Origin of the sequence: Streptomyces polyrhachis (genome assembly GCF_042663125.1) — a bacterium.
In the GTDB taxonomy this organism is placed as follows: domain Bacteria; phylum Actinomycetota; class Actinomycetes; order Streptomycetales; family Streptomycetaceae; genus Streptomyces; species Streptomyces polyrhachii.
The window spans coordinates 56,562-168,501 of sequence record NZ_JBHSZO010000005.1; the positions used below are offsets into that span (position 1 = coordinate 56,562).

Below are 111,940 nucleotides of genomic sequence, written 5' to 3' on the forward strand. Positions count from 1 at the left end.
CGATGGAGCAGATCCATCGGCGGATCGGCGCGCCGCTGGTGACGGGGCTGTCGTTGCGGGCCGAGGGGCTGGAGCTGCTGGACGGCACGGTGACGCACACCGGTTCGCTCTTCTCCGGGGTCCCGCTGCGGATCCTGGGCCGCTACCGGCGTGCGGGCGGCGGCGATCCGGTGGTGACCCTGCGCGGGACGACGGGCGACGGGGAGCCGTGGGAGCGCGCGGTGCGGGGCACGGCGCGGAGCGACCGGGCGACCGCCCCGCTCTGGGCCCGGAGCCGCCTGCGCACCCTGGAGGACCGCTACACGATGGGCGAGCGCTCCCTGGAGGAGGACATCGTGGCGACGTCACTGCGCTTCACAGTGCTGTGCCGCTTCACGGCGTTCGTGGCCGTCGACTCCCGGGTGGCGGCCGAGGGCGGCCCGCAGCACCGGGTGGTCCAGCCGGTGGAGAGCCCGAGCGGCTGGGCTGCGCCCGCTGCCGCTCCCGCGATGCCCGCCGCCGCTTATGCGATGCCCCTCTCCGCTCCCCGTTCCATGGCGCCCCCTGCCGGCGGCATGGGGCGGCGGGGAGCGCCCGGCTCGGCAGCCGCCGCGCAGAGCGCGCCGGGCGGCGTACCCGCACCGCCGCCCATGGGGTCGGGGGCGCCGGGCGCGGGGAGCATGGGCGGCGCCCCGCTGCCGACCTGGAGCGAGATAGCCCACGGCGGCGCCAGGGCGCGGCGCGCCCCGCGTCCGGAGCAGGCCGCGGGCCGGAGCGGACCGGACCTCCAGCCGCTGCTGCAGGCGGAGTTGACGCGCCTGGAGGCGGCCGTGTCCGCCGCTCCCGCGGAGCGCCGCCGCCTCCTCTCCGACCTGGGCACGCGTCTGGCAGCGCTGCTGGACCCGGCGGACGGCACCTACGCGCACCTGGCGGAACTGGCCCGCGAGCTGACCGCCGCCGAATCCCCCGCCGCGGACCTCCCCTCCCTCTGGAAGCGCACGGTGGACCTGCTCATATCCCTGCTCGCCGACACGGGCCCGGCCCCCGCCGACGGCGGAGCCCCTCGGGAGGAGGGTGCCTCCCGGCCGTTCTGGAAGCGCGGCTGACAGCGGACGGGGTTCAGGCCCCGTCCGCCCCCGAACCGGGGGCGCCGCACCGGGAGTCGCACCCGGTGCGGCATCCCCGCTCGGCCAGGACGAACAGCAGGGCGATCACGGTGTCGGCGTTCCACACCGCCCCCTCGGTGACCATCCCCATGACCGACGACAGCGGGATCCACGTCATCCGCTCCACCTCCGCCGTCTCCCACCGCTCGCTGACCCGCACCGGTCCGGTGCCGACGAAGACGTCCCGCCACGCGTCCACCGCGCCGACCAGCGGCTGGAAGCGGGTGACGTGGCGCAGCCGGGAGGCCCGGTAGCCGACCTCCTCGCGGAGCTCGCGCACCGCGGCCTGCCGGGGTTCCTCGCCGGCGTCCACCAGCCCCCCGGGCAGCTCCCAGCCCCAGCGGTCGGACACGAAGCGGTGCCGCCAGATCATCAGCACCCGGTCCCGCTCGTCGAGCAGCATCGTGACCGCCGCCGGCCGCAGCCGGACCACGTGGTGCTCGAAGCGCTCGCCGCCGGGCGGTTCGACGTCCGCGAGCGCGACCTGCACCCACTCGTTGTCGTAGACCGTCCGCTCACCGTGCACCCGCCATGCGGTCGAGGCGCTCTCCTTGGAGTTCACGCGGTGAACGTACCCGTCCCAACAAGGACCGATCCCCTCAAGAGACCTGACTGCGTGTCATGGATGGGCGATACTTGTCCTTTCGGCGGGAGCGGGCTCTCGCCGAAAGGAAGGGGGGCGGCGTGACGGGGACCGAGGGGCACGGCGACGCGTTGGAGGACCTGTCGGCCGACATCGCGCGGGTGGGCGAGATCTTCGAGGGCACCACCCGCTACCTGCGCAGGACGTTCGTCCGCGGTCCCGTACACGGCGGCTGGCGGCAGTTCCTGCAGGAGGACGGGCCGCCGAGTCCGACGGGCACGGCGTGTGCGATCGGCGCGCTGGTGGCCATGGGCGTCAGTCCGAGCGACCCCCAGCTCGTCATCGCACGCGACCTGCTCTTCTCCACCGTGTGCGCCGACGGAGGCTGGTCCAAGCCGCGGCTGGCGGACCAGTTCAGCCTGACGATGGTCACCTGCCTGTCGCTGCTCGCGCTGTCCCGGATGGGCGTGTCCAGCGAGCACCCGGTCCTGCTGGGCGCCCTCGACTGGGTCGTGGCGGCGCAGAACAGCGACGGCGGCTGGGGGAACACCCACCGCGACGGGCAGAGCGACACCACCGCGACCTCCTACGCCATGCGCGCCCTGACCCTCGACGACGACGCGCGGCTGCGGTTCGGCTCCGTCGTGGAGGCGGGGGCCGGCTGGATGGACCGGCAGACCGAGGACGGCGCCTGGGGGATCCGGAGCGGTACGGCGCCCACGGTCGCGCACACCAGCCACGGCGTCGCGGCCCTGATCGCCGCCGGCCGCCCCACGGAGTCGCTGCGCGCCTCCCGGGAGTGGCTGCTGGCCCGCGCCGGGGGCGACCCGCCGGCCGCCTGGCTGGAGCACTACTACGGCACCCCCGGGAACGGCTCCGTGCGCGCCGGCGGCCCGGACGCGGACGAGGGGGCCGCGGCGGCCGGCCACTGGGTGCGGATGCGCTGGACCCACCTGCCCGCGGAGCGCACGCTGATCGCCCTGCTCCTGCTGGTCGCCGACCCGAGCATCGACGCGGTCAGGCGGATGGCCCGCGACACCCTCGCCCGCCACCACGCCAACTCCTACTGGCGGGTGGCCTCGATGCCGGACACCGCACCGTCCTGGGCCGTCCTGGAGGCGGTGGACGCCCTCGCCCGCTACCGGCGCCGGCTCCGGGAAACCGGCCAGCTCTCCTGGCTGAAGCGGATCAACGCCGACCTGGTGACCGAGATCGCCGAACTGCGGGTCGACAACAGCGCGTTGCTGGCGACGGTGCAAAAGCTCGACGAACGGCTGTCGGCGCTGGAGTCCGCGGGATCCCGCGAGCCGGGGAGCACCCCCGCCCAGCGGCAGGCCCCCGCCCCCGTGGAGGAACCGCGCTGATGCAGGAGCGCTCCCATCCCACCGCCGCCCACCCCCGGCTGCGGGTCCACCCGTCGGCCGAGGCGGACCGGCTCAAGCGGGCGCTCCTGGCGGGGCCCCCGCACCCCGCCGACGCCCTCCGCCACCTGCACGCCATCGCCGCGATCCTGATCGCCCGCTGGGCGTCCCCCGGCGGCTCGGCGGCGGACGCCGCGCCCGTGGTGCCGCTCTTCGTACTGCGCGGCGGCCTGGTGCTGTGGCAGCCGTGGCTCGACGTCCGCGGGCCTGGACCGATGGGGGTGCTGGTGCCGTTCAGGACCGGGCACGCGGTGGATCCGGCCATCGTCTACGGCTCGGTCCCCGACCCCCCCGGAGCCCGCTACGTCCTGCTGGACGTGGCCCTGGCCTCCGGGCGGACCGCGCTGGCCGCCTGCCGGGCGCTGGCCGAGCGGGTGGGGCCGCCGGCCGGGCGTATCGACGTCATCGCGCCCTTCGTCGCCGACCGGGGCCGGGAGCTGCTGCTGGAGCGCGCCCCCGGGGCGCGTATCCACTGCATCTGGCACGACGAGCGGGTGGACGGGGAGGGACGGATGGTCGGACCGGGCTTCGACATCGGGGAGTTCGCGCTCGGCAACTCCGACACCTCGCTGCGCTGGGCCTCCGGGCGGGAGCCGTGACCGGCGGCCTGCTGCGCTGGGAGGAGCTCAAGGCGCCGGCAACCTCGGCGCTCGTGCGCACGTACCTGCCGGGCACGGGCGGTGGACGGGCGCTGGACCTGGGCTGCGGTTCCGCCGCCGTCGCCGCCGCGCTGGCCGGCGACTTCGACACCGTGGTGGGCCTCGACCCCGACCCGTCGGCCGTCCGCCGGGCCCGGGCGCGCGAGGTGGCGGCCGTGCGCGCCGAGGCCGAGCGGCTCCCGTTCCGCGACGCCGCCTTCGACTGCGTCTACAGCTACGGGGCGCTCCACCACGCCCGTCCGCACCGGGCGCTGCCCGAGATCGCCCGGGTACTCGCACCCGGCGGGGTCGCCGTGCTCGCCGACTTCTGCGCCACCCCCGGTACGCCCGCGGGCCGCGGCCTATCGCGGATCGCGCCGATCCTCGCGACGGCTGTGGCGGCGCTCCCCGGGTACGCTCGGCGCGCGGGGGTGTCCACCGCGCTGCGAGTCACCGCCTACCGGCTCAGCCCGGCGTGGGTCCGGCACGTACGGCGCGATGTGTTCCTGCCGCCCGCGCAGTTCCGGGCCGTGTACCGGGCATCCCTGCAGGGGGCCCGCTTCCACCAGCAGAATGGACTGATCGTCGTGGTATGGAGGAAAACATCCGATCCGGCATCGGGAGGGACCGCGTGATCCGCCGATCCGACTCCGGCCGCACCCCCCCGCGGGTGGTCACGGGCTCCCGCAACCCGGCCAAGTCCGCTGCCGTCGCCGAGGCGTTCCGGCTGCTCACGGGTACGGAGCCGATCGTGGAGGGGGTGACGGTCGAGGGCACCACCGCACAGCCGATGACCGACGGCGAGACGCTGGCCGGCGCCGAGTACCGCGCTTCCAGGGCGCGTTCGGCCCAGCCCGACGCCGACTTCTGGGTGGGTATCGAGGGCGGTGTCGAGACGGTCGCCGACCGGCTCATGGTCAACGCCTGGGTCGTGGTGCTCTCCGGGGACACCGTCGGCCGCAGCCGCAGTGCCACCTTCGAACTGCCCGAGGCCGTCGCCGAACCGATCAGGAACGGCGGCGAGATGGGCGGCATCACCGCCCGGGTGTCGCGGGGCGGCGACTGGCGCGAGACGGGCCTGGTCTCCGAGCTGTCCTGCGGTGCCGTCACCCGTACCTCCTTCTACGTCCAGCCGGTCGTCCTCGCGCTGCTGAAGTTCCTGCCGGCCGGTGCAGAGGCCGTGCCCGAGCTCAGGTACTGAATGGGCGGATCGACAGCGGGTGGCGGGATGCTCGTCGTGGGGGACGCCATGCTCGACGTGGTGGCCGTACCGGACGGTCCGGTCCCCTTCGAGCCGGCCGAACTCGACTACGTGGAGGCGGACATCGAGCTGCGTGCCGGCGGCACGGGGGTCAATCTGGCGCTGGCCGCGGTCGCCCGCGGCTACGCGCCGGTCCACCTGCTGTGCAGCCTGGGCGCGGGTACGGGGCCGGGCGGGGTGGACCCGGCCGGCGCCTTCCTGCTGGATGCCCTTGCCCCGTCCGGAGTCCACCCCCTCGTCAACGCGGCGTCCGGCCCGGGTACGGGCACCGTGTCCGTCGGCTACGTCGGCGACGGCGAGCGGGTGATGTTCGGCTCGCCCGGCGCCAACCGCGCGCCGCTGTGCGAACGGGCGGTGGCGGCGGCGCTGTCGGCGCTGGACAGCTGCGGTGTGCTGGTGGTCTCCGGCTGGATGCTCTTCCGGCCGAGCACCCGCGGCGCGGTCGGGCTGATCATGTCCGAGGCGGCCGGGCGCGGGATTCCCGTGGTGCTGGACGTCGTCCCGCACCGGCTCCACCGCACCATCCGCGCCACCGAGTTCCACGAGGCGACCGGGGGTGCGGTGGACTACGTCGCGGGCAACGCGCTGACCTTCGCCCGGCTGTTCGCGGTCGACGCCGCCGGGGCGGCACCCGAGCCGATGGCCGGGCGCCTGCTCGGCTTCTTCACCGGCGCGCTCGTCCACGGGGACGGCCGGTACGCGGTCGCGCACCGCACCCGCGGAGCGCGGGGCGGGCCCTTCCCGCGGCCCGCCGACCGGGGCGGCCTGCGCGGCGCGTCCGACCGGCTGCTGGTGTCGGTGGTGGGCGACCACTTCCTCGACGGCCCACCGGATCCCGGCTGACACCCGGGTTCCTATCCGCCCTGGGGCGGCCCGGAGGTCCGGTCGCCGGAGCCGGACTTCCACGTCGTGTAGAGGCCGGCGCCCGCGCCGATCACCAGCAGCCAGTCGGGGCCGCCGACCGCGAAGACCACGGCCGCCAGGGCGACCAGGGCCAGCAGCGCCACGAGGTCGAGGAGCCGTGCACCCACCGGCCGGCGCGTCGGTGTTGTACCGGACTGGTCCGGAGGGGACTGGTCTGGGGAGGGCTGGTCACAACCCCGCTGGTTCGTCGTCATGTCCACCATGACAAGGCAGCGGGGCCCGGCGGCGGCAGCGCTGCGAACGTTCGCGCGCACCCGGGATCCGTGGCGCACACCGCAAAACACCCGGCGGGCGCCGTCCGGCGCGAAACGGTGTTCTCCGCCGTTCGGCGGTGTTCCCCCGCAGGGCTGCTCCGCTCTCCGCGCAGCCTCTGCGACCAGGCAGTTCATCGCTCCCGAGGAGTGACCGTGGCATCGGACAGCACCGAACACCCCGGTGAGGGTGAGGACTTCGCGGCCGGACTGAGCCGACTGGCCGCCGAGCTGCGCGCGTTGCGGATCGAGCGGGGCAAGCCCTCGATCCGCGACATCCGGCGCCGCGCGCCCGCCGACCGGATGCTGTCGACCTCCACCATCAGCGAGACGCTCAACGGCAACCGGCTGCCGGGGCACGACGTGTTCATGGCCCTGGTGCGCGCGCTGCTCTCCTTCGACCGGGAGGGCCGCCCGCTGCCGCAGCTCCCCTCGCACAGCGACCCCGAGCTGCGCGGGTGGCGGACGGCATGGCGCGCGCTGACAAAGCTGCAGGACTCCGGCCGCCTGACCCCGGCGGTGCCCGGGAGCGCCGAGCCCGCTCCCCCGGGCATCGCCGATCCTCCGGCCGTCCCCGCCGCCGCTCCGCCCTACCTGCCGCTGGGGCACCCCCTGACCGGCCACACCGACCTCGTACGCACCGTGGCCTTCTCCCCCGACGGGGCGCTGCTGGCCAGCGGCGGCCGGGACACCACCGTCCGGCTCTGGTCCGTCGCCACCGGCCTGCCCGTGGGCGAGCCGCTGCCCGGGCACGGCCGTACGGTGCTCGCCCTGGCCTTCTCCCCCGACGGGAAGTGGCTGGCCGGCGCGGACGGCGACGGCACCGTACGGCTGTGGGAGCTGCGCACCCGGCGGCTGCGGCGGACTCTCGCCGGCTGCGGCCCCCACGCCACCACCTTGGCCTTCTCCCCCGGCGGGGACCTGCTGGCGACAGCGGGCACGGGCGGAACCGTCCAGCTGTGGGACCCCGCCACCGGAGCCGTACGGGGCGAGGTGGCGGTGGGCGGCGGCAGCGTCTTCGCCCTGGCCTTCTCCCCCGGCGGGGACCTGCTGGCGACAGCGGGCACGGGCGGAACCGTCCGGCTGCGGGACCCCGCCACCGGGACCGTACGGGGCGAGGTGGCCGTGGGCGGCGGCAGCGTCCTCGCCCTGGCCTTCGCCCCCGACGGCCGGTCGGCGGCGGCAGCGAGCACGACCGGAGCGATACGGGTGTGGGATCCGCGCGACCCGGGTCTGCCGGGCGCCCTCGCGCACTACCGCCACGGCCATGTGACGGCCCTCGCCTTCGCCCCCGGCGGCGGCGTGCTCGCCACCGCGGGCAGCGACGGCTCCGTACGGTTCTGGGATCCGGCCGGCCTGCTGCCGTGGGGGCGGCTCGTGTCCGCCCGGCCCAGCTTCGTCGCCACGCTCGCGTTCTCCCCGTCGGGCGTGCTGTGCGCCACCGGGGACAGCGACCGACACCTCCAGCTGTACGGGCCCCCGGGGCACGGGGCCACCGCGCCACCGGGAGACCCGGCCGCCGAACACGGCGCCACCCGACCGGTGTTGACGCACACTGCCGCCCCGGCCGCCGCGCTGGCCGACCGGGCCCGCGCCGCCGACCTGCGCTCCGGCCGCCCCCTGCCGCTGCTCCCCCTGGCCGGCGCCCACCACGGGCCCGTCCGGGGGCTCGCCTTCCGAAGCGACGGCTCGCTCCTGGCGGCGGCATACGACGACGGGAGCGTCGGCCTGTGGGACCCGCTCTCCCGTACGCCGCGGCATCGGCTGACCGGTCGGCGCCCGCTGCCGGTGCTGGCCTTCTCCCCGGACGGCTCGCTCCTCGCGGGCGCGCACGAGGACGGCACCGTGACGGTGCTGGACGCGGTCACCGGCCGCGCGCGCACCGACCTCCCCGGCACGAAAGGCTCGTTGTGCGCGCTGGCCTTCGCACCGGACGGCCAGGGGCTGCTCACGGGGGGCGCGGACGGCGCCGTACGGCTGTGGAACCTCCGCTCGGGCGGCGGGACTTCGCTGCCGGCGGGCGCCGACGGCCCCGTACTCGCCCTGGCCCACGCGCCCGACGCCTCCCTGCTGGCCGTCGGGTACGCGAGCGGCCGCGTGGCGCTGTGGCGGCCCGGCGCGAGCGGACCGGAGTCGTCGCGGGCGGCGCCGGCCGGTGAAGCGGCCCTCGCGGCACTGGCGTTCACCGCCGACGCCGCCCTTGTCGCCGTCCACGCCGCCGCGGAGACGACCGTCACCGTGTGGCCTCCCGGCGCCGCCGCCCCGGCCTCGTACGTACTGCGCCGCGGCCCGGTGACCGCGCTGGCCCTGTCCTCGGACGGCACCCTGCCGGCCGCGGCCGTGGCCGGTCCCGCGGTGCTGCGCTGGGCGCTCCCCGCCCCCGTGCCGCCCGGGGTCACAGGACCTTCCGGCGGACCAGCGCCGTCAGGACCAGTGCCCCCGGCAGGAGGGGCAGCCACACCGTGATGATCCGGAAGCCCACGGTCGTGCCCGTGGCCAGGGCGAGGGGTGCGCCCGCCGCCGCCAGGGTGACCACCAGGGCGGCGTCCACCGAGCCGATGCCGCCCGGGGTGGGGACGGCGCCGGCGAGGACGCTGGCCGCCAGGTAGGCGACGGCGACGTCTGCCGAGCGCACCGGGAGCTGCGTCGCCGCGGCCACCGCCACCAGCACCGACGCCTGCAGCGCCGGGAAGGCGAAGGCGCCGCCCCACAGCGCCATCGCCCGCGCCGGGCGGGCGTGGACCGCGCGGGCGTCGGTCAGCGCCACCGTGAGGAAGTCGGCGAGCAGGCGGCGCGCCCGTGTCCAGGCCCGCAGGACGAGTGCCAGCAGCCCGGCGGCGGCGAGCACCACCGCCGCGAGCAGTGCCAGCGCCGTCGCGTCCGGGGCCAGGTCCGCCAGGGGCAGCGCCTGCGGGAAGAGCACCAGCAGGACCGCCAGCAGTAGCACCCGCGCCACCGGCTCGACCAGCGAGTACAGCGCCAGCGCCGCGGAGGACCGCGCCGGCGGTATCCCGCACCGGGTCATGAAGCGCAGGGTGACGGCGTGCGCGCCGAGGCCGGCGGGCAGGACGTGGTTCGCGGTGCCCGCCGCGACCTGCGAGGCGAACAGCCGTACCGGGGGCAGCCGTTCCAGGACGGCGCCCTGCCGGGTCAGGCACACCGGCACCCAGCACAGCCCGGTGATGGCCACCGCGGCGAGCAGCCAGCCGGGGTCGGCGGTGAGCAGCTCCCGGCAGCCGTCCCGCAGCAGCGGCCAGTTCGCGGCGGCCCAGCCGGCGATCAGGACGAGCGGTACCAGGCAGGCCAGCCGGCGCAGCGGCAGCCGCCGCAGCGGCACTACGGGCAGCGCACGTGCCATACGGCGTCCTCCTCGCGATGGGCCCCCGCACACGGGCCCCCGCAAGAGGTATGCCCCACCCGGGCGTCCATCCGGTGTCCGCCGCCCGACGCGCAGTCGACACGACGGCGGTGGCAGCCGCGCGGTACGCCGGCCCGCGACCCTCGCGGGCCGGTGTCACCCGTCCGGTCGACCCGTTCGTCCCGCCCCCGGACGAGCCCGGCGCGCGTTGGCCTTAGGGTCGATCCCGTGAACACCATCCTGGGAGTCGACATCGGAGGCTCGGGCATCAAGGGCGCGCCCGTCGATCTGGCGCTGGGCGACCTCGCCGAGGAGCGCTTCAAGGTCCTGACGCCGCAGCCCGCGACCGCCGTCGCCGTCGCCGCGGAGGTACGGCAGGTCGCCGGCCACTTCGACCTGCCGGGCGGCCCCGACCTGCCGGGCGCGCCGGTCGGCGTGACGTTCCCCGGCGTCGTCACCAACGGCACGATCCGCACCGCCGCGAACGTCGACAAGAGCTGGATCGGCGTCAACGCCGAGGAGCTGCTCGGCGACACGCTGCACTGCCCCGTCACCGTCCTCAACGACGCCGACGCCGCCGGCATCGCCGAGATGACCTTCGGCGCCGGCCGCGACCGCTACGGCACGGTGCTGCTGCTGACGTTCGGCACCGGCATCGGCAGTGCCCTCTTCAGCAACCGCCAGCTCGTGCCCAACACCGAGCTTGGCCATCTGGAGCTGAACGGGTGCGAGGCGGAGAGCCACACCTCCGCCAAGGCCCGCGAGGACGCCGGGCTGAGCTGGAAGGAGTGGGCGCCCCGGGTGGCGGAGTACCTCGCCTATCTGGAGATGCTCTTCTCCCCCGAGCTGTTCATCATCGGTGGCGGGGTGAGCCGCAAGGCCGACAGGTTCCTCGACGCGATCCACGGGGTGCGCGCGGAGGTCGTACCGGCGCAGCTGCAGAACAACGCGGGCATCGTCGGCGCCGCGATGGCCGCCGCGAGCCGGAAGGTGTGAGCACGGGCGCCGACCCGTGCCGGGCACGGGTCGGTGCCTGACCCCTGCGCCTGACCCCCTAAGGCAGCACCACCAGCGCGTCCGCGTCCGGGCGCTCGCCGGCCGCGTCGCTGGGGAGGCTCTGCAGTTCGTCGTGGACGACCATCGCGGTGGAGCCGCCGCCGTCCAGGTTGATCGCGTCCGCCGCGCCCAGGTCGCGCAGTACGGCCGCCGTCTCGTCGATGCTCAGGCCCACCGAGTGCTCGGGGCGCCGGCCGTCGGCGGTGACCAGGAGGATGCGGCCGTCCGCCGTGACGCCGGCCGCGGTGCGCGGATTGCGGCGCAGGTACCAGCCGTTGAAGAAGTCGGCGCGGTCGGCGCCCTCGATGTCCTCGGGGCTCCAGCCGTCGCGTACGGGGTCCAGGGCGCTCGCGCCGTCGCGCAGCAGCAGCGGGCCGCCGTTGACGAGCGAGGTCTGCGGGGTGAGCGGCAGCGGGGCGCCGGTCTCGCTGTCGGCGACAGTGCGCCTCAGGACGAGCGGCGCACCGACCGCGGCGTGCTCGCGCAGCCACTGCGCGCCGGTGCCGGTGCCCTGCAGCACCGTGGCACCGGCGCCGAGGGGGCCGCCGCGTCCCTCCCGTACGGCGGTGACGAGGCCGGCGGCGTCGAGGACGGCCTGGTAGCCGTCGCCCTCCGGCGCGGTGGGGCCGAACGCCGGGGTGAGGGCGAGGAGTTCGTTGGGGTTGCCGCAGGTGTAGTCGTGGGCGGGGTGGGTGAAGGGAGTGGCGTCGCCGGTGCCGCCGCAGTTGACGACGAGCCCCGACTGCCGGTTCAGGCCCGTGACTTCGCGATGGGCGCCGTCCGGTGCGCGCAGAGTGAGGCGGGTGCGCAGCCGGCGTACGGAGGCGGCGGCGCCGGAGTCGGTGGGGACGACCAGGGCCGGGCGGCCGGCCACGGCCTCGGAGAGCAGCTCGCCGCGTACGGCCGAGATCCCGGCGGGGTCGCCGTCGGTGCCGGCGAGCCAGGGGCCGGGGGTGGTGCGGCTGCCGCCGATGACGAAGTAGCCGCCGTTGACGGCGGCGGCGGCGCCGGTGCGCCGGGCGAGGTCGCTGGTGGTCTCGCGGCCGGGGACGATGCCGGTGGCGAGTTCGGAGCCCAGGCGGCCCTTGAAGCGCCTGGGGTCGATCACCAGGACGTCCAGCGACCAGGGGCCGGTGGTGGAGTGGCCGTCCTCGCCGGTGTGCTGGACGCGGGCGGGCAGTCCGGCGGCGGCGACTGCGCTGCGCGCGGTGGCGGCGGCGGCCTGGGTGCCGTAGCGGCCGATGCGGACCAGGGCGCCCAGCGGGCGGCCGGTGGTCGGGTCGTCGCCGGCGACGGGGTCGCGGCGCGGGGTGAGGCCGGCGGCGCGTACCCGGTCCTCCAGGGCGGTGAGTTCGGCCTCGGTGGTGCCGGTGCCGACGGTCACGGTCCAGAAGTCGTCGGGTGAGGCGTGGCCCCGTTCGATGGAGACGTGCATGACGCCGGGGAGCACCTGGCGGGCGCTGCGGGTCTCGGTGAGATCGCCGGGCCCGAGGGGCAGCCCCGCCGCGGCGTCGTCCCGCGCGGGGGCGCCGGAGGCCGCGGGGGCGGTGAGGAGTGAGCTGAACGCGAGTCCCGTCGCCAGAGCGCCGATGAGACCTCGCCGTACCGTGAGAACGCGCATACCGAACCCTTCCACGCGGCGGCTCTTCCGCCCGGCATCCTCACGCTGGACACGCCAACTGGCCAGAGGGCGTACCCGCGTCGACCGTTCGGTGACCGCTGCGGGAAGCCGGGGGGCCGTGGCCCCGGTCCGTGCCGCCCGCGCCCCCTCCGGATACGTGGCGGCATGATCCTTGCCGCGGGCGCCCCCGGCCTCCAGACTGATCAACGAATCTCAACATGCTTGCACATAAGGCACGTTGATGTTCGCACCGTCTACCGGAGGATGATCCGTATGCGTCGCCGTACCGTACTGGCCGGGCTGACCGGGGCGGGTGCCGCCCTCGTGCTGCCCGCCGCCGCCCACGCCGCACCGCAGTCACGGCCGGGCGGACCCTGGATCCAGCCCGAACAGAGCGTGCAGAAGGTCGCGTTGACCTCCAACGAAGCGCTCGGCCCAGCCCTGGAGTCCCTCGCCGCGCGCTCCGGCGGCCGGATGGCCGTCGAGGTGGCCGGGCACTCCGCGGGCGGCCGGCCCATCCATCTGGCGCGCTTCGGCGAGCCGGGCCCCGGCCGCACCGCCGTGCTCGTCCAGACCCAGATCCACGGCGGTGAACCGCTGGGCACCGAGGCCGCCCTGCGGCTGATGCGGACGCTCGCCACCAGCTCCCACCCGGACGTGCTCGCCGTGCTGGAGAAGCTGGCGATCTGGTTCCTGCCCCGACTCAACATGGACGGCGCCGACTTCCGCGCCGCCGACGGAAGCCTGGTGCAGCGCCGCTGCAACTCGCAGGCGTGGACGCCGCTCGAGTGGGGTCTGGCAGCCGACACCCCGGCGCCCTGGTACCAGTTCGAGCAGGGGGCCACGCCCGGTTTCGACCTCAACCGCGACTTCAACCCCGACCTCGCGACCCGCCTCTCCCCCGGCGACGAGATACTGCTGCCGGGCGACTGGGGCACGACGCCCGGCTTCTTCGCCACCCCCGAGGCGCGCACCTCCGCGGCGGTCTTCCAGCGGCTGCGGCCGGCGTTCTTCATCGACCACCACCACCGCTTCAGCAACGTCCAGTCCGACACCGACAACCAGTTGACCACGCTGATGCTCAGCGGCCTCGTCACCGCCGGCACCCGGGAGTTCCCCCTCGACCCGGCCGTGCGCGACCTCTCCTTCCAGGTCAACGTGCTGGTCTGGGACCGGCTGCGCGCGCTCGGCGACTCCGCCTTCGGCGGCATCACCCGCTACTGGGACGTGGACGTGCCCGGCACCGCGCTCGGCTCGTACGCGCTCAACGGCGCGGGGATCATGTTGTACGAGACCCGCGGCGGCGTCGCGCAGAAGTCCATGGGGATGCTGCTCCAGCAGTCGCTGCTCGGCTTCGGCGCCACCCTGGAGGGGCTGGCCGACGGCAGTGTGCGGGCGGTGGACCCGGCGCGCTACCACGACATCCCGCCGGCCGGCCCGGACATCGACAACCCGCGCACCCAGGAGTGAGGACCAACTCATGGACCGCTCCGGCGCGTTGAGCGCACGCGGTCTTGGGCGCGGGGCGGAAGCCTGCGAGGATCGGGCGGCCGGAGAATCCTGAGAAGGAGGCGTCCCATGCCCTCTGGGCCCATGCCAGTGTCCGCGCCCGTGTCCGCGCCCGCCAGAGCCTCCGCGCCTGTCGGCGTCCGCCTCCTCGCCGTGCTCGCCGCGGCCGCCGCGCTGGCCGGCGGCCTCGCCGCCGCCCCGCCGCAGGGGCACGCCGCCGAGGGCGCCGGCCCGCCCAAGTCGCCCGTCGCGACGGGGTACGGCGGTGCGGTGTCCAGTGTGGACGCCGACGCCACCGCCGCCGGGCTGGCGGTGCTGCGCGGGGGCGGCAACGCGGTGGACGCGGCGGTGGCGACCGCCGCCGCGCTGGGTGTCACCGAGCCGTACTCGGCGGGGATCGGTGGCGGCGGCTACCTCGTCTACTACGACGCCCGTTCCCGCAGCGTCCACACCCTCGACGGCCGGGAGACCGCGCCGCTGAGCGCCGACGCGGGGCTGTTCCTGGAGAACGGCGCCCCGATCCCCTTCGCCGAGGCCGTGACCAGCGGCCTGTCCGTCGGCACCCCCGGCACCGCGGCCACCTGGGACCGGGCGCTGCGCCAGTGGGGCAGCCGCCCGCTGGCCGCCGTACTGAAGCCGGCCGAGCGGCTCGCGGACGGCGGCTTCACCGTCGACCAGACCTTCGCCGACCAGACCGCCGCCAACGCCGCGCGCTTCGGCGACTTCCCCGCCAGCCGCGAGCTGTTCCTCCCCGGCGGCGCGCCCCCGGCCGTCGGCAGCACCCTGGCCAACCCCGATCTGGCCGCCACCTACCGGCAGTTGGGCCGCGAGGGCGTCAGGGCGCTCTACCAGGGTGAGCTGGCCGAGGAGATCGTCGACACGGTGCGCAGGCCCCCGGTCGACCCCGCCGCCACCCGGCTCGTCCGGCCGGGCGGGCTGACCTCGGCGGATCTGGAGGAGTACGCGGTGCGCGCCCAGCGTCCGACGCAGGTGCGCTACCGCGGGCTCGACGTGTACGGCATGGCGCCCTCCTCCTCCGGCGGCACGACGGTGGGCGAGGCGCTCAACATCCTGGAGGGCACGGACCTTTCGGCCGCCGGCGAGACCCGCTACCTGCACCGCTACCTGGAGTCCTCCCGGCTCGCCTTCGCCGACCGCAACCGCTGGGTGGGCGACCCGCGCTTCGAGGACGTCCCCACCCGCCAGCTGCTCTCCCCGTCCTACGCCGACTCCCGCGCCTGCTTGATCTCCGACGACCGCGCGCTGACCAGCCCCGTCGCCCCGGGCGACCCCACGGCGGCGGCCTCCGGCTGCACGGGCACGGGAACGGCCGTCCCGGCGGGCCACGAGGGGCCGAGCACCACGCACCTCACCACCGCCGACCGCTGGGGCAACGTGGTGGCGTACACCCTGACGATCGAGCAGACCGGCGGCAGCGGCATCACGGTCCCCGGCCGGGGCTTCCTGCTCAACAACGAGCTGACGGACTTCTCCTTCGCGCCGCTGGTCCCCGGCGTCCCCGACCCCAACCTGCCGGGCCCCGGCAAGCGCCCGCGCTCCTCGATGGCGCCCACGATCGTGCTGAGCGGCGGTCGGCCGCTGCTCGCCGTCGGCACCCCGGGCGGCGCGACCATCATCACCACGGTGCTGCAGGTGCTCACCGGCCGGCTCGACCGCGGGCTCACGCTGCCCGAGGCCATCGCGGCGCCGCGCGCCAGCCAGCGCAACGGGGCGGCGACGCAGGCCGAGCCGGGCTTCCTCGCCCTGCCCGAGCGCCTCGGACTGGAGGCGCTGGGGCACTCCTTCGCCTCCGTGGCCGAGATCGGCGCGGCAACGGGCATCGAGCGCCTGCCGGACGGCCGCTGGCAGGCGGCTGCGGAGCCGGTACGGCGCGGGGGCGGGTCGGCGGGGGTGGTCCAGCCCTCGCCGTGAGAACGCGGCCGGCAACCCCCGTGGTGGAGACGGGGGTTGCCGGCCGGTGGCTCAGGCCGCCGGTACGGGGACCTCGGCCGGCACGCCGGCGCCGCGCACCGTCAGGATCAGCTCCGTCACCGTACGGGCCATCGCCTCGCGCCCGACGGAGAGGTAGCGGCGGGAGTCCACCGCGTGCGGGTTGGCCGTGAGGTAGGTGCGGATCGCCGCGGTCATCGCGACGTTCAGCGCCGTACCGACGTTGACCTTCGCGATCCCCCCGCGGACGGCCGCCGCGAGTTCCGCGTCGGGGACGCCGGAGGAGCCGTGCAGCACCAGCGGCACGTCCAGCGTCGCGGCGAGCCGGGCGAGGAGGGCGTGGTCGAGGGCCGCCGCGCGGGTGGTCATCGCGTGCGAGCTGCCGATGGCGACGGCGAGCGCGTCGACACCGGAGTCGCGTACGAAGCCCAGCGCCTCCAGCGGCCGGGTCCGCGCGCCGGGCGCGTGCGCGTCCAGCGGCGCCTCCTCGTGCTTGCCGCCGACCTGGCCCAACTCCGCCTCCACCCACAGGCCGTTGGCGTGCCCCCAGGCCACGGCGGCGCGGGTGGCGGCGAGGTTCTGCGCGTACGGCAGCCGGGAGGCGTCGTACATCACCGAGCTGAAACCAGCGTCGGCCGCCTGGCGCAGCAGCTCGTCGCCGCTCACATGGTCGAGGTGCAGGGCGACGGGCACCTGCGCGAGGTGCGCCGCGGTGGTGGCCGCGCGGGCGAGCGGGATCAGCCGTCCGTAGCGGAACTTCACCGCGTTCTCGCTGATCTGGAGGATCACCGGGGCGCGGGCCGCCTCGGCTCCCGCGATCACGGCCTCGATGTGCTCAAGGGTGACCACGTTGAACGCGGCGACGGCGCCGGAGACTTGGGCCGCTTCGGTGACGAGGTCACCGGTCTGTGCGAGGGGCATCGAGGGGTCCGCTCGGTGGTCGGGACGGTCAGGGAGCGAGGATGACGGAGCGGGTCAGGTGGCGGGGCCGGTCGGGGTCCAGACCGCGCGCCGCGGCGAGGGCGACGGCGAGGCGCTGAGCGCGGACCAGCTCGGCCAGCGGGTCCAGGCGGCCCTCGATCCACAACGCGCCGGTGGCGCCCACCTGTTCGGCCAGTCCGGCGGGCGCCTCCCCGAACATCCAGGTGGCGGTGGAGTCGGTGCTGACGGAGATGGGGCCGTGGCGGTACTCCATCGCCGGGTACGCCTCGGTCCAGGCGAGCGACGCCTCGCGCATCTTCAGCGCGGCCTCGTTGGCCAGGCCGACGCTCCAGCCGCGGCCCAGGAAGGTGAACTGCCCGCAGTCCAGGAGCCCTTCGGGCAGCGGCTCGGCGAGCGCGGTGCGCGCGTCCGCCACGACCTGCTCGCCGTGCAGGCCCAGGGCGGCGCGCAGCAGGGTGAGGGCGGTGGTGGCGAAGCGCGTCTGGACGACGGAGCGCTCGTCGGCGAAGTCCAAGGCGACCACGGCGTCGGCGGCGGTCATCACCGGGGTGGCCGGGTCGCCGGTGATCGCGGTGGTGGGCACCCCGCTCGCGCGCAGGGCGGCGAGCAGCTCCAGCACCTCGGTGGTGGTGCCGGAGCGGGTGAGGGCGACGACGCGGTCGTAGCGCCGGCCGGCGGGGAACTCGGAGGCGGCGAAGGCGTCGGTCTCGCCCTGCCCCGCGCCCTCGCGCAGGGCGGCGTACGCCTGCGCCATGAACCACGAGGTGCCGCAGCCGACGACGGCCACCCGCTCCCCCGCGGCGGGCAGCCCCTCGGCGTCGCGCGCCAGCCCGGCGGCGCGCGTCCAGCACTCGGGCTGGCTCGCCAGTTCCTCTTCGACGTGGCTCATTCGATCCCCTCGGACTGCGCGGCGGCTCTCGCTGCGAACTTTTACTGCGGACTCTTACTGCGGACTTCTGCTGCGGACCTTCGCTGCGGACTTCACTGCCCGTCGTACGGCCGATCACTCCACACGCCACCCGCGTTGCGTGTTCGTGCAATATATGCGCGTCCCGCAAGCATCTTCAAGCAGTAGGATGAAGTCATCCGTACGAAGTCCGGGCGCCCGACGGCTGCCGGATACGCGCAGGTAGGGTGCGCTGACCGCCCCCCACGGATTCGGAGCCGCGCATGTCACGCGACGCCCGCTGGAAAGCCCTGCTGGAACTCCTCGTGGAGGAGGGCCGCCTCGACGTGGAGGAGGCCGCCGCCACCCTGGGCGTCTCCGCCGCGACCATCCGCCGCGACTTCGACCAGCTCGCCGAGCAGCAGATGCTGGTACGCACCCGGGGCGGCGCCGTCGTCCACAGCGTCTCCTACGAGCTGCCCCTGCGCTACAAGACCGCGCGCCGCGCCGGCGAGAAGCAGCGCATCGCCCAGGCCGTCGCCGCGCTGATCGCCCCCGGCGAGGCGGTGGGCCTCACCGGCGGCACGACCACCACCGAGGTCGCCCGCGCCCTGGCCGTACGCCCCGACCTGGCCGGCGGGAACCCGGCGCTCACCGTGGTGACGAACGCGCTGAACATCGCCAACGAGCTGGCGGTGCGCCCCCAGTTCAAGATCGTGGTCACCGGCGGCGTCGCCCGCCCCCAGTCCTACGAGCTGATCGGCCCGCTCGCCGACGGCGTCCTGAGCCGCATCACCCTGGACGTCGCCGTGCTGGGCGTGGTCGCCCTGGACGTGCTGCACGGCGCCGCCGCGCAGGACGAGGCGGAGGCGGCGATCAACCGACTGCTGTGCGAGCGCGCCGAACGCGTGGTCGTGGCGGCGGACTCCACCAAGCTGGGCAGGCGCGCCTTCGCCGCCATCTGCGCCACCGACCGCATCGGCACCCTGGTCACAGACGCCGGCGTCGACGAGGAGACCGCCGCGGGCTTCCGCGAGGCGGGGGTGCGAGTGCTGGCGGTCTGAGGGGGCGGCCGGGGGCGGTCCGCGAAGGGCTTCGCGCCGCACCCCGACGTCCGTACGGAAGACACCGGGACCGGGGCGTCCCCTTCCGCACGAGCCCCACTCCTGATAGATGAGTGGGGCATGCCAAGATTTTCCCGCGTCCTGTGCGCCCTGCTCCTCACCGCCGCCACCCTCACCGCCGGCGCGGCCCCCGCCTCCGCGGCCCCCGCGGCCGCCGCCCGGCCCGAGCCCAAGGCCCCGCCGGAGTTCGTCGCGCTCGGCGACGTCGACCGCACGATCCTGCACGACATGCGCTACCTCACCGCGCACAACTTCATCGGCGACCCCGTCGACGGCTACCGCCAGCCGCTGTGCGTCCTGACCGCACCGGCCGCCGAGGCCCTGCGCCGCGCCCAGGAGCGCCTGCTCGGCCAGGGCTACTCACTGAAGGTCTACGACTGCTACCGCCCCCAGCGCGCCGTCGACCACTTCGTCGCCTGGGCCAAGGACCTCGACGACGAGCGGATGAAGGGGGAGTTCTATCCCGACGTCGACAAGAGCCGCCTCTTCACCGACGGTTACATCGCCGAGCGCTCCGGGCACAGCCGCGGCAGCACGGTGGACCTCACGCTGGTGCGGCTGCCCGCCGCCGCCACCCGGGCGTACGAGCCGGGCGAGCCGCTGGTGCCCTGCTACGCCCCGCAGGCGGCGCGCTTCCCCGACAACTCGGTGGACATGGGGACGGGTTACGACTGCTTCGACACCCTCTCGCACACCCTCGACCCGCGCATCCAGGGCGAGCAGCGCGCCAACCGGCTGCTGCTGAAGGAGACGCTGGAGGCCGTCGGCTTCGTCAACTACGCGTACGAGTGGTGGCACTTCACCTACAAGCCGGAGCCCTTCCCCGCCACCTTCTTCGACTTCCCCGTCCACCGGCGCTCACTCACCGGCCGCTGACCCTCCCGAGTGGGGGCACCCCGTCGGCTGCGGCTCCCGTACGGGGGCCGCGGCGGCGGGGGCGGCAGCGGCTGCGGTCCGGGCCGTGCGGCGGCGCAGGCGCAGGCGGAAGCCCTCCGGCTTGAGGGTGAGCAGCTCGGTGACGCGCAGCTCGTAGGCGGGGTCGGGGATCAGCTCGTAGCGGTGCAGCAGCATCGCCAGCACCAGGACCGACTCGTGGATGGCGAACTGCCGTCCGATGCAGGCCCGTTCGCCCGTACCGAAGGGCTTGTAGCAGTGCGCGGGGCGGCGGCGCACCTCGCCGGGCGCGAAGCGGTCGGGGTCGAAGGAGAGCGCGTCGGGGCCCCAGGCGGCCGGGTCGCGGTGCAGGGCCGGGATCAGCACGAAGGCCCAGTCGCCCTTCGCCATCGGGTACGTGCCGCCCAGGAGGGTGTCCGCGCGTGCCTGGCGGGCGTAGGCCGGGGCGGTGGGCCACAGGCGCAGCGCCTCGTCGAACACCCGGCGTACGTAGCGGAGTTTGGCGATCTCCCGGTACTGCGGCCGGGGGTCGGCGCTGTCGCCCCAGGCGGCGTCGACCTCGGCCTGCGCCCTGGCCAGGATCTGCGGGTGCTGCGCGAGGTAGTACAGCGCGAAGGAGAGTGCGCCGGAGGTCGTCTCGTGTCCGGCGACCAGGAAAGTGATCACCTGGTGGCGGATGTTGACGTCGTCGAGCCGCTCGCCGGTGTCGGGGTGGCGCTCCTCCATCATCAGGGCGAGCATGTCGCGCCGCCCGGGATCCGGCGACTCCCGGCGGGCCGCGATGACGTCGTCGACCACCTTCTCCATGTACACCGCGTGCTCCTCGTTGCGCAGGTCCGCGGCCCGGGAGCCGAGCAGCCTGCTGACCAACGGGATGCGGAAGCTGCGCAGTTGGGCGTGCCGCAGGGCGGATGACATGGCGGCGACGAAGGGGTGCGGCCGCTCACGCTCGAAGGACTGGAAGCTGTAGCCGAAGCCGGTGCGGCCGATGGTCTCCAGGGTCACCTTGGTCATGTCGGCGGAGACGTCCACCGGTTCACCGTCCACGTGCCGGTCCCAGTACGCGGTCAGCTCGCGTGCCACGTCCAGCATGATCGGGTGGTAGTCCTCCATCGCGCTGCGGCCGAAGGCGGGCAGCAGGATGTCGTGGGCGAGCTGCCAGTTGGGCTCGGAGTTGTACGCGGTGAAGAGGCCGTCGCCCGCGATCCGGCGGAGGTTCTCGACGCCCACGCCGACGTTCTTGGAGAAGCGGGACTCGTCCGAGAGGTCCGCGGCCAGTTCCGCCCCGGCCACCATGACGATCTCGCGGTTGAGGAACTTGCGGGCGAAGATCGGCCCGAGCCGCTGGGCGAGGCGCAGGGAGTCCTGGACGGGCTCGCGCGGGTTGGCGTTGAGCAGGTCGCCCAGCAGGGGCAGTCGCCGGGGCGGATACGGGATTCCCTTGGTCTGCACGGGCGTGCTCCCTGGCCGTGAAAGGCGGTCGTGGTCGGTACGGTCTGCGCCGTCGCCGGAAGGCGCGGTGGGATCAGGATCGCGCCGTTATTGAACCCACGTCAAGGAGTGGGGCCGTATCCGCTCCCGCAGCTGCCGCCGCCGCTCCGCACTCCAGTACGCTGCGCCCTGTGCGCCGTACCCGACTCTCCAGCGAGCAACGCCGCGAGCAGCTGCTCGCCATCGGCGCCGAGCTGTTCGCCGATCGGCCGTACGACGAGGTGTGGATCGAGGCGGTGGCGGAACTCGCGGACGTCTCGCGGGGGTTGCTGTACCACTACTTCCCCACCAAGCGGGAGTTCTTCGCGGCCGTGGTGCGTGCCGAGAGCGAGCGCATCCTGCGGCTCACCGCGCCCGATCCGGCGCTCCCCCCGGCCGAGCAGCTGCTCGCCGGCCTCGACGCGTATCTCGAGTACGTCCAGACGCACCCCGTCGGCTACCGGGTGATGCACCGCGCCGCCGCCGCGGTGGACGAGGGCGTGCGGGCGGTCTTCGAGGAGAGCCTGGCGGTGCACCAGCAGCGCATCGTGGACGCGGTGGCCACCGTCCACGGGAGCGGCGGGCCCGACGCGGGGGTGCGGATCGCGGCGCGGGCGTGGCTGATGTTCGTCATCGCGGCCTGCCTGGACTGGCTGGAGCACGCCGCGGTCACCCGCGAGGAACTACGCGACCTGTGCGCCCGCACCCTCCTAGCGGCGGTGGGCATCGAGAACACGGCCGGTTGACCTCACCCGTCCGCCCGTTGGTCCGGCGCAGCGGTGTCCCAAGCACGCACCGGACGCCGCTGACTGGTGGCCCGCGCCGCCTTCGACGTCGCCATGATCGTGGGCCATGCCTACGTGGCGGGGCGGGCCGGTCAGTGGGAGGGGGTGCCTCCTGCTTCCACGCTCGCCGCTGCGGCGTCGGGCCGCAGAAGGTACTGCTCCGTTCAGGTGAGCAGGGCGAGGCCCGACCGGGACCCCCAAGCACCGACCGCGTCTGGGAAACCGCAGGTCGAAGCCGCATTGCGGGCTGTCAGCTCGCCAGCAGCATCCACGTCATGCCCAGCGTCATCGCCACCGAGCCCACCTGCGGGGCCGTGATCAGCAGCCGCCGCTGGGGGCGGGCCAGCGGGGGGCCCGCGAAGCCGGGGCCGCGGCGGTGGCGGCCGGGGCCCGGCGGGTCGAGCACCGGCCGCAGCAGCGGCCACGCGGTCGCGGCCAGGCAGACCGCCGTGACCAGCGCGGGCAGCGGGCCGAAGCCGGTGTCGGCGGCGAGCATCAGCGTCATCGCCGCCATGCCGACGAGCAGGACCACGTCGTGGACGCGGAAGTCCGTACGGTCGCGCGCCCGCAGGACCAGCGCGACCGCGAAGCCCAGCGCCACCGCGCCGAAGACGACCGCGAGGGGCCGGTGCCCCTCGGACGGCGCACCCGGGAAGAGCAGGTAGACCATGCCACCGGCCATCCCGGCGTGCGCCGCGTCCGCGGCTGGATGTGTGTCGCTGAGGAGGGGCACGGCGATGAGGCGCAGCAGCCGGAGCGCGAACACGCCCCAGAACAGCCCCAGCAGCGCCAGTTGGAGAAACATCGCCGCTGCGGGCGGTGCCGGCATCGGAGTGTCCATTCCACCTCCACCCGTCATGTGTCGTCGTCCTTCCGATGCCGGATCGCTCACCCGCTCTGTCGCTGAGAATTCCCCCGCGACGGCGCCGACGCTCCACACGTACGGGTGGGTTTGGGTCCGCGCATTCCCCATCGGGTGAGTTTCCCCGCGCACCGCGCAGCCGCCGCGCCGTCGGTGGGCAGTCCTGCGCCATGCCCTCTTTCATCGGATTCGGCGGCCCCGCGACCCTGGGCGCCGCCCTCGACACCCCCCTGCGCTGGTGCGCCCTGGCGGGACTGGTCGCCCTCGGCGGGACGGCGCTCTGCCTCGTGCTCGTACGCCCCGTGCCGCCGCGGGCGCGCACCGCCCTGGGCCGGCTGCTGGCCGCCGCCCTGGGCGTCGGGGCGGCCGGGCTGCTCGGCCTGCTGCTGCTCCCCGGGCCGCTGAGCGGCCCGTCGGTGCGGCTGCGCGCCACCCTGCTCGTGCTGCTCATCGCCTGCTGGGCGCTGGGCCGTTACGCGCTGACGGAGCCCCTCCCCGCCCCCGGCGGCGGTCGGGACTGGTGGCGGGGGGCGGCCGCCTTGGGGACCACCGCGCTCGTACTGACCGCCGCCGGCTGCTGGCAGCTCGCCGAACTCCCGCCGCGCGCCCCGCTGGTGCCCGCCCTCCTGCTTATGCGGAGCCTCCAACTCGCCGCTATCACCTGCTGGCTGGGCGGCTTGATCGCGCTGGCCGTGCTGCTCATCGTGACGCGCGCGGAGCAGCCGGCGATGGCCGCCGCCCGCCGCTTCACCCCGGCGGCGCTGGTCGCCCTGCACCTGCTGATGGCCGTCGTCAGCATGCAGGCGTGGCAGACCGTCGGCGCCGCGCCCCTGGTGCTGGGGACGGGTTACGGGCGGCTGCTGCTCGTCCAACTGGGCGCGCTGACCCTGCTGGTGGCGCTGGACGCGCTCGCCCGTGCCTGCCTGCAGCGGCCGTGGGACGGGGCGCCGGGGGCCGTCGTACGGGTCGTCCTGCACCGCACGCTCGCCGCCCAGCTCCTCATCGGGGCCGCGCTGCTCGCCGTCGCCGGACCGCTGCCGCTGTGGTCGCCGGAGCTGCCGGTGGCGCTGCTGCAGGCGCGGTAGCGGGCACGGCGCCGGGTGGCCGTCAGGGGGCCGTCAGGGGCAGCTGTAGGTGAACGTGACCGCTTCGGCGCGGGGTTGGGGAGCGGAGATCACCAGCTCGGCCGTGGCGGTCACGCTTCCGCGCCCCTCGAACCGCCACAGCAGCTCCACCCGCGCCTCCTCCTGCCCCCGGCCGAACTGCTCGCGCAGCTCGCCGGAGCGGGTGCCGTCACTGCGCTCCCAGTGGTAACGCAGGGTGCCGCCGCGCCCGTTGGTCCGTACGGTGGCGACGATCTCCGCCGTACTGTCGCAGGCCGGGCCCCCGGGGTCCGTACTGACGCGGACGCTCTCGACGGCGAGACCCGAGCCCCACCACTGCCACAGGGCGAAGGCCAGCGAGCAGAGCAGCACGGCGGCGGCGAGCAGGTAGCGGCGCCAGGCCGGGCGCCGGCGCGGCGGCGGGGCGGTGGCCGCGTGCCAGAGCATCGCGGCGGTGTCCCCGCCGGGAGGGGACGCAGGGACGCCGGGGCCGAAGCGCAGGACCGCGTCGTCGTCGTACGCGGGCAGCGGGAGCGCCAACGGCTCGCGCACCGTGGGCGGATGGGCCCGGCCGGCCTCCGGGGGGACGGTGGGCTGCGGCCAGTTCAGGGCGGTCGCGCTGTAGTCCGCCGCCGCCTCGGGGGCGGTGCGCGGGTCGGGGACGGCGGGCCGCGCGGGGCGGCGCAGGCGGTGGGTGCGGGGCTCGTCGGGGGTGCGGTCGCGGGGGTCGTTCATGTCAGAAGCACCCCCGGGTCTGGGTCTGCTGCGAGGAGGCGCCGCCCGCCGCCGCGGGGGAGGTGGTGGCGACGGCGCTCCAGTAGTAGCACCCCTCCGAGCCGCTCACTGCGAAGGTGTGCTTCAGGGGCTGGGTGTAACTGGTGCTCCCCTGCAGCTTGTACGTGGCGGACGCGCCGTCCTGCGAGCCGAGCTGGCCCTTGGTCTGGCTGACGTACCAGGTGACGGTGAGCGTCACCGCGTCCGGCTTGCTGGTACGTACGGCCACCTGCCCGTCTGCTTCCATCGGCCCGAACTGCCGTACCCCGGAGACCGCAAGGTCCGACACCGCCACCGGCTCCACCGGCGGCGACGTGGGCGGCGGCGACGGATCGCTGGTCGCCGGCGCCGGGGTCCCCGGATCCGTCGTCGGTGCGGCGGTGGGATCCGGCGATGCGCCGGCGGAGGCCGAAGCCGAAGCGGAGGGGGAGACCGAGGCGGACGGGGACGCCGAGGCCGACGGCGAGGCCGACTCCGTCCCCGGCGCGGACGTCGGGGCGCCGCCCTCCGTGCTCCCGGCGGCGAGCGGTGAGGCGCTGGTCGTGGCGGCGGTACGGGCCGGGCTGCTCCCCCCGTCCTCCGTGGCCACCGCGGTGACGGCGAGCGCGCCGACGGCCACCAGCGCCCCGACGCCCGCGAGCAGCCCGCGCCGCCCGGTCAGCCAGCCGCCGGGGCCGCCGCCCAGGACGGTGCGGGCGAGGGAGGTCGTACCGGCGGAGGCCCCCTGCGCGGAGGGGAGGAGCAGCGGCAACAGCGCGACCAGGGCGGCGAGTCGGCGCTGCCCGCGCTCCTCCCAGTCCGGCCCGTACGCCGCCCCGGCCACCGTGTCCAGCTCGGCGACGAACAGCTCGGCGGTGGGCGGGCGTCCGGCCGGGTCCTTCGCCATGCCGTGCCGGATCAGCTCCCGTACGGGCTCGGCCACGTTCTCCGCGGGGATCGGGGCGGTGATGTGCTTCACCGCCAGCTCCGCGAACGTCTCGCCGCTGTAGGGGCGTTGGCCGGTGAGGCACTCGTAGAACGTGGCCGTGGCCGCGTACACGTCGGTGGCCGGTGAGGCCGGTGCGCCGCTCCACTGCTCGGGCGCCATGTACAGCGGTGTGCCCGCCACCTCCGGTGTGGCGCCGCTGCGTACCGCGATGCCGAAGTCGACCAGCTTGGAGGAGCCGTCGGCCGCGACCAGCACGTTCTCCGGCTTGTAGTCGCGGTGCACGATGCCGCTCGCGTGGGCGGCGGCCAGGCCCAGCAGCGAGCCCTTGAGCACGACGAGCGCCGCCTCGGGGCCGGTCGCGCCCTCCTGGCGGAGCAGGGCGCGCAGCGCGATACCGTCCACGACCTCCATCACGATCGCGGCGCCGCGGGGCGACTCGACGTACTCGTAGAGCCGCACCACGTACGGCGTGTCGAGCGAACCGAGCAGCCTTGCCTCCGCGCGGAACTCCCGCAAGAAGCCCTCGTCGGCGCGCAGTTCGTCGCTCAGGTACTTCACCGCGACCGGTGTGCCGGTCGCCTCGTGCACCGCGAGGACCACCCGGCCGCTCGCGCCGGAGCCCAACTCGCGCGACTCCCGGTATCCGGGAACCGTCCAACCGTCCATTGCCCCACCCCCCGGTTCGGGCCGCATCCGCCGGCGCGGATGCCTGTGTCGACGCAGGGACAGACCTCGCGTGCCGTCGCTTGGTTCCCTCTATAGCCGACTTATAGCGGATGTCACGGCCCACCGTGACGCGGATGGGGATTTCACCGGCTGTGGACGCAAGCGCGCAGGAGCGGAACCGGCGTCCCGATCACTCCCTCCGCCCCTTGTGGGCTGACATGGACGCATCTAGGGTTCAGTCCCAGTCGCATCCGCGAGAACGCCGCCCGAAGGCCGCGGGAGACCGCGCGAGGGCCGGGAAGCACCGAGGGAACGAGGAGACACAGCCATGCCGGAAGCACCGCAGCCGCCCGGACCGGCCGACTCCGCCGCCCGGGGCCGGCACCGCAGGCCCCGCTCCAGCCCGGTGGCGCGCGCCTCGCTGACCGTCACCGCCGGTGGCGCCGGTCTGGCCCTGCCGCTCCTCGCCGCGCCCAATGTCCTTGCAGCGCAGGGGAGTTCGTCACCGATGCCGCGCGAGGTACGGCACGGGGCGCCCCACCCCCGCAGCGCGGAGGCGGGCGTCCTCCCCCAGGGCGTGCGCCTCACGGTGGTCCCCGCCAGCCCCGGGTCCGCACCGGGCCGGCGCGTCACGCACTACACCGTGCGGCCCGGCGACACCCTGCACGGCATCGCCGTCGCACACCGGGTGCGGGGCGGCTGGTCCGCGCTCTACGAGCGCAACCGGCAGGTGATCGGCGCCGACCCCGACCTGATAATGCCGGGCCAGCGGCTGACCCTGCACGGACCGCGCACGCCTGAGCCCGCACCGCACAGCAAGCCGCCCGCCCCGCACCCCAAGCCCGCCGGAGGCGCCGAGACCGCCGAGGACTCCGGTAAGAAGCCCCAGACGACGACCGGTTACGTCGCCCCGCTCGCCGCCGCCGGCGTCGGCACCGCCTACGGCGTCCGCGGCAGCGCCTGGTCCAGCGGCTACCACACCGGCGCCGACTTCCCCGTGCCCGTCGGTACGGGCGTGCGCGCGGTGACCGGCGGCACCGTCGTCACGGCGGGCTGGGGCGGCGCGTACGGCTACCAGGTCGTCGTCCGCCACACCGACGGCCGCTACTCGCAGTACGCGCACCTCTCCGCCGTGGCCGTACGCCCCGGCCAGCGTGTCAACGCGGGCCAGCGGGTGGGCCGTTCCGGCTCCACCGGCAACACCACCGGCCCGCACCTGCACTTCGAGATACGCACGGGCCCGCGCTACGGCTCCGATATCGACCCCCTCCGCTATCTGCGCGCCCGCGGCGTCCGGATCTGAGCACCCGGCGCGCAAAGGAGCGGGTCAGGGTCTGAGAGGCTGTTGCCGAACCCCCGTCGTCCGCGCGAAGCGCGGGCGCAGCGGCGGTCGGTGCCTCCCCAAGCTCTTCGAGCAGGGGATACCCCAGCTCTCGGCGTGCGCCGTCGCAGGTCATGAATGGGGCATCCCCTGCTCCGTGGGGCATCCCCTGCTCGAAGAGCTTGGGGAGGAAGTTGAGAGCTTGGGGAAGGAGCCACCTGTCCTGCGACGGGGTGCGGCCGGGGGTACCCCCTGCTCGAAGAGCTTGGGGGCGCGTGCCGGGCGTCGGGGCGCAGACGGGGGTTCGGCAACAGCCTCTGAGCCCGATGCCGCGTCTCACGGCGGGCAGATGCAGCGCACGCGACCGCACCGGGGACAGACGGGAACGCGCCGCAACCGCGAAAGGACGTGCCGGACCACCGCGTTGTGTACCGCTTCACTGTGAATCGTGTGCATACCGTGTTCTCCTCCGCTCTGTGAGAGCCTCGGCTCCTCACATCTATGACGCGCTGAGAGGCGAATCGGTTTATGGACAACCGTGCGTGGGACGACCGTTACGCGGATGCCGACCTCGTCTGGGGCGCCGAGCCCAACAGATGGGTGGCCCGGGAGACCGGTCCGCTGCCCCCTGGCCGGGCGCTCGACCTGGCCGCCGGGGAGGGGCGCAACGCCCTGTGGCTCGCCGGGCGGGGCTGGCGGGTGACGGCGGTGGACTTCTCCTCCGTGGGGGTGGAGCGCGGGCGGCGGCTGACGGCCGAGGCGCCGGCGGAGGTGGGCGGGCGGGTCACCTGGGTCTGCGCGGACGTGCTGGCGTACGAGCCGGAGCGGGGGGCGTACGAACTGGTGCTGCTCTCCTACCTGCACCTGCCGGCCGGGGAGCGCGGCCCGGCGCTGCGGACGGCGGCGGGCGCGCTGGCGCCGGGCGGCAGCCTGCTGGTCGTGGGCCACGACACGACGAACCTGACCGAGGGCACGGGCGGCCCGAAGGACGCCCGCGTGCTGTTCACCCCGGCGGACGTACTGGCGGATCTGGCCGGGGCGGGCCTGGAGGCGGTCCGGGCCGAGCGCGTCCTGCGCCCCGTACCGCAGCCGGACGGCCGCACGGTGGACGCCGTCGACGCGCTGGTGCTGCTGCGCCGACCGGCCGGCTGAGCGGTCCGCCTCATCGCCCCGCCTGCCTGCGCCCGAGCGGATCGGGGTGCTCGGCCGTCAACCGCTGCGGCGCGGCCTGCCGCCAGGAGTCCACGACGATCGCCGCCAGCTCCGCCGGGTCGTCGAGCGCGGCGATGCGCACCCGCACCCAGGCGAAGGACGCCTCGTGCCCGGCGATCCAGAACTTCTCCGGCTCCGCCAGCACCAGTTCGTCGCGCTCCAGCATCGGGCAGCGCACGGCGAAGGAGCTCTCGTCCCCGGGCAGCGTGAGGAACATCCTCCCCGCGACCCGGAACGTGGGCATCCCCCACGCGATCTTCTCGCTCGTCTCCGGAAGCGCCAACGCGGTCTCCCGGACCTCCTCGGAACTCGTGGCCATACCTGCGACCGTAGCGGCCGGCACTGACAACGCGGCGCCTCCCCCAGGCCGCCCGGTGCCACTCCCGCCCCACCCGCCGCAATTGTTGACATGGGCGCGCTAACTTTCCCGTTTTCCCCCTACCATCGGGGCGTTGCGCACGATCCCGTCCTTCTGCCAGGAGGCTTGATGCGTCACCTGCGTCTCGTTCTGGTGGGCCTCGCCGCGATCCTCGCGGGGCTGCTCACCGCGCCCCCCGCCCAGGCCGCGCCCACGTTCAAGGCCCCGTACCCCTGCGGCCAGACCTGGACCTACAGCCACCACTCGGCCGAGGTCCGCCTCGCCCTGGACTTCGTCCGCAGTGACGGCGGTCCCACCGCCGGCACCCCCGTGCTCGCCTCCGCCTCGGGCACCGCCTACCGCTACTACGAGGGCGGCGGCGCGGGCAACTACGTCGTCATCGACCACGGCGGCGGCTGGAAGACGTACTACTTCCACCTCGCGTCCTTCGGCATCAGCCACGGCCAGTGGGTCTCCCAGGGCCAGCAGATCGGCACCACCGGATCCACCGGCAACAGCTCCGGCGCGCACATCCACTACGAGCAGCTCTACAACGGGGTCGGGCAGACGATCCGGATCAACGGCGTGTCGCTGGCGCCGTATCCGGGCTCGTACTACCAGAAGTACCTGCGGAGCGACAACGGCTGCTCGGGGTCGTCGACATACTGGGTGGACACCTTCGCCAACGCGCCCGTCTACGGCTCGCCGACCAGCACCGCCCAGACGGGCACCCTCTACGCGGGCACCAACTACGTCTTCTGCAAGGCGTGGGGCCGCGAGATCCGCGACGGCTCGGGCAACTTCAACCACTGGTGGCTCAAGACCGACCCGGACGTGGGGCCGGCGAACCAGTGGGTGTCGGCCTACTACCTCTCGCGCTGGGGCAACGACGAGGCACGGGACAACAACGGTACGGTCATCCCCGATTGCTGAGACCTGCCTACTGAGCAGGGCACGGCAGTACGAACCGTACGGACCGCACGAACAGGGGCGCCCCGCACCGGTCGGGAACCGGCGCGGGGCGCCCCGCGTGCTCAGGCCGGCTGCCCCGTCAGGGACTCGCTGATCCGCTGCAGCGTCACGCGCATGCCGCGCCGGTTGACCTCCGCCCGGCGGGCCGCCGGCGTGGCGGTGAAGACGAGGCCGAGCAGCTCGGCGACGGTACGGCGCCAGCCGGGCGTGCGGCGGTGGTCGAGCCAGTACTCGGTGATCCGGGTGCCGCCCTGCGCCGGTTCGGCCTCGACGCGGTAGCCCCAGCGGGCGATCGGCAGCCCGAAGGAGGTGACGTCGAAGGCGAACTCGGCGTCCGGCTCCGCCACGGCGATCCGGCAGCTGGTGAACCACACCAGCGGCCCCTTGCGGTTGAACCCGGTGAACCGCTGCCCCCGCACCCGTACCGCGAACAGCTCGGTGCTCCACTCGACCATCCGCCGCGGATCGGCCACCGCCGCGTACACCTCCGCCGCCGGCGCCGCTATCACCAGCGACTCCTCGACACTCCACACCCGTTCGCCCATCGCTGAGCCTCCGCCCCACTCGTCGTTGCCCGTGGGGGCAGACGCTAGCAACAGCCGCTCGGCCTCACCTCAGCGCGCTCCCCGCCTTCCAGCTCTCCCAGTCCACGTTCCAGTCGCCGTAGCCGTTGCCGACCGCCGCCGTGTCGCGGGAGTGCACCACCGTCACCGGGTCGCCGACGCCCACCTGGCGGTAGAACCACGCCGCGTCCGCCGTGCTCATCCCGATGCAGCCGTGACTGCCGTTGACCCGGCCGAACTTGCCCGCGTTCCAGGGCGCCGCGTGCACGAAGGTCCCCGACGTGGTCAGCTGGACGTCCCACTTCACCGCGCCGAGGTTGTACGCCTCCGCGCCGAAGATGCCCACGGTCCGCGAGTTCATCCGCAGCGAGGGCGTCTTGCCCAGGACGACCATCGTGCCGTTCCACGTCTCGAAGCCCTTCTTGCCGCTGGAGACCGGCAGCGTACGCACCGTCTTGCCGTTACGCGCCAGGGTGAGCGTCTTGCGCTTGACGTCGACGGTGGAGGTCACCGCCTGGCCGATGCGGAAGTCCACCACCCGCTCCTGGGTGCCGTAGACGCCGCCGGCGTCCACACCGGCCAGGTGCATCGTCAGCCTGACCCTGGTACCGGCCTTCCAGTACGTCTGCGGGCGGTAGTCGATCCGGTCGCGGCCGTCCCAGGACTTCAGCCAGCTCCACGAGCCCTCCACCGCCGGCACGGCCGTCACCGACAGGGCGCGCTCCACCGCCGCCTTGTCGCGGACCGGCTTGCTGAAGGTGATCGCCACCGGGTGCGCGACGCCGACGGTGGTGCCCTTGTCGGGGAAGTACTCGCCGAAGAAGGTCCTGCTCTTGGGCGCCGCGGCGGTCGTGAAGGTCGCGCTGCGCGTCTGCTGCGCGCCCTCGCCGTCCATGCCGCGGGCCTTCATCGTGTACGTGGCGCCGGGGGCGAGCGCGGCGGTGGAGGTCCAGGCCGTCCCCTCGGTGTTGAGCCGCCCGGCGAGCTTCCCCGGCCCGGGCGCGGAGACCTCGACGGCGGCCAGCCTGCCGCCCTTCACCCGTACGGAGACCTTCCCCGCCACGGCGACGTCCCGGGCTCCCTCGTCGGGGGTGAGGGTCATCGCGAACGGCTCGTCGCCGCGCCCGGCGCCCGGCTTGTCGTCCGCCTTGCCCGTGCCCGTACATCCGCCCAGCACCAGCGCGGCGGCGACGGCGATCCCCGCCGCGGTGCTCCTGCGCCGCATCCAGTTCATCGTCGTCACGTCAGCTCCCCCTGCTCGTTCCGATCCCCTGCCCCCAGGGCCTGTTGCGAACCGCGCCACGGGGCAGCTCCGAACGGACGCCTACCCGCGACACACCGCAGCCAGGCGTCCGTTCGAGGCGAACAGCCCCGGCTTGTCACGGTTCGTAGACGCGTACGAAGGGGTGGGCGGTTCCAGGGGAAGGGTCAGGCGAGCACCCGCAGCGCCCTCGGCAGCACCCGCGCCGTCACCGGCAGCACCGCGTCGACCTCGCCGTCCGCCCCGTACGGCAGGGGCCGCGCCCGCTCCGGTGCCTCGATGCGGATCTCGCGGCCGGTGAGGACCTCGACCTCGGGGCGGCGGATGTGGCTGCCGTCCTTCAGTTCGTTCATCACGGCGAAGAAGAGCCGTTTCGGGGCGTGTTTGATGATCACGACGTCCAGCAGTCCGTCGTCCAGCCGCGCGGCGGGCGCGACCTGGCGGCCGAAGCCGTAGTACGCGGAGTTCGCCACGACGACCGTGTAGCCGCGCCGCTCGCAGGTCTCGCCGTCGATGGTGAGCCGGTAGGAGACGGGCCGCCAGGAGGCGACCGCGCGCAGCGCCCCCACGTAGTACGAGGCGGAACCCCGCAGCAGCCGCGAGGTGTTGGCGTTGCGGTTGGCCACCGCGTCCACCCCGGCGTACACGCTGCCCAGCGCCACGGTGTCGGGATGGGCGGCGGAGGTGAGGCCGATGGCGTCCACCTGCCGGGGCTCGGCCGCCAGCAGCAGCCGCGCCAGGGCGGCCGGTTCGCGCGGCAGCCCGAGGGCGCGCGCGAAGTCGTTGCCGCGCCCGGCCGGTACGAAGCCGCAGACCGCCTCCGTGCCGGCCAGCGCGCCGCCGATGCGCCCGGCCATCCCGTCGCCCCCGACGGCGAGCACCGTGCGCCCCTTCTCCCCCGCCTCCAGGGCGAGTTCACCGGCGTGCCGCAGGCTGCGGCTGTGGGAGACCTCCACCTCGGCGCCCGCCTCCCGCAGCTGCCGGGCGATGGGGATGAGGGCGGCGGCGCCGGCCTGGCCGCCTGCTGCCGGGTTGATGACGGCGGTGAACTGGCGCATGGCTGCGGCTCGCCTCTCGGGTCGGTGGTGCGGGGCTGCGGTACGGGGCTCGGTGCGGGCCCCGGTCACTCCGGGACGAGGACGCCCGGGTTAAGGATGCCCGCCGGGTCCAGGCGGGCCTTCACCGCCCTGAGGATCTCCACGCCGACGGGGCCGGCCTCCCGCGCGTACCAGTCGCGGTGGTCGGTGCCGACGCCGTGGTGGTGGCTGATGGTGCCCCCGTTGGCGAGGATCGCGTCGTTGGCCGCCTGCTTGGCGCGCTGCCAGTGCGCGAGGGGGCCGTCCCCCGCAGCACCGCCCTGCGCGCTGACGACGGTGAAGTAGAGGGAGGCGCCGGTCTCGTAGACGTGGCTGATGTGGCACATGACGAGCGGCGGGGTGCCGGCCTCGGTGAGTGTCGAGGTCAGCGCCTCGCGCACGGCCGCGTACAGGCGCGGGATACCGGACCAGAAGACGGCCGTCTCCAGCGTCTCGGCGAAGGCCCCCGCGCCCAGCAGGGAGTCGCGCAGGTAGGGCGCGGCGTAGCGCCCCTGCGCCCACTGCTCGCCCGGTTCGTCGCCGAGCGGCTGTCCGCCCAGGGCGCGCAGGGCCTCGCCGGTGCGTTCGCGCAGTCGCGGTACGCCGTCCGCCGTGCCCTCGTAGCCGGCGAGGAGCAGGCAGCCGGCGTCGGCGGCGAGGTCGGACAGGGTCTGCGGGCGGGCGAGGCCGACCATGGTCTCCGCCTCGTCGGAGAGCCGCAGCACCGTCGGCAGGGGCCCGTCCTGCGCGAGGCGGCGCATGGCGCGGGCGCCGCTGTCGAAGGAGGGGAAGCGCCAGCCCTCGTAGCGCCGTGCCTCGGGCAGCGGGCGCACGCGGACGGTCACGGAGGTGATGACGCCGAACGCGCCCTCGGAGCCCAGGAGCAGCTGGCGCAGGTCGGGTCCGGCGGCCGAGCGCGGGGCGCGGCCGGTCTCCAGGGTGCCGGTGGGGGTGGCGGCGGTGAGGGCGACGACCATCTCGTCGAAGCGCCCGTATCCGGCGGAGGCCTGGCCGCTGCCCCGGGCGGCCGCGAAGCCGCCGACGGTGGCCCACTCGAAGGACTGCGGGAAGTGCCCGAGGGTGAACCCCTTGGCGGCCAGGAGGCGTTCGGCGTCGGGGCCGCGAAGTCCCGCCTGCAGCACGGCCGTACGGGAGACGGGGTCGACGGCGAGCACCCGGTCCAGGCGGCGCAGGTCGAGGGCGACGACGCGGTCCGTGCGCCGGGGGGTCAGGCCCCCGACGACGGAGGTGCCGCCGCCGAACGGGACGACGGAGACAGCGTGTCGGGCGCAGACACGCAGGACGGCGAGCACCTCCTCGTGCGAGGCGGGCAGCACCACCGCGTCGGGGGCGTCGGCCGTCTCGCCCGCGCGGATGCGCAGCAGGTCGGGGGTGGACCGGCCGCGTGTGTGGCGCAGCCGGGTCTCGTCGTCGCGGCGCACCTCGGCGACGGCGGCGAGCGCCGCGTGCACCGGGTCCGCCAACCGGCTCGCGGGGAGCGCGACGTCGGCGAGGTCGAGCGGCGCCTCGGCGGCCGGCGCCACGCCCAGCAGGTCGCGCAGCAGTACGGCGACGTCCTGCGGCAGCGGGGCGGCCTTGGCGGGGTCTCCCCAGCCGTTCCAGAGCATGTTCAACGCGACTCCTCCTCGGGGAGTTACACTGTTACATGTGAAGCCTAAACGTCACAAGCCTTCGGGGGACGAGGCCGCCCTCGACGCGGCCCGCGACTGCGTGCTGGCCGTCGGTGTCCGCCGCACCACACTGACCGACGTGGCCCGCCGGGCAGGCGTGTCCCGTATGACGCTCTACCGCCGCTGGCCCGATGTCCGGGCGCTGGTGGGCGACTTGATGACCCGCGAGTGGCTGGCGGCGGCGCGCGGCGCGCTGCCGGCGGCCGACGATCCGCGCCCGGCGCGCGAGCAGCTCGTCGAGGGGTTGACGGACGGGGCGCGGGCGCTGCGCGAGCACCCGCTCTTCCGCAAGATCCTCGACGTGGACCCCGAGCTGCTGCTGCCGTACGTACTGGACCGCCGGGGCGCCTCGCAGGACGCCCTGCTGGAGCAGCTCGCACAGGGGCTGCGGGCCGGGCACGCGGACGGCTCGGTGCGCGAGGACGACCCGGTCCGCCAGGCGCGGGTGCTGCTGCTGGTCGTCCAGTCCTTCACGCTCTCGCTGCGCACGATGACCGACGAGTCCGACGCCCGCCTCGACACCCCTGCTTTCGAGGCGGAGTTGCGGCACGTACTGGACCGCTCCCTGCGGCCGTAGGACAGGCCCCGGCGCCACCCCCCACCGCCCCTCCGGAAGGGACACCCCCACCGTGAACGCCTCGCTGACCGCCGACCGCCGGCTTCGTGACCTGGGTGAACTGGCCGGCGGCCACACCGTCGACGTGCTCGTCGTCGGCCTGGGCGCCACCGGCGCCGGCGTGGCGCTCGACGCCGCCGCGCGGGGGCTGAGCGTGGCCGCCGTGGACGCGCACGACCTGGCCTTCGGCACCTCGCGCTGGAGCTCCAAGCTCATCCACGGCGGCCTGCGCTACCTCGCCTCCGGCCAGGTGGGCATCGCCCGCGAGAGCGCCGTGGAGCGCGGGGTGCTGATGGAGCGCACCGCCCCGCACCTCGTCCAGGCGCAGCCCTTCGTACTGCCCCTCACCCCGCTCACCCCGCCCGCGCAGGCGGCGCTCGCCTCGGCGGGGCTGCGGGCGGGCGACGTACTGCGGGCGACGGCGGGCACCTCGCGCCGTACGCTGCCGCGCGCCCGGCGCCTGTCGGCCGTCGAGACGCTCCAACTGGTGCCCGCCCTGCGCCGCGAGGGCCTGCGCGGCGGACTGCTCTCCTGGGACGGCCGCGTCTCGGACGACGTGCGCCTGGTCACCGCCCTGGCCCGGACGGCCGCCGCGCACGGCGCCCGGATCCTGACCCGGGTGCGGGCGCTGGAGCTGGGCGACGGCGGCGCGGTGCTGCGCGACGAGCGCACCGGGGAGCGGGTGGAGGTCCGCGCCCGCGCGATCGTCAACGCCACCGGCGTGTGGGCGGACGGCCTGGTCGAGGGCATTCGGCTGCGGCCCTCCCGGGGCACCCATCTGGTGCTGCGCGACCAGGACCTGGGCCTGCCCGCCGCCGGCCTGCACATCCCGGTGCCGGGGACGACGGGCCGCTTCGCGCTCGTCCTGCCGCAGCACGACGGGCGGGTGTACGTGGGGCTGACGGACGAGCCGGCGCCGGGTCCCGTACCGGACGAGCCGCAGGCGCCCGAGGCGGACATCGGCTTCCTGCTGGACCTGCTGGACTCGGCACTGGAGACCCCCGTGCGGCGGGCGGACGTGGCGGGCGCCTTCGCGGGCCTGCGCCCCCTGCTGGACGCCGGCGGGGCGAGCGCCGACCTCTCGCGCCGGCACGCGGTCCTCACCTCCCGGCAGGGGGTGGTGACGGTGGTCGGCGGCAAGCTGACCACGTACCGGCGGATGGCGCAGGACGCGGTGGACGCGGCGGTGGCGGGGCGCGGCCTGGCGGCGGGCCCCTGCCGTACGGCGCGGCTGGCGCTGGTGGGCGCGGCGCCGGCGGCGGAGCTGGCGCGGCTGGCCGCGCCGCAGCGGCTCATCCGCCGGTACGGCACCGAGGCGCCGGCCGTCCACGCCCTGGGCCCCGAGCAGGTCGTCCCCGGGCACGCCACAGTGCTGGGCGAACTGCTGTGGGCGGTACGCCACGAGGGGGCGCTGGACGAGGCGGACGTCCTCGACCGGCGCACCCGTATCGGGCTGGTCGCCCAGGACCGCGCGGCGGCGCTGGGGGCGGCGCGCGAGGCGCTGGGGGTGCGGGCCGCCGACCGGTAATCCGGTTGCCCGGCGGGCCGCTTCCTGTTGGAGTACGGGGGAACCGCCCCGCCGGGCCGGTCGGCGCGGACAGCCCGACACCCGGTCGACCCAGGAGTGTGCCATGCGAGTTGCGTCAGCGTCCCTCACGAAAGGAACCCCCCTCCCCGTAAAGGACCGGACGCTTGACTCGCACGCTCAACCTCGGGATCCTCGCGCACATCGACGCGGGTAAGACGAGCCTCACCGAACGGCTGCTGCACACCGCCGGGGTCATCGACACCCTCGGCAGCGTCGACGCCGGCAGCACGCGGACCGACTCGCTGGCGCTGGAGCGCCGGCGCGGCATCACCATCAAGTCGGCGGTGGTCTCCTTCACCGTGGGCGACACCGTCGTCAACCTCATCGACACCCCCGGCCACCCGGACTTCATCGCCGAGGTGGAGCGGGTCCTGGGCGTCCTGGACGGCGTGGTGCTGGTCGTCTCGGCCGTCGAGGGGGTGCAGGCGCAGACCCGGGTCCTGATGCGGACGCTGCGGCGGCTGCGCATCCCCACCCTCGTCTTCGTCAACAAGATCGACCGCCGCGGCGCCCGCGGCGACGCCCTGACGGCGGAGCTGGCCGAGCGGCTGACGCCCGCCGTGGCGGCGATGGGCCGGGCGCGCCGACTGGGCACGCCGCAGGCGGACTTCGCGCCGTACGGGCCGCATGACGGACGTGTACGCACCGCGCTGGCGGAGCTGCTCGCCGGGCAGGACGACGACCTGCTCACCGCCTACGTGGACGGCACCGGGCCCGCGCTCACCCACGACCGGCTGCGCACCGCCCTGGCCGCCCAGACGGGCCGGGCGCTGGTCCACCCCGTGTACTTCGGCTCCGCCATCACCGGCGCCGGGGTGGACGAACTCCTCGGCGGCATCCGGGAGTTCCTGCCCCACGCCCGCACCGACACCGAAGCACCCCTCGCCGCCACGGTGTTCAAGGTCGAGCGCGGTCCGTCCGGTGAACGCATCGCCTACGCCCGCCTCTTCTCCGGCACCGTAAGCCTGCGCGAGCGGGTGCCCTTCGGCGACGGCCGCGCGGGCAAGGTGACCGGCGTCGGGGTCTTCGCGCACGGCGGCGTGGAGCGGCGCGGGTCGGCGTCTGCCGGGGAGATCGCCACCCTCCGGGGGCTGGACGGCGTCCGGATCGGGGACCCGATCGGCACCCGGCCCCCGGAGGCGGACGCGGGTGCGCACCTCTTCGCCCCGCCGACCCTGGAGACGGTCGTGCTGCCCGCCCGCCCCGCCGAGAAGGGCGCGCTGCACGGCGCGCTGGCCGTCCTCGCCGAGCAGGACCCGCTCATCAACCTCCGCCAGGACGACCTGCGCGACGAGCTGTACGTCTCCCTCTACGGCGAGGTGCAGAAGGAGGTCATCCAGGCCACCCTGGCCGAGGAGTTCGGACTGTCGGCGGGCTTCCGCGAGACGACCACCCTCCACCTCGAACGGCCGGTCGGCGTCGGCCGCGCCGAGGAGCGCATCAAGAAGGGCGGCAACCCTTTCCTCGCGGGCCTGGGCCTGCGCGTGGCGGCCGCACCGCCCGGCACGGGGGTGTCGTACGCCCTGGAGGTCGAGCTGGGCTCGATGCCCTACGCGCTCTTCGCCGCCGTGGAGGAGACCGTCCGCGACACCCTGGCGCAGGGGCTGCACGGCTGGCCGGTGACGGACGTGGCGGTGGCCGTCACGTACACCAAATACTGGCCGCGCCAGAGCCACGCGCACGCCACCTTCGACAAGAGCATGTCGACCACGGCGGGGGACTTCCGCGCGCTGACGCCGCTGGTGCTGGCGGACGCGCTGCGCCGGGCCGGCACCCGCGTACTGGAGCCCGTGCACCGCTTCCGGCTGGAGATCCCGGCCGACACCTTCGGCGCGGTGCTGCCGCTGCTCTCCCGGCTGGGCGCGGTGCCGGGGGCGCCGCTGGCGCGGGGCGCGCTGTACGTACTGGAGGGGGACGTCCCGGCCGCGCGGGTGCACACGCTGGAGCAGCGCCTCCCCGGGCTGACGCGGGGCGAGGGCGTGCTGGAGGCGGCCTTCTCGCACCACCGGCCGGTCACCGGACCGCCGCCGACGCGCGCCCGCACCGACCACGACCCGCTCCACCGGGAGGAGTACCTGCTGCACGTACTGCGCCGGGTCTGAGACCGGCCGGCGGCCTCCAGCGGATGACGGCGCGGGAGCGGCGCTCCTGCGATGAGCACACGAACTGAGTACGCGCACTCATGCCGCCGCTCCCCCGCTGCCGCGACACTTCGCCGTATGACCACCCCACTGCCCCCCGCCGAGGAGCTGCGCCGGCTCGACGCCGAGCTGGCGCACCTCGACGCCCGGCGCGCACAGCTGCTGCAGCGCCGCACCTGCCTGCTGCAGGTCCTCCAGGCCGCCGCGCCGCCCGCCGGCGCCCAGCGGCCCGGACCGCACTGGCAGCCCTGGCAGCCCCGCCCCGCGGCGGGCGACGCGCGCGAGGTGTCCGCACCCAGCGCGCAGAACGTGCTGCTGGCGCTGGGCGGCGTGCTGCTGGCCGTCGCCGCGCTGGCGTTCACGCTGGTGAGCTGGGGCTCCATGGGTACGGGCGGACGCGCGCTGGTGCTCGCCGCGGTGACCGGCGTCGCCGGCGCCGCGCCCGTGGTGCTGCTGCGGCGCCGGCTCACCGCCACGGCGGAGGCGCTGGCGGCGCTGGCGCTGGCACTGACGCTGGTCGACGCGCTTGCCGTGATGCTGATCGCCGAACCGCGCGACCCGGCCGCGTACTGGTCGGCCGCCTTCGCCCTGCTGGCCGCCGGCTGGGCCGGATACGGGCTGCTGGTACGGAAGGTGCGGCTGCCGCTGCCCGCGGCGGTGCTGGCCGCCCAGCCGGTGCTGCCGCTGCTCGCACTGGCCGCCACCGGCGCCGAGAGCGTGCAGGGCGTCCTGTGGGCGCTGCTGGCGACCGCCGCCGCCGACCTCGCCGCCGCACTCACGGTCACCCGCCGTTCCGTACGGCTGACCGCCGCCGTCGCGGCCTGGGCGACGGGCGGCTGCGCCCTGCTCGGCGCGGGCGTCCTGTCGCTGGACGCCGGTACGGCGCCCGTGCTGCGCGCGGCGGCGCTCCTCGGCGCCGGCGCGGCGCTTGCGCTCCTCGCCGCGCGGCGCACCGGGCAGCCCGCCCCCGCCGCCGTGGCGGGCGCCTCCGTGGTCGTGGGAGTCGGCGGCGTGGTGCGCACCTCTGTACCGGAGGCGTGGGCCGCCCCCGGCTATCTGCTGGCCGCGCTGCCGGTCGCCGGCGCGGCGCTCGCCGTGCGGGGTACGGACTGGGCTGCCGTACGCAAGGGACTGGCCGGCGCTGCGGCTGCGGCGCAGGTGCTGGTGCTGTGCTGGACGCTGCCTGCGCTGGCGGCTGCCGTGGCGGCCCCCGTGCGGTGGCTTGCAAAGGTGTGGGAGGGGACGCCCGCCGAGGTGGGCGCGACCGTGGTGCCGTGGGGCGAGGGGCTGGCGGTCCCGGTGACCCTGGCGGTGTCGGGGGCCGTGGCGCTGGCCGCGGCCCGGTTCACCGCCGGCGTGGCCCGTACGACGGCGTCCTGCGCGGCCGTGGCCCTGCTCGGCGCGGCGGCCCTGGTGCTGCCCTCCGCGCTCACGGTGTCCTACCCGGTGGCGCTCACGCTGCTGTGCGTGCTCGTACTCGCCGCGCTCGCCGGCGCCGTGGCCGGGGAGCGCCGGGGCGGTGGGGCGGTGGCGACCGCCGCCCTGGGCCTGGCGCTGGCGGCCGCCGCCGACGCCACACTGCTGGCGCTCGCCGGACAGGCGGCAACGCTCGCCGTCTGCGGGGCGCTGCTGGCGCAGGCCGCGCTCGCGGCGGCGCTGCTCACCCCCTCGCTGCGGCAGACGGCCACCGCCTGCGCAGCCGTGGGCTGGGCGGCCGCGCTGGCGGTGGCCGCTCCCGCGGCGGCCGGACTGGCCGCCCACCAGATCGCGCTGTTCGTCCTGCTGGTCCCGGCCGCCACCACGCTCCTCGCGGCCGTGCTGCGTACGTCCAACCGGACCCTGGGCCCCGCGCTGGAGGCGAGCGGCGCCACCGCCGGAGCGCTCGCCCTCACCCTGGCCGCCGGGAACACCGGCTGGCTCTCCGGCGCCCTGGCGGTCGGCGGTGTCATCGCCGCCGGTGCGGCGCTGCGACCGCAGCGGCGGTGGGCGGCGTACGTGTCGGCGGCGCTGTTCCTGGCCGCGCAGTGGACGCGGCTGGCCGCCTGGGGTGTGGACACGCCCGAGGCGTACACCCTGCCCGCCTCGCTCGCCGCGCTGGCGGCCGGGGCGCTGCGCTGCCGCCGCGAGCCGCAGACCGGCTCCTGGGCCGCCTACGGTCCGGGCCTGGCGTTCACCCTGCTGCCCAGCCTCGTCGCCGCCTGGGCCGACCCGCACTGGCAGCGCCCGCTGCTGCTGGGCCTGGCCGCGCTGGCGCTCACCCTGGCCGGCGCCCGCTCCCGGCTGCAGGCGCCGCTGCTGCTGGGCGGCGCGGTGCTGGCGCTGGACGTGCTGCACGAACTCGCCCCGTACGTCGTGCAGGTGGCCGGTGTGCTGCCGCGCTGGATGCCGCCCGCCGCGGTGGGCGCGCTGCTGCTGGCGGTCGGCGCCACCTACGAGCAGCGGCTGCGCGAGGCACGCAGGGTGCGCGAGGCGCTGGGGCGGATGCGGTGACCTCCGGCCGACCCGGGGGCGGGGCTTGCAACCCTTGTGCCCTCAGTCACAAGCCCCGCCCCCGTGTCACATCCGGCCGCCCGCCGTCCGTCGCACGGATGTCACCGCATCCACGCCCCGGACGGAGGGTCCGACCATGGCCCGCATCTCGCTCACCCCGCCGCGCACCCCGCTGGTCCGCTTCATGGAGTGGTACTCCAAGCGCACCTACGGCAAGGTGCTGGAGCCCGGGACGGCCCTGGCCCACAACCGCAAGGTGCTGCTGGCCGACCTCGCCTTCGAGCGGAGGGTCGCCGGCTTCGACGCCCTGGACCCGCATCTGAAGAACCTCGCCGTGATGGCCGTCTCGGCGAGCATCGGCTGCGGCTGGTGCATGGACTTCGGCTACTGGGCGAGCCGCGAGCACGGCACCGACCGGCGCAAGCTGCAGGACATCCCCAACTGGCGCGAGAGCGACGCCTACACGCCGCTGGAGCGCGACGTGCTGGAGTTCGCGGAGGCCGCGACGGCCACCCCGCCGACGGTCGACGACACACTGGCCGCGACGCTGCTGGCAGAGCTGGGCGAGGCGGCGTTCGTGGAACTGACGGCGATGGTGGCCGTCGAGAACCTCCGCTCGCGCATCAACGCGGCGCTGGGACTGACCAGTCAGGGCTTCAAGGACAGCTGCGAGGTGCCGTCGGCCGGGGCGTAGCCCCTGCCGCAGGGCCCCCGCGCGGGGGCCCTGCGGCGGGCGCACCACTGGCCACCGATACATCGATCAGCGAAGCCGCCCAGCGCGAGTCGCATCCGGCCCCGCCCCGCCGAGATGCCGCGGCGCTCCGCGCCACCCCGACCCGAGCGCGACGTCTTCGCCGGGGGCGTCCTGGAGCGCGTCCCGGCCGTGGCAAGGCAGCCCGGCTGAGGCGCTGACCAGCCAGGATCCCCCAGCGCGCATTGACAAGCACTTTCGCGCCACGAATACTGAACCACCATTCAGTACGTGCTCGCCGGAGGATCCGTGACCGTCATGCTGACCGCCGGCGAGGCGCTCGTGCGCGCGCTCGCCGCGCACGGGGTGGAGCTGGCCTTCGGCATCCCCGGCACCCACAACCTGGAGCTGTACCGGCACTTCCCCGGCTACGGCATCCGGCACGTCACCACCCGGCACGAGCAGGGCGCCGGGTACGCGGCCGACGGCTACGCCCGTACGACCGGGCGCCCGGGGCTGGCGGTGACCACGACCGGGCCCGCGCTGCTGAACATCGCCGCCGCCGTCGGCCAGGCGTACTCCGACAGCGTGCCGCTGCTGGTCGTCTCCCCCGGCATGCCGCTGCGCCACCCCGTGCAGTCCACCGGCCTGCTGCACGAGATGCGCAGCCAGACCGCCGCGCTCGCCGCCGTCGCCGCCTTCAGCCACCGCGTCTCCTCGGCCGCCGAGGCGCAGGCGGCGGTGGCGCGGGCCTTCGCCCTCTTCCGCCACGGGCGGCCGCGGCCGGTGCACATCGAGGTCCCCCTCGACCTGATGGAGGCGCCCGAGGCCGTCGGCCCCGTCCGCCTGGCGCCCCCGCGCGCGCCCGCCCGACCCGACCCCGGGGCCCTGCGCGGGGCCGCCGCCGCGCTGTCCGCCGCCCGCTCCCCCGCGCTGGTCCTGGGCGGCGGGGCGCGCGGGGCCGCCGCCGAGTGCCTGCGGCTGGCGGAGCTGCTGGACGCCCCCGTGCTGACCACCGCCAACGGCAAGGGCGTCGTGGCGGAGACGCACTCCCTGTCCGCCGGCGCCTCCCTGCACAGCCCGGCCGTACGCGCGTGGCTGTGCGGACGCGACACGGTCCTGGCGGTGGGCACGGAGCTGGCGGAGTCCGACCTGTGGGCCGCCGAACTGCCGCTCACCGGCGCGCTGGTACGCGTCGACGTCGACCCGGCGCAGATGTACGCCGGACTGCCCGCCGCCCACCCCCTGGTCGGCGACGCCCGGACCGCGCTGGCCGCGCTGCTGGAGCTGCTGGAGCGCCCCGCGCCGGACCGCCCCGCACCGGACGGCACCGCGCCGACCGGCCCCGCAGTCGCCGAAGTACGCCGGCTGCGCGCCGCCCGCGACGCCGAGACGGCCGCCCGCGACGCGCGCTGGCTGCCGTACCTGCGCGCGATGCGCTCGACGCTGGCGGCGGACGCCGTGGTGACCTCCGACCAGGCGCAGTGCTGCTACCACGGCGCCCTCCCGCACCTCCCCCTGGGCCCCGAGGGCCGCTACCTGCACCCCACCGGCTTCGCCACCCTCGGCTACGCCCTCCCGGCCGCCGTCGGCGCCACGTGCGCCGACCCCGGGCGGCAGGTGGTCGCCCTGTGCGGCGACGGCGGCGTGCAGTTCTGCGTCCAGGAGCTGGCCACCGCGGCCGCGCTCGGGCACCCGCTGCCGGTCGTCGTCTTCGACAACGGCGGCTACGGCGAGATCCGCGAGGGGATGCTCCGGCGCGGCGACACCCCCTACGCCGTCGACCTGCCCCCCGTGGACCTGCCCGCGCTGGCCCGGGCGTACGGCGGCAGCGGCGTACGCGCCGGCTCCCCCGCCGAGTTGGCCGCCGCCCTGCGCACCGCGCTCGCCACCCCCGGCCCCACCCTCATCCACGTCCCCGAGACCCCCGAGGCCGCCCACACCCCCGAGGAGCCCTCCTGATGCCCGCCCCCCTGCTCTCCGTCAGCTGGACGGACGAGGTCACCGGCCGCCGCGGCTACCTGGTCGTGGACCGCCTGGTACGGGGCGTGGCCAGCGGCGGCCTGCGGATGCGCGAGGGCTGCACGCTGGAGGAGGTCACCGGCCTGGCCCGCGGGATGACGATGAAGGAGGCCCTGCACTACGACCCCGAGGCGCGCTACGTGCCCCTCGGCGGCGCGAAGGGCGGCATCGACTGCGCGCCGGGCGACCCGGAGTCGTACGGCGTGCTGGTGCGCTACCTGCGCGCGATGGGCCCGTACGTCGAGCGCTTCTGGACGATGGGCGAGGACCTGGGCCTGACGCAGGAGACCGTGGACCGGGCGGTGGCGGAGGCCGGTCTGACCTCCTGCGTGCAGGCCGTCTACCCGCTCCTGGACGACCGTGAGGCGGCCCGCCGACGCCTCGCCGACGCCTTCGCCCTGCGCGTCGGCGGCATCTCGCTGGGCGAGCTGGCGGGCGGCTGCGGGGTGGCGGAGTCGGCGCTGACCGCGCTGGACCGGGCCGGGCAGCCCCACCGGGGCACGCGCGTCTCGCTGCAGGGGCTGGGCACCATGGGCGGCGCGACCGCGCGCTTCCTGGCCGGGGCCGGGCTGACGGTCGTGGCCGTGGCGGACGCCAAGGGCACCATCGCCAACGACGCCGGCCTGGACGTCGAGGCGCTGCTCGCCGCCCGCGACGCCCACGGGACGGTGGACCGGGGGGCGTTGCGCCCCGCCGACCGCGAACTGCCCGGCGGGGCATGGCTGTCGGCAAAGGCGGAAGTACTGGTGCCGGCGGCGGTGTCGTACTGCGTCGACACCGCCAACGAGCAGCGCATACGCGCCCGCTGGGTCGTCGAGGCGGCCAACATGCCGGTGCTGCCCGAGGCGGAGGCGCGGCTCGCGGCGCGCGGGGTGACCGTCCTGCCGGACGTGGTGGCCAACTCCGCGACCAACGCCTGGTGGTGGTGGACCCTCTTCGGCGACATCCCCGCCGACGCCGACCGCGCGCTGGCCCATGTCCGCCGCTCCATGCGGGCGTTGACGGGCGAGGTGCTGGACCGGGCGGCGCACTGCGGCACGACACCGCGCGCGGCGGCGCACGCCCTGGTGGCGGACAGGCTGCCGCACATCGCCGCCCGGTACGGGACGTACCGCTGAGCGCACTCGCCGCGGGCGGGGCGGCCCGCTAGGGTGCCCCGCATGGTGCGCACCAGGCTGACGGTCGAGGAGCGTCGCACGGAGCTGCTGCGGGCGGCGGTCGGGCAGATCGAGCTGCGCGGTGTCGCCGCGCTGCGTATCGCGGACGTGGCCGCCTCGCTGGGCGTGAGCAACGCGCTCGTCCTCTACCACTTCGAGACGAAGGAGAAACTGGTCGCCGCCGCCTTCGCGCACGCCGCGCAGGGCGACCTCGACCAGCTGCACGCCATCCTCTCCCGGCACGACGGCGCCCTGGCGCGGCTGCGCGCGGCGATCCGCTGGTACGCGCCGACGGGGTCGGCGAAGGGCTGGCGCCTGTGGATCGAGGGCTGGGCGGCGGCCCTGCGCGAGCCGGCGCTGCGCGAGACGGCCGCCGGTCTGGACGCGCGCTGGAAGTCCGCCCTGGCGGAGGTCATCGCGCACGGCACGGCGGCCGGCGAGTTCGACTGCGCCGACCCCGAGGCCGCCGCCTGGCGCCTCACGGCCTTCCTCGACGGCCTCGCCGTCCAGCTCACCTGCTACCCGGGCGGCCTGGAACCGGCGACGCTGCGCACCTGGATCGACGAGGCCGTCACCCGGGAGCTCGGCCTCTGAGGCCGCCGGCGGCGCCCGGCGCGGGGAAGCGCACAGGCGATCCGCCGAAAGGGTGAACGCGAGCGCCCCGCTCCCGTCCCCTACAGCGGCAGCAGATCCGGCCGCTTGGCCGTCACGCCGTCCCCCGAGCTCTCCCCGCGCAGCCTGCGCCCGATCCACGGCACCAGGTGCTCGCGCGCCCAGTGGATGTCCTCGCGGCGCACCTCCATCTGCCCGCGGGCCGGCAGCGGCGGCCAGGGCTCGTCAGGCTCCACCGGGGTGGGCAGGCCGAGCACCTGGACGGCGCGCAGGGCGACGCGGGTGTGGCCCTGCGGGGAGAGGTGCAGGCGGTCCTCGTCCCAGGCCCGCGGGTCCTGGACGGAGCGCAGCGACCACAGGTCGAGCACGGGGCAGCCGTAGCGGTCGGCGATGGCCCGGATGTGCGCCGTGTACGTGGCGACCTTGCCGCGGAAGTGCCCCAGGACCGGCACCCCCCGGGTGTCGAAACCGGTGGTCACCATCACCGTGCCGACGGCGGACGTCAGTCGCGCCACCGCGGCCTCGTAGCGCTCGGCGACATCGTCGGGGTCGGTGCCGGGGCGGATGATGTCGTTGCCGCCCGCGCAGAAGCTGACCAGGTCGGGGCCCAGCTCGATGGCCCGCTCGACCTGCTCCGCCACGATCTGGTCCAGGAGGCGCCCGCGTACCGCGAGGTTCGCGTAGCGGAAGTCGCGCTCGGGGCGGCGCTCGGCCAGCAGCGCCGCGAAGCGGTCCGCCCAGCCCAGCAGCCCGCCGTCGGGTCCCGGGTCGCCGACGCCCTCGGTGAAGCTGTCACCGAGGGCCGCGTACGACCCGAACCCGTCACGTCCGTATACATCAGTACCGTCAGCCACAGCCGCATCATTCACCCGCAGATGTGACCTACGCGACCGTAGGAAGGGGTTGACGCCGGTGAGAAACGCCACGTGCGGCCGGCGCCGGCCCAGCCCGGCGTCAGCTCAGCTCGTAGACCACCGAGACCGTCAGTTCGTACGTGACCTCGCCCGGCGCGACCGGCGCCGGCGCGGCGGCGTCCATCGGCCTGGCCTGCGGCAGGGCGCCGCCGCTGCCGTGCTCGCTGACCGAGACCAGGCGGCCCAGGGTGCGGCCGCTGAGGTCGGCGTACTGCTGGGCCTTGGCCCGTGCCTCGTCGAAGGCCTCGTCGCGGGCCTCGGCCGCCAGCGCCCGGCGGTCGGCTACGTCGAAGGAGACGCCGTGGATGCGGCCCGCGTCGCCGGTGGCGGCGGTGACCGCGGCGATCACCTCGTCGACGCGGTCCAGCGTGCGGACCTTGATGGTGAAGGTCTGCGCGGCCTGGTAGCCGACGAGTTTGGCGGCGCCCTGGGAGTAGTCGTAGGTCGGGCCCAGGGAGAGGCCCTCGGTCCTGACGTCGCGCTCCTCGACGCCCAGTTCCCGCACCGCCTCCAGCAGCGCGCCGGCGGCGGTGTTCTGCGCGGTCATCGCCTCGGTCGCGGTGGGCCTGACCACCTCGACGCCGGCGCTCAGCAGCGCCAGGTCGGGGGCCTGGGAGGAGGAGCCGCTGCCGGTGAGGCTGACGGTGGCGGGGGCCGGGGCGGTGACGGCGGGGGCCGCCGGGGGGTCGGAGGGAGCGGCGACGGCGGGGGTCGCGAGGAGGGCGGCGCCCAGGGCCGTACCCAGGGCGGTGGTGGCGATTCGTCTCACTGTGGACATGGCCGTATCCCAGCACCCGGGCGCGCCCGCCACGGCATGCCACTCCCGCCGGGTCACCGGATCAGCGGCGGCCGGACACCAGTCCGAGAACGAACTGATGGGCCCCGGCACCTGTGTCGTATCGTCAAGGTGCCCACCGACCCTCGCGAAGGAGCCGCAGATGACGCAGACGACCGAGCCCGAGCTGAGCGGCGTGCGCAACTTCCGCGACGTGGGGGGACTGCCGACCGTCGACGGCCGCGTGGTGCGCACCGGCGTCCTCTACCGCAGCGGGCATCTCGCCCACGCCACGCCCCAGGACGCCGCGTTCCTCGCCTCGCTCGGCCTGCACACCGTCTTCGACTTCCGCAACGCCGCCGACATCCAGCTCGACGGCCCGGACGTGGCGCTGCCGGGTGTGCGCAACGTGAACATCCCGCTCAACGACCCTGCCGACGGGCGGGAGTTCTGGAAGCTGGTGCGCCACGGCGCCCTCGACGAGCTGCGGGCGCTGCTGGGCGAGGGGCAGGCCGCGGCGCGGATGGAGGCGACCTACCGCGAGCTGGTGGCGACCAAGGCGGCCGACCAGTCGCGGGTGGTGCACGACCTCGCCCGGGACGCGGTGCCGGCGCTCATGCACTGCGCGGCGGGCAAGGACCGCGCGGGGCTGACCGTGGCGGTGACACTGCTGGCCGTGGGTGTGGAGCGGGAGGCGATCGAGGCGGACTACCTGGAGTCCAACGCCCAGCACCGCCGCTACCGGATGCACCGCGGGAAGGACGCCCCGGAGGGGATGTCGCCGGAGGTGGTGGAACTGCTCAGCCCGCTCTTCGAGGCGCGGGCCTCGTATCTCGCGGCGGCGTTCGGGCAGATGGAGCAGAGCTGGGGCTCGCTGGAGGGCTATCTCACCGGCGGGCTGGAGCTCACGGCGCAGACGCGCGAGCGACTGCGCGACCGGCTGCTGGTCTGAGTCCCGTACGGACCTATCGGTTGGCCACCGCCTGCTTCACCAGGGTGCGGCCGAAGTCCCAGATGAGGCCGCCGCCTTCGTGGGCGTCGTCCATCACCTGCGTGAAGGCGTCCACGAAGCGGTCGGCGTCGGCCTGGGTGACCACCAGCGGCGGGATCAGCTTGATGACCTCCATGTGGTCGCCGGAGACCTGGGTGAGGATGTGGTGGCGCTGCAGCAGCGGCACCACGACCATCTGCGCGAAGAGCCCCTTGCGGGCCGCCTGGAGCATCGTCCAACGCCCGCGCAGCTTCAGCGATTTCGGGCGGCCGAACTCGATGCCGATCATCAGCCCCCGGCCGCGTACCTCGTGCAGCAGCTCGTAGCGGTCGACCAGGGCGGCCAGCCGGCCGCGCAGGTGGTCGCCGACGTGGCGGGCATTCGCGACGAGTTCCTCGTCCTCCATGACGGCCAGCGTCGCCAGCCCCGCCGCCATCGCCGGCGCGTTGGTGGCGAAGCTCGCCGAGTGCACCAGCACGCGGTCCATGGAGGAGTAGACCTTCTTGAAGATCCACTCCTTGCCGAGGGTCGCGCCGACGGGGACGAAGCCCCCGGAGAGCGCCTTGGCCACGCAGACCAGGTCCGGCTCCACGCCGTCCTCGTGCTGGTAGGCGAAGAAGTCGCCGGTGCGGCCGAGGCCGGTCTGCACCTCGTCCGCGATGAGCAGCGCCTTGTGCCGGTGGAGCAGCTCCTGCGCGGCACGCAGGTAGCCCGGGGGCGCGGCGTGGACGCCCTTGCCCTGGACGGGCTCCACGATCAGCGCCGCCACGTCGCCCTTGCGCAACTCCCGCTCCAGCGCGCCCAGATCGCCCAGCGGCAGCGCGGTGTCGGGCAGCAGCGGGGCGAAGCCGTCGCGGAAGCCGGACTCTCCGTTGACGGAGAGGGAGCCGGTGGTCAGCCCGTGGAAGGCGTGGTCGCAGTACAGGACGCGGGGGCGGCCGGTCGCATAGCGGGCGAACTTCAGCGCGGTCTCCACCGCCTCCGTGCCGCTGTTGCTGAAGAAGACCCGCTCCAGGTGCGGGGTGTAGGACAGCAGCCGCTCGGCGAGCAGTCCGGGCAGGGGCTGGCAGTCGAAGCGGGTGAGGTCCGCCAGCTGCGCGTCGAGTACGTCGTGCAGCGCCCGGCGGACGACGGGGTGGTTGCGGCCGACGCCCATCACCCCGAAACCGGCGAGCATGTCGAGGTAGTCGCTGCCCTCCTCGTCCCAGAAGTGCGCGCCCTCGGCGCGGACGTAGGTGCGGTCGAAGCCGATGGTGTGCAGCATCCGCGGCAGCTGGTGGTTGAGGTGGCGGCTGTGCAGCCCGTAGCGCTCGCCGCCGCGCTCCGCCAGCAGCTTCCCGAGGTCGAACGTCATCCCGTGACTTCCCTGTTCTCCGTACGCGGCCTGTTCTCCGTACGCGACGCCGGCCCTCCCGGCGCCGGGGCGGCCTTCACCAGCGTCCCGCCGACCGCGCCCGCGATCTCCGCCGGTGTCAGCCCCAGCTCGGCGAGTATCTCCCCGCGCTGGGCGTGCGCCAGGAACCGCGCGGGCAGTCCGTAGGTGCGCACCGGCATGTCCACCGCGGCGTCGCGCAGCGCCCGCTCGACGGCCGAACCCACGCCCCCGGCGCGGGAGTTGTCCTCGACGACCGCCAGCAGCCGGTGGCGGGCGGCGAGCGGGGCCAGCGCCTCGTCGACGGGCTTGACCCAGCGCGGGTCGACGACGGTGCAGCCGATGCCGCGCTCGGCGAGCAGCCGGGCCGCCGCCACGCAGGTCTCCGCCATCGCTCCGACGGCGACCAGCAGGACGTCCTGGCCCTCGCCCCGGTGCAGTACGTCCATCCCGCCGACGCGCTCCAGCGCCGGCACCGGCTCCCCCACCGAGCCCTTGGAGAAGCGCACCACGGTGGGGGCGTCGTCGACCTCGACGGCCTCGCGCAGCTGGGCGCGCAGCTGCTCGGCGTCGCGCGGGGCGGCAATCCGCAGCCCCGGCACGACCTGGAGGATCGACATGTCCCACATGCCGTGGTGCGAGGCCCCGTCGGGGCCGGTGACCCCGGCGCGGTCCAGGACGAACGTCACACCGCACCGGTGCAGGGCGACGTCCATCAGGACCTGGTCGAAGGCGCGGTTGAGGAAGGTGGCGTAGACGGCGACGACCGGGTGCAGGCCGCCGGTGGCCAGGCCCGCGGCCGAGACCGCGGCGTGCTGCTCGGCGATGCCCACGTCCCAGACGCGCTCGGGGTAGGCGTCGGCGAACCTCTTCAGCCCGACCGGCTGCAGCATGGCGGCCGTCACGGCGACCAGGTCCGCGCGCTCGGCGCCCAGCGCGAGCATCTCCTCGCCGAAGACGTCGGTCCACGAGGGCTGCCCCTTGGGGCCGGCGGGCTCGCAGGTCAGCGGGTCCATCTTGGCGACCGTGTGGAAGCGGTCCGCCTCGTCCTCCAGCGCCGGCCGGTAGCCGCGCCCCTTCTCCGTCAGGCAGTGCACCAGCACCGGCCCGTGGAAGCCGGCCGCGCGGCGCAGCGCCGACTCCACCGCAGCCTCGTCGTGGCCGTCGACGGGGCCGAGGTACTTCAGCCCCAGGTCCTCGAAGAGCCCCTGGGGGGCGAAGGCATCCTTGAAGCCCTTCTTGGCGCCGTGCAGCGACTCGTAGAGCGGCCTGCCGACGACGGGCACGTCCTGGACGACCCGCTTGCCCCAGGCGAGGAACCTCTCGTACCCGTCGGTGGTGCGCAGGGTGGCGAGGTGGTCGGCCAGGCCGCCAATGGTGGGGGCGTAGGAGCGCTCGTTGTCGTTGACGACGATGATCAGCGGGCGGTCCTTGGCGGCGGCGATGTTGTTGAGCGCCTCCCAGGCCATGCCGCCGGTGAGGGCGCCGTCGCCGATGACGGCGACGACGTGCCCCTCGGCGCCGCGGACCTGCACCGCCTTGGCCAGGCCGTCGGCCCAGCCCAGCACCGTGGAGGCGTGGCTGTTCTCGATGACGTCGTGCTCGGACTCCTCCCGCGAGGGGTAGCCGGACAGGCCGCCTTTGCCGCGCAGCTTGGAGAAGTCCTGCCGCCCGGTGAGGAGTTTGTGCACATAGGACTGGTGGCCGGTGTCCCACAGGATGCGGTCCACCGGCGAGTCGAAGACCCGGTGCAGGGCGATGGTCAGCTCGACCACGCCCAGGTTGGGCCCCAGGTGTCCGCCGGTCCGGGCGACCGCGTGGATGAGGAACTGGCGGATCTCCCGGGCCAGTTCGTCCAGGCGTTCCGCCGGCAGCTCCTTCAGGTCGCGCGGTGAGCGGATGTCCTCCAGCAGGGTCATCTGCGCCTCCCCCTCCGTCTGTCTCCCTCGGCTCTCTTGGCGGGCCTGCCCCGTCGCAGGCCCCGGACGGCTCGTGCCCCGGACCTCAGCCGCGGGGGCCGAAGGTCTCGCGGGCGGCGCGCAGCGACTCCTTCAGCGATCCCATCGTCGCCAGTACGGCGGTGGGCTCGTAGCCGCAGTGCGCCATGCAGTTGGCGCAGCGCGGGTCCTTGCCGCGGCCGTACTTCTCCCAGTCGGTGTCCTCCACCAGCTCCCGGTACGTGGTGACGTACCCGTCGCTCATCAGGTAGCAGGGGCGCTGCCAGCCGAAGAGGGAGTAGCTGGGGATCGCCCAGGCGGTGCAGGGGAAGTCGACCTTGCCCTCCAGGAAGTCCAGGAAGAGCGGGGACTGGTTGAGCCGCCACTTGCGGCGCCGGCCGTCGGCGAAGGCCTTCTTGAACAGCTCGCGGGTCTGCTGCACGCCCAGGAAGTGCTCCTGGTCGGGCGCCTTCTCGTAGGCGTAGGCGGGCGAGAGCATCATCTCGTCCACCTCCAGGTCGTCGTTGAGGTAGTTGAGGACCTCGATGATGGTCTGCGGGGTGTCGGTGTTGAAGAAGGTGGAGTTGGTCGTCACCCGGAAGCCGCGGCGCTTGGCCTCCTTGATGGCCTCCACCGCCTCGTCGAAGGTGCCCTCCTTGGCCACCGAGGCGTCGTGGCGCTCGCGCAGCCCGTCGATGTGGACGGCCCAGGCGAAGTACGGGGAGGGGGTGAACTTGTCCATCTTCTTGCGCATCAGCAGGGCGTTGGTGCACAGGAAGACGAACTTCTTCTTCTCGACCAGCTGCCGGACGATCTCGTCGATCTTGGGGTGCATCAGCGGCTCGCCGCCGGCGATGGAGACCATCGGGGCGCCCGCCTCCAGGACCGCGCCGACGGCCTGCGCCACCGGCATGCGCTGCTTGAGGACGCCGGCCGGGTGCTGGATCTTGCCGCAGCCCTCGCAGGCGAGGTTGCAGGCGAAGAGCGGCTCCAATTCGACGAGCAGCGGGAACTTGTCCCGCCTGCGGATGGTCTTCTGCTGGAAGAGATAGCTTGCGACCTTGATGGTCTGGCGGAGCGGCATGGCCATCTGGCTCACCTCCGGGGGAGCGACGTACTGTGCCATTGGAAGAACGCGGGCAGGACCGAGCTGAGCACGCGGTAGGCCCGCAGGCCGCCGCGCAGGGTGCCGATTCGTATGAGTTCGTGTCCGGGGGCGTCCACGACGACCCGGACCGCGGCGACGGGCCGTGGTCCGGCCCGCAGTGCCTCGCTGAGGACGGCCGCGGACTCCATGTCCACGGCGTGGGCGCCCCCTTCGCGCAGCGCACGGCGCTCAGGCGGCCGTACGACGTGGTCGGAGCCGGCCAGGGTGCCCCGGTGGACGGTGTGGCCGAGCCGGCCGATGGCTTCGGCCAGCAGGTCGGGGGCGTGGCAGTCGATGCGCTCGCCGTCCAGTTGTGCGGTGGTAGCCACTAGGACGTCCCCCGGGCGCATCCCGGTTTCAAGTCCCGCGCAGAATCCGGTGGCCAGCACCGGGGCCGTACGCAGGCCGGTGTCGCGCAGCCGCTGCGCCACCGCGCGCCGGGCGGCCGCCGGGCCCATCCCGGTACGCAGCAGCGCGACGTCCGCGGCGGGGCCGCGCCGCAGGCCGCCGCGCAGCGCCCGGCGCTCGATGCCGAGCGCGCAGGCGAGCAGCAGCGGGGCCTCCTGCGGGGCGGGGGCGCTCATCAGCTCCTCCGGCGGCGTTCCAGCGCGTCCGCCCCGCCGTGCAGGTAGCGCCCGAGGGCGGTGAGGGGGAAGACGTGCCGGTAGAGGTGGTAGTTGATGGTGAAGTCCCAGGGGAAGCCGGTGCCGGTGAACTCCGGTTCGTCCCAGGTGCCGTCGGGGCGCTGGGTGGCGGCCAGCCAGGCGATGCCCCGCTCGACCGCCCGGCCCGCGCACTCCCCGGCCGCGAGGAGGGCCAGCAGCGCCCAGGCGGTCTGGGAGGCGGTGGAGGTGCCCTTGCCGATCCAGCCGGGGTCGCGGTAGGAGCGCAGGTCCTCGCCCCAGCCGCCGTCCTCGTTCTGCACGCTCTCCAGCCAGGTCACGGCGCGCTGGATCGCGGGGTGGGCGGGGGGCAGTCCGGCCGCGACGAGGGCGGGGACGGCCGAGCCGGTGCCGTAGACGTAGTTGACGCCCCAGCGGCCGAACCAGGCGCCGCCCGGCTCCTGTTCGGCCAGCAGCCAGTCGGTGCCGCGCCGGGCGTGCGGGTCCTGGGCGAGGCCCTCGTAGGAGAGCATCTCGACCGCGTGGGCCGTGACGTCGGCGGAGGGCGGGTCGATGACCTCGCCGAAGTCGCAGAAGGGGAGCTTGTTGGGCAGGGCCGAGGTGTTGTCGGCGTCGAAGGCGCCCCAGGCGCCGTTCTTCGACTGCATGCCGACCGTCCAGCGCACGGCCCGCTCCACCGCCTCCTCGACCCGGGCGGGGTCGGGGTGGGCGACGCGGCGCAGGGCGAGGACGACCTCGGCGGTGTCGTCGATGTCGGGATAGTTGTCGTTGTGGAACTCGAACGCCCAGCCGCCGGGGGCCAGTTCGGGCTTGCGGACGGACCAGTCGCCGCCGGTGAGGACCTGCTCGGCGAGCAGCCAGTCGGCGGCCTTCACCAGCCGGGGGTCGTCGGCGGGCACACCGGCGTCCGCCAGGGCGATCACCGACAGGCAGGTGTCCCAGACGGGCGACTGGCACGCCTCGATCATCCGGGTCTCCTCGTCGGGCCAGACGGCGAAGTCGTCCAGCGCCTTGAGGCCGGCCTTTATCACCGGGTGGTCCAGCCCGTAGCCCGTCAGGTGCAGGGCGATGACGGAGTAGACGGCCGGCGGCTGGATGCCGCCCCAGCAGCCGTCCTGCTCCTGGCGCTGGACGATCCACTCCCCGGCGCGCCGCATGGCGGCCCTGCGCAGCGGCCGGGGCGCCACCCGGTGGTAGGCGTGCAGGGCGCGGTCCAGCCGCTGGAAGACGCCGTCCCAGCTGGCCAGGCGGGCGCGCGGGCGCGGCGGGTTGGGGACGGCCGGGTCGGTGTGCAGCTCGTCCAGGTCGAAGGCGGCGGGGCGCACGGGGCGCAGGGCCGAGACGATGGTGAGGGGCACGATGGTCTGGCGCGCCCAGCAGCCGAAGTCGTAGATGTTGAGCGGGAACCAGGACGGGAAGTAGACCAGCTCCGGCGGGAGTTCGGGCAGGTCCTCCCACCTCCACCAGCCGAAGAGCGCCAGCCAGATCCGGGTGAAGACCCGGCTGGCGGCGATGCCGCCGCGCTCGCGCACCCAGGCGGCGGCCGCCGCCATGTGCGGGGCCTGGGGATCGTCGCCGGCCAGGCGCAGCGCCACGTACGCCTCGACGGTGGCGGACAGCTCGCCGGGGCCGCCGTGGAAGGTGTTCCAGGTGCCGTCCGCCTGCTGCTGGGAGCGGATCCAGCGGGCGGCGGCCTGCGTGGTGCGGGCGTCGCGGATGCCGAGGAACTCGCGCAGCAGCAGGTCCTCGGCGTCCATGGTGACGTTGGTCTCCAGGTCGCCCTTCCACCAGCCCTGCGGGTCCTGGCGGGCCAGGAGGTGGGCGGTGGCGCGCTCCAGGCAGGCCGCGGCGGCGGCCCGGCCGTCCGCGGGCCCGGCCGCGGACGGCTGCGTGGTGGTGCTCGGAAGTACGGGGTGTGCGGATCCGGCTGTGTCGCCGGTGGTGGCGGTCAATGGAAGCACCCCTTCCTCGGAGGGTCCCCCCTCCTCGATTCGGTCTGTCAGCGTCTGCGCTCGACCACGAAGTCGGCCAGCTCCGTCAGCTGGGCCCGGACGGACTCCGGCATCGCCCTCCCCTCCGGGCCGTCCAGCGCGGCCAGGGCGGTGGCGTACTGGCGGCGGGCCTCCCGCGCGGTCCACTCCCGGCCGCCGGCCTCCTCGATCAGCGCCGCGCGGGTGGCGAACTCCCGCTCGCTGAAGTCCTCGTGGGCGCCGGGGTGCTCGCCGTCGCCGTCCTTGGCGTCGGCGGCGAGCATCGCGGCGAGCTTCTCGGAGGCGGGGCCGCCCGCGGCGAGCGCCGCGCACACCGGCAGCGACTTCTTGCGCTGGCGCAGGTCGCTCCAGGTCTGCTTGCCGGTCTCCGCGGGCTCCCCCCAGATGCCGAGCAGGTCGTCGACCGCCTGGAAGGCGAGCCCCAGGTGGTAGCCGTACGTCTCCAGCGCGTCGGCCGTGGCGTCGTCCGCGCCGCCCAGGACGGCGCCGATGGAGCAGGCGCAGGCGAGCAGGGCGCCCGTCTTGTTGCCCTCCATCTCCAGGCACTCCTCGACGGTGACCCGCTCGCGGCCCTCGAAGGACATGTCCTGCGCCTGACCGTCGATCAGCTTGCGGGTGGCGACGGTCAACCGCCGCGTGGCGCGGCCCGCGTCCGCGGTGCCCAGCTCCAGCAGCACCTCGTTGGCCAGGGCGAAGAGCGCGTCACCGACCAGGATGGCCTGGGCGGGCCCGTGCACCTTCCACACCGTGTCGCGGTGGCGGCGCTGCTCGTCGCCGTCCATCAGGTCGTCGTGCAGCAGCGAGAAGTTGTGCACCAGCTCCACCGCCACCGCGCCCGGCACCCCGGCCTGCGGCGGCGCGCCGGCCGCCTCGGCGGAGATGAGCGCCAGCGCGGGGCGTACCGCCTTGCCGCCGTCGCTCCGCGCGGGGCGGCCCTGGGCGTCGATCCAGCCGAAGTGGTAGGCGGCGACGGTGTCCATGGGGGGCGCCAGCCGGTCGACGACGGCCCGCAGCAGCGGCGTCGAGAGGTCGCGCCCGCGCTCGAGCAGGGCCTCCGTACCCGCCAGGTGATTCGTCTGGGTCACGACCACGCTTTCTCCTTGCTCCTGGATCACTCATACCGCCTTGGTCGCTGTCGTCGCCGCCGGCGGTCCGCTCCGCGCCCGGGGCCGCTGCCGGGTCAGCGCCTGCGTCTGGGGGCTCGGCCTGCGACCGAGATCGCCAAGGATGCCATGCGCCGCCGACAGGCCGCTGAGCACCGCGCTCTCCATCGTGGCGGGCCAGCCCGTGTCGGTCCACGCTCCCGCCAGGGCCAGTCCGCGCAGCCGGGTGCGCGCGGGCGGGCGCAGGGGGGCGGTGCCGGGGGCGGGCGCGAAGGTCGCGGTGCGCTCGCGGGTGACGAAGAAGTCCCGTACGACCGCCTCGCGGGCACGGGGCAGCAGCCGCTCCAGCTCGGGGAGGTAGCGGGCGCGCAGCTCCGCCACGGGGCGGTCGATGTCGTCGTGGGCCGCGGACTGGGAGAGCGCCAGGTACTGGCCGCCGCCGCGCAGGCCGGAGGTCCCGGTGCGGTCGAAGACCCACTGCACGGGGCTGCCGAGCGCCGCGAAGAAGGGGCGGCGCAGCAGGGTACGGTCGTAGACCACGTGGATGTTGAGGATCGGCGCGGTGCCGAGGTCCAGCAGCCGTGCGGGCTCCTGGACGGCCCCGTCCGGCAGCAGGTCGTGCGCCTCGCGCTGGGGGACGGCCAGGACCACGGCGTCGGCGCTCAGCGGCTCGCCGGTGTGCGGGCCGGCGGCGGCCTCGACCTGCCAGCGGCCGTCGTCGGCGCGCCGCAGCGCCTTGACGCGGGTGCGCAGCACGGTGCGTACCCCCGCCCGGTCCAGCTCGCGGCGGGCGCGGGTGTCGTGGAGTTCGCCCAGGGGGACGCGGGCGATGCCGATGTCGGCGGCGCCGGGGTCGGAGAGCAGGCCAGTCTTGAAGACCATGGCGGCCAGGGCGAGGGAGGAGTCGCGGGCGGTGGCGTTGAGCGTGGCGACGCCCACCAGGTCCCACAGGGCCTCGACGCTGCGCGGCGACTGCCCGTGCCGGGCCAGCCAGCTGCCGAAGTCCTCGCCGTCCAGGGCCGGATCGGCGAGGTCGAGGGCCTTGAGGGCGAACGCCGCCCGGCCCACCGAGAGCCGCTCCCTGACCGTCAGGTGCGGGTAGCGGCCCAGGCTGGGGCCCAGGTGCAGGGGGACGGGCAGGGCGGCGCGGCGCAGCCGCCCCAGGCGCCCGCTTTCGGCGTCCAGCACGGGGACGTCGAGGCGGCGCTGCAGCGGGGCGAGCGCCGAGGCGCCCAGGCGCTCCAGGAGCCAGCGGTAGGCGGTGCAGCAACGCAGGTACACGTGCTGGCCGTTGTCGACGGTGAGCGGGCCGGCGGCGGACTGCCGCTCGAAGGAGAACGCCAGGCCGCCCAGCCGGGGCCGGCCCTCCAGGAGGGTCACGGCCATCCCGGCGTCGGCGAGGGCGAGGGCGGCGGTGGTGCCCGCGAGGCCGCCGCCGATCACCACGGCGGAGGGCGGGCGCGACGGTGCGGCGGCTGTCATCCGTGCTCCCCCCCGCTCCCTGCTCCCCCGGTGGCCGGGCCTCTTCCCGATGGACGCGCCCTGCGGTGCACACCCGGGCACAAGGACGCGGCCGTGCGGCGTGGGGTTGCCCGGCGCCGCACCTCCATCCATGGCCCGCCGCGCCGCCGCGCAATCCTCGCTCTGGCACAGGTCCCGGCCATCAGCGCCGCCCCCGTACGCTCTGCCGGGCGTCCAGGCCGGTCAGGCCGCGCACCGCTACGTACGCCTTCTCGCGGCCCGGCAGCGAGACCCGGCCGCGCAGGACCGCCTCCGGGTCGGCGGAGATGCGGTCGAGGAGGCGGTGGTAGATGCCGGCCATCGCGGCGACGCAGGCGCCGCTGCGGCGGTCCAGCATCGGCAGCAGCCGGAAGCCCTCGGTGAACAGCGCCCGCGCCCGGCGCACCTCGAAGTGCACCAGTCCGGCGAAGTCGGATCCGGGCAGCTCCGTGAGGGGCACGGGGCCGGCGAAGCCCGCCGAGCAGCCGAACTTGGCGAGGTCCTCGGCCGGCAGGTAGGTGCGGCCGTTGGCGGCGTCCTCGCGTACGTCGCGCAGGATGTTGGTGAGCTGCAGGGCGAGGCCGAGGGTGTCGGCGTACTCGGGGGCGCGCCCGGCGTCGCGCGCGCCGGGGACCGTACCGAACACGCCCAGGGAGAGGCGGCCGATGGCGCCGGCCACGCAGCGGCAGTAGACCGCCAGGTCCTCCCAGGTCTCGTACTCCTCGCCGCGGACGTCCGCCAGCACTCCGTCGATCAGCTCGTCGAGGCCGCCGAGCGGGATGGGGAAGGCGCGGGCGGCGTGGGCGAGGGCGACGGCCACCGGGTCGGTGTCGTCCTCGGGGACCTCGTCGGCGCGCACCCGGTCCAGCAGGGCGCGGGTGTGCTCCAGGCGCTCGTACTTCACCGCGGTGTCCAGGGCGCCGTCGCCGATGTCGTCCACCCGCCGCGAGAAGGCGTAGAGGGCGGACATCGCCCGGCGCTTGTCGGCGGGCAGCAGCCGGATCCCGTACGCGAAGTTGCGGGCCTGCAGTCCGGTGACGGCCTCGCAGTAGCTGTACGCGGCCAGCACGGTGGAGCTGACGGGTGCCACCTCGCTCACCTCTCTCTTCGCAGCGCGACGCCCACCTCGCGCAGCAGCGCGGGCTTGGTGGGCCGGGGGGGACCGGGCAGGGTGTCGTGGCCGGCCGCCTCGATCGCCGAGCAGGCGGCGCGCCCGCCGGCCAGGAAGCCGGCCAGGAGCAGCCGCAGCCGGCCGTGCACGCTGCCCACCAGGGGGGCGCCGCGGTCGAGCAGCTCGCGGGCGCGGGCGACCTGGAAGGCGGTCAGCGCGCGGACGGCCGCGTCTGCGGTGGGGCGGGCGAGGTCGTCCTCGGTGACGTCGAAGCGCTTGAGGTCCTCGGCCGGCAGGTAGATCCGGTCGCGGGCCAGGTCCTCGGCGACGTCCTGGAGGTGCTCGACGAGCTGCAGTCCGCTGCAGATCGCGTCCGACCAGGCCAGGCGCTGCCCGGTGGCCAGGCCGGCGAGCTGCAGGACGAGGCGGCCGACCGGGTTGGCGGACAGCTCGCAGTAGTCGAGCAGCTGGTCGTAGGTGGCGTAGCGGCGCACCAGCTGGTCCTGGCGGTTGGCCTCGATCAGGCCGAGGAAGGGCTCGGGGGCCAGCTCGCGGCGGCGGACGGTCGGCTGCAGGGCGCGCAGCAGGGGGTGGCGGGGCGTGTCCTCGTAGACGCGGTGCAGGTCGTCCTCCAGGGCCCGCAGCAGGACGAGGCGGTCCTCGGCGGCCCGGGGGTCCACGCCCAGCGCGCGGGCGTCGGCACCGCCGGGGGCGAGGTCGCCGTCGCCGATGTCGTCGACGAGGCGGGCGTAGCCGTAGACGGCCATCAGATCGCCGCGCCAGGCTTTCGGCAGGAAGAACGGGGCGACGGGGAAGTTCTCGTCTCGGGCCTTGCCGAGCACGGCGCGCGAGGTGTCCCGGTCGTCCGGTCGACGGCTGCTGTCGCGCTGGTGTCCCCCCATGCTCCGGGAGACGGGATCCGGCCTCCCGCGGTTGCCGGGAGTCACCGGAGACCACCCGGGGCCGCCGTCCGCACCGTGGCGGCGAGGGCGGGTGGGTACCAGGACATCACCGTGGCCACTGCCGTCACGCCTCCCGTTCTACACCGACGACACATATAACCTCATTTTGGACACGCCGCTCGGGCGTGCCCCACCCCTCCGTGCCGAAAGCCCCCCAATGGCCCGAACCGCCCGTCAAAGGGCGAATCGGCACCGCACCAGCCTACGCCGTACAGGAGACGCGGACGCCTGCGGGCGCCCTCCCCCGGCACAACACCCGACGATTCCCGAAACTTCCGGGCGGCGCAGGGACTTCACCGGAATGTGATCGCACGCTACGTGGCAGCGGAGGGCCGGACCGCCCCGCCGACGCGACGAGTCCCCGCCTCCGGGAGGCGGGGACTCGTTACGGCAGCGGGGCGCGGCGGCGGGACTACTTGCCCGTCTCCTTCTCGTAGGCCCGCATCACTTCCTCGGTCGGCCCGTCCATCACCAGCTCGCCCTTCTCCAGCCACAGCACCCGGTCGCAGGTGTCCCTGATCGACTTGTTGTTGTGGCTGACCAGGAAGACCGTGCCGGCCTCCTTGCGCAGCTCGCGGATCCGGGCCTCGGAGCGCTTCTGGAACTTCTTGTCGCCGGTGGCCAGCGCCTCGTCGATCATCAGGACGTCGTGGTCCTTCGCCGCCGCGATCGAGAAGCGCAGCCGGGCCGCCATGCCGGAGGAGTACGTGCGCATCGGCAGCGTGATGAAGTCGCCCTTCTCGTTGATGCCGGAGAAGTCGACGATGCCCTGGAAGCGCTGGCGGACCTGCTCCTTGGACATCCCCATGGCGAGGCCGCCGAGGATGACGTTGCGCTCGCCGGTGAGGTCGTTCATCATCGCCGCGTTGACGCCCAGCAGCGAGGGCTGGCCGTCGGTGTAGACCCGGCCGCGCTCGGCGGGCAGCAGGCCGGCGACGGCCTTGAGCAGGGTGGACTTGCCCGAGCCGTTGGTGCCGATGAGGCCGATGGCCTCGCCGCGGTAGGCGGTGAAGCTCACCCCGCGCACGGCGTGCACCTCGCGGATGCGGCCGGGGGCGGGCTGGCGGCGCACGATGCGGTTCAGCGCGGCGGTGGCGGAGCCGCGGCCGCCGCCGGCGTTGACGCGGTAGACGACGTGCAGCTCGTCGCAGATGACGGTCGGCCGGCGGTCGCCGCCCACGGGACGCGTTTCGGTCAGGATGTGCTCAGCCACGGCCATACCGCTCCTCGGCCTTCCAGAAGTAGACGAACCCGGCTCCGAAGAACAGCACCGCCCAGCCGAGGGCGAGCGCCCAGATGTGCGGCGCGATGTTGGCGTACGAGTAGTCGTGGATGAACGCGTAGCGCATCAGGTCCATGTACACGGCGATCGGGTTGGACTCCATCACGTCCGCGACCCAGACGGGGAATCCGGCCTTCTCGTCGTTGGTGAGCATGTACCGCAGCGGGAACATCACGCCGGAGGCGTACATCAGCGTCCGCAGGACGAACGGCAGGAGCTGGGCCAGGTCCGGCGTCTTCGAGCCCATGCGGGCCAAGACCATGGCCAGCCCCATGTTGAACATGCACTGCAGCAGGAGCGCCGGCAGCGCGAGCAGCCATCGCCACGAGGGGTACTGGCCGAAGGCGATCAGCACCACGACCATGACGATCATCGAGTACAGCAGCTGCTGCAGCTGCTGCAGGGCGAAGGAGATCGGCAGGGCGGCGCGGGGGAAGTGCAGGGCGCGCACCAGCCCCAGGTTGCCCGAGATCGCCCGCACTCCGGACATCACGGACTGCTGGGTGAAGGTGAAGATGAAGACACCGATGATCAGGAACGGCACGTAGTTGTGCTGGCCGCCGGGAATCCCCTCCTTGGCGCCCAGGATCACGCCGAAGATCACCCAGTACACCGCCGCGTTCAGCAGCGGCGTGGCCACCTGCCACAGCTGGCCCAGCTTCGCCTGGCTGTACTGCGCCGTGAGCTTGGCCTGCGAGAACGCCATGATGAAGTGGCGCCTGTCCCACAGCTGCCGCACGTACTCCGACAGGGAGGGTCGCGCGCCGCTGACCGACAGTCCGTACCGGGCCGCCAGCTGGTCTGGCCGCAGCGCGTCGTCGGGGTGGCTGCCGGGCGGGGCGCCCATTGCCGTATCGCTCACAGTCGTAGAACTTCCGTCCGAGGTGTTAACGCAAGCTTGTCAGATGACCGGCGGGCGTCCCAGCCGGGTCAGCCGCCATACCGTACGCCACTTCATGGGACGCCGTGGACCGCAGGGTGTCCGCCAGCCCTCCCTGAATCCGCCCAGCCACGCCCTGAGCGCGGGCAGTGACGGCCGGCGGACCAGGGTGAGCAGGAGCCAGACCCCCAGATAGACCGGGATCAGCGGCGCGGGCAGGTTGCGCCGGGCCAGCCAGACGCGGTTGCGGGCGACGTTGCGGTGGTAGGTGGCGTGCCGGCTCGGGGGCATCGTCGGGTGGTTCAGGACCATGTCCGAGCGGTAGTCGATGGACCAGCCGGCGTCCAGTGCCCGCCAGGCCAGGTCGGTCTCCTCGTGGGCGTAGAAGAAGTCCTCGGGGAGCGCACCGACCTCCTGGAAGACCTTGGTACGGACCGCGTTGGCGCCGCCCAGGAAGGTCGTCACCCGCGAGGAGCGCATCGGGTCGGAGGCGCGCAGCCGGGGCACGTGGCGGCGCTGGGTGGCGCCGGTCTCCGGGTCCGCGATGCGGAAGCTGACGATGCCCAGGCCCGGGTCGCCCGCGAAGGCCTCCCGGACGAGGCGGCCGGTGTCCTGCCGGGGCAGCAGGCCGTCGTCGTCCAGGAAGAGGAGCACGTCCACGTCCCGGCCGCCGGGGCCGAACTGCAGGATGCCGACGTTGCGTCCGCCCGGGATGCCCAGGTTCTCGGGCAGCTCGACGGTGCGTACCTCGCCGGGCAGCTCGGGGAGCTCCGGCAGCGGGGCGCCGTTGCCGACGACCGCGACGTCGATCGGCGGCCCCTCCTGCTTGGCGACCGACTCCAGCAGCGCGCGGAACTCGGCGGGGCGGTTGCCCATGGTGATCACGACCGCGCCCACCTTCAGCGGGGCGGCCTCGCCGGCCGTCTCGTCGGCTGTGCCGTTCGTCATGCCGCTCACCGCAATCTGCTGGAGACCAGGATGCTGACCAGGTGCAGACCGGTCTGCAGCACCGCGACGCCCGCCATCACGGCGACCCCGAAGCGGGTGAAGTACAGGTCGCCGCGCATCGCGTCCGCCACCGCCAGCAGCAGGATGACGAGGGACGCCTCGACGCCCAGGATCAGCCGGTGGAACTTCAGCGCCGCGGCGGCCCTGCGGGCCAGCGCCATGCCGGAGCCGCGCGGCTCGGCGGCCGACTCCTGCACCGGGGGCATCCCGTTCTGGTGGCGGGCGACGCCGACCAGGTCCGTCTCGGCCTTGATCATGATGGCGCCGAGCGCGGCGAGCGTACCGAGGAAGGCCCAGAGCCAGTCGATGCGGCCCTCGCCCCACACGTCGGCGGCGCGCAGGCCGAGGCCGGCCAGCACCGCGGCGTCGCAGAAGTAGGCGCCGACCCGGTCGAGGTAGACCCCGGTCAGCGAGTACTGCTTGCGCCAGCGGGCCAGCTCGCCGTCGACGCAGTCCAGCAGCAGGTAGAGCTGCACCATCAGTACGCCGAGCAGCGCGCCGGGGATCCCCGGGACGAGCAGGGCCGGCAGGGCGAGGCAGCCCGCGATCGTCATCAGGTAGGTCAGCTGGTTGGGCGTGACCTTCGTGTTCACCAGATGGCGGTCGATGCGCAGGGAGAGCTCGCGCATGTAGAGCCGCCCCGCCCAGTGCTCGCCGCTGCGCCGGTCCTTGACGCCGGGCGGGTGCACGACCGGGCGCAGCTCAGCTACGGATGGCTTTTGCATAGTCGGAGTAGACGTCCCTGATCTGGTCGGCGGACAGGTCGAGGTGCTCGAGGATGGTGTAGCGGCCGGGGCGGGTCTGCGGGGCGAAGAGCACCGCGTCCACCAGGTCCTGCTCGCTGAAGCCCATCTCGGAGGCGAGCACGGGCAGCCCGTGCCGGCTCAGCGTCCGGGCCATCTCGCCGGCCGTCTCGTGGTCGCCGCGCAGGTAGGTGGCGAAGGCGCCGCCGAAGCCGCACTGCTCGCCGTGGAGCGCGTTGCGCTTGGGGAAGAGCAGGTCGAAGGCGTGGCTGATCTCGTGGCAGGCGCCGGAGGCCGGGCGCGAGTCGCCGGCCACGGACATCGACATCCCGCACATCACCAGCGCCTCGGCCAAGGCGGTGAGGAAGTCGTCGTCGCCGATGCCGCCGGGGTGGCGCAGTACGGCCTGGCCGGCCTGGCGGGCCATGGCGGCGGCGAGGCCGTCCACCGCCTCGCCGTTGACCTGCTTGGACAGCTCCCAGTCGGCGACGCAGCTGATCTTGCACGTCACGTCGCCGATCCCGGCCCGTACGAAGCGGGCCGGTGCGTCGCGGATCACGTCGAGGTCGATGATCACGCCGATCGGGCTGGGCACGCCGTACGAGCCGCGGCCCGCGTCGTTGTCCAGCGTGGCCACCGGGGAGCATAGGCCGTCGTGGGCGAGGTTGGTCGCCACCGCCACGAGCGGCAGGCCGACGCGGGCGGCGGCGTACTTCGCGCAGTCGACGACCTTGCCGCCGCCCAGCGAGACGACCGCGTCGTAGCGGCCGCCCCGCTTTATCGAGTCGGCCAGCTTGACGGCGCCGTCGATGGTGCCGTCGGCGTCGTCGAACCAGTCGGCGTCGGGGAAGGCGGGCGCGAAGCGCTCGCGCAGCGTCTTCCCCGAGCCGCCGCTGATGGCGAAGGCGAGCTTGCCCGTGGGGGCGATGCGCTGGTCGGTGAGGATGGCGGCCAGATCGTCCAGCGCGCCGGCCCGGATGTCGACGACGACCGGGCTCGGCATCAGCCGGGTCAGTACTGGCACGCGATCTCCCGGCCCTTGGCGAGGTCGTCGTGGTTGTCGATCTCGACCCACGTCACGTCGCCGATGGGGGCCACGTCGACCTGGAAGCCGCGGTTGACCAGCTCCTGGTAGCCGTCCTCGTAGTACAGGTCGGGGTCGCGCTCGAAGGTGGTCTTCAGCGCGTCCGCCAGCTCCTCGGCGGCCTCGCCCTCGATGAGCGTCACGCCGATGTACTCGCCGGTCGCCTCGGCCGGGTCCATCAGCTTGGTGATCTTCTGGACGCCCTTGCCGGGCTCCACGACGACCTTCATCTCCTCGTCGGCGAGCTGCTTGACCGTGTCGAGGGCGAGGATGATCTTCTTGCCCTCGCCGCGGGCGGCGAGCAGCGTCCGCTCCACGGAGACCGGGTGCACGGTGTCGCCGTTGGCGAGGATCACCGTGTGCTTGATCGCGTCACGGCCGCACCACAGGGAGTAGGCGTTGTTCCACTCCTCGGCCTTGTCGTTGTCGATCAGGGTGAGCTTCAGGCCGTACGTGGCTTCCAGGGCGGCCTTGCGCTCGTACACGGCCTCCTTCTTGTATCCGACGATGATCGCGACCTCGGTGAGGCCGATCTCGGCGAAGTTGCCGAGGGTCAGGTCGAGGATGGTCGTGTCACCGTCCACGGGCACGAGCGCCTTGGGGAGGGTGTCGGTGTAGGGACGCAGACGCCGTCCGGCGCCGGCGGCCAGCACGAGGCCGATCATGCGGGTTCTCCTGATTCTTCGTGTACTGCGGGTGCTCCTGAGGAGACCCAGAAACGGATGCTCTCGATGAGCACCAGCACTGCCACGGCCACCGCGATGGCCGTGAGCGCGATCGTGAAGCCCGTGGGGCTCAGCAGGGCCGCCGCCGCGGCGACCGCGAGCGTCCGCCCCTCGTGTCCGCCGGCCGCCCGCACCAGCCAGTGCGGCGGAGCGCCGGCGCCGCCCCGTATGCGGTACTCGGTGTCGTAGTGATGGTACGCAACGGCGGCCACCAGCCCGAAGGCCGCGGGAAGGGCTCCGCCCGACTCGCTGCGGGCGGCGAGGACGAGGACGGTGAGGTACTCCGCGGCGCGCAGGACCGGCGGGACCAGCCAGTCCAGCGCCCCGGTCAGCGGACGGGCGACCGCCAGCCCGGAAGCCGCGACGTACACCCCGGCGCCCAGCAGCGGCCACCAGCTGCCGGCGGGCGGCAGGAGCGCGGTGGCGAGCATCACAAGGCCGCCCAGTACGGACACGGCGAGCGGCGCGAGGGCCGGCAGCCGGCGCGCGGGGCCCCGCAGCGCCCCGGCCGCGGCCTCGGCCAGCGGGCCGGTGTCGGTCAGCGCGGCGAGGGCCTCGGTGGCGCGGGGGGTGCGCGGCTGCGGGGAGCGCAGTGAGCGCAGCACCCGGCCGGCGGTGGTGTAGCAGGCGGCGAGGGCGCAGCCGACGAGGAGGACGTAGAAGGTGGTGCGGGGGGTGGTCAGCGCGGTGAGGACCGCGATCATCGCCCAGCGCTCCCCGATGGGCAGGACGATTATCCGCCGCAGCCAGACCGCCCAGCCGACGCTGTCCAGGCGGGCGGAGAGGGCGGCGCCGGCGCGGGCGGCGCCGCGGTCGTCCTGGTTGGCCTCTATGAAGGCGAAGTCGACCATGTGCCGGCAGGTCTGCAGCACCATCGCGCCCAGGGCGAGGGCCCACACGTCGTCGCCGTTGCGGGCGGCGCCCAGCGCCAGGCCCGCGTAGAAGGCGTACTCCTTGGCCCGGTCGAAGGTGGCGTCGAGCCAGGCGCCGAGGGTGGAGTACTGCAGGGAGTAGCGGGCGAGCTGGCCGTCGGTGCAGTCCAGCACGAAGGAGAGGATCAGCAGGGCGCCGGCCGCGACGTAGCCGGGGCGGGTGCCCGTGGCCGCGCAGGCGGCGGCGATCAGCGCGGTGAGCAGGCTGAGGGTGGTGACCTGGTTGGGGGTGAGGCCGCGGCGGGCGCACCAGCGGGCCAGGTACTTGGAGTAGGGGCTGACGCAGAAGGTGGTGAAGAAGCCGTCGCGGGACTTCACCGCCGAGTCCAGCCGCACCTTCTCCCCGTCCACCGCCGCGACGGCCTCGCGCGCCGTGCGGCGCTGGGCCTCCTCGGCGGGGGCGGCGGCGACGAGGCTGCCCAGCTCGGGACGGACCAGCGCGCGGTCGTCCGCCCGCAGCTGGGCGTCCAGCTGCTCGGCCAGTGTGTCGAGGCTGTGGCTGCGCATCGTGGCGCGCGCCAGCTCCCTGCGGGCCGCGGCGTGCACGGCGACGGCGCCGGGGACGGCCGCGGCGTCGAAGCGGGGGTCGGTGAGGGCCAGGCGGAGGCTGTGCACGTGGCCGACGAAGCGGCTGTCGACCAGCGCCACCGACCCCGTCTCGGGCAGCAGCGCGAGCACGGTGGCGGCGTCGGCGACGTCCGCCGCCGTGCGGATCTCGTCGAAGCCGAGCGAGCGCAGGTCGCCCTCGAGCGGCGACCCGGGGACGGACGGGCCGATGAGGATTGCGGTCCGCAGACGAACTCACTCCTTGGCTGGCAGTGCTGACTGCGCCGTGGACGGCCGGAGCCGTCCGGGCAGTTGGGTACGCCGCCCCGTCCCCCGGTGGCAGGCGGCATGTCGGCAGACCCTAGCGGATCCTCTGAACCCGGGGTTCATCGGCCGTCCACCCGGTTTTCCACCTGGGGGAGCCCGGGGCCTGTAGGGCCCGGGCGGCACAGCATCCATCATGGTCCACCGCCGCACCGCGGGACAAGCCGCTGTGGATAACGCCCACCGCGGGCGAATCAGGGCCCTGACGTCCTGTTTCGGACAGGCACGCGGGGGCCGGTAGGGTCGCGGGATGACTTGGATGATCACTGGTGGTGCCGGATACGTGGGAGCGCACGTCGCGCTGGCGATGCGGGAGGCCGGTGAGGACGTCGTCGTTTTGGACGACCTCTCCTCCGGGGTCGCCGGGCGACTGCCGGCGGATCTTCCGCTGGTGCGCGGTTCGTACCTCGACCGCGAGGTGCTGCGCCGGGCCTTCGACGAGCACGGTGTCACCGGGGTGGTGCACTGCGCGGCGAAGAAGCAGGTGGGCGAGTCGGTCGAGCAGCCGGTGGCGTACTACGAGGCCAACGTCCACGGGCTGGCGGTGCTGCTGGAGGAGGTCGCGAAGGCCGGTATCGGGCGCTTCCTCTTCTCCTCCTCGGCCGCGGTGTACGGCACGCCGCCGAGCGACGACGTCATCACCGAGGCGACGCCCTGCGCGCCGATGAGCCCGTACGGCGAGACCAAGCTGGCCGGGGAGTGGCTGGTGCGGGCGGTGGGGCGGGCGCACGGCGTGGCGACCGCCTGCCTGCGCTACTTCAACATCGCGGGCGCCGCGGAGCCGGCACTGGCGGACACCGGGGTGTTCAACATCATCCCGCTCTACTTCGACGCGCTCACCCGGGGCGAGGGCCCGCGGATCTTCGGCGACGACTACCCGACCCCGGACGGCACCTGCGTCCGCGACTACATCCACGTCGTGGACCTGGCCCAGGCGCACCTGGCCGCCGCCCGGCGGCTCTCGCGACCCGGCGCCTCGGGCGACCTGACGGTGAACCTGGGCAGCGGGACGGGGGTGTCGGTGCGGGAGATGGCCGACATGATCGCCGAGGTCTCCGGGCACGCGGAGCCGGCGGCCGCGGTCGTGGAGCGCCGCCCCGGCGATCCGGCGCGGTCGGTCGCCTCGTACGCGCTGGCCGAGCGGGAGCTGGGCTGGACACCGCGGCTGGATCTGCGCGCGATGGTCTCCTCCGCCTGGGAGGGCTGGGTGCTGCAGCATCCGCACATGCGTGCGGGCGGCTGAGCCCCCTCACGCGTCGGCAGTCGTTTGCGCAGGTCAGACGATGACAACGGTGTTCAGTGCCGTGTTGCCGTATACCCCCTCCCCGTAGTTGACTGTGCTGGCCGATGGGTGCGTTCCGCGCGCGTCGGCCGGGGGATTGCGACAGCGTGGTCCTGGACGTGGGACGACCGTTGGAGGGTGTCGAGATGGGCGCGGGTCACGACCATTCGCACGGACCGCCCGCCGGGGCGACGGGGACGGCCGCGGCCGCCTACCGGGGGCGGCTGCGTATCGCACTGTCGCTGACGCTGTTCGTCCTGGTGGCGGAGGTGGTCGGCTCGGCGCTGTCGGGCTCGCTGGCGCTGCTGGCGGACGCGGGGCACATGGCGACGGACGCGGTGGGCCTGTCGATGGCGCTGCTCGCCATCCACTTCGCCAACCGCCCGCCCAGCGAGCGCCGCACCTACGGCTACGCGCGGGCGGAGATCCTGGCGGCGGTGGCGAACTGCGTACTGCTGCTCGGGGTGGGCGGCTACGTGCTGTACGAGGCGGTGTGGCGGTTCGTCGACCCGGAGCCGACCCAAAGCGGCCTGACGCTGCTCTTCGGCGCCGTCGGCCTGGTGGCGAACCTGGTCTCGCTGAGCCTGCTGATGGCCGGCCAGCGCGAGAGCCTCAACGTGCGCGGGGCGTTCCTGGAGGTACTGGCCGACGCGCTGGGCTCACTGGCGGTGATCGTCTCGGCGCTGGTCGTCATGGCCACGGGCTGGCGCCAGGCGGACCCGGTCGCGTCCCTGCTCATCGGCGCGATGATCGTCCCGCGTACGGTCAAGCTGCTGCGCGAGGCGCTGGACGTCCTGCTGGAGGCGGCCCCGAAGGACGTGGACATGGCGGCGGTCCGCGCGCACATCCTCGCGCTGCCCGGCGTGGAGGGCCTGCACGACCTGCACGTCTGGACGATCACCTCGGGGATGCCGGTGCTCTCGGCGCACGTGGTGGTGAGCAAGAAGGTCCTGGACTCGGTGGACCACGAGGAACTCCTCCACGACCTCCAGGGCTGTCTGGGCGAGCACTTCGACGTGGAGCACTGCACGTTCCAACTGGAACCGGCGGGCCACGCGGAACACGAGGCGAAGCTGTGCCACTGAGATGCCGACCCGCGCCCGAAGCCAACCGGAGGGATGTCGGGCCTTGAGGAGGTAGAGCCGGGCGCGCCCGTCACTCTAGGGCTGTGGGCGCGATCGGCAGCCGTTCGCTGCGGGGCCACGTGAAGGTGCGGTCCGGCTCGAGGCGGACGTCTCCCCAGGGGAAGCTCCGCGCCATGGGTTGCGGCACGACTCGGACTTATGCTCCACTCCGGCCTGTGATCGATGGCGAGAGTTCGTGGACCCCGGCACATCGCGCTGTGGAGATGGAAGACGTGGAAACGCTGGCTCGCCTTCTCGACGCCGGCGTCGACCCGAACGAGACTGACTGCGGCATGACGCTGCTGACACACGCGATCGACATCGAAGGCGACGGAGCCATGCAGTCCGGTGAGCCGCTGACCGTTCACACAACGGCGGTCGTCTTGGCCTTCGGCGCGGACCCGGAACTGCCGGACTCGAACGGGCGCACCCCTGCGTCTGTAGCCGAATGGTACGGCCACGACCTCGCGGCCCGGCTGCTCCGAAAGCACCTCGACCGGTAAGCCCCGGGGGCCTGACCGCTCATTGGCTCATCCTTTTCAGGTCGGTCGCACAGGACCCCTAGGCAGGGGCCATGACGTTGCGGTCCCCGACTAGGCGGCTGGATGTGCCTTGAGGTAGTGGGCGGTCAGAAGTATGACGATGGCAGTTGTGGTGAGAACCAGTCCGATGATGGTGTACGTGGCGAGTTCGGGCTGGGCTGCGAGGAGGAGGTCGTTCGCGAAGATCCAAATGGCGAAGAGCCCGGTGAGTCCTATCGCGCCAGCCAGCGGAAGCATCTGGTCCGGCCAGTCGAGGATCTCGCACGCATCCAACCACCCCCGTCAAGCACGGTTGCACCACCCGCGAACGGATGTGCAGGGCCTACCCGCCGCTTCCACCCCGCAGGTTGCCGTCCCGCCCGTCATGAAGTCGTCAGGCGATCGCCGGGTGGGCTTCACACAGCCTAGGTCTACAGCTTGGATCGCGCCGACGCCGCTGCTCGGGGTGGGGTCAGGTCTGCTCGTAGGAGGGCGTGGTCCGAGTGGTCTGTGGGGTGGACCGTGTGGTTCAGGGGGGTGAGGCCCCTGAGGAAGATGTAGTCGAACTTGCTCTGCCAGTCCGTCGTCGGCTCGCAGTCGGGCTGGGACGGCGGGCGGCAGCGGGGGTCCGCGTCCGTGGCGAGGGGCCATATCCGGGTGAGTTCCGGGGCGTCGGGTACGGCGTTGAGGTCGCCGAGCAGGATCGCGCGGTCGTGGCGGGAGAGGGCCGCGGCCAGTACGGCGGTCTGGCCGGCCCGGACGGGGGCCTGGCTCCGTTCGGCGAGGTGGGCGTTGAGGACGCGGACGGGGCGGCCCCCGACGAGGGTGGTGACCGCCAGGTAGCCGCGGTCCTCGGAACCGCCGTCCGGGAACTCCGTGTTCGAGCGGTCCGTCATCGGTGCCGCCGAGAGCAGCGCCTGGCCGTAGGCGCCGGGGCGCCACGGCACGCCCCCGCAGCGGCCGAAGTTGCGCAGGACCGGGCCGTACGCGACGTGGTAGGCGAGTCCGTGGCGGTACTCCAGGTAGAACCGGATGCGCTCGACGTCCCGGACGCACGCTTCCTGCAGGCCGATGACCTGCGGTGCGTACCGGGCGATCTCGGCCGCCCGGCCGGCGTTGTGCTCGCTGCCGCAGGGGTTGCAGATGTTCCAGGTCATGACCCGGTTCGGCACGGTGGCGGCGGTCGGCGGCGCGGTCCGGGCGAAGGGGGCGCCGCCCGGCGCGCTGGGGCCGGGCAGCAGCAGGCAGATCACGGCGGTGACGGTCCCGGCGAGCATCCGCGTACGGCTGTCGAACATGTTCCCCCTCTTTTCCCCGCATGCCGATTCCAGACGGGTCCGGACGATTCCGCCGACTCCACGGGCAGGAATCGCGGTTGGGCCGGTGCGCGGGTACGTTTCGGGTGATCGTAAGCCGCCCTGGTGGAACGGGGAGCGGGACGATCTGACACGCTCTCAGTCGAGTCCGATCGCCGGGGACGCGGCGTGGGGCAGACTGGGCGCAGTGGCGTCGTGGGAGTGAGGATGGGCATGACAGGTGTAGCGGACGAGGCGATCATGCTTGAGCTTGTCGACGAGGGCGGTGCGACCATCGGGACGGCCGAGAAGCTCGCCGCCCACCAGAGCCCGGGCCAACTGCACCGCGCGTTCTCCGTGTTCCTCTTCGACCGGGCCGGCCGGCTGCTGCTGCAGCAGCGGGCGCTCGGGAAGTACCACTCCCCCGGCGTGTGGTCCAACACCTGCTGCGGGCACCCCTATCCGGGCGAGGCGCCCTTCACCGCCGCCGCGCGGCGCGTACACGAGGAGCTGGGTGTCTCGCCGGCGCTGCTGCGCACCGCGGGGACCGTGACGTACCACCACCCCGATCCGGCCTCCGGGCTGGTCGAGCACGAGTACAACCACCTCTTCGTCGGCTTCCTCGACGCGCCCCTGGCCCCCGACCCCGAGGAGGTCGCGCAGACGGCCTTCGTCAGTGCGGACGAGCTGGCCAAGCGGCACGCCGACGATCCGTTCTCCGCGTGGTTCCTCACCGTGCTCGACGCCGCGCGCCCGGCGGTCCGCGAGCTGACCGGGGGGTCGGCGGGCTGGTAGACGCCGACCCCGCAGCCGACAGGCGGGCATGGGTGCGGGCCCGGCGGGAGGTTCCGCCGGGCCCGCACCGCGTCGCGTCGCCGTCAGCCCGCCGTCGCCGTCAGCCCGCCGGCACCGTCTGCAGGGGCAGCGAGGCCCAGATCACCTTGCCGCCGCTCGCCGTGTGGTGGACGTCGCAGACGCCGCCCGCCTCCAGCGTGATCGACTTGACCAGCAGCAGGCCCCGGCCGCCGGTCTCGTCGTCGTCGGCCTCCATCGCCTTGGGGCGGTAGGGGTGCTGGTCCTCGACCGACACCCGCACCCAGTCGGCGCTGATCGCCACCTCCACCCCGATCTCCGGCGAGAGCAGCGCGGCATGGCGTACGGCATTGGTCACCAGCTCGGAGACGATCACCAGCAGCCCGTGGATCAGATCGTCGTGTACGGGCACCCGCTGGCGGTTGAGCAGATCGCGCACCGCGTGCCGTGACTGCGGTACGGATGAATCCAGCGCGGGCGCGGTGAACCGCCACACGCCCTCGTGCGGGGCCGGAGCGACCGGGCCCACCTCGGCCGCAGCGCTCCCGAGTTCACTCATCGACGGCACCTGCCTTCGCCTCCACTCACACTCCGAGTGTTGGGAATCACCTGGCTCCAACCCTCTACCGAGCCGAAGTCGACCATCTTTGGACACCTTCCGACCGGCTGCGCATATGCCAGTCAGTCTTGGGATCGAATAAATACGTTGCTGGCGTCGTCCTGTGTGTCGTACCTTCACAGGGCCCTGCAGTCGTCGAAGGAGTAGGCAGTTGCTCGTCTGAGGTCACCACGCACCGTTGCCCCGCGGCACATCGCCGCGCGCCGGCACGTGCGACCTCCGGCTCGAGCCGCCACTCCCGTCCCTGCAGGGCACCTCGTCTCCGTGGTCCCCGTCTCCGTGACATCTCCTGTGGTCCCCCCTCGCGCCGGCCGGTCGTCCCGCCCCAGCCCTTGCGACCTCCAGGAGGCCCGTTCTATGTATACCCCCGCATTCCTCACTTGCTCACGTCTCACCTTCCAATGGCCCGACGGAACCCCGGTGTTCGAGGGCCTCGACCTCACGTTTCCCGTCGGGCGCACCGGTCTCGTCGGGCTCAACGGCTCGGGCAAGTCGACCCTTCTGCGGCTGCTCGCCGGGGAGTTGACGCCCGCCGCCGGCTTGGTCCGCAGCGGCGGGGACCTCGGCTACCTGCCCCAGGACACCGTGCTGGACACGGCGGTACGGGTCGACGAGGCCCTCGGCGTGGCCACCGCCCGGCGCGCCCTGCACGCCGTCGAGGCGGGCACGGCGACGGAGGAGGACTTCACGGCGGTCGGCGACGACTGGGACGTGGAGGAGCGTGCCCGCGCGGTGCTGGACTCCCTGGGCCTGGAGCACGTCGGCCTCGACCGCACGGTCGGCGAGGTCTCCGGCGGCGAGACGGTCCTGCTGCACCTGGCGGCGCTGCTGCTGCGCCGGCCCGGGGTGCTGCTGCTGGACGAGCCGACGAACAACCTCGACCGCCGCACCCGCGAGCGCCTGTACGCGGCCGTCGAGTCCTTCCCCGGGATCCTCCTGGTCGTCAGCCACGACCGCGAACTCCTCGACCGCGTCGACCAGATCGCCGATCTGCGCGAGGGCGGGGTGCGCTGGTACGGCGGCAACCTCACGGCGTACGAGGAGGCGCTGGCCGTCGAGCAGGAGGCGGCGCAGCGGCTGCTGCGCACGGCGGAGGCGGACGTGCGGCGCCAGCGGCGCGATCTGGGCGACGCCCGTACGAAGATCGCCGTACGGGCGCGGATGGGGCGCCGGGCGCAGGCAAGTGGCGGCATCCCGCGCATCGTGGCCGGGGCGAAGAAGCGCTCGGCGCAGGAGGCGGCGGGCAAGCACCGGATCATGCACGAGGAGCGGCTGAAGGAGGCGCGGGAGCGGCTCGGTGAGGCGGCCTCTCGGGTCCGGGAGGACGAGGAGGTCCGTATCGACCTGCCGCACACGGCCGTTCCGCCGGGCCGCGAGGTCCTCACCGCGCGCGGGCTGCGGCTGCGGTACGGGGCCGAGGTCGGCGGTCTGGCGGTGTACGGACCGCAGCGGATCGCCCTGACCGGGCCCAACGGGGCGGGGAAGTCCACCCTGTTGCGCACGATTGCCGGCCAACTGGCGCCGCTGGCCGGGGAGGTGGACGTCCGGGTGCCGGCGCGGTATCTGCCGCAGCGGCTGGACGTGCTGGACGACGGCCTCAGCGTCGCGGAGAATGTCGCCCGCCTCGCACCCGGCGCGGACAACAACACCGTCCGCGCCCGGCTCGCCCGCTTCCTCTTCCGGGGCGCGCGGGCGGACCGGCCGGTCGGCACGCTCTCCGGCGGGGAGCGGCTGCGCGCCACGCTGGCGGCGGTGCTGCTCGCCGAGCCGGCGCCGCAGTTGCTGCTGCTGGACGAGCCGACGAACAACCTCGACCTGGCGAGCGCGCGCCAACTGGCGGGGGCGCTCGGCTCGTACGAGGGGGCGCTGGTGGTCGTCAGCCACGACGTGCCCTTCCTGCGGGAGCTGGGGATCACCCGGTGGCTGTGCCTGGACGGCGGGCTGCGCGAGACGGGGGCGCTGTGAGGGGCGGGGCCGGTGACGGGCAGCGCGCTCGGTGAGGGGCGGGGGCGCGCTGCCCGTACCGCAGGACGCTCCTTAGGATCGCCGGTATGAGTACAGGTGAGCTGAAGGTGACGGTGTCCGGCGCGGTGGCGACGGTCGTCGTCAGCAACCCCGCCAAGCGGGGCGCGATGACGAACGCGATGTGGCGCGAACTCCCCGTGCTCCTGGCTGCTTTGGCCGCCGATGCGCAGGTGCGGGCCCTCGTCCTGACCGGCGAGGGCGGCACCTTCTGCGCCGGGGCGGACATCTCCTCGCTGCGCGAGGGCGCGGCGGACTCCAAGGGGCTGGCCCTGGCCGCCGAGGAGGCCCTCGCTGCCTTCCCCAAGCCGACGCTGGCCGTCGTGCGCGGCTACTGCGTCGGCGGCGGCTGCCAACTGGCCGCCGCCTGCGACCTGCGCTTCGCGGCCGAGGGGTCCTCCTTCGGGATCACCCCGGCGAAGCTCGGCATCGTCTACGGGGAGAGTTCCACGCGGCGGCTGGTGCGGCTGGTGGGCCCGGCGACGGCGAAGTTCCTCCTCTTCTCCGGTGAACTCATCGACTCCGGGCGCGCCTTGCGTACGGGCCTGGTGGACGAGGTGCTGGCGCCAAAGGACCTGGACAAGCGGGTCGCGGAGTTCACCGCGACGCTGGTGGCGCGCTCGCAGCTCACCCAGGCGGCGGCGAAGGAGTTCGCCGACGGCCGGGCGGACGCCGACCGGGCGGCGTACTGGGACGCGCAGATGCGCGAGAGCGGCGACACGGCCGAGGGCGTGGCGGCGTTCCTGGAGCGGCGGGCGCCGACGTTCACCTGGACGGTCTGAGGTCCTGGTCCGGACTACCGATCAGCGCCTCCTCGCGGGCGCGGCGCCCAGCGTGCGGACGAAGGCGCGGCGCGTCGCCTCCGGCGTCCCGTAGCCGCAGGTGCGGGAGATCCGCTCCACCCCCGCCGTCTGCTCTCTCGCACCCCCATCGTCCGGGGGCGTCCGGACGGCCGCAATGACGGGCAGCCCACCTTTCCCGCCATCGGCGTCCCGCCTCGCCCTTTCGCCCTAAGCGCCCGCTTAGTAGGCTGCCGGGTATGACTGACGCCCGCGCCGCACGGCGCTGCCACCACGCCCTCAACGCCCTGCACTCCGCGCTGTACTTCTCGCCGGAGTTCGCCACCGCCATGGAGGAGGTCGGCCTGGGACGCGAGTCCGAGGGCTTCTTCACCGCGCGCGGCTACTTCGCGGCCCGCTCCGCCGCGCTGGGCGCGGTGGGTCCTGGCGCGGTCACCGCGACGTTCTACAACTTCGACCACGATCTGATCGCCCGCCACATCCCGGCCGCCTGGGCGATCGCCTCCCCGCAGACCGTGCTCGCGGCCCGGCTGCGCGCGGTCGACGCCCTGCTGCGGCGCCTCCTCGGTGAGGAGGCGCTCGCGTCGAAGGAGCTGGCGGAGGCCGCCGAGCTGGCCGTACGGGCCGCGCGGACCGCCGGCCGGCCGGGGCGTCCGCTCTACGCGGCGGAGGCCGACCAGCCGCTCGCCGCCGAGCCGCACCTGGCGCTCTGGCAGGCGGCGACGATGCTGCGCGAGCACCGGGGCGACGGCCACATCGCGCTGCTCACCCGCGCCGGACTGGACGGTCTGGAGGCGCTGGTGTCCCACACCGCCTCGGGGCGCGGCTTCACCACCCGGGCCGCGCTGGAGACCCGCGGCTGGAGCCGCGGGCAGTGGGAGGCCGCCCAGGAGCGGCTGCGCGGGCGCGGGCTGCTGGACGCGGCCGGCGAGCTGACGGAGGCCGGCGCCGCGCTGCGCAAGGAGCTGGAGCAGGAGACGGACCGCCTGGGCGCCGGCCCGTACCAGGAGCTGGGCCCGGAGGGGACGGAGCGCCTCACCGAACTGGTCGGTCCGCTCACCATGCGGGTGCTCGCGCAGGGGGCGTTCCCCGACGGCCTCTTCGGCAAGGGCTGACGGGAGCCGGGAGGCGTCCCGCGCCCGGCCGGCGGCAGGGGCCTTCACGGGGGTGCGCCCGCCCTGTCGGTGGCACCTGCCACAATGCGGCGGGGGCTCGTCCGGCAGGCCGCGCCGCGCCCCGTACGGCCAGCAGCGGCCGGGTGGACTTCAGCCCGGCCTGTTCAGCAACACTCGGAGGAACCGATGACCGCTTCTGCCCAGAGGCCCGTCGAAGCCAGGATCGCCGAGGAGCTCGGCGTGCGGGAGAGCCAGGTCAGGGCGGCGGTGGAGCTGCTCGACGGCGGCAGCACGGTGCCGTTCGTCGCCCGGTACCGCAAGGAGGCGACCGGCGCCCTCGACGACGTCCAGCTGCGCGCGCTGGAGGAGCGGCTGCGCTATCTGCGCGAGCTGGAGGAGCGGCGGGCCGCCGTCCTGGAGTCCGTGGCGGGCCAGGGGAAGCTGAGCGAGGAGCTGCGGGCGCGCATCCTGGGGGCGGAGACCAAGGCGCGGCTGGAGGACGTCTACCTGCCGTTCAAGCCCAAGCGCCGCACCAAGGCGCAGATCGCCCGCGAGGCGGGTCTTGAGCCGCTGGCCGAGGGGCTGCTGGGCGATCCGGGTACGGAGCCGCTGGCCGCCGCGGCGGCGTTCGTGGACGCGGAGAAAGGTGTCGCCGACGCGGGCGCCGCGCTGGAGGGCGCGCGGGCGATCCTCACCGAGCGCTTCGGGGAGGACGCCGACCTCATCGGCGAGCTGCGCGAGCGGATGTGGGCCAAGGGCCGGCTGGTGGCGCGGGTGCGCGCGGGCAAGGAGGAGGCGGGGGCCAAGTTCGCCGACTACTTCGACTTCGCCGAGCCCTTCACCGCGCTGCCCTCGCACCGCGTGCTGGCGATGCTGCGGGGGGAGAAGGAGGAGGTCCTCGACCTGGAGCTGGAGCCGGACGCCGATCCCCCGGCCGAGGGGCCGACCCCGTTCGAGCGGGCCGTCGCGGCCCGGTTCGGGGTGTCCGACCAGGGGCGCCCGGCCGACAAGTGGCTGGCTGAGACGGTCCGTTGGGCCTGGCGGACACGGATCCTGGTGCACCTGGGCATCGACCTGCGCACCCGGCTGCGTACGGCCGCGGAGGACGACGCGGTCGACGTCTTCGCGGCGAACCTGCGCGATCTGCTGCTCGCCGCCCCGGCCGGCACCCGTGCCACGATGGGCCTGGACCCCGGCTTCCGTACGGGTGTGAAGGTCGCCGTGGTGGACGCCACCGGCAAGGTCGCCGCGACCACCGCGATCTACCCGCACGTCCCGCAGCAGAAGTGGGAGGCGTCGCTGGCGACACTGGCGAAGCTGGCGCGCGAGCACGACGTGGAGCTGGTCGCGATCGGCAACGGCACCGCCTCGCGCGAGACCGACAAGCTCGCCGCCGAACTGATCGCGAAGCACCCGGAGTTGAAGCTGACGAAGGTGATGGTCTCGGAGGCCGGCGCCTCGGTGTACTCCGCCTCCGCCTTCGCCTCCCAGGAGCTGCCGGAGCTGGACGTCTCGCTGCGCGGCGCGGTCTCCATCGCCCGCCGGCTGCAGGACCCCCTCGCCGAGCTGGTGAAGATCGACCCGAGGTCCATCGGCGTGGGGCAGTACCAGCACGACCTGTCCGAGGTGAAGCTCTCGCGCTCGCTGGACGCGGTCGTCGAGGACTGCGTGAACGGCGTCGGGGTGGACCTCAACACCGCCTCCGCCCCGCTGCTCACCCGCGTCTCGGGCATCACCTCGGGGCTGGCGGAGAACATCGTGGCCCACCGCGACGCCAACGGGCCCTTCCGCAGCCGCCGGGCGCTCAAGGACGTGGCGCGCCTCGGCCCCAAGGCCTTCGAGCAGTGCGCGGGCTTCCTGCGCATCCGCGACGGGGAGGACCCCCTGGACGCCTCGTCCGTGCACCCGGAGTCGTATCCGGTGGTGCGGCGGATGGCGAAGAGCAGCGGTGCCGAGGTGGCGGCGCTCATCGGCAACACGCAGGTGCTGCGCTCGCTGCGGCCCGAGGAGTTCGTCGGCGACACGGCCGGTGCGCTGACCGTGGCGGACATCCTGAAGGAGCTGGAGAAGCCGGGGCGCGATCCGCGTCCGGCGTTCCGGACGGCGACCTTCAAGGAGGGCGTGGAGAAGATCGGCGACCTCGCGCCGGGGATGATCCTGGAGGGCGTCGTCACGAACGTCGCGGCCTTCGGCGCCTTCGTGGACGTCGGGGTGCACCAGGACGGTCTGGTCCATGTCTCGGCGCTGTCCAGGACCTTCGTGAAGGATCCGCGCGAGGTCGTCAAGTCCGGTGACGTGGTGCGGGTGAAGGTGCTGGAGGTGGACGCGGCGCGCAAGCGGATCTCGCTCACGCTGCGGCTGGACGACGAGCCGGTCCGGCCCGCGAAGCAGGACGGCGAGGCGGGGGGCGCCCGGCGCGGCGGCGGTGCGCCGCGGCAGCGCCAGGGCGGCGGTCAGGGCGCGGGTCAGCAGGGCGGTGGCAGGAGCACCGGCCGGCAGGGGGCCCGGCGCGGCGGCGAGGGCGGCGGCGAGCAGGCGGGGCGCTCGGGCGGCGGCCAGGGCAGTGGCCAGCAGGGCGGTCGACCGGGCGGCCAAGGCGGCGGTCAGGGCGGCGCGCGCCGCGAGGCGGCCGTGGAGAACAGCGCGATGGCGGACGCCCTGCGGCGCGCGGGGCTGCTGGACGGGGGCGGCAAGCGGCGCCGCTGAGGCGGTGGTTGGAGAAGGGGCACGCCCGCCGTCAGTGGTACGGGCGGGCGTCCCCCTCCCCCGCCGCCAGCCGCGCTGCCAGGCGCCGCATCCCGTCGCCCACGACGTAGCTCCCCGGCAGCCCCGGTATCCCCACCGGGCGGCCGGGGCGCCGGGGCGGGTGGCGGATGAGGTGGGCCAGGACGCGCGCGGCCAGCACCGGGTCGTCGGGGGGCTCGCCCAGCTCGTAGTAGTAGGCGTCGCGCCGCCGTCCCGCGTAGACCTCCGTGGCGCCCAGGATCAGCGCGGGCGGACGCTGCCGGTAGGTCCCGTACGGCCGGTCGTAGAGACTGGTGCGCCTGCCCTCCGCGGTGTTGCACGCGGCGCAGAGCAGCCCCCGGACGAGCCCGGAGGCGTGGTGGTGGTCCACGACCAGCGCGCGGCGCAGCCCGCAGACGGCGCACCGGCCGTCCTGCCAGGCCGCGATGGCGCCCAGCGGGCGCTCCCCCGGTCTCCTGCCCGCCGGCGGCGCCCACTCGTGACAGGCCGGGACCTCCTCCAACCACCCCATACGGCCACGCTAGCGGGCCCCCCTGACAATGCAGCCAATGCAGCCAATGCAGCCCACGCCGCCAACACCGGCAGCGCTGACCGCACCGCCGCCGCTCAGGAGCACACCCGCACCGGCGCCGCCGCCGCCAGATGGAACCGCGCGCGCCGGTCGAGCAGCAGCGGTACGAGCCTGCGCAGCGGCTGGTCCAGCAGGACGAGGCCCCCCTCCCGCCGCGGGTGCACCTCGATGCCGTGCAGGGCGAGCCGCTCGCGGGTCTGGGTGAACTGCTCGCGGCTCAGCCAGTATCCGCACGGTGTCCGGGTGATCGTCTCGCCCTTCGCCGGCGGTGCGTTGTCCGCGCCGGCCAGCACGAGCGGGCCCGGGTCGGCCCCGTGGCGCCACGCCGCGGCGGTCGCCGCCGCCACCGCCCCGCGCTCGCGCGCCATGAAGGCCAGTGCCTCGCGGACCGCCACCTGTTCGCTGCGGACCCGGCGCAGCAGCGCCGGCCGCTCGCCGATGCGCGTGCCGGGCGGGTTGACGCGGGTCTCGACCAGTACGCCGAGGCTGTGCTTGAGGCCGACCGCGTTGCGGAGCATGGTCTCCTGGCCGTCCCCGGCGACCTGCTTCATCGGCCTGCCCGAGGCGGGGTCGAGCCAGAGGCCGTAGACGCCCGCGGCCAGGCCCGCCCGCTCGGCCGCCGGGCGCAGCCGGTCGGTGACCAGGGCGCGGGAGGCCGCGCGCACACCCGCGTCCACGCCGGGGTGGCGGGGCCACAGCGCCAACAGGTCGGAGGTGTACTGCGGTTCCAGGGCGTGGTACTCGTGCAGGTCGACGACGAGGTCCGGGCGGTAGTCCCGCAGCACGCCGGCGATGGCGCGCGCCTCGGCGGTGCGCAGCACGATGTGGTCGCGGTTGACGTCGGCGTTCTCGGAGTTGTTGCGGGTGCCGAGGGCGAAGCCGTCGGGGTTGGCGGTGGGCAGCACGAGCACCGTGGTGCGGCGCAGCAGCTCTTCCCGGGCGCGGCGGGCCGGCGACTGCGTCCCGGTGGGGGTGTGCTCGGTGAAGGCCAGGTCGCGGACGGTGCTCAGGCACGCCTCGCGTCCGGCGGGTTCGTCGCCGTGCTGCCCGCAGATCAGCAGCAGGACCGGGTGTTCGGGGGCCGGTGGCCGCCCGAGTCGGACCAGTCGCAGCGGCCGCCCCTGCCGGGTGGTGCCGATCCGCCGGATCTCGGCCCGCCCGCCCCGGCCGCGCACGGCGTCGAGGAAGTCCGCCTCCTCCGCCCCCGTCGTCCAGGAGGAGCCGCCGCGCGTCTCGAAGCCGGTGCGCGGCGGGACCCGGGAGTCGGCCGGAGCGCTGCCGGCCAGGCCCAGCAGCAGGAGTACGGCGGCCAGGACCAGGGCGGCACTGCGCCGGTGGAGGCGTGCGATGGTGCTCACCCGGTGGCTCTCCCGCGGACAGGGACGGACGTACGTCGAGGGGAGAACGTAGCGCAGCGTGATAGTCCGTGCACAGGGCTATCCAGGATTTGGTCAGGGGGGACAACGGCGGACGGATGGCGGCACACCCGGCCCGCGCACTCGGGCAACGGCCCTAGTCCGCCAGGCGGAAGAGCAGCTCCGTCTCCCAGCCCGTGGGGGCCGGCCGGCGCCGGGGGTCGGTGCGGTAGCTCTCCAGCCGGCAGCCCCAGCGCTCGCCCCCGGGGGTGCGGGTCAGGTCCCAGCGCAGTCCGCGCTCGCGCGCCCAGACCAGCAGGGCGCGGATGACGGAGGCCAGTTCGGCCGGATGGCCGCGGTGGACGAGCGTGACGTACCGTCCGGCGGGCAGCGTTCCGGCGCGTACGCCCGAGGGCGCCGCGTCGCCCGCCACCGGCTCGGCGAGCGGCCACCCCGCCTCCACCACGAGCCGCTTCTCCGCCTCGATCAGCTCGTAGCGCAGGAACGGCGGCCCGGCGGGCTCCAGCCCCCGCTCGGCGAGCCAGGCCAGCACCTCGGGGATCCGGTCGGCCAACTCCCCCAGGGAGCGCGGGGTGACGGTGCGGCGCAGGGCGGCGTACGGGCGCTCGGGCAGGTGGACCACGGCGGGCGGGGCGGGCGGCGGCAGTTGAGGAGTCATGCCCGGATAGACCGGGCGCGCGGTGCGAAGTCATCGCCGGGATCCGCGCGCCCCGCCGCGGACCTGGGCCGCGTCCCGGCCGCACCGGGGCAACGCAGCGGCGAAGCGGCGGCGGCGCGGCGGCGACGCAGCCCGGACCGGGCCGCCCCACGTCCGACAGTGCCGGGTGAGACAGTCATACTGTTGCACTATGACGCAGCAGGTGGAGGCCCCCGGCCTGACAGTGGACGAGCTGGCCGCCCGCGCCGGCGTCACGGTCCGCACCATCCGGTTCTACAGCACCCGCGGGCTGCTGCCGCCGCCGGTCATCGGCCCGCGCCGGGTGGGCCGTTACGGTCCCGAGCACCTCTCCCGGCTGGCGCTGATCGAGGAGCTGCAGCACCAGGGCATGACCCTGGCCGCGATCGAGCGCTACGTCCAGCAGCTCCCCGCCGACCTGGGCCCGGGCGAGCTGGCCCTGCACCGCGCACTCGTCGCCACCTGGCAGCCGGACAGCCCGCGCAGCACCACCCGCGCGGAGCTGCGGCGCCGGGCCGGCCGCGAGCTGAGCGAGGAGGACCTCGACCGGCTCGCGGCGATGGAGGTCGTCACCCGTACCGGCGACCCGGAGGTGCTGCTCGCCGATCCGGCGCTGCTGCAGCTCGGGGTGCGGCTGCTGGACGTGCCCATCGCCCTGGAGACGCTGCTGGCGGCGCGCGAGGTGGTGCTCACGCACACCCGGCAGGCGGCGCGCGAGCTGACCCGGCTCTTCCGCGACGAGGTGTGGGAGCCCTACCGCGAGGCCGGTCCGGATCCGGAGCAGGTGGAGACGATGCGCATCGTCTCCGCGCACATGCAGCCGATGGTGGTGCAGGCGCTGGTACGGGCCTTCCAGCGCTCGATGCGCGAGGAGCTCAAGGCGTCCTTCCCGGCGGAGGACGCGGCCTCCGCGGCGGGTCCGGAGCACCGTCCGGACCCGGGCCGCTAGGAGCCGGCGGGGTCACGGTTCGTACAACTCCCTTATGTCGCCCTTTGGTTGGAACCGTCGGCCGTCCCGGTGCGTCTGTGCCTCCGGCACGGCCGGCACCGACGGGTACGCCATGTACGGGAGTTCGGTTCCGTAGGGACGGGGACGGTCTCGAACGGATGCGCAGGACCGGAGGGGCGTGTGGCGCTCTTGCCCACGCCCCTCCCCCGTTGCCATGCTCCGCCTGTCAGTTGACGCTTCGTCGAACGGGGGTATGGATATGCACCCACAGAAACTACGGGGCCGTCGGTGGGCGGCCCCCCTGGTAGCCGCCGCGCTGGCCGCCGCCGGACTGCTGGCGCCGGGCGCCAGCGCGCACGCCGGTACGAGTGCGGCCACCGAGCGCAGCGGTGAGGACTTCAGCCTGGTCGGCATCTCCTGGCCGGCCGCCACCGGCACCCTCGGCGGTGTGGCCCAGGTCCGCACCCGCGCTGCCGGGAGTGGCAGCTGGTCGCAGTGGCGCGAGCTGGAGGTGGCGCCGCTGCAGGTCGAGGAGGGTGCGGCGGCCAGGAAGCGCCGCACGACGGAGCCGCTGTGGACGGGACCGTCCACCGCCGTCCAGGCCCGGGTCCTGCACGCGGACGGCACGGTCGCCGAACTGCCCGCCAAGGCGCGCCTGGAGCTGGTCTCCCCCGGCGCGGCCCCGAAGCCGACCACCCGCTCGCCCTACGTCGCCCCCGTCCCGCGCACGCTGGCCACCACCGGCGTACCGCAGCCCGCGGTCCGCTCCCGGGCGAGCTGGGGCGCGGACGAGTCGCTGCGCGCGGACCCGCCGGAGTACGGCACCAGCGCCAAGGCGGTCTTCGTCCACCACACGGTCGACAGCAACAGCTACAGCTGCGACGACGCGCCGGCCATCATCCGCTCCATCTACCGCTACCACGTGCTGACCAACGGCTGGAACGACATCGGCTACAACTTCCTGGTCGACAAGTGCGGCCGGATCTACGAGGGCCGCTGGGGCGGCATCGCCAAGCCGGTGACCGGCGCGCACACGCTGGGCTTCAACGCCAACACCTCCAGCGTCGCGGTGATCGGCAACTACTCCACCGCCTCCGCCTCCGAGAAGGCCGTCGCCGCGATCAGCCGGATCTCCGGCTGGAAGCTCGGGCTCTCGGGCGTGAAGTCGACCAGCAAGGTCTCGCTGGTCGCGGGGGTCAGCAACGGGACGTACGACAAGGGCGAGACGGCGTACGTCTACCGGCTCAGCGCCCACCGCAACGTCTACGCGACCGCCTGCCCGGGCGACAAGCTGTACGCCAGGATGAGCACGCTGCGTACGTACGCGGCCGACTCGGCCGCCCCGTACTTCAGCACCGGGCCGTGGTGGTGGGCGCGCAAGGGCACCGTGCAGAACGACTACGTGCCCGTCCAGCTCTACTGGAACGCCAAGGACGAGACCGGGGTGCGCTACACGGCCGCCACCTCGCCGCGGGAGGAGTACTTCAGCCCCTCGACGACCTCCTGGAACACCGGGGTCAAGCCCGGCGTGTCGACCAACTGGACGATGAAGGCGGTCGACTGGGTCAACCACGCCACGTACCGGTCGCAGGCGCACACCGGGCTGATCCTCCAGGAGACGGCGGCGGCCCGGACGGGCAGCTGGAGCGGCAAGTCGAGCAGCAGCTACCTCGGGGGCGGCTCGCTGACGTCGTCCACCGCCGGTTCGACGCTCTCGTGGACCTTCGAGGGCCGCTCGGTGGCCTGGGTCGCCTCGCAGGCCTCGGGCTCCGGGCAGGTGGAGATCTACCTGGACGGGGTCAAGAAGGCGACCGTGGACCTGCGTTCGTCCACGGTGAAGTACCGCCAGGCGCTCTGGGCGGCGCGCTGGGGCGGTGAGCCGAGCACCCACAAGCTCACCATCAAGGTGGTGGGCACCGCGGGCCGCCCGACGATCACGACGGACGGCATCACGGTCGTACGGTGAGACCGCGCGGCCGCCCCTGAGGGACGGGCGGGTCGGGCCCCTCTCCCCGGACCGGGAAGAGGGGCCCTCGTCATGCGGGGGTGCGGCTCACTCGTCGGAGAAGACCTCGCCCTTCTCTGCCTTGGCCACCAGCAGCGCCGGCGGCTCGAAGCGCTCGCCGTAGACCGCCGCCAGCTCGCGGGCCCGGGCGACGAAGCCGGGCAGGCCGCCCTCGTAGCCGTTCATGTACTGCATGATGCCGCCGGTCCAGGCGGGGAAGCCGATGCCGAAGATCGAGCCGATGTTGGCGTCCGCCACCGACATCAGCACGCCCTCCTCGAACAGCCGCACGGTGTCGAGGGCTTCGGAGAAGAGCATGCGCTCCTGCATGTCCCGCATCGGCAGGGTGGTGCGGCCCGCGCCGAAGTGCTCGCGCAGCCCCGGCCACAGGCCCGCGCGCTTGCCGTCGACGTAGTCGTAGAAGCCGGCGCCGCCGCTGCGGCCGGTGCGGCCGAACTCGTCGATCATCCGGTCCATCATGGCTTCCGCCGGGTGCACCGGCCAGGTGCCGCCCTCCGCCTCGATCGCCTTGCGGGTCTCGTTGCGGATCTTCCGCGGCAGGGTGAGGGTCAGCTCGTCCAGCAGGGAGAGCACCTTGGCCGGGTAGCCGGCCTGGGCCGCCGCCTGCTCGACGGAGGCGGGCTCGACCCCCTCGGCGAGCAGGGCGACGCCCTCGCTGATGAAGTGGCCGATGACGCGCGAGGTGAAGAAGCCGCGCGAGTCGTTGACCACGATGGGCGTCTTGCTGATCTGGAGCACCAGGTCGAAGGCGCGGGCGAGCGCCTCGTCGCCGGTGCTGCCGCCGCGGATGATCTCCACCAGCGGCATCTTGTCCACCGGGGAGAAGAAGTGCAGGCCGATGAAGTCCTCCTGGCGCCGCACCCCCTCGGCGAGCACGGAGATGGGCAGCGTGGAGGTGTTGGAGCACAGCAGCGCGTCGGGCGCGACGATGTCCTCGATCTCCTGGAAGACCTTGTGCTTGAGCGCCGGGTCCTCGAAGACCGCCTCGATCACCACGTCGCAGCCGGCCAGGTCCTGCGGGTCCGCGGTCGCGGTGATGCGGCCCAGCAGCGCGTCGCGCTTCTCCTGGGTCGTACGGCCCCGGGCGAGCGCCTTGTCGAGGATCCCGGCGGAGTACGCCTTGCCCTTGTCGGCGGCCTCCTGCGTGACGTCCTTCAGGACCACCTCGATGCCGGCGCGGGCGCAGGTGTACGCGATGCCGGCGCCCATCATGCCGGCGCCCAGGACGGCGACCTTCGCGGCCTTGCGGCGCTCGATGCCCTCGGGGCGGCTGCGGCCGGCGTTGATGGCGCTCAGGTCGAAGAAGAACGCCTGGGTCATGTTCTTCGCGATCTGGCCGGTGGCCAGCTCGGTGAAGTAGCGCGCCTCGATGACCTGCGCGGTCTCGAAGTCGACCTGGGAGCCCTCGACGGCCGCGGCCATGATCAGGCGCGGGGCGATGTACGGGGCGCCGCCGGTCTGCTTGCGCAGGTTGGCCGGGTAGGCCGGCAGCATCGAGGCGAACTTGGGCTGGGCCGGGGTGCCGCCGGGGATGCGGTAGCCGGGGGCGTCCCAGGGCTGCTGGGACTCGGGGTTGGCGTCGATGAAGGCGCGGGCCTTGGCCAGCAGCTCCTCGCGGTCGGCGGCCAGTTCGTGCACCAGGCCGTCGGCCAGGGCGCGCTTGGGGGCGAACTGGGTGCCCTGGAGCAGCACCTTCATCAGGGCGTCGGTGATGCCCATCAGGCGCACCGTGCGGGTGACGCCGCCGCCGCCGGGGAGCAGGCCGAGGGTGACCTCGGGCAGGCCGATCTTGTAGCCGGGGGCGTCGAGGGCGATGCGGTGGTGGGAGGCGAGCGCGATCTCGTAACCGCCGCCCAGCGCCGCGCCGTTGATGGCGGCGACGACCGGGACGCCGAGCGTTTCGATGGTGCGCAGGGCGCGCTTGATGCGCAGCGAGTTCTCGAAGATGGCCTCGGCGTGCTCGGGGGTCGCCTGGATGAGCGTCTTGAGGTCCCCGCCGGCGAAGAAGGTCTTCTTGGCGGAGGCGTAGACGACGCCGCGCGGCTTCTCGGCCGCGAGGCGCTCGGCGACGGCCTCCAGCGACTCGACGAAGTCGGCGTTCATGGTGTTGGCGGACTGGTTGGGGTCGTCCAGGACGAGGGTGACCACACCCGTGTCGTCCTGCTCCCAGCGGATGGTGTTCGTAAAGCTCATGCTGCTTCGGCTCCGTAGTGGCGAAGGGACGTGGGAGGGGACGTCGTCAGACGCGCTCGATGACGGTGGCGATGCCCATGCCGCCGCCGACGCACAGGGTGGCGAGGCCGTAGCGCTGGTCGCGGCGCTCCAGCTCGTCGACGAGCGTGCCGATGATCATGGCGCCGGTGGCGCCGAGGGGGTGGCCCAGGGCGATGGCGCCGCCGTTGACGTTGATCTTCTCCATCGGGACGTCCAGGTCGCGGGCGAAGCGCAGCACGACGGCGGCGAACGCCTCGTTGATCTCGACCAGGTCGATGTCGTCCATGGTCAGGCCGGCCTTGGCGAGGGCCTTGCGGGCGGCGGGGGCCGGGCCGGTGAGCATGATGGTCGGCTCGGAGCCGGAGACGGCGGCCGAGACGATCCGGGCGCGCGGGGTGAGGCCGTAGCGCTCGCCGATCTCGCGGGAGCCGATGGCCACCAGGGCGGCGCCGTCGACGATGCCGGAGGAGTTGCCGGCGTGGTGGACGTGGTCGATCTTCTCCACCCAGTGGTACTCCTGCAGCGCCACCGCATCGAAGCCGCCCATGTCGCCGATGTCGGCGAAGGAGGGCTTGAGCCGGGCGAGGGAGTCGGCGGTGGTGCCGGGGCGCATGTGCTCGTCGTGGTCGAGGACGACCAGGCCGTTGCGGTCCTTGACGGGCACGACGGAGCGGGCGAAGCGCCCGTCCTTCCACGCCTCGGCGGCGCGCTCCTGGGAGAGGGCGGCGTACTCGTCGACGTCGCGGCGGGTGAAGCCCTCGATGGTGGCGATGAGGTCGGCGCCGATGCCCTGGGGGACGAAGTTCGTCTCCAGGTTGGTCAGCGGGTCCAGGAACCAGGCGCCGCCGTCGCTGCCCAGCGGCACGCGGGACATGGACTCCACGCCGCCGGCCAGGACCAGGTCCTCCCAGCCCGAACGGACCTTCGCGGCGGCCAGGTTGACCGCTTCCAGGCCGGAGGCGCAGAAGCGGTTCTCCTGGACGCCGGCCACGGTGTCGGGCAGTCCGGCGGCGAGGGCGGCGGTGCGGGCGATGTCGCCGCCCTGGTCGCCGACGGGGCCGACGACGCCCAGGACGATGTCGTCCACGGCGGCCGGGTCCAGGTCGGGGAAGCGGGCGCGGATCTCGTGGATGAGGCCGACGACCAGGTCGATCGGCTTGGTGCCGTGCAGGGCGCCGTTGGCCTTGCCCCGGCCGCGCGGGGTGCGGACCGCGTCGTAGACGTACGCTTCGGTGGTCACGATGTCAGTGCCTCTCAGGAATGCTCGGGACGACTTGGACTGCTGGGACTGCTGGGACTGCTGGGAACGGCTCGGGGGGTCAGGGCAGCAGGGAGCGGCCGATGATCTCCTTCATGATCTCGGTCGTCCCGCCGTAGATGGTCTGGATGCGGCTGTCGACGAAGGCGCGGGCGATCGGGTACTCCATCATGTAGCCGTAGCCGCCGTGCAGTTGCAGGCAGCGGTCGACGACACGCTTCTGCAGCTCGGTGCTCCACCACTTGACCATCGAGGCGTCGACGTGGTCCAGCTCGCCGAGGTTGTGGGCCTCGACGCAGCGGTCGACGTAGGCGCGGGTGACGGCGCACTCGGTCGCCATCTCGGCGATCTCGAAGCGGATGTGCTGGAACTTGGAGATGGGGCGGCCGAACGCCTCGCGCTCCTTGACGTACTCCATGGTCAGCTCCAGCACGTGCTCGGCGGCGGTCATGCCGGCCGTGGCGAGGATGAGCCGCTCCTGGGGGAGGTTGGTGACCAGGTGCATGAAGGCGCCGTGCAGGTCTCCCAGGAGGTTCTCCTTGGGGACCCTGACGTCGGTGAAGGACAACTCGGCGGTGTCCTGGGCGTGCTGGCCGACCTTCTCCAGGTTGCGCCCCCGCTCGAAGCCCGCCATGCCGCGCTCGACGACCAGCAGGCTGAGCCCCTTGGCGCCGCCCTCCTCGGTGGTCTTGGCGACGACGATCACCAGGTCGGCCAGGATGCCGTTGGAGATGAAGGTCTTGGAGCCGTTGAGGAGGAAGTGGTCGCCCCGGTCCTCGGCGGTGGTGCGGATGCCCTGCAGGTCGGAGCCGGCGCCCGGCTCCGTCATCGCGATGGCGGTGATGAGCTCGCCGCTGCAGAAGCCGGGCAGCCAGCGCTGCTTCTGCTCCTCGTCGGCCAGCTTGAACAGGTACGGGCCGATGACCTCGTTGTGCAGGGGCAGGGCGAGTCCGGGGGCGCCCGCCTTGGCCAGCTCGTCACCGATGATCATGCCGTAGCGGAAGTCGGACATCCCGCCGCCGCCGTACTCCTCGGGGGCGGCGATGCCCAGCAGGCCCTGCCGGCCGGCGGCGAGCCAGACCTCGCGCGAGACGATGCCCGCGGTGTTCCACTCCTCGTAGAAGGGGGCGACCTCCTTGGCGATGAAGGTCTTCACCGTCTCGCGGAAGGCCTCGTGTTCGGGCTCGAAGAGGGTTCGCTTCACTGCGGGGTCTCCTTGGTGAGGGCGGGAATGTCCCAGTCGTGGGCCACCTCGGCGCTGTGGGCCCCGGGTCGGGCGGGCGGGCGGCGCAGGGCGGCGGGGGTGCGGGAGAAGCGGGGGGCGGGGGCGGGCTGGGTGAGGCCCTCGTACTCGGTGTACGTGCCGCGCGCCGCCAGATGGGGGTGGGCCGGGGCCTCGCCCAGCGAGAGGACGGGGGCGACGCAGGCGTCGCTGCCCTCGAAGACGGCCGTCCACTCGGCGCGGGTACGGGCCCTGAAGGTGTCGGCGAGCAGGGTGCGCAGCTCGTCCCAGCGGGCGATGTCGTACTGCTCGGGGGCCTTGCCGGCCAGGCCCGCCAGCTCGATGAACTCGGCGTAGAACTGCGGCTCCAGCGCGCCGACGACCATGTGGCCGCCGTCGGAGGTCTCGTAGGTGCCGTAGAACGGGGCGCCGCCGTCCAGGAGGTTGGCGCCGCGCCGGTCCTGCCAGACCCCGGCGGCGGCCATGCCGTGCAGCAGCGCGGTGAGATGGGAGGTGCCGTCCACGATGGCGGCGTCCACCACCTGCCCCTCGCCGGTGGCGCGGGCGTGGTGCAGGGCGGCGAGGAGGCCGACGACGAGGTAGAGCGAGCCGCCGCCGAAGTCGCCCAGGAGGTTGACCGGCAGGACCGGGGCGCCGCCGGCGGGGCCGATCGCGCCGAGGGCGCCGGTGACGGCGATGTACGAGGCGTCGTGGCCGGCCGTACGGGCGAGGGGGCCGTCCTGGCCCCACCCCGTCATCCGGCCGTAGACCAGGCGGGGGTTGCGGGCGCGGCAGTCGGCGGGGCCGATGCCGAGGCGCTCGGCGACACCGGGGCGGTAGCCCTCGATGAGCGCGTCGGCGCGCTCGACGAGGTCCAGGGCGGTGGCGCGGTCCTGCGGGTCCTTCAGGTCCAGCAGCACGGAGCGCTTGTTGCGGTTGGTGACGTCGTGGGCCGGGTCGAGGGTGAGACCCGCGCCGCCGGGGCGGTCCACCCGTACGACGTCGGCGCCGAGGTCCGCCAGCAGCATCGCGGCGAAGGGGCCGGGGCCGATGCCGGCCAGCTCCACCACCCGTACGCCGGCGAGCGGGCCGGTGGGCGCCTGCGCGTCGTCCGCCATCGGAATCCCCCTGTCGTCGCGCGGCGGGCGAGTCGCCCGCCGTGTGTGACACCGATTGTGTAACACCGAAGATGATAAGAACACGTTTCAGTAAACACAAGGGGGGGTCGGTGGTGGTTCGACCCGTGGACACGGGAGTTGGGGCGCAAAGCACCCCGCCGTCGGTACGGACATGAGGGCGGCCGGCGCCCGCCACCGCCGGATACGTCGCGCGGTGGCGGCCACCGGCCGCCCTCTTCCCGTACTGCCGCGTGCTACTCGAGCCGCGCCACGCGGCCCTTCTCCCCCGCCGCCCAGCAGCCCAGGTCGAAGGCGCAGTCGACGGTGTCGTACGAGCCCTGGTCGAAGGGCTGCCAGGTGCGGCCCGCGTCGAAGGTGGCGTCCGTGCCGGTCGGGCCGACCGCCAGCGCGACCGAGGTGCTGTACGGCAGCCAGCTGACCCCGGAGCGGTACGCGGGCGGCGGCTGCGCGGCGGAGGTCCACAGCGCGCCGCCGTCAAGGGTGCGGGCGGCGGCGAGCGGGGAGGGGACGCCGGGCTGGAAGTCGCCGCCCACGGCGAGGCCGTGCGTGCGGTCGCGGAAGGCGGTGGCGAAGACGCCGGCCGCGGGGCCGGAGGGCAGTTGCGACTCGGCGGCACTCCAGGTGCGGCCGCGGTCGGCGGAGTGCAGGACGCGCGCCGTCGCGCCGCCGCCGGTGGCGATCCAGGCGTCCGAGCCGCCGGCGCTGGTGAGGCACTGGCCGCTGGCCGCGAAGGCGAACTCGCCGGGGAGCGCCTCGGGCATGCCCGCGTCGGGCAGCACCGCCCAGCTGCGGCCGCCGTCGGAGGTGGCGAGCAGGCGGAACCTGCCGTCGACGGGGTCGCTGAGCGCCAGTCCGTTGTCCGCGTCGAAGAAGGTCATGCAGTCGTAGAACGCGGCGGGGTGGTCGTTGCGGAAGGTCTCCGTCCAGGTCTGCCCGCCGTCCTGGGTGCGGTAGACGCGCGAGTCCTCCCCCTCGCCGATGGAGAGGGCGACGGCGCGCCGCGCGTCGAATGCCTCGATGTCGCGGAACTGGAGGTCGGCCGTGCCGGGCGGTCCCACGCTCGCCCAGCTGCGGCCGCCGTCGACCGTGCGCAGTACGGTGCCGGCCGAGCCGGAGGCCCAGGCGGTGCTGCGGCTCACCGCGGACAGGCCGCGCAGCCGCGCGGTGCTCCCGGTGTCCTTGAGCGACCACTCCTTCCCGTGCAGCCGGCCGATCGGCTCGGCCTGGACCGCGGCGGCCGGCAGTCCCGCGGTGAGGGCCGCCGCGCAGAGCGCGACAACGGCCGTACGCCTCAGAGTTCCCTGCAGTGTCATGGGGCAGGAAGCTAGCAGCCGCCGGGCCGTCTGGGGAGGGCGCGACCGTCCGCCGCGGGGAGGTCCCGCCCGGCCGCGGGGTTGTCACAGGGGACGGCTACTCTCCTGCCATGACGTCACCCGGCACCGCATCCGGCACCACTGAGGCCCGTACCGCCCAGGACCCCGCCCTCGACGAGGACGGGGCGGCTGCCGCGCCGACCCCCCTGCGGGCGGGCGAGGCGGTCGCCGGGGCCGGCGCCCGCCGGCTCAGCCCCCGCCAGGCGCGCCGCATCCGGGCGCTCACGGCCACGGTGGCGCTGGTCGCGGTCGGGATCGCGATGGTGCTGCAGCTCAGGAGCCAGCCCTCGCTGGTGACCCTGGGGCTGTACGGGGCGGCGCTGACGATCTCCGGCACGGCGATCATGCTGAGCCGGATAGGCCGCACCCGCGTGGCCATGGCGGTGCTGTCGCTGGCCGTGCTGCTGGTCGGGGTGGTCGATCCCGCGCTGCGGTGATCACCGGGCCGTCCCGGTCCGTTTCCCCGCCGAGGGGGGATGCTTGAAGCGGGGACATGTTCGAATCCACGGGGGGATTCATGGCACGGGTAAAAGGAATGACCGCGTCCGCTGCGGTGGTGGTCGCGGCGCTGGCCGCCGTCGCGCTGTTCGCGGTGCTGCAGGGCCGGGACGGCGCACAGGGCCGCAGGCCGCCGGTGCCGGGCGTCTCCTCGCCCGCGCCGTCGCCCAGCGCGCCCACGCAGCAGGCCCGCCCCGCCCGGCCGGGTCCGGTGCTCGCGGTGAAGATAGACAACGCCTCACCGGCCCGTCCCCATACGGGACTTGACGCGGCGGACGTCGTCTACGTCGAGCGGGTCGAGGCCGGGCTGACGCGCTTCATGGCCGTCTACTCCTCGCGCTTCCCGGAGGTCGTCGGCCCGGTGCGCAGTGCCCGGGAGACGGACCTGGAGCTGCTGCGGCAGTTCGATGATCCGGTGCTGGCCTACTCGGGCTCGCAGAGCAGACTCAAGCCCCTGATCCGGGCGGCCCCCCTGCGCGCCCTCTCCGCGGACGACCACCCGGAGCTGTACTTCCGCGGCGCCGCGCGGCCCATCCCGCACAACCTCTACCTGCGGCCGAAGCGGGTGCTGGAGCGGGCGCCGGAGCTGGCCACCGCCCAGCACCTGGGCTTCGAGCGCGGGCCCGCCCCCGCGGGCGGTGCGCCCGCCGCCCGGCGCACCGCGCGCTTCCCGCAGGCGCGCTACGACTTCGACTGGTCGGCGCAGCAAGGCCGTTGGCTGGTGTCGATGGACGGGCGCCCCGGCCTGCTGGCGGACGGCGGGCGGCTGGCGCCGGCGGCGGTGATCCTGCAGGAGGTCGAGATCCGCCAGGGCGCCTTCGGCGACCGCTGGGGCAACAACTCGCCGTTCACGGCGACGGTCGGCTCCGGCGGCGCGACGGTGCTGCGCGACGGCAGGGCGTACGAGGCGCGGTGGAGCCGTCCCGCCGCGGCGGATCCGACGGAGTTCACCACGGCGTCCGGCGGGGCGATGGCCTTCCCCGAGGGGCAGATATGGGTGGTGTACATACCCCGGAGGTGAGGGTGAAGTCGGCGGTCGGCGGGCGGGGTTCGGGGGCTCGCCCGCCGTTCGGTCCGCCGTGCGCCGCTCAGTCCGCCGTGCGGGCCCGGCTGGGCTGGACGCGCTTGGGCTCGCCCGCCATCTTCGGGTGGTCCGGCGGATAGGGCAGGTCGCCCAGTCCGCGGTCCCTCTCGTCGCGCTCGGCCAGCTCCAGCAGCCCTTCCAGGCCGGATGCCTGCTCGGCCATCCCGGCCCAGAGGTCGCCGAGTTCGGCGAAACGGGCGGGCATCGTACGCAGGTCGAAGTCGCGCGGCTCCACCTCGTCCACCTCCTCCCAGCGCAGCGGCGCCGAGACGGGGGCGTGGGGGGCGGGGCGTACGGAGTAGGCGGAGGCCATGGTGCGGTCGCGGGCGGTCTGGTTGTAGTCCAGGAAGATCCTCTCGCCGCGCTCCTCCTTCCACCACGCGGTCGTCACCCGCTGCGGCATCCGCCGCTCCAGCTCGCGCGCGGCGGCGATGGCCGCGCGCCGGACCTCGACGAAGGTCCAGCGCGGCTCGATGGGGGCGAAGACGTGCAGTCCCCGGCCGCCGGAGGTCTTCGGCCGGGCCCGTAGCCCCGACTCGGCGAGCAGCGCGCGCAGTTCGTGCGCGACGCGGGCCGCGTCGCGGAAGTCGGTGCCGGGCTGGGGGTCGAGGTCCAGGCGCAGTTCGTCGGGGTGGTCGGTGTCGGTGGCGCGTACGGGCCAGGGGTGGAAGGTCAGCGTGCCGTACTGCACGGCCCAGATGACGGCCGCGAGCTCGGTGGGGCACAGCTCGTCGGCGTGCCGCCCGCTGGGGAAGACGATGCGGGCGGTGGGGATCCAGTCGGGGGTGTTCTTCGGCGCGTGCTTCTGGAAGAACGACTCCCCCGCCACGCCGTCCGGGTAGCGCTGCAGGGTGGTGGGCCGGTCCCGCAGGGCGCGCAGGATGCCGTCGCCGACGGCGAGGTAGTAGCGCGCGAGGTCGAGCTTGGTGTAGCCCTCCTCGGGAAAGAAGACCTTGCCAGGACTCGACAGCCGGACCGTCCGCCCGCCTGCCTGAAGCTCCACCGCCGCACTCATGGTGCCCACGGTAGGTCGCTCCGTCCCGTATCGCCGCATAATCGGCGTATGGACCTGCCGGTGATGCCCCCCGTGAAGCCGATGCTGGCCAAGACCGCCGGGAAGATCCCGCCGGGCATGCAGTACGAGGCCAAATGGGACGGCTTCCGCGCGATCGTCTACCGCGACGGCGGGGAGCTGGAGATCGGCAGCCGGACGGGCAAGCCGCTGACGCGCTACCTGCCCGAGCTGGTCGAGGCGCTGAAGGCCAACCTCCCGGAGCGGATCGTCCTCGACGGCGAGATCGTGATCGTGCGCGACGGCCGGCTGGACTTCGACGCCATGGCCGAGCGCATCCACCCGGCGGCCTCCCGGGTGCGCCGTCTCGCCGAGACCACGCCCGCCAGCTTCATCGCCTTCGACCTGCTGGCGCTGGGGGACGACTCGCTGATGGACTCCCCGCTCGTCGAGCGGCGCGCAACCCTGGAGCAGGCGCTCGCAAAGGCCGCGCCGCCGGTGTACCTCGCGCCCGCGACGCGGGACGCGCAGGTGGCGCGGGGCTGGTTCGAGCAGTACGAGGGCGCGGGCCTGGACGGTGTGGTCGCCAAGCCGCTGGACCTGCTCTACCGGCCGAACGAACGCCTGATGACGAAGGTCAAGCACGAGCGGACGGCGGACGTGGTCCTGGCCGGCTTCCGCTGGCACAAGAGCGGCCCGGTGCTCGGCTCGATGCTGCTGGGCCTCTACGACAAGGAGGGTGTGCTGCAGCACGTGGGCGTCTGCGCCGCCTTCCCCATGAAGCGCCGCGAGGAACTGGTCGCCGAGCTGGAGCCGCTGCGGATGGACTCGGTGGCCGGCCACCCCTGGGCGCACTGGGCGCGGGAGGAGGCGCACGAGTCGGCGCGGCTGCAGGGCGCGCCGAGCCGCTGGAGCGGGGGCAGGGACCTCTCCTGGGCGCCGCTGCGCCCGGAGCGCGTGCTGGAGGTGGCGTACGACCACCTGGAGAACGGCAGCCGCTTCCGGCACACCGCCCAGTGGCGCCGCTGGCGCCCGGACCGCACACCGGAGAGCTGCACGTACGAGCAGGTGGAGGAGCCGGTGGGCTACGACCTGGCGGAGGTGCTGGGCGGCGGGGGCTGACCGGGCCGACCGCGCCCGCGAGCGCGCCGCGAGCGGCTACGGCGCGGGGCGGTCGCCGCGCTCGGGGGTCCGCTCTGCCAGGAGGCGCCACAGCAGGTCGGTGAGCTGGGTGCGCTCCGACGTGTCCAGCGGCGCCAGCAGCTCCCGCTGCACGGCCGCCAGCCGCTCGTCCAGGACCCCCAGCCGCTCGCGGCCGCTCGCGGTGAGCGTGATGACGTTGCGCCGCCGGTCCACCGGGTCCGCGGTGCGCTCGACGCAGCCGTCCGCCACCAGCGCGTTGACCGCGGCGACCACGTCGCTGCGGTCGATGCGGCAGCGGCGCCCCAGCTCCGCCTGGCTGGACGGCCCGAACTCCGCCAGCGCCGCGAGCAGCGGGTACCAGTACGGCTTGGCCCCGGCGGCGCCGAACGCCTCGTGCGAGAGGCGGCCGGCCTGTACGGCGAGCTCCTTGAGCAGCCAGCTGGTCTTGGCGGTCAGCCGCTCGGGAACCTGGTCTGGGCTCGGATTCATGGCACCACTCTAACAATCGTTGGCAATACCAACGATATGCGCCATCGTAGGTACCACCAACGATCCAGGAGGAGATCCCCGATACGGGCCTCCTCCGCCGATCGGGTGGATCAGCGGGGGGAGGGAATGCCGGCGGAGGTCGGGAGCGTTTTCCCGTCATGCCACTCACAGGTGAATACGAGCCCGGTTCCTGGGACTGGGCCGCGAAGCAGGCGCAGCTGATCGAGAGCTCCGGCGGGACCAAGGGCACCTCGCTGCAGGGAATGCCGGTCGTGCTGCTCACGACGGTCGGCGCGAAGAGCGGGAAGCTCCGCAAGAACCCGCTGATGCGCGTGGAACACGACGGGGAGTACGCGATCGTCGGCTCCAAGGGCGGCGATCCGGCTCATCCGGCCTGGTACCACAACGTGCTCGCCGAGCCCCATGTGGAGCTGCAGGACGGCCCGGTGAAGAAGGACTACCGGGCGCGGCAGGTCACCGGGGACGAGCGGGCCCGCTGGTGGGACCGGGCGGTGGAGGCGTTCCCGACGTACGCGGAGTACGAGAAGAAGACCGACCGCGAGATCCCGGTGTTCGTACTGACGGAGTTCACCCCCGAGGACTCCTGACGGATCCAGCGCGGTCGGCGCGGGGCGGGGAGGACCGCCCTGCCGCCGCACCGCCGCGTCAGCTATCTGGCGCTGCTGGACGAACACCTCGCGCCGGGGTGGTTCCAGGTGCGGTACACCGTCAGGGCCTCGTTCGACTTCGTCAGGGTCAACCGCCCGGCCGAGGGGGCCACTTCGCCGTCGAAGGCGAGGAGTTCGCCCGGGGGGAGGTCCGAGAGTTCCAGGCGGCGTGTGCGGGTCACCGCCTGCAGGGGCGTGCCGGATACGGGTCCGGTGAGGGCGGCCAGCAGGAGGCGGGTGCGGGGGAAGCGGCCGGCGTGCAGGACGCGTACGTCGAGCAGGCCGTCCGCCAGGTCGACGCGGTGCACGGGGGCCGAACCGCGCCCGCCGTACGAGCAGTTGCCGGCGAAGACCAGCCACACGCGGCGGGGCACCCCGTTGACGCGCACCTCGGTCGGCGCCGCCGCGCGCAGCACCTCCACCGCCGCCAGGACCCGCGCGGGCCACGGCCCCACGCGCCGGGCCCAGGACTCGCGGACGCGCACCAGCTCCGGGTAGACGCCGATGCTGAAGGTGTTGAGGAAGAGGCCGCCGCGCCGGGGCGGCGCGTCGAAGGCGACCCGGCCCAGGTCCACCGCGACCGCCTGGCCGCTCGCCACCGCGCGGGCGGTGTCGGCCGCCGAGGTGATCCCCAGGTCGTGGGCGAAGTGGTCGCGGGTGCCGCCGGGGAGGACGGCGAGCGGCACCCCGTGGCCGACCGCCGCCCGCGCGGCGGCGTTGACGCTGCCGTCGCCCCCGCACACGCCCAGCGCCCCGCCCCGTACGGCCGCGGCACGGGCGGCGGTGTCCAGCAGTTCGTCCAGCGGCGGGCCGGCCGGGTCCCACGCGACGACCTCGGCGTGGGGCAGCGCGGCGCGGACCCGGGCGACGGGATCTCCCGCCCCGTAACCGGCCGCCCCCGACCGGGTGTTGACCACCACCGTGAGTCCGCGCCCGCCGGGCAGCGCCGGTGCGTCGGCGCACGGCAGGACGGGCGGTGCGCGCCGTACGCGGGTGAGCGCCAGGCCCCGTACGGCCAGGGCTGCTCCGGAGCCCAGCGCCAGTCCGGCCAGGACGTCGCTGGGGTAGTGCACGCCGGTGTAGATCCGGGAGAACGCCACCGACCAGGCCACCGGCGCCACCGCCGCACCCCAGCGGGGCGACTCCAGCGCGACGCCGACGGCGAAGGCCGCGGCGGAGGCCGCGTGCCCGGACGGGAAGGAGGTGGTGATCGGCTGCCGGCGCAGCCGCCGCACCACGGGGACGGCGTCCAGCAGCGGCCGCTTGCGCCGCGCCGCCCGTTTGACGACCGTGTTGACGGTGGCCGAGGCGATGGCGAGGGAGGTGACGCCGCGCACCGCGGCCCGGCGGGCGGGCCGGCCGCCGAGCGCGGCCATGGCGCCCGCGGCGGCGAACCACAGCAGTCCGTGGTTGGCGCTGCGGCTCATCCGGGGCAGCACCCGCTCGGCGGCCGGCCAGTGCCGCAGGGCGATCTCGTGGAAGAGGACGTGGTCCCAGGTGGTGAGGGTACGGGCCGCCCGCCCGCCCGCGGGTTCGGCAAACGGCGCGGCCGGCGTCCGCCGCCGCGGCGCGCGGTCCCCGCTCCTGCGCCAGTTCACCGATACCCACCACCCCGGCAGTCGTAGCGTCCCTCCCCCAGCACAGCACCGATGACCCGGGCGCGCATCAGCTGGGCGACGCCGCCGCGGGCAACACGCGGACGTCCCTCCGCTCGTACCCCCCGTGCACGGATGCATGCCGGGCGGCCGGCCTGTTTGCGGCCCCGGCCGCCGGGCAGGCGCACCTCGATGCCGGACAGGCGCACCTCGATACCGGAGAGGACGACTGCCATGGGTATGGGCGGATGTATTTTCCTGATCGCCGCGGGCGCGATCCTACTGCTCGGCGTCGACTGGCAGGTGGAGGGGGCCAACCTCGACCTGATCGGTCTGATCATGTTCCTGGTGGGCGTCTTCGGGGTGGGGGCGTACGTGACGATCTACAAGCGCCGCCGGATGCAGGCACCCCCGCCCGCCGCTCCCGTGGTCGAGGAGCACCGCTACTTCGAGTGAACGGCCGCTCCGAGTGGGCGCCGCTCCTGCGACACCGCCATCGACTCACCGCGGAGGACTCCGTGCTGTCCAGCAAACGTCTGACCGACTACCGGCGCCGCGGCCTCCCGGCCGGCCCGCGCACCACCCAGGACCGCGACACCGTCGGTCTCATCGGCGCGATCAGCGCCGTGGCCGGCTTCTTCGTGCTCGGCATCGCGCTGGGGCCGGCCGCCATGCTCTGCGGCTGGGTCGCACTGCGTGGCCGGTGGCGCGACGGGAGGCCCCTGACCGCCGTGGTCGCGCTCTTCCTGGGGGCCGTCGACACCCTGCTGGCGCTGCTGTGGCTGTCCGGTACGTCTCCGGGCGGCGGGGCGCTGTAGGGCCGGGCAGCGGGGCGCTGTAGGGCCGGGCGGCGGCTCGAACGCCACCCCGTTCGTACGAACGTATCGAACGGACGAGCACACAAACCCCCCGAATGACTCACGGGACGCGGCCTCGGGATCCACGTATCGGCGCGGTCGGCGGCGGATAGTCGTAGCCACCGCCGACCGCGATCGCCTGGAGTCCCGCCGTGCCCCCCTCCCCTGCCGCGCCGTCCCGCCGCACGCTCCTGTCCGCCGCCCTGGCCGCCCCCCTCGCCGCAGCCGTCCCCCTCGCCGCCGCGCCGCGCGCCCTCGGCGCGGAGGGCGACGGTCCGCGCGCCGCCGCGTCCCTCGTCGACTACCACGACTGGACGCCCGCCCGCGGGCTGGGCGGCGGCACCCGCACCGGGACCCGGCTGCGCGGTGCCGCGCTGGTGCTGCACCAGCCGCCGGGGCTCGGCGTCTTCCGCGACCCGCACCGCGGCACCAAGGCCGCGCCGCCCCTGTGGGAGTACGGCAGCTGGATCTCCCCCCGGCACGAGCTGCCCGGAGGCGGCGCCACCGAGGCGGTCGTCTCCTGGAACGTCGACACCCCGCGCGGCAGTTGGATCCAGCTGGAGCTGCGCGGCGGCTACAGCGACGGCAGCCGCTCGCCGTGGCTGGTGATGGGCCGCTGGGCCTCCGGCGAGGGGGACGTCAAACGCGCCTCGCTGGACGGGCAGTCGGACGGTAGGGCGAGCGTCTCGACGGACACCTTCGCCCTCGACGACCCGACCGGCTCCCTGCGCCTGACCTCCTACCAGGTGCGCGCCACGCTCCTGCGCCGCCCCGGCACCCGCGCCACCCCGCGCGTGCGGCGGATCGCCGTGATGGCCTCCGCGCTGCCGCGGCGCTTCACCGTGCCGGCCTCCACGCCCCTCGCGGGCGCCGGGCGGGTGCTGGACGTGCCGCGCTACTCGCAGGAGACGCACGTGGGCCAGTACCCGCAGTACGACGAGGGCGGCGAGGCGTGGTGCAGCCCCACCTCCTCGCAGATGGTCGTGGAGTACTGGGGGCGCCGCCCCGGCGCCGACGAACTGGCCTGGGTGGACAAGGACTTCGCCGACCCGCAGGTCTGCCACGCCGCCCGCGCCACCTACGACTTCGAGTACGAGGGCTGCGGCAACTGGCCCTTCAACGCCGCCTACGCCGCCACGTACCCCGGCATGAACGCCGTGGTGACCAGGCTGCGTTCGCTGAACGACGCCGAGCGGCTGACCGCGGCCGGCATCCCGGTGATCACCTCGATGTCCTTCCTCAAGGGCGAGCTGCGCGGCGCCGGTTACGGCACGGCCGGGCACATCATGGTCGTCAGCGGTTTCACGGCGGACGGGGACGTCGTCGTCAACGACCCGGCGGGCGCCGTCAACCGCGAGGTGCGGCGGGTCTACGGGCGCCGGAGCTTCGAGAACGTCTGGCTGCGCACGCAGCGCAGGAACAAGGACGGCAAGACCGTCCCGGGGCCGGGCGGGGTGGCGTACCTCTACTGGCCGAACGAGATCAGCGCCCGGCAGCGGGCGGCGCTGAGCACGGTGGCGGGGATCCGCTCGGCGTAGGCGTAGGGCTACGGAAAGCCACGGGAAGCCACGGGAGACCCGGGGCGGTCACGCGGGACGTACAGCGCCGGTCCGGTGCGCGGTGGAATACCGCGCACCGGACCGGCGCTGTCTCTCACAGGGACTTCGCCCGCCGTCGCGGCAGGTGTCGCGGCAGGTGGGGCCCCGCGAGCCGCAGTCGATCCAGCCGATCCACAGCCGAGGAGGGCCGCCAGTATGCAGGAGCCGAGAGAGCCGCGCCCGCCCGCGCCCGTCGCGATGCGTACCGCCTGCGGGCGGCTGATCGCCATCCGCCGGCTGCGGCTCGGCGTGCCCGGCCACCGGGCGGTGCGCGTCGCGCTGGACGTCGGCCCCGAGCGCGAGGGCGCCTCGCACGCCTGGGCCTCGCTCAGCCCGCAGGAGGCCCGGGAGCTGGGCTGGCGCCTGATCGAGGCGGCGGAGATCGCGGAGCACGAGAGCGCTTGAAAGCGCCGGCGGCTCAGCCCTCGGCGTCCAGGTACACCCACGCCCCGTCCTGCCGTACGAAGCGGCTGCGCTCGCGCATCTCCCCCGCCTCGCCGCCGTCGCGGTAGTGCGCGCGGAACTCCACCACCCCGGTGTCGTGGAAGGCGCTGCCCGCCGCGGTGTCGAGGATCTCCAGCCGCTCCCAGCGCAGCTTGGGGTCGAAGTCGATCGCGGCCGGGCGGTGCGCGGGGTGCCAGGTGCGCAGCAGGTAGGCCGCGTCGCGCCGGGCGAAGGCGCAGAAGCGCGAGCGCATCAGCTGCTCGGCCGTCACCGCGGCGGCCGTACCGGCGTGGAGCGGGCCGCAGCACCGGGCGTAGGGGGCGGGGAGGCCGCAGGGGCAGGACGTGCTCATGGGAGCCATTGTGCCCGGCCGGGCCCCCGTGTCCGGCCGCCCCCGGGGTCGGGCGGCAGCCGCCGGAGCGCCCTGCCTCACACTCCTGTGCAACTAATTGCACAATCGCTCGGACGCACGCTAGAAAGGTCCTATGAGCGACTCCTACCCTCACCTCCTGAGCCCCCTCGACCTGGGCTTCACCACGCTCCCCAACCGCGTGATCATGGGTTCGATGCACGTCGGCCTGGAGGAGGCCGAGAACGGCTTCGAACGCATGGCCGCCTTCTACGCCGAGCGCGCCCGCGGCGGCGTCGGCCTGATCGTGACCGGCGGCATCGCCCCCAACGAGGCCGGCCGACCCTGGGGCGGCGGCGCCAAGCTGACCACCGAGGAGGAGGTCGCCCAGCACCGGGTGATCACCGAGGCGGTGCACGCCGAGGGCGGCCGGATCGCGATGCAGATCCTGCACTTCGGCCGGTACGCCTACCACGAGGACCTGGTCGCCCCCAGCGCCCTGCAGGCCCCGATCAGCCCCTTCCCGCCGCGCGCCCTCACCGACGCCGAGGTCGAGCAGACCATCGACGACTTCGCGCGCGCGGCCGAGCTGGCGAAGGCCGCCGGCTACGACGGCGTGGAGGTCATGGGCTCCGAGGGCTACCTGGTCAACGAGTTCATCGCGGCGCAGACCAACCGGCGCGAGGACCGCTGGGGCGGTTCGTACGAGAACCGCACCCGCTTCCCGCTGGAGATCGTGCGCCGGGTGCGCGAGCGCGTCGGCCCGGACTTCATCGTCGTCTACCGCCTCTCGATGCTCGACCTGGTCCCCGGCGGCTCCACGCTGGAGGAGGTCGTCTCGCTGGCCAAGGAGATCGAGACGGCCGGGGCCACGATCCTCAACACCGGCATCGGCTGGCACGAGGCGCGCATCCCGACCATCGCCACCTCCGTGCCGCGCGGCGCGTACACCTGGGTGACCGAGAAGGTCATGGGCGCGGTGACGATCCCGCTGGTGACCAGCAACCGCATCAACACCCCCGAGCTGGCCGAGGAGATCCTCGCCGCCGGCCGCGCGGACCTGGTCTCGATGGCGCGGCCCTTCCTCGCCGACCCGGACTTCGTGGCCAAGGCGCGGGCGGGGCGGCCCGAGGCGATCAACACCTGCATCGGCTGCAACCAGGCGTGCCTGGACCACACCTTCAGCCTGAAGATCACCTCCTGCCTGGTCAACCCGCGCGCCTGCCACGAGACGGAGCTGGTCCTTTCCCCCACCCGCACCGCCCGGCACATCGCGGTCGTGGGCGCCGGACCGGCCGGTCTGGCCTGCGCGGTCACGGCGGCCGAGCGCGGGCACGCGGTCACGCTCTTCGACGCGGCCGAGGAGATCGGCGGCCAGCTGAACATCGCCCGCAAGGTGCCGGGCAAGCAGGAGTTCGACGAGACACTGCGCTACTACCGCACCCAGCTGGCGGACCACAAGGTGGACGTGCGCCTCGGCCGGGAGGTCGGGGTCGAGGAGCTGGCCGGTTTCGACGAGGTCGTCCTGGCCACCGGCGTCACCCCGCGCATCCCCGAGATCCCGGGCCTCGACCACCCCAGCGTGCTCACGTACCTCGACGTGCTGCGCGACGGCGCCGAGGTCGGCGAGCGGGTCGCGGTGATCGGGGCCGGCGGCATCGGCTTCGACGTGGCGGAGTTCCTCACCGACGAGGGCGAGAACGCGGCGCAGGAGCCGGAGGTCTTCTTCCGGCAGTGGGGCGTGGACACCTCCTACGCGGCGGCCGGCGGCCTGCGCGCCCCCGAGCGCTCGACGTCGCCGCGCACGGTCCACCTGCTGCAGCGCAAGAGCAGCAAGGTCGGCGCGGGGCTGGGCAAGACGACCGGCTGGATCCACCGCAACGAGCTGAAGCAGCGCGGCGTGACGATGGTCGCGGGCGCCTCCTACGACCGGATCGACGACGCGGGCCTGCACCTGACGGTCGACGGCGAGAGCCGGGTGCTGGAGGTCGACACCGTCGTGCTGTGCACGGGCCAGGAGCCGCGCCGCGAGCTGCACGCGGCGCTCACCGCGGCCGGGATCGAGGCGCACCTGATCGGCGGCGCGGACGTGGCGGCGGAGCTGGACGCCAAGCGCGCCATCGACCAGGGCACCCGCCTGGCGGCGGGTTTCTGACCCCCGGCCGTCGCCGGCCCCGCGTCCGCGGGCGCGGGGCCGGCGATATCGTCCGTAGGATCTGCCCATGTCCCTCCCGCACGCCATCTTGACCGCGCTGCTCGAGAAGCCGTCGTCCGGGCTGGAGCTGACCCGGCGCTTCGACCGGTCGATCGGGTACTTCTGGTCGGCCACCCACCAGCAGATCTACCGCGAGCTGGGGCGGCTGGAGGGCGCGGGGTTGATCCGCTCGCTGGCGGGTGCGCAGCCGGCGCGCGGGCAGAAGCGGCGCTACGAGGTGCTGCCCGCCGGGCGGGCGGAGCTGCGGGAGTGGGTGGGGGCCCGCCAGGATCCCAAGCCGCTGCGGGAGCCGCTCTTCCTGCGGCTGCGGGCGGCGGCGGTGGTCGGAACAAAGGGGCTGCGGGCCGAGCTGCTGCGCCATCTCGGGCTGCACGAGCGGCAGTTCGCCGAGTACCGGCTCATCGAGGAGCGCGACTTCGCCGCGCCCGAGCCGACGCCGGCGCAGCGGCTGCAGCACGTGGTGCTGAAGGCCGGCCTGGCGATGGAGCGCCAGTGGATCGAATGCCTCGGGGACGCGATCGAGGAGCTGGCGGCCATCGACGCGGCCGCGGGCGCCCCTGCGGGCCCGGGCGGCACGGAGTCCGGCAGCACGGACGCCGCCACCGGCCGGTCGGCCGACGGCGGCGTCAGTACGGAAGCGTCCGGCCCGACGGCGTCCTGAGATCCAGGTCGCGGTCCCGGCGCGGCATCGGTCGTGGTCGTACGCGAATGCGGATCTGCTGGTTCATCTCGCCCTCCCTGATCGCGTTGCGTCTCCCTTACCCTCTACCGGAGTGCTTCACCCCGCATCAGCGCTCCGAAGGTGCACGCGGCTTCCCCCCGGCTTCCCCGCAGGAAGCAGCCGTCGTCCCGAACGTACCCCCGGGGTCCGACAGAGCGCCGCGCCCACGCCCCGTTTCCGCGCGGAAGAGGCGTTGTGGCAACGGGTGTTCGCATCGGCCGCGTTAGCATTTCGGGATGGATCATCACCGCGTACTGGACGCCTTCGCCGCCGAGGCCGGTCAACTCACCGACGCACTGGGCGACCTGGCGCGGGAGGACTGGGCGCGCCCCACCGGCTGCGCTCCCTGGTCGGTCGCCGAGCTGCTGTCCCACGTACGGATGACGGCGGCCCGGCTGCCCGTGATGCTGGCGCGGCGCCCGGTGCCAGCGCGCGCGGAGGTCTCGGCGCGCGGCTACTACCGCCCCGACGAGCGCTTCTCCCCCGCCACGGACGCGGTGCGCATCGCCTCGGCGCAGGAGGAGGCCGCCGAACACCCCGACCAGGTGCGGGCGTTCGAGGAGGTCTGGCGCGAGGCGTACGCCCTGTGCGCGGCGGAGCCCGCGGAGCGGGTCGTCACCACCCGGCACGGCGACGCGATGCTGCTGGACGACTTCCTCGTCACGCGGGTGGTCGAACTGGCCGTGCACGGGCTGGACTTGGCGCTGGCGCTGGAGCGGCCCGCGTGGACGACCCCGCAGGGCGCCGGCGTGGTGGAGGAGCTGCTGCTCGGCTCCCCGGCCCCGCAGGGCGTGCCCGAACTGGGCTGGGACCGGGCGCTGTTCCTGCGCAAAGCCACCGGCCGCGAGCCGGTCGGCGCCGAGGAGTCCGTACGGCTGGAGGCGCTGGGGGTGCACTGGCTGACGCTGGGGTGAGCGCCCCCGCGACGGGGGCGCCCACCGGGGCCGGTTCAGCGCGGTGGCCCTACCACTGGCTGGGCGCGTAGTCCTTCAGGAAGCAGCCGTGCAGGTCCTCGCCCAGCTCGCCGCGCACGATCGGGTCGTAGACCCGTGCCGCCCCGTCGACCAGGTCCAGCGGGGCGTGGAAGCCCTCGTCGGCCAGGCGCATCTTGTCGGGGTGCGGGCGCTCGTCGGTGATCCAGCCGGTGTCGACGGCCGTCATCAGGATGCCGTCCGTCTCCAGCATCTCGGTGGAGCTGGTGCGCGTGAGCATGTTCAGCGCGGCCTTCGCCATGTTGGTGTGCGGGTGGCCCGGTCCCTTGTAGCCGCGGCTGAACTGGCCCTCCATGGCGGAGACGTTCACCACGTACTTGCGCCGGGCCGGGGCGGCCGCGAGCGCCGGGCGCAGCCTGCTGACCAGCAGGAACGGCGCGGTGACGTTGCAGAGCTGGACCTCCAGCAGCTCCAGCGGGTCCACCTCCTCGACCTTCTGGATCCAGCTGTTGCTGGAGTCCAGGTCGGGGATCAGCCCGCCGGCGTCGATGGCGGTGCCGGCCTCGATGCGCGCCGGGGAGGCGTTGCCCTTGGTCAGCGCGAGGGCCGTGACGGCGTTGGCGTCCAGGGCGGGGGCGCCGGCGGCGGGGAGCGCCTTGGGGGCGCCGCTGCCGAAGGTGCCCAGCACCGTCATCGCCGGCAGCTCGCCGGCGGGCAGCGGGGTGCTCTCGGCGTCGACCAGCGAGGCATACGCCTGCGGGCTGCGGCGGACGGTCTGCGCGGCGTTGTTGATCAGGATGTCCAGCGGTCCGGCCGCCGCGACCTCCTCCGCCAGCCCGACGACCTGCGCGGGGTCGCGCAGGTCGATGCCGACGATCTTCAGCCGGTGCAGCCACTCGCCGCTGTCGGGCATCGCCTTGAAGCGGCGCACCGCATCCGCCGGGAAGCGCGTGGTGATCGTGGTGTGCGCGCCGTCGCGCAGCAGCCGCAGCGCGATGTACATGCCGATCTTCGCGCGACCGCCCGTGAGCAGCGCCCGCCGGCCGGTGAGGTCGGTGCGCGCGTCGCGGCGCCGGCGGTTCTCGGCGGCGCAGGGCTGGCAGAGCTGGTGGTAGAAGGCGTCGACCTCGACGTAGCGGCTCTTGCATATGTAGCAGGACCGGGGCCGCTGCAGCACGCCGACGATCTCGCTGGTCGCGGTCGCGGTGAGCGTCCGCCCCTGGGTCTCGTCGTCGATGCGGTCGGCGGCGCCGGTCGCGGTGGCCTCGGTGACGGCCTTGTCGTGCGCGGTCTTCGCGGCGCGCCGCTCGGAGCGGCGGCGCTGCTTGACCGTGCGGTAGATGTGCGAGGTGGCCTGGCGGACCGCGATCGCGTCGGGGTGGTCGATCGGCAGTGTGTCGAGCTCGTCGACGATGCTCATGAAGAGCTTCAGCCGCTCGGGGTCGATCCCCGGGTGCTCCTGCTCGTCACCGGGCCCGCCGGGATGGTTGTCACTCACTGTCATCGTCCTGTCGCCTTCTGCTTCCCGCGCATCGCATACGCCGCATCGACTGTACGGACTGGGGCCCCGTGTTTCCAAAACGGGGCCTTCCGGACCGGCGGCCGCCCGACCACGGCGGTGGCTAGGCGAGGGTGTCCGACCACCACACGGTGGTGTCCGGGGGCAGTACGGCCTCCTCGCCGGCGACCGCGGGGGCCGTACCGCTGGTGAGCAGGACGCGGGCCGCGGGGGCGGGGAGGCGGACCTCGGCGCCGGTGGTGTTCGCCGTGCAGACGAAGGCGCCGCGGCGGAAGGACAAGACGCCCTCGGGGGCGTCCAGCCAGGTCACCGCCTCGCCGGCGCCCAGGTCGGGGTGCTCGTGGCGGACGGCGAGCGCGCGGCGGTAGAGCTCCAGGGTGGAGTCGGGGTCGCCGCTCTGCGCCTCGACGCTCAGGTCGCCCCAGGCCGCCGGCTGGGGGAGCCAGCTGCCGCCCGTGCCGAAGCCGTAGGACGTGCCGCCGACGGTCCACGGGATGGGCACCCGGCAGCCGTCGCGGAAGCCGTCCTGGCCGGCGCCGCGGAAGTAGGCGGGGTCCTGGCGGACCTCGTCGGGCAGGTCGGTGACGTCGGGCAGGCCCAGCTCCTCGCCCTGGTAGACGTACGCCGAGCCGGGCAGCGCCAGCATCAGCAGGCTCGCGGCGCGGGCGCGGCGCAGGCCCAGTCCGCGGTCGCCGGGCTCGCGGATCTGGGTGCCCTGGGCGGCGTCGTGGGCGAAGCGGGTGGCGTGGCGGGTGACGTCGTGGTTGGACAGGACCCAGGTGGCGGGGGCGCCGACCGGGCGCATCGCCGCCAGGGAGGTGTCGATGACCTCGCGCAGTGCGGCGGCGTCCCAGGGGGTGCCCAGGTACTGGAAGTTGAACGCCTGGTGCAGCTCGTCGGGGCGCACGTAGTTCGCGGTGCGCTCCACGGTGGGGGTCCACGCCTCGGCCACCGCGATGCGCTCGCCGTCGTACTCCTCCAGGATCGTGCGCCAGGAGCGGTAGATCCCGTGGACGCCGTCCTGGTCGAAGAAGGGCATCACGTCGTTGCCGAGCAGCTTGAGCTGGTCGCCTGCTTCGGCGCCGCCGATGTCGGGCAGGCCGGGGGCCTTGACCAGGCCGTGGGCGACGTCCACGCGGAAGCCGTCGACGCCCATGTCCAGCCAGAAGCGCAGGATGGAGCGGAACTCGTCGGCGACGGCGGGGTGCTCCCAGTTGAAGTCGGGCTGCTCGGGGGCGAAGAGGTGCAGGTACCACTCGCCGTCCGCCACGCGGGTCCAGGCGGGGCCGCCGAAGATGGACTCCCAGTCGTTGGGCGGCAGTTCACCGCTCGCGCCCTTGCCGGGGCGGAAGTGGTAGCGGGCGCGGGCCGGGGAGCCGGGGCCCTCGCGCAGGGCGCGCTGGAACCACTCGTGCCGGTCGGAGGAGTGGTTGGGCACCAGGTCGACGATGATCCGCAGGCCCAGCTCGTGCGCGTCGCGGATGAGGGCGTCGGCGTCCAGGAGGGTGCCGAACATCGGGTCGATGGCCCGGTAGTCGGCGACGTCGTAGCCGCCGTCGGCCTGCGGGGAGGCGTAGAAGGGGCTCAGCCAGACGGCGTCCACCCCGAGGTCGGCGAGGTAGGGCAGCCGGGCGCGGACGCCCTCCAGGTCGCCCATGCCGTCGCCGTCGGCGTCCGCGAAGCTGCGCGGGTACACCTGGTAGATCACGGCGTCGCGCCACCAGCCGGTGGCTCCGTCCCGGCTGGCCCGGGGGCCTGCGGTCGCGGGCAGGGCGGAGTGCTGCGTCATACGTCGGTCCCTTGGAGAAGTACGGACGGGCGGGAGGGGGTCAGGACTGGGGGGTCAGGGCTGAGCGGTCAGGACTTGGCGGCACCGGCGGTCAGGCCGGTGACGAGGTGCCGCTGGACAAGGTAGAAGAACACGGCGGCCGGCAGCGCGATCAGCACGCCGGTGGCGGCCATCAGGTTCCACTGCTGGTCGTGCTCGCTGACGAAGGTCGCCAGACCGGTGGGCAGCGTGTACTTGTCCTCGCTGAGCATCAGCACCGAGGCGAAGGCGAACTCCGCCCAGGCGGTGAGGAAGGTGTAGAAGGCGGCGACGGCCAGTCCGGGCCGGGCCAGCGGCAGCACGAGGCGGTAGAAGGTGCCGAAGGGGCTGAGGCCGTCGACCCGGCCGGCCTCGTCGATCTCGACCGGGATGGTGTCGAAGTAGCCCTTGAGCAGCCAGGCGCAGTACGGGAACGCGGTGGTGCAGTTGGCCAGGATCAGGATCCAGTAGGTGTCCAGCAGGTCCAGGCCGGCCGCCAGGTTGTACAGCGGCACGATCAGGATCGCCATCGGGAACATCTGCGTGACCAGGAACGCCCACATCAGCTGCCGGTGTCCGGGGAAGCGCATCCGGGAGACGGCGTAGCCGGCGCTGGCGGCGACGAAGACGGCCAGCACGCACGTACCGAGCGCCACGATCAGGGAGTTGGTGAACCAGCTGATGAACTCGGTGTCGCCGAGGACCTTGCTGTAGTTCGCCAGGCTCAGCTTCCCGGCGATCTCGTCGGCGTGCAGGAAGTCCGTCTTGTCGGGGCCCAGGGAGATCCAGGTGATCCAGCCGACGGGGAAGAAGGCGACGAACGCGGCGGTCAGCAGCGTGGCGTGCAGCGCCAGCGAGGCGCCGGGCCCGCGCTGCCCGCGGCGCCGCGCGGCGCGCGCCGGCTGCACGGGGGCGGCGGTGTCGCTCGTGGGGGTGGTGGTTGCCATGGCCGTGGCTGTCCTCTCGTGGGTCATCAGGCCGCCGCCTGCTCGTTGCGGGCGAGCCAGCGCCGGTAGAAGGAGACGAGGACGACGAGCATCGACAGGATGATCACGCCGTAGGCGGCCGAGCCGGCGTAGTCGCGCGGGGTCTGGCCGAAGCCCAGTTCGTAGGCCCAGGTGACGAGGATCTGCGCTTCGGGGGCGCTGTTGCCGAAGAGCAGGAAGATGATGATGAACTGGTTGAACGTCCAGATGAAGCCCAGCATCACCACGGTGGAGCTGACCGAGCGCAGCCCCGGCATCGTGACGTGCCGGAAGCGCTGCCAGGCACTGGCCCCGTCGGTCTCCGCGGCCTCGTACAGCTCACTGGGGATGGACTGCATGCCGCCGAGCAGCGAGAGCATCATGAACGGCACGCCGCACCAGGTGTTGACCATGATGGCGGCGGTGCGCTGCCAGAAGGGCTCGCTCAGCCAGTCGGGGGTGGGCAGGTGGGCCCAGCCCAGCGCGGCGTTGAGGACGCCGCCGTCGTCGGCGAGGATCAGCCGCCAGGAGAAGACGGTGACGAAGGTGGGCACGGCCCAGGGCAGGATCAGCACCAGGCGGTAGAAGGTGCGCCCGCGCAGCTCGCGGTTGAGGAGCGAGGCGAGGCCCAGGCCGATGCCGAAGTGCAGGGCGACGCAGGAGACGGTCCAGAAGAGCGTCCAGCCGAACTGCTGCCAGAAGGTGTCGGAGCCGCTGCCGGTGAGGATGTCGACGTAGTGGTCGAGGCCCACGAAGGGGAAGGCGTCGGGGATCTCGTTGACGCCGATGGTGCGGCCGACGTTGTCGCTGTTGGCGTCGGTGAGGGAGAGGTAGACGCCGCGGCCCAGCGGGTAGGCCACCAGCAGGCCGAGCACGGCCACGACCGGCGCCACCATGGCGTAGGCGTACCAGTGGCGGTTGTAGGACTGCTTGATGCGTGTGATCACGATGGCACCTCGGGGCCGCGCGGAATCGTGGTACGGGGGTCGGATACGGCGATGACCGGTGCGGCCGGCCCCCTGGGGAGGCCGG

Annotated in this window: 97 protein-coding genes and 2 pseudogenes (1 of these 99 running past the window's edge); 47 read left to right on the forward strand and 52 right to left on the reverse strand. The window is 74.2% G+C overall.

Annotated features, from left to right (window positions below; genetic code table 11):
* Positions 1–1,085, forward strand: partial view of a VIT domain-containing protein gene (locus ACFQLX_RS04670; RefSeq protein ID WP_386412211.1) — the final stretch only. 1,480 nt of this gene lie to the left of the window's left edge; 1,085 of the gene's 2,565 nt are visible here — the last part of the coding sequence; its start codon lies beyond the left edge, outside the window; it ends in the stop codon at positions 1,083–1,085.
* A 13-nt stretch (positions 1,086–1,098) separates the two neighbouring features.
* Here ACFQLX_RS04670 and ACFQLX_RS04675 read toward each other — a convergent pair whose 3' ends face one another.
* A complete protein-coding gene (locus ACFQLX_RS04675; protein WP_386412213.1) occupies positions 1,099–1,707 on the reverse strand; it encodes an NUDIX hydrolase in 609 nt (202 codons plus the stop codon).
* Between the two features lie 122 nt (positions 1,708–1,829).
* Between ACFQLX_RS04675 and ACFQLX_RS04680 the strand changes: the two genes are divergently transcribed.
* From ACFQLX_RS04680 to ACFQLX_RS04700, 5 genes are read left to right on the forward strand one after another with little or no spacing between them, the layout of a single operon-like run.
* The gene (locus ACFQLX_RS04680; protein ID WP_386412215.1) at positions 1,830–3,092 is read left to right on the forward strand and encodes a prenyltransferase/squalene oxidase repeat-containing protein; all 1,263 of its coding nucleotides are present in this window, start codon (positions 1,830–1,832) and stop codon (positions 3,090–3,092) included.
* On the forward strand, positions 3,092–3,748 hold the full coding sequence (locus ACFQLX_RS04685) for a uracil phosphoribosyltransferase (protein ID WP_386412217.1): 657 nt from the start codon (positions 3,092–3,094) through the stop codon (positions 3,746–3,748). Before ACFQLX_RS04680 ends, ACFQLX_RS04685 begins: the two co-directional genes overlap by 1 nt.
* Positions 3,745–4,422: a class I SAM-dependent methyltransferase gene (locus ACFQLX_RS04690; protein WP_386412219.1), complete on the forward strand. Its 678-nt coding sequence runs from the start codon at positions 3,745–3,747 to the stop codon at positions 4,420–4,422. Before ACFQLX_RS04685 ends, ACFQLX_RS04690 begins: the two co-directional genes overlap by 4 nt.
* Positions 4,419–4,988 carry an inosine/xanthosine triphosphatase gene (locus tag ACFQLX_RS04695; protein WP_386412221.1) on the forward strand — a complete coding sequence of 190 codons (570 nt, stop codon included), beginning with the start codon at positions 4,419–4,421 and terminating at the stop codon, positions 4,986–4,988. The genes ACFQLX_RS04690 and ACFQLX_RS04695 overlap by 4 nt, the downstream gene beginning before the upstream one ends.
* Positions 4,989–5,891 carry a carbohydrate kinase family protein gene (locus ACFQLX_RS04700; RefSeq protein ID WP_386412223.1) on the forward strand — a complete coding sequence of 301 codons (903 nt, stop codon included), beginning with the start codon at positions 4,989–4,991 and terminating at the stop codon, positions 5,889–5,891. It abuts the gene before it with no gap.
* Positions 5,892–5,902: 11 nt separating this feature from the next.
* Here ACFQLX_RS04700 and ACFQLX_RS04705 read toward each other — a convergent pair whose 3' ends face one another.
* Positions 5,903–6,079, reverse strand: coding sequence for a hypothetical protein (locus ACFQLX_RS04705; RefSeq protein WP_386412225.1), 177 nt, complete (start codon positions 6,077–6,079; stop codon positions 5,903–5,905).
* A 300-nt stretch (positions 6,080–6,379) separates the two neighbouring features.
* Here ACFQLX_RS04705 and ACFQLX_RS04710 point away from each other — a divergent pair, with 300 nt between their 5' ends.
* Positions 6,380–8,689, forward strand: coding sequence for a WD40 repeat domain-containing protein (locus ACFQLX_RS04710; RefSeq protein ID WP_386412227.1), 2,310 nt, complete (start codon positions 6,380–6,382; stop codon positions 8,687–8,689).
* Here ACFQLX_RS04710 and ACFQLX_RS04715 read toward each other — a convergent pair.
* Complete coding sequence (locus tag ACFQLX_RS04715) at positions 8,619–9,581, reverse strand: lysylphosphatidylglycerol synthase transmembrane domain-containing protein (RefSeq protein ID WP_386412229.1); 963 nt, start codon at positions 9,579–9,581, stop codon at positions 8,619–8,621. The two genes, ACFQLX_RS04710 and ACFQLX_RS04715, sit on opposite strands and share 71 nt — an antisense overlap.
* Positions 9,582–9,809: 228 nt before the next feature.
* On the opposite strand from ACFQLX_RS04715, the gene ppgK reads away from it, so the two are divergent.
* Entirely contained in the window at positions 9,810–10,577 is a 768-nt protein-coding gene (ppgK, locus tag ACFQLX_RS04720) for a polyphosphate--glucose phosphotransferase (RefSeq protein WP_386412231.1), read from the forward strand.
* A 58-nt stretch (positions 10,578–10,635) separates the two neighbouring features.
* On the opposite strand, the gene ACFQLX_RS04725 is transcribed toward ppgK, so the two are convergent.
* The gene (locus ACFQLX_RS04725) at positions 10,636–12,258 is read right to left on the reverse strand and encodes a phosphodiester glycosidase family protein (RefSeq protein WP_386412233.1); all 1,623 of its coding nucleotides are present in this window, start codon (positions 12,256–12,258) and stop codon (positions 10,636–10,638) included.
* 273 nt (positions 12,259–12,531) lie between these two features.
* Between ACFQLX_RS04725 and ACFQLX_RS04730 the strand changes: the two genes are divergently transcribed.
* Positions 12,532–13,728: a M14 family zinc carboxypeptidase gene (locus ACFQLX_RS04730; protein ID WP_386412235.1), complete on the forward strand. Its 1,197-nt coding sequence runs from the start codon at positions 12,532–12,534 to the stop codon at positions 13,726–13,728.
* 123 nt (positions 13,729–13,851) lie between these two features.
* A complete protein-coding gene (gene ggt / locus ACFQLX_RS04735; protein WP_386412474.1) occupies positions 13,852–15,699 on the forward strand; it encodes a gamma-glutamyltransferase in 1,848 nt (615 codons plus the stop codon).
* A gap of 51 nt (positions 15,700–15,750) precedes the next feature.
* Here the strand turns inward: ggt and ACFQLX_RS04740 are convergent, their stop codons facing one another.
* Positions 15,751–16,638 carry a class II fructose-bisphosphate aldolase gene (locus ACFQLX_RS04740; RefSeq protein WP_386412237.1) on the reverse strand — a complete coding sequence of 296 codons (888 nt, stop codon included), beginning with the start codon at positions 16,636–16,638 and terminating at the stop codon, positions 15,751–15,753.
* A gap of 28 nt (positions 16,639–16,666) precedes the next feature.
* Positions 16,667–17,548, reverse strand: a complete 882-nt coding sequence (locus ACFQLX_RS04745; RefSeq protein WP_386412239.1) for an SIS domain-containing protein — start codon at positions 17,546–17,548, stop codon at positions 16,667–16,669.
* A 281-nt stretch (positions 17,549–17,829) separates the two neighbouring features.
* On the opposite strand from ACFQLX_RS04745, the gene ACFQLX_RS04750 reads away from it, so the two are divergent.
* Both ACFQLX_RS04750 and ACFQLX_RS04755 read left to right on the forward strand, forming a co-directional pair.
* On the forward strand, positions 17,830–18,609 hold the full coding sequence (locus tag ACFQLX_RS04750; RefSeq protein ID WP_386412241.1) for a DeoR/GlpR family DNA-binding transcription regulator: 780 nt from the start codon (positions 17,830–17,832) through the stop codon (positions 18,607–18,609).
* A gap of 120 nt (positions 18,610–18,729) precedes the next feature.
* Positions 18,730–19,545: a M15 family metallopeptidase gene (locus tag ACFQLX_RS04755; RefSeq protein WP_386412243.1), complete on the forward strand. Its 816-nt coding sequence runs from the start codon at positions 18,730–18,732 to the stop codon at positions 19,543–19,545.
* Here the strand turns inward: ACFQLX_RS04755 and ACFQLX_RS04760 are convergent.
* On the reverse strand, positions 19,528–21,015 hold the full coding sequence (locus tag ACFQLX_RS04760; protein ID WP_386412245.1) for a cytochrome P450: 1,488 nt from the start codon (positions 21,013–21,015) through the stop codon (positions 19,528–19,530). The two genes, ACFQLX_RS04755 and ACFQLX_RS04760, sit on opposite strands and share 18 nt — an antisense overlap.
* A gap of 170 nt (positions 21,016–21,185) precedes the next feature.
* Here ACFQLX_RS04760 and ACFQLX_RS04765 point away from each other — a divergent pair, with 170 nt between their 5' ends.
* Complete coding sequence (locus tag ACFQLX_RS04765; protein WP_386412247.1) at positions 21,186–21,779, forward strand: TetR/AcrR family transcriptional regulator; 594 nt, start codon at positions 21,186–21,188, stop codon at positions 21,777–21,779.
* A 289-nt stretch (positions 21,780–22,068) separates the two neighbouring features.
* On the opposite strand, the gene ACFQLX_RS04770 is transcribed toward ACFQLX_RS04765, so the two are convergent.
* The gene (locus ACFQLX_RS04770; RefSeq protein WP_386412249.1) at positions 22,069–22,659 is read right to left on the reverse strand and encodes a DUF5134 domain-containing protein; all 591 of its coding nucleotides are present in this window, start codon (positions 22,657–22,659) and stop codon (positions 22,069–22,071) included.
* Positions 22,660–22,850: 191 nt separating this feature from the next.
* On the opposite strand from ACFQLX_RS04770, the gene ACFQLX_RS04775 reads away from it, so the two are divergent.
* Positions 22,851–23,765, forward strand: coding sequence for a hypothetical protein (locus ACFQLX_RS04775; protein ID WP_386412251.1), 915 nt, complete (start codon positions 22,851–22,853; stop codon positions 23,763–23,765).
* Between the two features lie 33 nt (positions 23,766–23,798).
* On the opposite strand, the gene ACFQLX_RS04780 is transcribed toward ACFQLX_RS04775, so the two are convergent.
* Together ACFQLX_RS04780 and ACFQLX_RS04785 are read right to left on the reverse strand one after the other, a co-directional pair.
* Positions 23,799–24,518 (reverse strand): hypothetical protein, encoded by a 720-nt coding sequence (locus ACFQLX_RS04780; RefSeq protein WP_386412253.1) that lies wholly within the window; start codon positions 24,516–24,518, stop codon positions 23,799–23,801.
* Position 24,519: 1 nt separating this feature from the next.
* On the reverse strand, positions 24,520–26,151 hold the full coding sequence (locus tag ACFQLX_RS04785) for a protein kinase domain-containing protein (protein WP_386412255.1): 1,632 nt from the start codon (positions 26,149–26,151) through the stop codon (positions 24,520–24,522).
* A 328-nt stretch (positions 26,152–26,479) separates the two neighbouring features.
* Here ACFQLX_RS04785 and ACFQLX_RS04790 point away from each other — a divergent pair, with 328 nt between their 5' ends.
* Both ACFQLX_RS04790 and ACFQLX_RS04795 read left to right on the forward strand, forming a co-directional pair.
* Positions 26,480–27,454, forward strand: coding sequence for a peptidoglycan DD-metalloendopeptidase family protein (locus ACFQLX_RS04790; RefSeq protein WP_386412257.1), 975 nt, complete (start codon positions 26,480–26,482; stop codon positions 27,452–27,454).
* 546 nt (positions 27,455–28,000) lie between these two features.
* On the forward strand, positions 28,001–28,624 hold the full coding sequence (locus tag ACFQLX_RS04795) for a class I SAM-dependent methyltransferase (protein WP_386412259.1): 624 nt from the start codon (positions 28,001–28,003) through the stop codon (positions 28,622–28,624).
* Positions 28,625–28,634: 10 nt separating this feature from the next.
* Here ACFQLX_RS04795 and ACFQLX_RS04800 read toward each other — a convergent pair whose 3' ends face one another.
* Entirely contained in the window at positions 28,635–29,003 is a 369-nt protein-coding gene (locus ACFQLX_RS04800; protein ID WP_386412261.1) for an MmcQ/YjbR family DNA-binding protein, read from the reverse strand.
* 168 nt (positions 29,004–29,171) lie between these two features.
* Between ACFQLX_RS04800 and ACFQLX_RS04805 the strand changes: the two genes are divergently transcribed.
* Positions 29,172–29,975: a M23 family metallopeptidase gene (locus ACFQLX_RS04805; RefSeq protein WP_386412263.1), complete on the forward strand. Its 804-nt coding sequence runs from the start codon at positions 29,172–29,174 to the stop codon at positions 29,973–29,975.
* 101 nt (positions 29,976–30,076) lie between these two features.
* Here the strand turns inward: ACFQLX_RS04805 and ACFQLX_RS04810 are convergent, their stop codons facing one another.
* The 4 genes from ACFQLX_RS04810 to ACFQLX_RS04825 form a co-directional block, all read right to left on the reverse strand.
* Entirely contained in the window at positions 30,077–30,559 is a 483-nt protein-coding gene (locus tag ACFQLX_RS04810) for an SRPBCC family protein (protein WP_386412265.1), read from the reverse strand.
* 64 nt (positions 30,560–30,623) lie between these two features.
* Positions 30,624–31,811 (reverse strand): L,D-transpeptidase, encoded by a 1,188-nt coding sequence (locus ACFQLX_RS04815; RefSeq protein ID WP_386412477.1) that lies wholly within the window; start codon positions 31,809–31,811, stop codon positions 30,624–30,626.
* Positions 31,812–32,005: 194 nt separating this feature from the next.
* Complete coding sequence (locus ACFQLX_RS04820; RefSeq protein ID WP_386412267.1) at positions 32,006–32,896, reverse strand: YegS/Rv2252/BmrU family lipid kinase; 891 nt, start codon at positions 32,894–32,896, stop codon at positions 32,006–32,008.
* Between the two features lie 65 nt (positions 32,897–32,961).
* On the reverse strand, positions 32,962–34,542 hold the full coding sequence (locus tag ACFQLX_RS04825) for an FAD-binding oxidoreductase (RefSeq protein ID WP_386412479.1): 1,581 nt from the start codon (positions 34,540–34,542) through the stop codon (positions 32,962–32,964).
* 40 nt (positions 34,543–34,582) lie between these two features.
* On the opposite strand from ACFQLX_RS04825, the gene ACFQLX_RS04830 reads away from it, so the two are divergent.
* The 8 genes from ACFQLX_RS04830 (at position 34,583) to ACFQLX_RS04865 (ending at position 45,904) form a co-directional block, all read left to right on the forward strand.
* The gene (locus ACFQLX_RS04830) at positions 34,583–35,182 is read left to right on the forward strand and encodes a TetR/AcrR family transcriptional regulator (protein ID WP_386412269.1); all 600 of its coding nucleotides are present in this window, start codon (positions 34,583–34,585) and stop codon (positions 35,180–35,182) included.
* Between the two features lie 52 nt (positions 35,183–35,234).
* The gene (locus tag ACFQLX_RS04835; RefSeq protein ID WP_386412271.1) at positions 35,235–36,749 is read left to right on the forward strand and encodes a glycerol-3-phosphate dehydrogenase/oxidase; all 1,515 of its coding nucleotides are present in this window, start codon (positions 35,235–35,237) and stop codon (positions 36,747–36,749) included.
* Between the two features lie 164 nt (positions 36,750–36,913).
* Positions 36,914–38,911: a GTP-binding protein gene (locus ACFQLX_RS04840; protein WP_386412273.1), complete on the forward strand. Its 1,998-nt coding sequence runs from the start codon at positions 36,914–36,916 to the stop codon at positions 38,909–38,911.
* 117 nt (positions 38,912–39,028) lie between these two features.
* Positions 39,029–41,440, forward strand: a complete 2,412-nt coding sequence (locus tag ACFQLX_RS04845; RefSeq protein WP_386412275.1) for an SCO7613 C-terminal domain-containing membrane protein — start codon at positions 39,029–39,031, stop codon at positions 41,438–41,440.
* Positions 41,441–41,576: 136 nt separating this feature from the next.
* Positions 41,577–42,134 (forward strand): carboxymuconolactone decarboxylase family protein, encoded by a 558-nt coding sequence (locus ACFQLX_RS04850; RefSeq protein WP_386412277.1) that lies wholly within the window; start codon positions 41,577–41,579, stop codon positions 42,132–42,134.
* Positions 42,135–42,449: 315 nt separating this feature from the next.
* Positions 42,450–44,093 carry a 5-guanidino-2-oxopentanoate decarboxylase gene (locus ACFQLX_RS04855; protein WP_386412482.1) on the forward strand — a complete coding sequence of 548 codons (1,644 nt, stop codon included), beginning with the start codon at positions 42,450–42,452 and terminating at the stop codon, positions 44,091–44,093.
* Complete coding sequence (locus ACFQLX_RS04860) at positions 44,093–45,271, forward strand: Glu/Leu/Phe/Val dehydrogenase dimerization domain-containing protein (RefSeq protein ID WP_386412279.1); 1,179 nt, start codon at positions 44,093–44,095, stop codon at positions 45,269–45,271. The genes ACFQLX_RS04855 and ACFQLX_RS04860 overlap by 1 nt, the downstream gene beginning before the upstream one ends.
* Before the next feature lie 42 nt (positions 45,272–45,313).
* On the forward strand, positions 45,314–45,904 hold the full coding sequence (locus ACFQLX_RS04865) for a TetR family transcriptional regulator C-terminal domain-containing protein (protein ID WP_386412281.1): 591 nt from the start codon (positions 45,314–45,316) through the stop codon (positions 45,902–45,904).
* 80 nt (positions 45,905–45,984) lie between these two features.
* Here the strand turns inward: ACFQLX_RS04865 and ACFQLX_RS04870 are convergent, their stop codons facing one another.
* Both ACFQLX_RS04870 and ACFQLX_RS04875 read right to left on the reverse strand, forming a co-directional pair.
* A complete protein-coding gene (locus tag ACFQLX_RS04870; RefSeq protein WP_386412283.1) occupies positions 45,985–46,776 on the reverse strand; it encodes an SGNH/GDSL hydrolase family protein in 792 nt (263 codons plus the stop codon).
* A 100-nt stretch (positions 46,777–46,876) separates the two neighbouring features.
* A complete protein-coding gene (locus tag ACFQLX_RS04875) occupies positions 46,877–47,614 on the reverse strand; it encodes an SIMPL domain-containing protein (protein WP_386412285.1) in 738 nt (245 codons plus the stop codon).
* A gap of 160 nt (positions 47,615–47,774) precedes the next feature.
* Here ACFQLX_RS04875 and ACFQLX_RS04880 point away from each other — a divergent pair, with 160 nt between their 5' ends.
* Positions 47,775–48,563: a tyrosine-protein phosphatase gene (locus ACFQLX_RS04880; protein ID WP_386412287.1), complete on the forward strand. Its 789-nt coding sequence runs from the start codon at positions 47,775–47,777 to the stop codon at positions 48,561–48,563.
* 13 nt (positions 48,564–48,576) lie between these two features.
* Here ACFQLX_RS04880 and ACFQLX_RS04885 read toward each other — a convergent pair whose 3' ends face one another.
* From ACFQLX_RS04885 to ACFQLX_RS04960, 16 genes are all read right to left on the reverse strand, one after another.
* Positions 48,577–49,956: an aspartate aminotransferase family protein gene (locus tag ACFQLX_RS04885; protein WP_386412289.1), complete on the reverse strand. Its 1,380-nt coding sequence runs from the start codon at positions 49,954–49,956 to the stop codon at positions 48,577–48,579.
* Positions 49,953–51,893, reverse strand: a complete 1,941-nt coding sequence (dxs, locus tag ACFQLX_RS04890; RefSeq protein WP_386412290.1) for a 1-deoxy-D-xylulose-5-phosphate synthase — start codon at positions 51,891–51,893, stop codon at positions 49,953–49,955. Before dxs ends, ACFQLX_RS04885 begins: the two co-directional genes overlap by 4 nt.
* A gap of 85 nt (positions 51,894–51,978) precedes the next feature.
* The gene (gene hpnH, locus ACFQLX_RS04895; RefSeq protein WP_386412292.1) at positions 51,979–53,001 is read right to left on the reverse strand and encodes an adenosyl-hopene transferase HpnH; all 1,023 of its coding nucleotides are present in this window, start codon (positions 52,999–53,001) and stop codon (positions 51,979–51,981) included.
* Positions 53,002–53,006: 5 nt separating this feature from the next.
* Positions 53,007–53,645 (reverse strand): phosphorylase family protein, encoded by a 639-nt coding sequence (locus ACFQLX_RS04900; RefSeq protein WP_386412484.1) that lies wholly within the window; start codon positions 53,643–53,645, stop codon positions 53,007–53,009.
* Positions 53,642–55,633: a squalene--hopene cyclase gene (shc, locus tag ACFQLX_RS04905; protein WP_386412294.1), complete on the reverse strand. Its 1,992-nt coding sequence runs from the start codon at positions 55,631–55,633 to the stop codon at positions 53,642–53,644. The genes ACFQLX_RS04900 and shc overlap by 4 nt, the downstream gene beginning before the upstream one ends.
* Positions 55,634–55,680: 47 nt before the next feature.
* Entirely contained in the window at positions 55,681–56,763 is a 1,083-nt protein-coding gene (locus ACFQLX_RS04910; RefSeq protein ID WP_386412296.1) for a polyprenyl synthetase family protein, read from the reverse strand.
* Positions 56,764–56,787: 24 nt separating this feature from the next.
* The gene (gene hpnE, locus ACFQLX_RS04915) at positions 56,788–58,257 is read right to left on the reverse strand and encodes a hydroxysqualene dehydroxylase HpnE (RefSeq protein WP_386412299.1); all 1,470 of its coding nucleotides are present in this window, start codon (positions 58,255–58,257) and stop codon (positions 56,788–56,790) included.
* A gap of 181 nt (positions 58,258–58,438) precedes the next feature.
* The gene (hpnD, locus tag ACFQLX_RS04920) at positions 58,439–59,374 is read right to left on the reverse strand and encodes a presqualene diphosphate synthase HpnD (RefSeq protein WP_386412301.1); all 936 of its coding nucleotides are present in this window, start codon (positions 59,372–59,374) and stop codon (positions 58,439–58,441) included.
* On the reverse strand, positions 59,371–60,288 hold the full coding sequence (gene hpnC / locus ACFQLX_RS04925) for a squalene synthase HpnC (protein WP_386412303.1): 918 nt from the start codon (positions 60,286–60,288) through the stop codon (positions 59,371–59,373). Before hpnC ends, hpnD begins: the two co-directional genes overlap by 4 nt.
* A gap of 472 nt (positions 60,289–60,760) precedes the next feature.
* Entirely contained in the window at positions 60,761–61,567 is an 807-nt protein-coding gene (locus tag ACFQLX_RS04930) for an ABC transporter ATP-binding protein (RefSeq protein WP_386412305.1), read from the reverse strand.
* The gene (locus ACFQLX_RS04935) at positions 61,554–62,477 is read right to left on the reverse strand and encodes an ABC transporter permease (protein ID WP_386412486.1); all 924 of its coding nucleotides are present in this window, start codon (positions 62,475–62,477) and stop codon (positions 61,554–61,556) included. The genes ACFQLX_RS04930 and ACFQLX_RS04935 overlap by 14 nt, the downstream gene beginning before the upstream one ends.
* Before the next feature lie 54 nt (positions 62,478–62,531).
* Positions 62,532–63,458, reverse strand: coding sequence for a glycosyltransferase family 2 protein (locus ACFQLX_RS04940; RefSeq protein WP_386412307.1), 927 nt, complete (start codon positions 63,456–63,458; stop codon positions 62,532–62,534).
* A 5-nt stretch (positions 63,459–63,463) separates the two neighbouring features.
* Positions 63,464–64,243: a CDP-alcohol phosphatidyltransferase family protein gene (locus tag ACFQLX_RS04945; protein WP_386412309.1), complete on the reverse strand. Its 780-nt coding sequence runs from the start codon at positions 64,241–64,243 to the stop codon at positions 63,464–63,466.
* Positions 64,221–65,285: an iron-containing alcohol dehydrogenase family protein gene (locus ACFQLX_RS04950; RefSeq protein WP_386412311.1), complete on the reverse strand. Its 1,065-nt coding sequence runs from the start codon at positions 65,283–65,285 to the stop codon at positions 64,221–64,223. Before ACFQLX_RS04950 ends, ACFQLX_RS04945 begins: the two co-directional genes overlap by 23 nt.
* The gene (locus tag ACFQLX_RS04955; RefSeq protein WP_386412313.1) at positions 65,273–66,010 is read right to left on the reverse strand and encodes a phosphocholine cytidylyltransferase family protein; all 738 of its coding nucleotides are present in this window, start codon (positions 66,008–66,010) and stop codon (positions 65,273–65,275) included. Before ACFQLX_RS04955 ends, ACFQLX_RS04950 begins: the two co-directional genes overlap by 13 nt.
* Entirely contained in the window at positions 66,007–67,797 is a 1,791-nt protein-coding gene (locus tag ACFQLX_RS04960; protein ID WP_386412489.1) for a DUF5941 domain-containing protein, read from the reverse strand. The genes ACFQLX_RS04955 and ACFQLX_RS04960 overlap by 4 nt, the downstream gene beginning before the upstream one ends.
* A gap of 325 nt (positions 67,798–68,122) precedes the next feature.
* Between ACFQLX_RS04960 and galE the strand changes: the two genes are divergently transcribed.
* The 3 genes from galE to ACFQLX_RS04975 all read left to right on the forward strand — a co-directional run bounded on the left by galE (position 68,123) and on the right by ACFQLX_RS04975 (position 70,781).
* Complete coding sequence (gene galE, locus ACFQLX_RS04965) at positions 68,123–69,115, forward strand: UDP-glucose 4-epimerase GalE (protein ID WP_386412315.1); 993 nt, start codon at positions 68,123–68,125, stop codon at positions 69,113–69,115.
* Between the two features lie 185 nt (positions 69,116–69,300).
* The gene (locus tag ACFQLX_RS04970) at positions 69,301–70,239 is read left to right on the forward strand and encodes a cation diffusion facilitator family transporter (protein ID WP_386412317.1); all 939 of its coding nucleotides are present in this window, start codon (positions 69,301–69,303) and stop codon (positions 70,237–70,239) included.
* Positions 70,240–70,454: 215 nt separating this feature from the next.
* Complete coding sequence (locus tag ACFQLX_RS04975) at positions 70,455–70,781, forward strand: ankyrin repeat domain-containing protein (RefSeq protein WP_386412320.1); 327 nt, start codon at positions 70,455–70,457, stop codon at positions 70,779–70,781.
* 449 nt (positions 70,782–71,230) lie between these two features.
* On the opposite strand, the gene ACFQLX_RS04980 is transcribed toward ACFQLX_RS04975, so the two are convergent.
* Positions 71,231–72,097: an endonuclease/exonuclease/phosphatase family protein gene (locus ACFQLX_RS04980; RefSeq protein ID WP_386412322.1), complete on the reverse strand. Its 867-nt coding sequence runs from the start codon at positions 72,095–72,097 to the stop codon at positions 71,231–71,233.
* A 231-nt stretch (positions 72,098–72,328) separates the two neighbouring features.
* Here ACFQLX_RS04980 and idi point away from each other — a divergent pair, with 231 nt between their 5' ends.
* Positions 72,329–72,889, forward strand: coding sequence for an isopentenyl-diphosphate Delta-isomerase (gene idi, locus ACFQLX_RS04985; RefSeq protein WP_386412323.1), 561 nt, complete (start codon positions 72,329–72,331; stop codon positions 72,887–72,889).
* A 100-nt stretch (positions 72,890–72,989) separates the two neighbouring features.
* On the opposite strand, the gene ACFQLX_RS04990 is transcribed toward idi, so the two are convergent.
* On the reverse strand, positions 72,990–73,466 hold the full coding sequence (locus ACFQLX_RS04990) for an ATP-binding protein (protein WP_386412325.1): 477 nt from the start codon (positions 73,464–73,466) through the stop codon (positions 72,990–72,992).
* Between the two features lie 417 nt (positions 73,467–73,883).
* Between ACFQLX_RS04990 and ACFQLX_RS04995 the strand changes: the two genes are divergently transcribed.
* Positions 73,884–75,491, forward strand: coding sequence for an ABC-F family ATP-binding cassette domain-containing protein (locus tag ACFQLX_RS04995; RefSeq protein ID WP_386412327.1), 1,608 nt, complete (start codon positions 73,884–73,886; stop codon positions 75,489–75,491).
* Between the two features lie 86 nt (positions 75,492–75,577).
* A complete protein-coding gene (locus ACFQLX_RS05000; RefSeq protein WP_386412330.1) occupies positions 75,578–76,330 on the forward strand; it encodes an enoyl-CoA hydratase/isomerase family protein in 753 nt (250 codons plus the stop codon).
* A 21-nt stretch (positions 76,331–76,351) separates the two neighbouring features.
* On the opposite strand, the pseudogene ACFQLX_RS05005 reads toward ACFQLX_RS05000, so the two are convergent.
* Positions 76,352–76,465: pseudogene (locus ACFQLX_RS05005) on the reverse strand (GlxA family transcriptional regulator); the annotation flags it as partial.
* 122 nt (positions 76,466–76,587) lie between these two features.
* Here ACFQLX_RS05005 and ACFQLX_RS05010 point away from each other — a divergent pair.
* Together ACFQLX_RS05010 and ACFQLX_RS05015 are read left to right on the forward strand one after the other, a co-directional pair.
* Positions 76,588–77,463 (forward strand): SCO6745 family protein, encoded by an 876-nt coding sequence (locus tag ACFQLX_RS05010; protein ID WP_386412333.1) that lies wholly within the window; start codon positions 76,588–76,590, stop codon positions 77,461–77,463.
* 186 nt (positions 77,464–77,649) lie between these two features.
* Positions 77,650–80,169 (forward strand): Tex family protein, encoded by a 2,520-nt coding sequence (locus ACFQLX_RS05015; protein WP_386412335.1) that lies wholly within the window; start codon positions 77,650–77,652, stop codon positions 80,167–80,169.
* A gap of 31 nt (positions 80,170–80,200) precedes the next feature.
* Here ACFQLX_RS05015 and ACFQLX_RS05020 read toward each other — a convergent pair whose 3' ends face one another.
* The 3 genes from ACFQLX_RS05020 to ACFQLX_RS05030 form a co-directional block, all read right to left on the reverse strand.
* Entirely contained in the window at positions 80,201–80,719 is a 519-nt protein-coding gene (locus ACFQLX_RS05020) for an endonuclease domain-containing protein (protein WP_386412338.1), read from the reverse strand.
* Positions 80,720–80,814: 95 nt separating this feature from the next.
* The gene (locus ACFQLX_RS05025) at positions 80,815–82,137 is read right to left on the reverse strand and encodes a M14 family zinc carboxypeptidase (protein ID WP_386412341.1); all 1,323 of its coding nucleotides are present in this window, start codon (positions 82,135–82,137) and stop codon (positions 80,815–80,817) included.
* Between the two features lie 154 nt (positions 82,138–82,291).
* A complete protein-coding gene (locus ACFQLX_RS05030) occupies positions 82,292–82,813 on the reverse strand; it encodes a GyrI-like domain-containing protein (RefSeq protein ID WP_386412344.1) in 522 nt (173 codons plus the stop codon).
* A 190-nt stretch (positions 82,814–83,003) separates the two neighbouring features.
* On the opposite strand from ACFQLX_RS05030, the gene ACFQLX_RS05035 reads away from it, so the two are divergent.
* Together ACFQLX_RS05035 and ACFQLX_RS05040 are read left to right on the forward strand one after the other, a co-directional pair.
* Positions 83,004–83,780: a MerR family transcriptional regulator gene (locus tag ACFQLX_RS05035; RefSeq protein ID WP_386412347.1), complete on the forward strand. Its 777-nt coding sequence runs from the start codon at positions 83,004–83,006 to the stop codon at positions 83,778–83,780.
* Between the two features lie 253 nt (positions 83,781–84,033).
* Complete coding sequence (locus ACFQLX_RS05040; RefSeq protein WP_386412350.1) at positions 84,034–85,746, forward strand: peptidoglycan recognition protein family protein; 1,713 nt, start codon at positions 84,034–84,036, stop codon at positions 85,744–85,746.
* An 87-nt stretch (positions 85,747–85,833) separates the two neighbouring features.
* Here the strand turns inward: ACFQLX_RS05040 and ACFQLX_RS05045 are convergent, their stop codons facing one another.
* The 5 genes from ACFQLX_RS05045 to ACFQLX_RS05065 all read right to left on the reverse strand — a co-directional run bounded on the left by ACFQLX_RS05045 (position 85,834) and on the right by ACFQLX_RS05065 (position 92,952).
* Positions 85,834–87,999 carry a 3-hydroxyacyl-CoA dehydrogenase NAD-binding domain-containing protein gene (locus tag ACFQLX_RS05045; protein ID WP_386412353.1) on the reverse strand — a complete coding sequence of 722 codons (2,166 nt, stop codon included), beginning with the start codon at positions 87,997–87,999 and terminating at the stop codon, positions 85,834–85,836.
* 46 nt (positions 88,000–88,045) lie between these two features.
* The gene (locus tag ACFQLX_RS05050) at positions 88,046–89,260 is read right to left on the reverse strand and encodes an acetyl-CoA C-acetyltransferase (RefSeq protein WP_386412355.1); all 1,215 of its coding nucleotides are present in this window, start codon (positions 89,258–89,260) and stop codon (positions 88,046–88,048) included.
* A 79-nt stretch (positions 89,261–89,339) separates the two neighbouring features.
* Positions 89,340–90,482, reverse strand: coding sequence for an acyl-CoA dehydrogenase family protein (locus ACFQLX_RS05055; RefSeq protein ID WP_386412358.1), 1,143 nt, complete (start codon positions 90,480–90,482; stop codon positions 89,340–89,342).
* Positions 90,479–91,618 (reverse strand): CaiB/BaiF CoA transferase family protein, encoded by a 1,140-nt coding sequence (locus ACFQLX_RS05060; protein WP_386412361.1) that lies wholly within the window; start codon positions 91,616–91,618, stop codon positions 90,479–90,481. Before ACFQLX_RS05060 ends, ACFQLX_RS05055 begins: the two co-directional genes overlap by 4 nt.
* 254 nt (positions 91,619–91,872) lie before the next feature.
* On the reverse strand, positions 91,873–92,952 hold the full coding sequence (locus ACFQLX_RS05065) for a WD40/YVTN/BNR-like repeat-containing protein (protein WP_386412362.1): 1,080 nt from the start codon (positions 92,950–92,952) through the stop codon (positions 91,873–91,875).
* 110 nt (positions 92,953–93,062) lie between these two features.
* On the opposite strand from ACFQLX_RS05065, the gene ACFQLX_RS05070 reads away from it, so the two are divergent.
* A complete protein-coding gene (locus ACFQLX_RS05070; protein ID WP_386412365.1) occupies positions 93,063–93,449 on the forward strand; it encodes a hypothetical protein in 387 nt (128 codons plus the stop codon).
* Between the two features lie 98 nt (positions 93,450–93,547).
* Positions 93,548–94,531 (forward strand): DUF3048 domain-containing protein, encoded by a 984-nt coding sequence (locus tag ACFQLX_RS05075; protein ID WP_386412368.1) that lies wholly within the window; start codon positions 93,548–93,550, stop codon positions 94,529–94,531.
* 67 nt (positions 94,532–94,598) lie between these two features.
* On the opposite strand, the gene ligD is transcribed toward ACFQLX_RS05075, so the two are convergent.
* Complete coding sequence (gene ligD / locus ACFQLX_RS05080) at positions 94,599–95,609, reverse strand: non-homologous end-joining DNA ligase (protein WP_386412491.1); 1,011 nt, start codon at positions 95,607–95,609, stop codon at positions 94,599–94,601.
* 48 nt (positions 95,610–95,657) lie between these two features.
* Between ligD and ACFQLX_RS05085 the strand changes: the two genes are divergently transcribed.
* On the forward strand, positions 95,658–96,728 hold the full coding sequence (locus ACFQLX_RS05085) for an ATP-dependent DNA ligase (protein WP_386412370.1): 1,071 nt from the start codon (positions 95,658–95,660) through the stop codon (positions 96,726–96,728).
* Between the two features lie 36 nt (positions 96,729–96,764).
* Here ACFQLX_RS05085 and ACFQLX_RS05090 read toward each other — a convergent pair whose 3' ends face one another.
* Entirely contained in the window at positions 96,765–97,238 is a 474-nt protein-coding gene (locus tag ACFQLX_RS05090) for a MarR family winged helix-turn-helix transcriptional regulator (RefSeq protein WP_386412372.1), read from the reverse strand.
* 158 nt (positions 97,239–97,396) lie between these two features.
* Between ACFQLX_RS05090 and ACFQLX_RS05095 the strand changes: the two genes are divergently transcribed.
* On the forward strand, positions 97,397–97,846 hold the full coding sequence (locus tag ACFQLX_RS05095) for a nitroreductase family deazaflavin-dependent oxidoreductase (RefSeq protein WP_386412375.1): 450 nt from the start codon (positions 97,397–97,399) through the stop codon (positions 97,844–97,846).
* A 62-nt stretch (positions 97,847–97,908) separates the two neighbouring features.
* Here the strand turns inward: ACFQLX_RS05095 and ACFQLX_RS05100 are convergent, their stop codons facing one another.
* Complete coding sequence (locus ACFQLX_RS05100) at positions 97,909–99,504, reverse strand: bifunctional phosphatase PAP2/diacylglycerol kinase family protein (RefSeq protein ID WP_386412377.1); 1,596 nt, start codon at positions 99,502–99,504, stop codon at positions 97,909–97,911.
* A gap of 231 nt (positions 99,505–99,735) precedes the next feature.
* Here ACFQLX_RS05100 and ACFQLX_RS05105 point away from each other — a divergent pair, with 231 nt between their 5' ends.
* The 4 genes from ACFQLX_RS05105 (at position 99,736) to ACFQLX_RS05120 (ending at position 102,361) form a co-directional block, all read left to right on the forward strand.
* Entirely contained in the window at positions 99,736–99,957 is a 222-nt protein-coding gene (locus ACFQLX_RS05105) for a DUF6458 family protein (protein WP_386412379.1), read from the forward strand.
* A 62-nt stretch (positions 99,958–100,019) separates the two neighbouring features.
* Positions 100,020–100,319 carry a small hydrophobic protein gene (locus tag ACFQLX_RS05110; RefSeq protein WP_386412494.1) on the forward strand — a complete coding sequence of 100 codons (300 nt, stop codon included), beginning with the start codon at positions 100,020–100,022 and terminating at the stop codon, positions 100,317–100,319.
* 191 nt (positions 100,320–100,510) lie between these two features.
* Positions 100,511–101,896 carry a peptidase C39 family protein gene (locus ACFQLX_RS05115; protein ID WP_386412382.1) on the forward strand — a complete coding sequence of 462 codons (1,386 nt, stop codon included), beginning with the start codon at positions 100,511–100,513 and terminating at the stop codon, positions 101,894–101,896.
* 216 nt (positions 101,897–102,112) lie between these two features.
* Positions 102,113–102,361, forward strand: a complete 249-nt coding sequence (locus tag ACFQLX_RS05120) for a hypothetical protein (RefSeq protein ID WP_386412384.1) — start codon at positions 102,113–102,115, stop codon at positions 102,359–102,361.
* A 13-nt stretch (positions 102,362–102,374) separates the two neighbouring features.
* Here ACFQLX_RS05120 and ACFQLX_RS05125 read toward each other — a convergent pair whose 3' ends face one another.
* A complete protein-coding gene (locus tag ACFQLX_RS05125) occupies positions 102,375–102,761 on the reverse strand; it encodes a YchJ family protein (protein WP_386412387.1) in 387 nt (128 codons plus the stop codon).
* Between the two features lie 124 nt (positions 102,762–102,885).
* On the opposite strand from ACFQLX_RS05125, the gene ACFQLX_RS05130 reads away from it, so the two are divergent.
* The 3 genes and pseudogenes from ACFQLX_RS05130 (at position 102,886) to ACFQLX_RS05140 (ending at position 106,599) form a co-directional block, all read left to right on the forward strand.
* The gene (locus ACFQLX_RS05130; RefSeq protein ID WP_386412389.1) at positions 102,886–104,904 is read left to right on the forward strand and encodes an oxidoreductase; all 2,019 of its coding nucleotides are present in this window, start codon (positions 102,886–102,888) and stop codon (positions 104,902–104,904) included.
* A gap of 67 nt (positions 104,905–104,971) precedes the next feature.
* Positions 104,972–105,511, forward strand: a pseudogene (locus ACFQLX_RS05135) (PadR family transcriptional regulator); the annotation flags it as partial.
* Positions 105,512–105,921: 410 nt separating this feature from the next.
* On the forward strand, positions 105,922–106,599 hold the full coding sequence (locus tag ACFQLX_RS05140) for a maleylpyruvate isomerase N-terminal domain-containing protein (RefSeq protein ID WP_386412392.1): 678 nt from the start codon (positions 105,922–105,924) through the stop codon (positions 106,597–106,599).
* A 49-nt stretch (positions 106,600–106,648) separates the two neighbouring features.
* Here ACFQLX_RS05140 and ACFQLX_RS05145 read toward each other — a convergent pair whose 3' ends face one another.
* The 4 genes from ACFQLX_RS05145 to ACFQLX_RS05160 all read right to left on the reverse strand — a co-directional run bounded on the left by ACFQLX_RS05145 (position 106,649) and on the right by ACFQLX_RS05160 (position 111,804).
* Positions 106,649–108,121, reverse strand: coding sequence for an SDR family NAD(P)-dependent oxidoreductase (locus ACFQLX_RS05145; RefSeq protein WP_386412395.1), 1,473 nt, complete (start codon positions 108,119–108,121; stop codon positions 106,649–106,651).
* Positions 108,122–108,239: 118 nt separating this feature from the next.
* The gene (locus ACFQLX_RS05150) at positions 108,240–109,925 is read right to left on the reverse strand and encodes a glycoside hydrolase family 13 protein (RefSeq protein ID WP_386412397.1); all 1,686 of its coding nucleotides are present in this window, start codon (positions 109,923–109,925) and stop codon (positions 108,240–108,242) included.
* 68 nt (positions 109,926–109,993) lie between these two features.
* The gene (locus ACFQLX_RS05155) at positions 109,994–110,890 is read right to left on the reverse strand and encodes a sugar ABC transporter permease (protein WP_386412399.1); all 897 of its coding nucleotides are present in this window, start codon (positions 110,888–110,890) and stop codon (positions 109,994–109,996) included.
* Between the two features lie 26 nt (positions 110,891–110,916).
* Positions 110,917–111,804, reverse strand: coding sequence for a carbohydrate ABC transporter permease (locus ACFQLX_RS05160; protein ID WP_386412497.1), 888 nt, complete (start codon positions 111,802–111,804; stop codon positions 110,917–110,919).
* Between the last annotated feature and the right edge of the window lie 136 nt (positions 111,805–111,940).

Excerpts from the sequence above, each read along its gene's own strand:
- ACFQLX_RS04685 (WP_386412217.1), top strand. The coding sequence starts at position 3,092 with ATGCAGGAGCGCTCCCATCCCACCGCCGCCCACCCCCGGCTGCGGGTC.
- ACFQLX_RS04700 (WP_386412223.1), top strand. The coding sequence starts at position 4,989 with ATGGGCGGATCGACAGCGGGTGGCGGGATGCTCGTCGTGGGGGACGCC.
- ACFQLX_RS04715 (WP_386412229.1), bottom strand. The coding sequence starts at position 9,581 with ATGGCACGTGCGCTGCCCGTAGTGCCGCTGCGGCGGCTGCCGCTGCGC.
- ACFQLX_RS04725 (WP_386412233.1), bottom strand. The coding sequence starts at position 12,258 with ATGCGCGTTCTCACGGTACGGCGAGGTCTCATCGGCGCTCTGGCGACG.
- ACFQLX_RS04730 (WP_386412235.1), top strand. The coding sequence starts at position 12,532 with ATGCGTCGCCGTACCGTACTGGCCGGGCTGACCGGGGCGGGTGCCGCC.
- ggt (WP_386412474.1), top strand. The coding sequence starts at position 13,852 with ATGCCAGTGTCCGCGCCCGTGTCCGCGCCCGCCAGAGCCTCCGCGCCT.
- ACFQLX_RS04740 (WP_386412237.1), bottom strand. The coding sequence starts at position 16,638 with ATGCCCCTCGCACAGACCGGTGACCTCGTCACCGAAGCGGCCCAAGTC.
- ACFQLX_RS04745 (WP_386412239.1), bottom strand. The coding sequence starts at position 17,548 with ATGAGCCACGTCGAAGAGGAACTGGCGAGCCAGCCCGAGTGCTGGACG.
- ACFQLX_RS04750 (WP_386412241.1), top strand. The coding sequence starts at position 17,830 with ATGTCACGCGACGCCCGCTGGAAAGCCCTGCTGGAACTCCTCGTGGAG.
- ACFQLX_RS04755 (WP_386412243.1), top strand. The coding sequence starts at position 18,730 with ATGCCAAGATTTTCCCGCGTCCTGTGCGCCCTGCTCCTCACCGCCGCC.
- ACFQLX_RS04770 (WP_386412249.1), bottom strand. The coding sequence starts at position 22,659 with ATGGACACTCCGATGCCGGCACCGCCCGCAGCGGCGATGTTTCTCCAA.
- ACFQLX_RS04775 (WP_386412251.1), top strand. The coding sequence starts at position 22,851 with ATGCCCTCTTTCATCGGATTCGGCGGCCCCGCGACCCTGGGCGCCGCC.
- ACFQLX_RS04780 (WP_386412253.1), bottom strand. The coding sequence starts at position 24,518 with ATGAACGACCCCCGCGACCGCACCCCCGACGAGCCCCGCACCCACCGC.
- ACFQLX_RS04785 (WP_386412255.1), bottom strand. The coding sequence starts at position 26,151 with ATGGACGGTTGGACGGTTCCCGGATACCGGGAGTCGCGCGAGTTGGGC.
- ACFQLX_RS04790 (WP_386412257.1), top strand. The coding sequence starts at position 26,480 with ATGCCGGAAGCACCGCAGCCGCCCGGACCGGCCGACTCCGCCGCCCGG.
- ACFQLX_RS04795 (WP_386412259.1), top strand. The coding sequence starts at position 28,001 with ATGGACAACCGTGCGTGGGACGACCGTTACGCGGATGCCGACCTCGTC.
- ACFQLX_RS04800 (WP_386412261.1), bottom strand. The coding sequence starts at position 29,003 with ATGGCCACGAGTTCCGAGGAGGTCCGGGAGACCGCGTTGGCGCTTCCG.
- ACFQLX_RS04805 (WP_386412263.1), top strand. The coding sequence starts at position 29,172 with ATGCGTCACCTGCGTCTCGTTCTGGTGGGCCTCGCCGCGATCCTCGCG.
- ACFQLX_RS04810 (WP_386412265.1), bottom strand. The coding sequence starts at position 30,559 with ATGGGCGAACGGGTGTGGAGTGTCGAGGAGTCGCTGGTGATAGCGGCG.
- ACFQLX_RS04815 (WP_386412477.1), bottom strand. The coding sequence starts at position 31,811 with ATGAACTGGATGCGGCGCAGGAGCACCGCGGCGGGGATCGCCGTCGCC.
- ACFQLX_RS04820 (WP_386412267.1), bottom strand. The coding sequence starts at position 32,896 with ATGCGCCAGTTCACCGCCGTCATCAACCCGGCAGCAGGCGGCCAGGCC.
- ACFQLX_RS04825 (WP_386412479.1), bottom strand. The coding sequence starts at position 34,542 with ATGCTCTGGAACGGCTGGGGAGACCCCGCCAAGGCCGCCCCGCTGCCG.
- ACFQLX_RS04845 (WP_386412275.1), top strand. The coding sequence starts at position 39,029 with ATGACCACCCCACTGCCCCCCGCCGAGGAGCTGCGCCGGCTCGACGCC.
- ACFQLX_RS04850 (WP_386412277.1), top strand. The coding sequence starts at position 41,577 with ATGGCCCGCATCTCGCTCACCCCGCCGCGCACCCCGCTGGTCCGCTTC.
- ACFQLX_RS04855 (WP_386412482.1), top strand. The coding sequence starts at position 42,450 with ATGCTGACCGCCGGCGAGGCGCTCGTGCGCGCGCTCGCCGCGCACGGG.
- ACFQLX_RS04860 (WP_386412279.1), top strand. The coding sequence starts at position 44,093 with ATGCCCGCCCCCCTGCTCTCCGTCAGCTGGACGGACGAGGTCACCGGC.
- ACFQLX_RS04865 (WP_386412281.1), top strand. The coding sequence starts at position 45,314 with ATGGTGCGCACCAGGCTGACGGTCGAGGAGCGTCGCACGGAGCTGCTG.
- ACFQLX_RS04875 (WP_386412285.1), bottom strand. The coding sequence starts at position 47,614 with ATGTCCACAGTGAGACGAATCGCCACCACCGCCCTGGGTACGGCCCTG.
- ACFQLX_RS04880 (WP_386412287.1), top strand. The coding sequence starts at position 47,775 with ATGACGCAGACGACCGAGCCCGAGCTGAGCGGCGTGCGCAACTTCCGC.
- ACFQLX_RS04885 (WP_386412289.1), bottom strand. The coding sequence starts at position 49,956 with ATGACGTTCGACCTCGGGAAGCTGCTGGCGGAGCGCGGCGGCGAGCGC.
- dxs (WP_386412290.1), bottom strand. The coding sequence starts at position 51,893 with ATGACCCTGCTGGAGGACATCCGCTCACCGCGCGACCTGAAGGAGCTG.
- hpnH (WP_386412292.1), bottom strand. The coding sequence starts at position 53,001 with ATGGCCATGCCGCTCCGCCAGACCATCAAGGTCGCAAGCTATCTCTTC.
- hpnE (WP_386412299.1), bottom strand. The coding sequence starts at position 58,257 with ATGACAGCCGCCGCACCGTCGCGCCCGCCCTCCGCCGTGGTGATCGGC.
- hpnC (WP_386412303.1), bottom strand. The coding sequence starts at position 60,288 with ATGGGGGGACACCAGCGCGACAGCAGCCGTCGACCGGACGACCGGGAC.
- ACFQLX_RS04930 (WP_386412305.1), bottom strand. The coding sequence starts at position 61,567 with ATGGCCGTGGCTGAGCACATCCTGACCGAAACGCGTCCCGTGGGCGGC.
- ACFQLX_RS04935 (WP_386412486.1), bottom strand. The coding sequence starts at position 62,477 with ATGGGCGCCCCGCCCGGCAGCCACCCCGACGACGCGCTGCGGCCAGAC.
- ACFQLX_RS04940 (WP_386412307.1), bottom strand. The coding sequence starts at position 63,458 with ATGACGAACGGCACAGCCGACGAGACGGCCGGCGAGGCCGCCCCGCTG.
- ACFQLX_RS04945 (WP_386412309.1), bottom strand. The coding sequence starts at position 64,243 with ATGCAAAAGCCATCCGTAGCTGAGCTGCGCCCGGTCGTGCACCCGCCC.
- ACFQLX_RS04955 (WP_386412313.1), bottom strand. The coding sequence starts at position 66,010 with ATGATCGGCCTCGTGCTGGCCGCCGGCGCCGGACGGCGTCTGCGTCCC.
- galE (WP_386412315.1), top strand. The coding sequence starts at position 68,123 with ATGACTTGGATGATCACTGGTGGTGCCGGATACGTGGGAGCGCACGTC.
- ACFQLX_RS04970 (WP_386412317.1), top strand. The coding sequence starts at position 69,301 with ATGGGCGCGGGTCACGACCATTCGCACGGACCGCCCGCCGGGGCGACG.
- ACFQLX_RS04980 (WP_386412322.1), bottom strand. The coding sequence starts at position 72,097 with ATGTTCGACAGCCGTACGCGGATGCTCGCCGGGACCGTCACCGCCGTG.
- idi (WP_386412323.1), top strand. The coding sequence starts at position 72,329 with ATGACAGGTGTAGCGGACGAGGCGATCATGCTTGAGCTTGTCGACGAG.
- ACFQLX_RS04990 (WP_386412325.1), bottom strand. The coding sequence starts at position 73,466 with ATGAGTGAACTCGGGAGCGCTGCGGCCGAGGTGGGCCCGGTCGCTCCG.
- ACFQLX_RS04995 (WP_386412327.1), top strand. The coding sequence starts at position 73,884 with ATGTATACCCCCGCATTCCTCACTTGCTCACGTCTCACCTTCCAATGG.
- ACFQLX_RS05000 (WP_386412330.1), top strand. The coding sequence starts at position 75,578 with ATGAGTACAGGTGAGCTGAAGGTGACGGTGTCCGGCGCGGTGGCGACG.
- ACFQLX_RS05010 (WP_386412333.1), top strand. The coding sequence starts at position 76,588 with ATGACTGACGCCCGCGCCGCACGGCGCTGCCACCACGCCCTCAACGCC.
- ACFQLX_RS05015 (WP_386412335.1), top strand. The coding sequence starts at position 77,650 with ATGACCGCTTCTGCCCAGAGGCCCGTCGAAGCCAGGATCGCCGAGGAG.
- ACFQLX_RS05020 (WP_386412338.1), bottom strand. The coding sequence starts at position 80,719 with ATGGGGTGGTTGGAGGAGGTCCCGGCCTGTCACGAGTGGGCGCCGCCG.
- ACFQLX_RS05030 (WP_386412344.1), bottom strand. The coding sequence starts at position 82,813 with ATGACTCCTCAACTGCCGCCGCCCGCCCCGCCCGCCGTGGTCCACCTG.
- ACFQLX_RS05035 (WP_386412347.1), top strand. The coding sequence starts at position 83,004 with ATGACGCAGCAGGTGGAGGCCCCCGGCCTGACAGTGGACGAGCTGGCC.
- ACFQLX_RS05040 (WP_386412350.1), top strand. The coding sequence starts at position 84,034 with ATGGATATGCACCCACAGAAACTACGGGGCCGTCGGTGGGCGGCCCCC.
- ACFQLX_RS05045 (WP_386412353.1), bottom strand. The coding sequence starts at position 87,999 with ATGAGCTTTACGAACACCATCCGCTGGGAGCAGGACGACACGGGTGTG.
- ACFQLX_RS05060 (WP_386412361.1), bottom strand. The coding sequence starts at position 91,618 with ATGGCGGACGACGCGCAGGCGCCCACCGGCCCGCTCGCCGGCGTACGG.
- ACFQLX_RS05065 (WP_386412362.1), bottom strand. The coding sequence starts at position 92,952 with ATGACACTGCAGGGAACTCTGAGGCGTACGGCCGTTGTCGCGCTCTGC.
- ACFQLX_RS05070 (WP_386412365.1), top strand. The coding sequence starts at position 93,063 with ATGACGTCACCCGGCACCGCATCCGGCACCACTGAGGCCCGTACCGCC.
- ACFQLX_RS05075 (WP_386412368.1), top strand. The coding sequence starts at position 93,548 with ATGACCGCGTCCGCTGCGGTGGTGGTCGCGGCGCTGGCCGCCGTCGCG.
- ligD (WP_386412491.1), bottom strand. The coding sequence starts at position 95,609 with ATGAGTGCGGCGGTGGAGCTTCAGGCAGGCGGGCGGACGGTCCGGCTG.
- ACFQLX_RS05085 (WP_386412370.1), top strand. The coding sequence starts at position 95,658 with ATGGACCTGCCGGTGATGCCCCCCGTGAAGCCGATGCTGGCCAAGACC.
- ACFQLX_RS05090 (WP_386412372.1), bottom strand. The coding sequence starts at position 97,238 with ATGAATCCGAGCCCAGACCAGGTTCCCGAGCGGCTGACCGCCAAGACC.
- ACFQLX_RS05095 (WP_386412375.1), top strand. The coding sequence starts at position 97,397 with ATGCCACTCACAGGTGAATACGAGCCCGGTTCCTGGGACTGGGCCGCG.
- ACFQLX_RS05105 (WP_386412379.1), top strand. The coding sequence starts at position 99,736 with ATGGGTATGGGCGGATGTATTTTCCTGATCGCCGCGGGCGCGATCCTA.
- ACFQLX_RS05120 (WP_386412384.1), top strand. The coding sequence starts at position 102,113 with ATGCAGGAGCCGAGAGAGCCGCGCCCGCCCGCGCCCGTCGCGATGCGT.
- ACFQLX_RS05125 (WP_386412387.1), bottom strand. The coding sequence starts at position 102,761 with ATGGCTCCCATGAGCACGTCCTGCCCCTGCGGCCTCCCCGCCCCCTAC.
- ACFQLX_RS05130 (WP_386412389.1), top strand. The coding sequence starts at position 102,886 with ATGAGCGACTCCTACCCTCACCTCCTGAGCCCCCTCGACCTGGGCTTC.
- ACFQLX_RS05140 (WP_386412392.1), top strand. The coding sequence starts at position 105,922 with ATGGATCATCACCGCGTACTGGACGCCTTCGCCGCCGAGGCCGGTCAA.
- ACFQLX_RS05145 (WP_386412395.1), bottom strand. The coding sequence starts at position 108,121 with ATGACAGTGAGTGACAACCATCCCGGCGGGCCCGGTGACGAGCAGGAG.
- ACFQLX_RS05150 (WP_386412397.1), bottom strand. The coding sequence starts at position 109,925 with ATGACGCAGCACTCCGCCCTGCCCGCGACCGCAGGCCCCCGGGCCAGC.
- ACFQLX_RS05155 (WP_386412399.1), bottom strand. The coding sequence starts at position 110,890 with ATGGCAACCACCACCCCCACGAGCGACACCGCCGCCCCCGTGCAGCCG.
- ACFQLX_RS05160 (WP_386412497.1), bottom strand. The coding sequence starts at position 111,804 with ATGGTGGCGCCGGTCGTGGCCGTGCTCGGCCTGCTGGTGGCCTACCCG.